Source organism: Clostridium sp. BSD9I1 (genome assembly GCF_900185645.1).
Classification (GTDB): Bacteria; Bacillota; Clostridia; order Clostridiales; family Clostridiaceae; genus Clostridium_AK.
On record NZ_FYAM01000023.1, the window covers coordinates 634,385 to 749,727 of the forward strand.

The 115,343-nt window shown below is 32.8% G+C and carries 121 protein-coding genes and 1 pseudogene (2 of these 122 running past the window's edge); 20 read left to right on the forward strand and 102 right to left on the reverse strand.

Annotation, left to right across the window (positions count from 1 at the left end; all coding sequences use genetic code 11):
• The 4 genes in view from BSD9I1_RS10575 to BSD9I1_RS10590 are tightly spaced (at most 27 nt apart) and all read right to left on the reverse strand, a layout consistent with a single transcriptional unit that may run on beyond the window.
• Positions 1–1,437, reverse strand: partial view of a diol dehydratase reactivase subunit alpha gene (locus BSD9I1_RS10575; RefSeq protein ID WP_186430265.1) — the 5' portion only. The gene continues 405 nt to the left of window position 1, outside the view; the window shows 1,437 of its 1,842 coding nt (coding positions 1–1,437); its start codon is at positions 1,435–1,437; the stop codon falls past the left edge of the window.
• A 27-nt stretch (positions 1,438–1,464) separates the two neighbouring features.
• On the reverse strand, positions 1,465–1,887 hold the full coding sequence (locus tag BSD9I1_RS10580; protein ID WP_035305513.1) for a diol dehydratase small subunit: 423 nt from the start codon (positions 1,885–1,887) through the stop codon (positions 1,465–1,467).
• A 21-nt stretch (positions 1,888–1,908) separates the two neighbouring features.
• The gene (locus tag BSD9I1_RS10585) at positions 1,909–2,484 is read right to left on the reverse strand and encodes a propanediol/glycerol family dehydratase medium subunit (protein WP_035305510.1); all 576 of its coding nucleotides are present in this window, start codon (positions 2,482–2,484) and stop codon (positions 1,909–1,911) included.
• A 19-nt stretch (positions 2,485–2,503) separates the two neighbouring features.
• Positions 2,504–4,168 (reverse strand): propanediol/glycerol family dehydratase large subunit, encoded by a 1,665-nt coding sequence (locus BSD9I1_RS10590; RefSeq protein WP_186430266.1) that lies wholly within the window; start codon positions 4,166–4,168, stop codon positions 2,504–2,506.
• A 502-nt stretch (positions 4,169–4,670) separates the two neighbouring features.
• Between BSD9I1_RS10590 and BSD9I1_RS10595 the strand changes: the two genes are divergently transcribed.
• Positions 4,671–5,111: an NUDIX domain-containing protein gene (locus tag BSD9I1_RS10595; protein ID WP_186430267.1), complete on the forward strand. Its 441-nt coding sequence runs from the start codon at positions 4,671–4,673 to the stop codon at positions 5,109–5,111.
• Positions 5,112–5,376: 265 nt separating this feature from the next.
• Here the strand turns inward: BSD9I1_RS10595 and BSD9I1_RS10600 are convergent, their stop codons facing one another.
• From BSD9I1_RS10600 to BSD9I1_RS10700, 21 genes are all read right to left on the reverse strand, one after another.
• Positions 5,377–5,946: an NAD(P)H-dependent oxidoreductase gene (locus tag BSD9I1_RS10600; RefSeq protein ID WP_186430268.1), complete on the reverse strand. Its 570-nt coding sequence runs from the start codon at positions 5,944–5,946 to the stop codon at positions 5,377–5,379.
• Between the two features lie 120 nt (positions 5,947–6,066).
• The gene (locus BSD9I1_RS10605) at positions 6,067–6,498 is read right to left on the reverse strand and encodes a hypothetical protein (RefSeq protein WP_186430269.1); all 432 of its coding nucleotides are present in this window, start codon (positions 6,496–6,498) and stop codon (positions 6,067–6,069) included.
• A gap of 449 nt (positions 6,499–6,947) precedes the next feature.
• Positions 6,948–7,580 (reverse strand): alpha/beta hydrolase, encoded by a 633-nt coding sequence (locus tag BSD9I1_RS10610; RefSeq protein WP_186430270.1) that lies wholly within the window; start codon positions 7,578–7,580, stop codon positions 6,948–6,950.
• 107 nt (positions 7,581–7,687) lie between these two features.
• Complete coding sequence (locus tag BSD9I1_RS10615) at positions 7,688–7,927, reverse strand: PF20097 family protein (RefSeq protein WP_186430271.1); 240 nt, start codon at positions 7,925–7,927, stop codon at positions 7,688–7,690.
• A 137-nt stretch (positions 7,928–8,064) separates the two neighbouring features.
• The gene (locus BSD9I1_RS19150) at positions 8,065–8,373 is read right to left on the reverse strand and encodes a nucleotidyltransferase domain-containing protein (RefSeq protein WP_373419353.1); all 309 of its coding nucleotides are present in this window, start codon (positions 8,371–8,373) and stop codon (positions 8,065–8,067) included.
• Between the two features lie 96 nt (positions 8,374–8,469).
• Complete coding sequence (locus BSD9I1_RS10625) at positions 8,470–9,081, reverse strand: hypothetical protein (RefSeq protein ID WP_186430272.1); 612 nt, start codon at positions 9,079–9,081, stop codon at positions 8,470–8,472.
• 109 nt (positions 9,082–9,190) lie between these two features.
• Positions 9,191–9,886, reverse strand: a complete 696-nt coding sequence (locus BSD9I1_RS10630) for a methyltransferase domain-containing protein (protein ID WP_186430273.1) — start codon at positions 9,884–9,886, stop codon at positions 9,191–9,193.
• A complete protein-coding gene (locus BSD9I1_RS10635; RefSeq protein ID WP_186430274.1) occupies positions 9,876–10,529 on the reverse strand; it encodes an HD domain-containing protein in 654 nt (217 codons plus the stop codon). The genes BSD9I1_RS10630 and BSD9I1_RS10635 overlap by 11 nt, the downstream gene beginning before the upstream one ends.
• A gap of 96 nt (positions 10,530–10,625) precedes the next feature.
• Entirely contained in the window at positions 10,626–11,090 is a 465-nt protein-coding gene (locus tag BSD9I1_RS10640) for an NUDIX hydrolase (protein WP_186430275.1), read from the reverse strand.
• 84 nt (positions 11,091–11,174) lie between these two features.
• Positions 11,175–11,471 (reverse strand): hypothetical protein, encoded by a 297-nt coding sequence (locus BSD9I1_RS10645; RefSeq protein ID WP_186430276.1) that lies wholly within the window; start codon positions 11,469–11,471, stop codon positions 11,175–11,177.
• Between the two features lie 92 nt (positions 11,472–11,563).
• Complete coding sequence (locus tag BSD9I1_RS10650) at positions 11,564–12,361, reverse strand: sugar nucleotide-binding protein (protein WP_186430277.1); 798 nt, start codon at positions 12,359–12,361, stop codon at positions 11,564–11,566.
• Positions 12,362–12,456: 95 nt separating this feature from the next.
• On the reverse strand, positions 12,457–12,999 hold the full coding sequence (locus BSD9I1_RS10655; RefSeq protein ID WP_186430278.1) for a hypothetical protein: 543 nt from the start codon (positions 12,997–12,999) through the stop codon (positions 12,457–12,459).
• 28 nt (positions 13,000–13,027) lie between these two features.
• On the reverse strand, positions 13,028–13,600 hold the full coding sequence (locus BSD9I1_RS10660; protein ID WP_186430279.1) for a GNAT family N-acetyltransferase: 573 nt from the start codon (positions 13,598–13,600) through the stop codon (positions 13,028–13,030).
• Positions 13,601–13,661: 61 nt separating this feature from the next.
• A complete protein-coding gene (locus tag BSD9I1_RS10665; RefSeq protein WP_186430280.1) occupies positions 13,662–14,210 on the reverse strand; it encodes a GNAT family N-acetyltransferase in 549 nt (182 codons plus the stop codon).
• Between the two features lie 58 nt (positions 14,211–14,268).
• Positions 14,269–14,739, reverse strand: coding sequence for a GNAT family N-acetyltransferase (locus BSD9I1_RS10670; protein ID WP_186430281.1), 471 nt, complete (start codon positions 14,737–14,739; stop codon positions 14,269–14,271).
• Positions 14,740–14,969: 230 nt separating this feature from the next.
• Positions 14,970–15,713, reverse strand: coding sequence for an ABC transporter permease (locus tag BSD9I1_RS10675; protein ID WP_186430282.1), 744 nt, complete (start codon positions 15,711–15,713; stop codon positions 14,970–14,972).
• The gene (locus BSD9I1_RS10680; RefSeq protein ID WP_186430283.1) at positions 15,700–16,431 is read right to left on the reverse strand and encodes an ABC transporter ATP-binding protein; all 732 of its coding nucleotides are present in this window, start codon (positions 16,429–16,431) and stop codon (positions 15,700–15,702) included. The genes BSD9I1_RS10675 and BSD9I1_RS10680 overlap by 14 nt, the downstream gene beginning before the upstream one ends.
• 61 nt (positions 16,432–16,492) lie before the next feature.
• The gene (locus BSD9I1_RS10685; protein ID WP_186430284.1) at positions 16,493–17,257 is read right to left on the reverse strand and encodes a MerR family transcriptional regulator; all 765 of its coding nucleotides are present in this window, start codon (positions 17,255–17,257) and stop codon (positions 16,493–16,495) included.
• A gap of 266 nt (positions 17,258–17,523) precedes the next feature.
• The gene (locus tag BSD9I1_RS10690) at positions 17,524–19,062 is read right to left on the reverse strand and encodes a DHA2 family efflux MFS transporter permease subunit (protein ID WP_186430285.1); all 1,539 of its coding nucleotides are present in this window, start codon (positions 19,060–19,062) and stop codon (positions 17,524–17,526) included.
• A 12-nt stretch (positions 19,063–19,074) separates the two neighbouring features.
• Complete coding sequence (locus BSD9I1_RS10695; protein ID WP_186430286.1) at positions 19,075–19,728, reverse strand: HlyD family secretion protein; 654 nt, start codon at positions 19,726–19,728, stop codon at positions 19,075–19,077.
• 19 nt (positions 19,729–19,747) lie between these two features.
• Positions 19,748–20,734: an HlyD family secretion protein gene (locus BSD9I1_RS10700; RefSeq protein ID WP_186430287.1), complete on the reverse strand. Its 987-nt coding sequence runs from the start codon at positions 20,732–20,734 to the stop codon at positions 19,748–19,750.
• A 233-nt stretch (positions 20,735–20,967) separates the two neighbouring features.
• On the opposite strand from BSD9I1_RS10700, the gene BSD9I1_RS10705 reads away from it, so the two are divergent.
• Complete coding sequence (locus BSD9I1_RS10705; protein WP_186430288.1) at positions 20,968–21,618, forward strand: TetR/AcrR family transcriptional regulator; 651 nt, start codon at positions 20,968–20,970, stop codon at positions 21,616–21,618.
• An 85-nt stretch (positions 21,619–21,703) separates the two neighbouring features.
• Here BSD9I1_RS10705 and BSD9I1_RS10710 read toward each other — a convergent pair whose 3' ends face one another.
• The 4 genes from BSD9I1_RS10710 to BSD9I1_RS10725 form a co-directional block, all read right to left on the reverse strand.
• Positions 21,704–22,615 (reverse strand): PhzF family isomerase, encoded by a 912-nt coding sequence (locus tag BSD9I1_RS10710; protein ID WP_186430289.1) that lies wholly within the window; start codon positions 22,613–22,615, stop codon positions 21,704–21,706.
• A 121-nt stretch (positions 22,616–22,736) separates the two neighbouring features.
• Positions 22,737–23,348 carry a class I SAM-dependent methyltransferase gene (locus BSD9I1_RS10715; protein ID WP_186430290.1) on the reverse strand — a complete coding sequence of 204 codons (612 nt, stop codon included), beginning with the start codon at positions 23,346–23,348 and terminating at the stop codon, positions 22,737–22,739.
• Positions 23,349–23,396: 48 nt separating this feature from the next.
• Positions 23,397–23,762, reverse strand: a complete 366-nt coding sequence (locus tag BSD9I1_RS10720; RefSeq protein WP_186430291.1) for a DUF4180 domain-containing protein — start codon at positions 23,760–23,762, stop codon at positions 23,397–23,399.
• Positions 23,763–23,833: 71 nt separating this feature from the next.
• Positions 23,834–24,313: a helix-turn-helix domain-containing protein gene (locus BSD9I1_RS10725; RefSeq protein ID WP_035305472.1), complete on the reverse strand. Its 480-nt coding sequence runs from the start codon at positions 24,311–24,313 to the stop codon at positions 23,834–23,836.
• A gap of 401 nt (positions 24,314–24,714) precedes the next feature.
• On the opposite strand from BSD9I1_RS10725, the gene BSD9I1_RS10730 reads away from it, so the two are divergent.
• Positions 24,715–25,374 (forward strand): FusB/FusC family EF-G-binding protein, encoded by a 660-nt coding sequence (locus BSD9I1_RS10730; RefSeq protein ID WP_186430292.1) that lies wholly within the window; start codon positions 24,715–24,717, stop codon positions 25,372–25,374.
• Between the two features lie 235 nt (positions 25,375–25,609).
• Here the strand turns inward: BSD9I1_RS10730 and BSD9I1_RS10735 are convergent, their stop codons facing one another.
• Both BSD9I1_RS10735 and BSD9I1_RS10740 read right to left on the reverse strand, forming a co-directional pair.
• A complete protein-coding gene (locus tag BSD9I1_RS10735; RefSeq protein WP_306345886.1) occupies positions 25,610–27,958 on the reverse strand; it encodes a PEP/pyruvate-binding domain-containing protein in 2,349 nt (782 codons plus the stop codon).
• 21 nt (positions 27,959–27,979) lie between these two features.
• The gene (locus tag BSD9I1_RS10740) at positions 27,980–28,591 is read right to left on the reverse strand and encodes a TetR/AcrR family transcriptional regulator (protein WP_186430294.1); all 612 of its coding nucleotides are present in this window, start codon (positions 28,589–28,591) and stop codon (positions 27,980–27,982) included.
• Positions 28,592–28,836: 245 nt separating this feature from the next.
• Between BSD9I1_RS10740 and BSD9I1_RS10745 the strand changes: the two genes are divergently transcribed.
• Both BSD9I1_RS10745 and BSD9I1_RS10750 read left to right on the forward strand, forming a co-directional pair.
• Entirely contained in the window at positions 28,837–29,712 is an 876-nt protein-coding gene (locus BSD9I1_RS10745; protein ID WP_186430295.1) for a response regulator, read from the forward strand.
• On the forward strand, positions 29,694–30,155 hold the full coding sequence (locus BSD9I1_RS10750; RefSeq protein ID WP_035305459.1) for a chemotaxis protein CheX: 462 nt from the start codon (positions 29,694–29,696) through the stop codon (positions 30,153–30,155). Before BSD9I1_RS10745 ends, BSD9I1_RS10750 begins: the two co-directional genes overlap by 19 nt.
• Positions 30,156–30,305: 150 nt before the next feature.
• Here the strand turns inward: BSD9I1_RS10750 and BSD9I1_RS10755 are convergent.
• Positions 30,306–30,407 (reverse strand): annotated as a pseudogene (locus tag BSD9I1_RS10755) (PadR family transcriptional regulator); the annotation flags it as partial.
• Positions 30,408–30,708: 301 nt separating this feature from the next.
• Between BSD9I1_RS10755 and BSD9I1_RS10760 the strand changes: the two are divergent.
• Positions 30,709–32,448, forward strand: a complete 1,740-nt coding sequence (locus BSD9I1_RS10760) for an ABC-F family ATP-binding cassette domain-containing protein (RefSeq protein ID WP_186430296.1) — start codon at positions 30,709–30,711, stop codon at positions 32,446–32,448.
• A gap of 163 nt (positions 32,449–32,611) precedes the next feature.
• Here BSD9I1_RS10760 and pepF read toward each other — a convergent pair whose 3' ends face one another.
• The 7 genes from pepF to BSD9I1_RS10795 all read right to left on the reverse strand — a co-directional run bounded on the left by pepF (position 32,612) and on the right by BSD9I1_RS10795 (position 40,958).
• A complete protein-coding gene (pepF, locus tag BSD9I1_RS10765; RefSeq protein WP_186430297.1) occupies positions 32,612–34,420 on the reverse strand; it encodes an oligoendopeptidase F in 1,809 nt (602 codons plus the stop codon).
• A gap of 175 nt (positions 34,421–34,595) precedes the next feature.
• Entirely contained in the window at positions 34,596–34,946 is a 351-nt protein-coding gene (locus BSD9I1_RS10770; protein WP_186430298.1) for a PqqD family peptide modification chaperone, read from the reverse strand.
• Positions 34,936–36,855: an OPT family oligopeptide transporter gene (locus BSD9I1_RS10775; RefSeq protein ID WP_186430299.1), complete on the reverse strand. Its 1,920-nt coding sequence runs from the start codon at positions 36,853–36,855 to the stop codon at positions 34,936–34,938. Before BSD9I1_RS10775 ends, BSD9I1_RS10770 begins: the two co-directional genes overlap by 11 nt.
• Before the next feature lie 246 nt (positions 36,856–37,101).
• Positions 37,102–38,559 carry an aminoacyl-histidine dipeptidase gene (locus tag BSD9I1_RS10780; protein WP_186430300.1) on the reverse strand — a complete coding sequence of 486 codons (1,458 nt, stop codon included), beginning with the start codon at positions 38,557–38,559 and terminating at the stop codon, positions 37,102–37,104.
• A 350-nt stretch (positions 38,560–38,909) separates the two neighbouring features.
• Positions 38,910–39,608 carry a DapH/DapD/GlmU-related protein gene (locus BSD9I1_RS10785; protein WP_186430301.1) on the reverse strand — a complete coding sequence of 233 codons (699 nt, stop codon included), beginning with the start codon at positions 39,606–39,608 and terminating at the stop codon, positions 38,910–38,912.
• A 319-nt stretch (positions 39,609–39,927) separates the two neighbouring features.
• Complete coding sequence (locus tag BSD9I1_RS10790; protein WP_186430302.1) at positions 39,928–40,380, reverse strand: N-acetyltransferase; 453 nt, start codon at positions 40,378–40,380, stop codon at positions 39,928–39,930.
• Positions 40,381–40,484: 104 nt separating this feature from the next.
• The gene (locus BSD9I1_RS10795; RefSeq protein WP_186430303.1) at positions 40,485–40,958 is read right to left on the reverse strand and encodes a MarR family winged helix-turn-helix transcriptional regulator; all 474 of its coding nucleotides are present in this window, start codon (positions 40,956–40,958) and stop codon (positions 40,485–40,487) included.
• 226 nt (positions 40,959–41,184) lie between these two features.
• On the opposite strand from BSD9I1_RS10795, the gene BSD9I1_RS10800 reads away from it, so the two are divergent.
• A complete protein-coding gene (locus tag BSD9I1_RS10800; protein WP_186430304.1) occupies positions 41,185–41,643 on the forward strand; it encodes a MarR family winged helix-turn-helix transcriptional regulator in 459 nt (152 codons plus the stop codon).
• A 198-nt stretch (positions 41,644–41,841) separates the two neighbouring features.
• Complete coding sequence (locus tag BSD9I1_RS10805) at positions 41,842–42,231, forward strand: MFS transporter permease (protein WP_186430305.1); 390 nt, start codon at positions 41,842–41,844, stop codon at positions 42,229–42,231.
• A 253-nt stretch (positions 42,232–42,484) separates the two neighbouring features.
• On the opposite strand, the gene BSD9I1_RS10810 is transcribed toward BSD9I1_RS10805, so the two are convergent.
• From BSD9I1_RS10810 to BSD9I1_RS10820, 3 genes are all read right to left on the reverse strand, one after another.
• Positions 42,485–42,898 (reverse strand): hypothetical protein, encoded by a 414-nt coding sequence (locus BSD9I1_RS10810; RefSeq protein WP_186430306.1) that lies wholly within the window; start codon positions 42,896–42,898, stop codon positions 42,485–42,487.
• Between the two features lie 123 nt (positions 42,899–43,021).
• Positions 43,022–43,978: a DUF4367 domain-containing protein gene (locus BSD9I1_RS10815; protein ID WP_186430307.1), complete on the reverse strand. Its 957-nt coding sequence runs from the start codon at positions 43,976–43,978 to the stop codon at positions 43,022–43,024.
• Entirely contained in the window at positions 43,968–44,483 is a 516-nt protein-coding gene (locus BSD9I1_RS10820) for a sigma-70 family RNA polymerase sigma factor (RefSeq protein ID WP_035305383.1), read from the reverse strand. Before BSD9I1_RS10820 ends, BSD9I1_RS10815 begins: the two co-directional genes overlap by 11 nt.
• 196 nt (positions 44,484–44,679) lie before the next feature.
• Between BSD9I1_RS10820 and BSD9I1_RS10825 the strand changes: the two genes are divergently transcribed.
• Positions 44,680–45,441: an SIMPL domain-containing protein gene (locus BSD9I1_RS10825; protein ID WP_186430308.1), complete on the forward strand. Its 762-nt coding sequence runs from the start codon at positions 44,680–44,682 to the stop codon at positions 45,439–45,441.
• A gap of 59 nt (positions 45,442–45,500) precedes the next feature.
• On the opposite strand, the gene BSD9I1_RS10830 is transcribed toward BSD9I1_RS10825, so the two are convergent.
• Both BSD9I1_RS10830 and BSD9I1_RS10835 read right to left on the reverse strand, forming a co-directional pair.
• Positions 45,501–46,124 carry a TetR/AcrR family transcriptional regulator gene (locus BSD9I1_RS10830; protein ID WP_186430309.1) on the reverse strand — a complete coding sequence of 208 codons (624 nt, stop codon included), beginning with the start codon at positions 46,122–46,124 and terminating at the stop codon, positions 45,501–45,503.
• A 155-nt stretch (positions 46,125–46,279) separates the two neighbouring features.
• The gene (locus tag BSD9I1_RS10835; protein ID WP_186430310.1) at positions 46,280–46,660 is read right to left on the reverse strand and encodes a hypothetical protein; all 381 of its coding nucleotides are present in this window, start codon (positions 46,658–46,660) and stop codon (positions 46,280–46,282) included.
• A 284-nt stretch (positions 46,661–46,944) separates the two neighbouring features.
• On the opposite strand from BSD9I1_RS10835, the gene BSD9I1_RS10840 reads away from it, so the two are divergent.
• The gene (locus BSD9I1_RS10840) at positions 46,945–47,436 is read left to right on the forward strand and encodes an RNA polymerase sigma factor (protein WP_186430311.1); all 492 of its coding nucleotides are present in this window, start codon (positions 46,945–46,947) and stop codon (positions 47,434–47,436) included.
• The gene (locus tag BSD9I1_RS10845; protein ID WP_186430312.1) at positions 47,429–48,571 is read left to right on the forward strand and encodes an anti sigma factor C-terminal domain-containing protein; all 1,143 of its coding nucleotides are present in this window, start codon (positions 47,429–47,431) and stop codon (positions 48,569–48,571) included. Before BSD9I1_RS10840 ends, BSD9I1_RS10845 begins: the two co-directional genes overlap by 8 nt.
• Before the next feature lie 122 nt (positions 48,572–48,693).
• On the opposite strand, the gene ppsA is transcribed toward BSD9I1_RS10845, so the two are convergent.
• Positions 48,694–51,318: a phosphoenolpyruvate synthase gene (ppsA, locus tag BSD9I1_RS10850; protein ID WP_186430313.1), complete on the reverse strand. Its 2,625-nt coding sequence runs from the start codon at positions 51,316–51,318 to the stop codon at positions 48,694–48,696.
• Positions 51,319–51,466: 148 nt separating this feature from the next.
• Between ppsA and BSD9I1_RS10855 the strand changes: the two genes are divergently transcribed.
• Positions 51,467–52,066 (forward strand): TetR/AcrR family transcriptional regulator, encoded by a 600-nt coding sequence (locus BSD9I1_RS10855; protein ID WP_186430314.1) that lies wholly within the window; start codon positions 51,467–51,469, stop codon positions 52,064–52,066.
• Positions 52,067–52,236: 170 nt separating this feature from the next.
• Here the strand turns inward: BSD9I1_RS10855 and BSD9I1_RS10860 are convergent, their stop codons facing one another.
• The 5 genes from BSD9I1_RS10860 to BSD9I1_RS10880 form a co-directional block, all read right to left on the reverse strand.
• Positions 52,237–52,743: a cysteine hydrolase family protein gene (locus tag BSD9I1_RS10860; protein WP_186430315.1), complete on the reverse strand. Its 507-nt coding sequence runs from the start codon at positions 52,741–52,743 to the stop codon at positions 52,237–52,239.
• Between the two features lie 170 nt (positions 52,744–52,913).
• Positions 52,914–53,261, reverse strand: a complete 348-nt coding sequence (locus BSD9I1_RS10865) for a helix-turn-helix domain-containing protein (protein WP_186430316.1) — start codon at positions 53,259–53,261, stop codon at positions 52,914–52,916.
• Between the two features lie 45 nt (positions 53,262–53,306).
• Positions 53,307–54,236, reverse strand: a complete 930-nt coding sequence (locus BSD9I1_RS10870; protein WP_186430317.1) for a DUF5107 domain-containing protein — start codon at positions 54,234–54,236, stop codon at positions 53,307–53,309.
• 17 nt (positions 54,237–54,253) lie between these two features.
• Entirely contained in the window at positions 54,254–55,417 is a 1,164-nt protein-coding gene (locus BSD9I1_RS10875) for a galactokinase (RefSeq protein ID WP_186430318.1), read from the reverse strand.
• A 13-nt stretch (positions 55,418–55,430) separates the two neighbouring features.
• Positions 55,431–56,990 carry a UDP-glucose--hexose-1-phosphate uridylyltransferase gene (locus BSD9I1_RS10880; RefSeq protein ID WP_186430319.1) on the reverse strand — a complete coding sequence of 520 codons (1,560 nt, stop codon included), beginning with the start codon at positions 56,988–56,990 and terminating at the stop codon, positions 55,431–55,433.
• Positions 56,991–57,250: 260 nt separating this feature from the next.
• On the opposite strand from BSD9I1_RS10880, the gene BSD9I1_RS10885 reads away from it, so the two are divergent.
• Positions 57,251–58,129: a MerR family transcriptional regulator gene (locus BSD9I1_RS10885; RefSeq protein ID WP_186430320.1), complete on the forward strand. Its 879-nt coding sequence runs from the start codon at positions 57,251–57,253 to the stop codon at positions 58,127–58,129.
• Between the two features lie 145 nt (positions 58,130–58,274).
• Here the strand turns inward: BSD9I1_RS10885 and BSD9I1_RS10890 are convergent, their stop codons facing one another.
• The 20 genes from BSD9I1_RS10890 to BSD9I1_RS10985 all read right to left on the reverse strand — a co-directional run bounded on the left by BSD9I1_RS10890 (position 58,275) and on the right by BSD9I1_RS10985 (position 77,344).
• Positions 58,275–58,811, reverse strand: a complete 537-nt coding sequence (locus BSD9I1_RS10890; protein ID WP_186430321.1) for a nitroreductase family protein — start codon at positions 58,809–58,811, stop codon at positions 58,275–58,277.
• Position 58,812: 1 nt separating this feature from the next.
• A complete protein-coding gene (locus BSD9I1_RS10895) occupies positions 58,813–59,190 on the reverse strand; it encodes a hotdog fold domain-containing protein (protein ID WP_186430322.1) in 378 nt (125 codons plus the stop codon).
• A 56-nt stretch (positions 59,191–59,246) separates the two neighbouring features.
• Positions 59,247–59,705, reverse strand: coding sequence for a beta-alanyl-CoA:ammonia lyase (locus tag BSD9I1_RS10900; RefSeq protein WP_186430323.1), 459 nt, complete (start codon positions 59,703–59,705; stop codon positions 59,247–59,249).
• 75 nt (positions 59,706–59,780) lie between these two features.
• A complete protein-coding gene (locus tag BSD9I1_RS10905) occupies positions 59,781–60,962 on the reverse strand; it encodes a CaiB/BaiF CoA-transferase family protein (protein ID WP_186430324.1) in 1,182 nt (393 codons plus the stop codon).
• Positions 60,963–60,990: 28 nt separating this feature from the next.
• Positions 60,991–61,368, reverse strand: a complete 378-nt coding sequence (locus tag BSD9I1_RS10910; RefSeq protein WP_035305337.1) for a hotdog fold domain-containing protein — start codon at positions 61,366–61,368, stop codon at positions 60,991–60,993.
• A gap of 54 nt (positions 61,369–61,422) precedes the next feature.
• On the reverse strand, positions 61,423–61,881 hold the full coding sequence (locus tag BSD9I1_RS10915; RefSeq protein WP_186430323.1) for a beta-alanyl-CoA:ammonia lyase: 459 nt from the start codon (positions 61,879–61,881) through the stop codon (positions 61,423–61,425).
• 80 nt (positions 61,882–61,961) lie between these two features.
• Positions 61,962–63,323, reverse strand: coding sequence for a branched-chain amino acid transport system II carrier protein (gene brnQ / locus BSD9I1_RS10920; protein ID WP_186430325.1), 1,362 nt, complete (start codon positions 63,321–63,323; stop codon positions 61,962–61,964).
• Positions 63,324–63,445: 122 nt separating this feature from the next.
• Positions 63,446–64,552 (reverse strand): acryloyl-CoA reductase electron transfer subunit beta, encoded by a 1,107-nt coding sequence (gene acrA, locus BSD9I1_RS10925; RefSeq protein WP_186430326.1) that lies wholly within the window; start codon positions 64,550–64,552, stop codon positions 63,446–63,448.
• A 21-nt stretch (positions 64,553–64,573) separates the two neighbouring features.
• Complete coding sequence (acrB, locus tag BSD9I1_RS10930; protein WP_186430327.1) at positions 64,574–65,377, reverse strand: acryloyl-CoA reductase electron transfer subunit gamma; 804 nt, start codon at positions 65,375–65,377, stop codon at positions 64,574–64,576.
• Positions 65,378–65,395: 18 nt separating this feature from the next.
• Positions 65,396–66,541 carry an acryloyl-CoA reductase gene (gene acrC, locus BSD9I1_RS10935; RefSeq protein WP_186430328.1) on the reverse strand — a complete coding sequence of 382 codons (1,146 nt, stop codon included), beginning with the start codon at positions 66,539–66,541 and terminating at the stop codon, positions 65,396–65,398.
• A gap of 274 nt (positions 66,542–66,815) precedes the next feature.
• Positions 66,816–67,721: a hypothetical protein gene (locus tag BSD9I1_RS10940; protein ID WP_186430329.1), complete on the reverse strand. Its 906-nt coding sequence runs from the start codon at positions 67,719–67,721 to the stop codon at positions 66,816–66,818.
• Between the two features lie 28 nt (positions 67,722–67,749).
• Positions 67,750–68,385 carry a DUF5412 family protein gene (locus BSD9I1_RS10945; RefSeq protein ID WP_186430330.1) on the reverse strand — a complete coding sequence of 212 codons (636 nt, stop codon included), beginning with the start codon at positions 68,383–68,385 and terminating at the stop codon, positions 67,750–67,752.
• A 206-nt stretch (positions 68,386–68,591) separates the two neighbouring features.
• Positions 68,592–69,053, reverse strand: a complete 462-nt coding sequence (locus tag BSD9I1_RS10950) for a DUF1097 domain-containing protein (RefSeq protein ID WP_186430331.1) — start codon at positions 69,051–69,053, stop codon at positions 68,592–68,594.
• A 228-nt stretch (positions 69,054–69,281) separates the two neighbouring features.
• Positions 69,282–70,403: a DegT/DnrJ/EryC1/StrS aminotransferase family protein gene (locus BSD9I1_RS10955; protein WP_186430332.1), complete on the reverse strand. Its 1,122-nt coding sequence runs from the start codon at positions 70,401–70,403 to the stop codon at positions 69,282–69,284.
• A gap of 31 nt (positions 70,404–70,434) precedes the next feature.
• A complete protein-coding gene (locus BSD9I1_RS10960; protein ID WP_035305318.1) occupies positions 70,435–71,205 on the reverse strand; it encodes a DeoR/GlpR family DNA-binding transcription regulator in 771 nt (256 codons plus the stop codon).
• Between the two features lie 211 nt (positions 71,206–71,416).
• On the reverse strand, positions 71,417–73,303 hold the full coding sequence (locus BSD9I1_RS10965) for an endonuclease MutS2 (RefSeq protein ID WP_186430333.1): 1,887 nt from the start codon (positions 73,301–73,303) through the stop codon (positions 71,417–71,419).
• 352 nt (positions 73,304–73,655) lie between these two features.
• Positions 73,656–75,002, reverse strand: a complete 1,347-nt coding sequence (locus tag BSD9I1_RS10970) for a radical SAM protein (protein ID WP_186430334.1) — start codon at positions 75,000–75,002, stop codon at positions 73,656–73,658.
• Positions 75,003–75,067: 65 nt separating this feature from the next.
• Complete coding sequence (locus BSD9I1_RS10975) at positions 75,068–75,277, reverse strand: helix-turn-helix transcriptional regulator (protein ID WP_035305312.1); 210 nt, start codon at positions 75,275–75,277, stop codon at positions 75,068–75,070.
• A gap of 10 nt (positions 75,278–75,287) precedes the next feature.
• Complete coding sequence (locus tag BSD9I1_RS10980) at positions 75,288–75,764, reverse strand: DUF2975 domain-containing protein (protein WP_035305310.1); 477 nt, start codon at positions 75,762–75,764, stop codon at positions 75,288–75,290.
• Positions 75,765–75,964: 200 nt separating this feature from the next.
• Positions 75,965–77,344, reverse strand: coding sequence for a cell wall-binding repeat-containing protein (locus BSD9I1_RS10985; RefSeq protein WP_186430335.1), 1,380 nt, complete (start codon positions 77,342–77,344; stop codon positions 75,965–75,967).
• A 151-nt stretch (positions 77,345–77,495) separates the two neighbouring features.
• Here BSD9I1_RS10985 and BSD9I1_RS10990 point away from each other — a divergent pair, with 151 nt between their 5' ends.
• Positions 77,496–78,419: an AEC family transporter gene (locus BSD9I1_RS10990; protein WP_186430336.1), complete on the forward strand. Its 924-nt coding sequence runs from the start codon at positions 77,496–77,498 to the stop codon at positions 78,417–78,419.
• 105 nt (positions 78,420–78,524) lie between these two features.
• On the opposite strand, the gene BSD9I1_RS10995 is transcribed toward BSD9I1_RS10990, so the two are convergent.
• From BSD9I1_RS10995 to BSD9I1_RS11010, 5 genes are all read right to left on the reverse strand, one after another.
• A complete protein-coding gene (locus BSD9I1_RS10995; protein WP_242966458.1) occupies positions 78,525–79,172 on the reverse strand; it encodes a CPBP family intramembrane glutamic endopeptidase in 648 nt (215 codons plus the stop codon).
• Between the two features lie 21 nt (positions 79,173–79,193).
• On the reverse strand, positions 79,194–79,328 hold the full coding sequence (locus tag BSD9I1_RS19015; protein ID WP_278281177.1) for a hypothetical protein: 135 nt from the start codon (positions 79,326–79,328) through the stop codon (positions 79,194–79,196).
• 509 nt (positions 79,329–79,837) lie between these two features.
• Positions 79,838–80,359: a PadR family transcriptional regulator gene (locus BSD9I1_RS11000; RefSeq protein ID WP_186430337.1), complete on the reverse strand. Its 522-nt coding sequence runs from the start codon at positions 80,357–80,359 to the stop codon at positions 79,838–79,840.
• A 26-nt stretch (positions 80,360–80,385) separates the two neighbouring features.
• Positions 80,386–81,234 (reverse strand): sialate O-acetylesterase, encoded by an 849-nt coding sequence (locus tag BSD9I1_RS11005; protein ID WP_186430767.1) that lies wholly within the window; start codon positions 81,232–81,234, stop codon positions 80,386–80,388.
• 366 nt (positions 81,235–81,600) lie between these two features.
• A complete protein-coding gene (locus tag BSD9I1_RS11010; RefSeq protein ID WP_186430785.1) occupies positions 81,601–81,981 on the reverse strand; it encodes a hypothetical protein in 381 nt (126 codons plus the stop codon).
• A 160-nt stretch (positions 81,982–82,141) separates the two neighbouring features.
• Between BSD9I1_RS11010 and BSD9I1_RS11015 the strand changes: the two genes are divergently transcribed.
• Complete coding sequence (locus BSD9I1_RS11015) at positions 82,142–82,864, forward strand: MerR family DNA-binding transcriptional regulator (protein WP_186430338.1); 723 nt, start codon at positions 82,142–82,144, stop codon at positions 82,862–82,864.
• Between the two features lie 231 nt (positions 82,865–83,095).
• On the opposite strand, the gene BSD9I1_RS11020 is transcribed toward BSD9I1_RS11015, so the two are convergent.
• From BSD9I1_RS11020 to BSD9I1_RS11080, 13 genes are all read right to left on the reverse strand, one after another.
• Entirely contained in the window at positions 83,096–83,860 is a 765-nt protein-coding gene (locus BSD9I1_RS11020) for an ABC transporter permease (RefSeq protein WP_186430339.1), read from the reverse strand.
• The gene (locus BSD9I1_RS11025; RefSeq protein WP_186430340.1) at positions 83,861–84,622 is read right to left on the reverse strand and encodes an ABC transporter ATP-binding protein; all 762 of its coding nucleotides are present in this window, start codon (positions 84,620–84,622) and stop codon (positions 83,861–83,863) included.
• A gap of 114 nt (positions 84,623–84,736) precedes the next feature.
• Entirely contained in the window at positions 84,737–84,925 is a 189-nt protein-coding gene (locus tag BSD9I1_RS11030) for a cysteine-rich KTR domain-containing protein (protein WP_186430341.1), read from the reverse strand.
• 23 nt (positions 84,926–84,948) lie between these two features.
• The gene (locus tag BSD9I1_RS11035; protein ID WP_186430342.1) at positions 84,949–85,299 is read right to left on the reverse strand and encodes a DUF1048 domain-containing protein; all 351 of its coding nucleotides are present in this window, start codon (positions 85,297–85,299) and stop codon (positions 84,949–84,951) included.
• Between the two features lie 9 nt (positions 85,300–85,308).
• Positions 85,309–85,656: a DUF1048 domain-containing protein gene (locus BSD9I1_RS11040; RefSeq protein WP_186430343.1), complete on the reverse strand. Its 348-nt coding sequence runs from the start codon at positions 85,654–85,656 to the stop codon at positions 85,309–85,311.
• Complete coding sequence (locus tag BSD9I1_RS11045; RefSeq protein WP_186430344.1) at positions 85,656–85,979, reverse strand: PadR family transcriptional regulator; 324 nt, start codon at positions 85,977–85,979, stop codon at positions 85,656–85,658. The genes BSD9I1_RS11040 and BSD9I1_RS11045 overlap by 1 nt, the downstream gene beginning before the upstream one ends.
• A 448-nt stretch (positions 85,980–86,427) precedes the next feature.
• Positions 86,428–87,876 (reverse strand): serine hydrolase, encoded by a 1,449-nt coding sequence (locus BSD9I1_RS11050; RefSeq protein ID WP_207653900.1) that lies wholly within the window; start codon positions 87,874–87,876, stop codon positions 86,428–86,430.
• 24 nt (positions 87,877–87,900) lie between these two features.
• Positions 87,901–88,806 (reverse strand): sensor histidine kinase KdpD, encoded by a 906-nt coding sequence (locus BSD9I1_RS11055; RefSeq protein ID WP_186430345.1) that lies wholly within the window; start codon positions 88,804–88,806, stop codon positions 87,901–87,903.
• A gap of 22 nt (positions 88,807–88,828) precedes the next feature.
• Positions 88,829–89,599, reverse strand: coding sequence for an ABC transporter permease (locus BSD9I1_RS11060; protein WP_186430346.1), 771 nt, complete (start codon positions 89,597–89,599; stop codon positions 88,829–88,831).
• The gene (locus BSD9I1_RS11065) at positions 89,592–90,515 is read right to left on the reverse strand and encodes an ATP-binding cassette domain-containing protein (RefSeq protein ID WP_186430347.1); all 924 of its coding nucleotides are present in this window, start codon (positions 90,513–90,515) and stop codon (positions 89,592–89,594) included. The genes BSD9I1_RS11060 and BSD9I1_RS11065 overlap by 8 nt, the downstream gene beginning before the upstream one ends.
• Positions 90,516–90,598: 83 nt before the next feature.
• Complete coding sequence (locus BSD9I1_RS11070; protein WP_186430348.1) at positions 90,599–91,291, reverse strand: response regulator transcription factor; 693 nt, start codon at positions 91,289–91,291, stop codon at positions 90,599–90,601.
• Between the two features lie 314 nt (positions 91,292–91,605).
• A complete protein-coding gene (locus tag BSD9I1_RS11075; protein ID WP_186430349.1) occupies positions 91,606–92,469 on the reverse strand; it encodes an AraC family transcriptional regulator in 864 nt (287 codons plus the stop codon).
• A 191-nt stretch (positions 92,470–92,660) separates the two neighbouring features.
• Positions 92,661–93,548, reverse strand: coding sequence for a Virginiamycin B lyase (locus BSD9I1_RS11080; RefSeq protein ID WP_186430350.1), 888 nt, complete (start codon positions 93,546–93,548; stop codon positions 92,661–92,663).
• Positions 93,549–94,314: 766 nt separating this feature from the next.
• On the opposite strand from BSD9I1_RS11080, the gene BSD9I1_RS11085 reads away from it, so the two are divergent.
• Complete coding sequence (locus tag BSD9I1_RS11085; RefSeq protein WP_186430351.1) at positions 94,315–95,442, forward strand: zinc-dependent alcohol dehydrogenase; 1,128 nt, start codon at positions 94,315–94,317, stop codon at positions 95,440–95,442.
• 82 nt (positions 95,443–95,524) lie between these two features.
• Here the strand turns inward: BSD9I1_RS11085 and BSD9I1_RS11090 are convergent, their stop codons facing one another.
• Genes BSD9I1_RS11090 through BSD9I1_RS11100 form a run of 3 tightly spaced genes read right to left on the reverse strand, consistent with a single transcriptional unit; the run spans position 95,525 to position 98,659 of the window.
• Positions 95,525–97,120: an ABC transporter permease gene (locus tag BSD9I1_RS11090; protein ID WP_186430352.1), complete on the reverse strand. Its 1,596-nt coding sequence runs from the start codon at positions 97,118–97,120 to the stop codon at positions 95,525–95,527.
• Position 97,121: 1 nt separating this feature from the next.
• Positions 97,122–98,024 (reverse strand): ABC transporter ATP-binding protein, encoded by a 903-nt coding sequence (locus tag BSD9I1_RS11095; protein ID WP_306345882.1) that lies wholly within the window; start codon positions 98,022–98,024, stop codon positions 97,122–97,124.
• Positions 98,025–98,035: 11 nt separating this feature from the next.
• Positions 98,036–98,659, reverse strand: coding sequence for a TetR/AcrR family transcriptional regulator (locus BSD9I1_RS11100; RefSeq protein WP_186430354.1), 624 nt, complete (start codon positions 98,657–98,659; stop codon positions 98,036–98,038).
• A 256-nt stretch (positions 98,660–98,915) separates the two neighbouring features.
• On the opposite strand from BSD9I1_RS11100, the gene BSD9I1_RS11105 reads away from it, so the two are divergent.
• From BSD9I1_RS11105 to BSD9I1_RS11115, 3 genes are read left to right on the forward strand one after another with little or no spacing between them, the layout of a single operon-like run.
• Positions 98,916–99,461: an NAD(P)H-dependent oxidoreductase subunit E gene (locus tag BSD9I1_RS11105; protein WP_186430355.1), complete on the forward strand. Its 546-nt coding sequence runs from the start codon at positions 98,916–98,918 to the stop codon at positions 99,459–99,461.
• Positions 99,462–99,483: 22 nt separating this feature from the next.
• Positions 99,484–101,373: an NADH-quinone oxidoreductase subunit NuoF gene (locus BSD9I1_RS11110; RefSeq protein ID WP_186430356.1), complete on the forward strand. Its 1,890-nt coding sequence runs from the start codon at positions 99,484–99,486 to the stop codon at positions 101,371–101,373.
• A gap of 20 nt (positions 101,374–101,393) precedes the next feature.
• A complete protein-coding gene (locus tag BSD9I1_RS11115) occupies positions 101,394–103,172 on the forward strand; it encodes an NADH-dependent [FeFe] hydrogenase, group A6 (RefSeq protein WP_186430357.1) in 1,779 nt (592 codons plus the stop codon).
• A 56-nt stretch (positions 103,173–103,228) separates the two neighbouring features.
• Here the strand turns inward: BSD9I1_RS11115 and BSD9I1_RS11120 are convergent, their stop codons facing one another.
• The 7 genes from BSD9I1_RS11120 to BSD9I1_RS11150 form a co-directional block, all read right to left on the reverse strand.
• The gene (locus BSD9I1_RS11120) at positions 103,229–103,831 is read right to left on the reverse strand and encodes a DUF421 domain-containing protein (protein ID WP_186430358.1); all 603 of its coding nucleotides are present in this window, start codon (positions 103,829–103,831) and stop codon (positions 103,229–103,231) included.
• A gap of 125 nt (positions 103,832–103,956) precedes the next feature.
• A complete protein-coding gene (locus BSD9I1_RS11125) occupies positions 103,957–105,432 on the reverse strand; it encodes a YdiU family protein (protein WP_186430359.1) in 1,476 nt (491 codons plus the stop codon).
• A 188-nt stretch (positions 105,433–105,620) separates the two neighbouring features.
• A complete protein-coding gene (locus BSD9I1_RS11130) occupies positions 105,621–106,214 on the reverse strand; it encodes a GNAT family N-acetyltransferase (RefSeq protein ID WP_242966460.1) in 594 nt (197 codons plus the stop codon).
• 108 nt (positions 106,215–106,322) lie between these two features.
• Positions 106,323–106,622 (reverse strand): CD3324 family protein, encoded by a 300-nt coding sequence (locus BSD9I1_RS11135; protein WP_035305249.1) that lies wholly within the window; start codon positions 106,620–106,622, stop codon positions 106,323–106,325.
• A 400-nt stretch (positions 106,623–107,022) separates the two neighbouring features.
• Complete coding sequence (locus BSD9I1_RS11140; RefSeq protein WP_186430360.1) at positions 107,023–107,793, reverse strand: DUF2087 domain-containing protein; 771 nt, start codon at positions 107,791–107,793, stop codon at positions 107,023–107,025.
• 436 nt (positions 107,794–108,229) lie between these two features.
• Positions 108,230–109,186, reverse strand: coding sequence for a tRNA-dihydrouridine synthase (locus tag BSD9I1_RS11145; protein WP_186430361.1), 957 nt, complete (start codon positions 109,184–109,186; stop codon positions 108,230–108,232).
• A 135-nt stretch (positions 109,187–109,321) separates the two neighbouring features.
• A complete protein-coding gene (locus BSD9I1_RS11150; protein ID WP_186430362.1) occupies positions 109,322–111,400 on the reverse strand; it encodes a cell wall-binding repeat-containing protein in 2,079 nt (692 codons plus the stop codon).
• Positions 111,401–111,652: 252 nt separating this feature from the next.
• On the opposite strand from BSD9I1_RS11150, the gene BSD9I1_RS11155 reads away from it, so the two are divergent.
• Positions 111,653–112,669, forward strand: coding sequence for an alpha/beta fold hydrolase (locus BSD9I1_RS11155; protein ID WP_186430363.1), 1,017 nt, complete (start codon positions 111,653–111,655; stop codon positions 112,667–112,669).
• Positions 112,670–112,777: 108 nt separating this feature from the next.
• Here BSD9I1_RS11155 and BSD9I1_RS11160 read toward each other — a convergent pair whose 3' ends face one another.
• The 4 genes from BSD9I1_RS11160 to BSD9I1_RS11170 form a co-directional block, all read right to left on the reverse strand.
• The gene (locus tag BSD9I1_RS11160) at positions 112,778–114,028 is read right to left on the reverse strand and encodes an acetylornithine deacetylase (protein WP_186430364.1); all 1,251 of its coding nucleotides are present in this window, start codon (positions 114,026–114,028) and stop codon (positions 112,778–112,780) included.
• A gap of 127 nt (positions 114,029–114,155) precedes the next feature.
• Positions 114,156–114,284 (reverse strand): hypothetical protein, encoded by a 129-nt coding sequence (locus tag BSD9I1_RS19020; RefSeq protein ID WP_278281183.1) that lies wholly within the window; start codon positions 114,282–114,284, stop codon positions 114,156–114,158.
• 52 nt (positions 114,285–114,336) lie between these two features.
• On the reverse strand, positions 114,337–114,720 hold the full coding sequence (locus tag BSD9I1_RS11165) for a cytidine deaminase (protein WP_186430365.1): 384 nt from the start codon (positions 114,718–114,720) through the stop codon (positions 114,337–114,339).
• A gap of 226 nt (positions 114,721–114,946) precedes the next feature.
• A protein-coding gene (locus BSD9I1_RS11170; protein ID WP_242966461.1) for a 4Fe-4S double cluster binding domain-containing protein crosses the window boundary here: on the reverse strand, positions 114,947–115,343 show its 3' portion. The gene runs 314 nt beyond the window's last position; the window shows 397 of its 711 coding nt (coding positions 315–711); the start codon falls outside the window, past its right edge; it ends in the stop codon at positions 114,947–114,949.

The window sequence follows — 115,343 nt, forward strand, 5'->3', positions numbered from 1 at the left end:
TATATGGAATAAACTTTCAACCTTTGCTAAAGGATATTTCTTAATGTCTTCAGCTAAATTAAAATCTTCTAGCCCAAGTTCTGATTTAATTAGCATTGTTACCATGTTTCCCGCACCAGCTAAATGTATAGAGCATATTTGATCCTGCTTATTTATTATTGATGCATCAGTTGAACCAGCACCCATATCAAGTATTGCAAGAGGCTTACTGCTTCCTGGAGTAGTTAGAGCTCCTCTGATAGCCATGTCAGCTTCCACTCCTCCAACTTCTACAGTGACATTTAACTTTTCCTGAAGCTTATCTGCAATCATTTGCATTTGAAGCTTATCTGCCTTAACCATAGCAGCTATTCCTACTGCATTTTCCATGGAAAACTCTTCTGCGAGCCCACCTTTAACCTTTTGAGGTATAAAGGTATCTACTGCTAAAAGATCTTGAATCTTTATATCAACTATTTTCTGCTTAGTAAGCTTTGCCATTACCTGTCTTACTCTTTCAAGCATTCCACCAGCATTAGTTCCACACTCACCTTTTATATCCTGTACAGGAACGCAGAGTTTAACGGCTTCCATTATCTTTTCAGCGCCCTCTTCCACATCTACCATTTCTTTTCTCTTTAGCCCGTCTATGTGGATTTTACCTGCTGGAATTCTTTTTTCCTGCACATCACCCTTAGGTGTTTTTATAACCACTGCAGATCTATTCCCTATAAGTGCTCTGGATACAGGAACTATAAGTTTTGTTTCCTCCGAGGTCAATCCAAATACTGTAGCAATACCATAAGGATTTGATAATGTTTCAACTACTCCACCCTGCTCTGCTACCTCTACGGCTGCTTTCATCCCCACTGGAACCTTTTCTAAAAGCATTACTTCATCTACAATAGGTATCTTTTTTTCTAATCTATTATTTATTAAAACCCCATCATCTCTTTGAACCACAGCAGCTGTTATGTTTATTCCCTTTTCTACAGCTGCATTTATTCTCATAGCTGCCTCTATGAAATTTACCTTGCTTAATATCAAAACTATAAATTGGTCCTCTTTAGTCAATTCTTCTAGTTTTAATTTATCTAAGTCTTCAATATATATAGTCTTTCCTACACCAAGGCCTATTCCCCCTGGCGTAGTTGGATTATGCCCAATCATAGTAGATTCTGTTATTATAGTTTCAGTTATAGTTTCCATAGCTACATCACCTATAACTGGTGCCGCCTCATTTATTCTTACCAAATCTAGATCTGTAAGTTCCATGGATACTTTTTTTAAAGCTTGCTTTAAGGAGGAAAAAACTCCTTGTATATTTTCTTCTGTACCCTTTATTCCTGTTGTTTGAACAATTCCACTGGAAAGAAAATCTACCTTACCATTGTATACTCTAGCTAAAGCTACTTCTGTTGTTGCATTTCCTATATCAACACCTGCAATAATCTTCATATATTCCCCTCCTTAATTAAAGCTTACCTATTCTTGTCTTAACTTTTCTCTCTTTTCATAAACTTCTGCTGCTTCTCTTACAAAGTCTGCATTTACTTTTGCTTTATATTTATTTTCAAGTTCTTCTGCTATATCTAAAAGTTCTTCTTTTGTAGAACGATATGGTCTTAAAGCGTTATAAATTTCTAGTATTCTATCATCTGGAACTGCTATAAGCTCTGCTGCTCTTCTAAAGTTTCTAGCCATAGCATGTCTGTTCATTCCTTCTGCTATTTGAGCCTGCATTTCTAATGTTTCTGGTGATATTCTAACGTCCTCAGGCTTAATTTCTCCACTTAGTACATTTTCTAAAGTTACATCTTCTAACTTCTTTCCTGTTGGTGTTTTTATGATTTCAGGATTTTTAGTAGCTAAAGGATAATCCTTAGGATTCATCTTTCTCTGTTCCATAATTTTTTTCTCCCTCCCAAATTAAAACTTAACTTCTATTTCTAAAGGTTTTGCTCCAACTCTTACATGCTTAGTTTCTTTGATATGAAGTAAAGCTGCTTTTGCCATAAACTTAGGTCTTGCCATTTGATCATTTTTAATTGGAACTGGCGTTGGGGATTCCCCCTTAGCATACTTTGCTGCATTTTTTCCTATTAATCTAAAAATTTCAAGTGTTAAAAGTGGTGCTTGTGAAAATAGTTCTAAATTATTTAAAGGAAGTAAGTCTTTTTGATGAATAACTGTTGTTCCCTTTGACTGAACTCCTATTCCTATTCCAGATCCGCTGAGCTTTGCTGCATCATTAGATACAAAGGAAACATCAGAAGTTCTTATTATCCTAACCACGCGGGCAGTTAATCCTTCTTCTTCTACCCCTGCTATAATTTCTCTTAACACATCGCTGTGACTAACACCTGCTATAGTTTTGTTTTGGAACTTTAGAAAAGCTGGTGCTAAACCTATAACAACTTCATCTGCTTTTGTTCCAACTTTTGCTTCACCTACTTCTGTAAGCTGAAGCTCTGGTATAGCATATTCATTTGATACATTCTCCATAATCTTTCACCTCTATCAATTATTGAATATCTTCTGGATTTATTACATTCTTAATATCCTTGATTTCTTCCCATCTCTCTTTGCTTATTCTATAGCCTGTTCCTGGTCCTCTATAATCATTGATATCATTAACTGCGCTTATAACATCAAAGTTCTCATCAAGTATTGCTGATGTCTGTAGATAATCTCCAGTTACTCTTTGTTTAAGCATGTTTAATACGTTACTTGCAATATCATCAAATCCATTTTTGCTTAATGCTTTAACTATATCTATACCAGTGATTCTCTTCTTAAGCATTTCTTCTGCTGCCTTTAAGTCCTCAACTACATTTCTTTCTGGCATATCCTTACTTCCGTGAGCATAAGTTGCAGCTTCAATTTCTTCATCAGTTACAGCCGGGAATCCTAATTCTGCAAATACTGCTTGTATTGCTTTTGCTGCTTTATTTCTTATTGCAATGGTTTCTTCTTCTGAAACTGGTCTTAATCCACCATCTACCATTAAGTCTCTTTGAAGTACGTTGTAATCATCAAAGTCTTCTGCATCGAAGTTTGAGCCTGCAAACATATTGTCATAATTAGGAACTGCACTATATCCTGAGAATATAAAATCTGTTCCTGGAAGCATTTGCATAAGTGTTCTTGCAGTTCTTCTTATGTCAGAGTGTGAGAAAGTTTGGTCATTTGCTGAAGCAACTTCTATATCAAGCATAGTAGTAATTAAGTTTTCAGCAAGTACTGCTCTTATTCCTGAAGGAACTGCTCCTGTCATACCTATACAGCTAACTGCTCCATTTTGAAGCCCTTGAACCCCAGCCCCTTTTGTTATGTATATACATCTTGCCTCTAAGTAAAGCATTGATTTTCCTTCTGAATATCCCATTAATGCTTCTGAACCCGTACCTGATGTAAATCTCATCTTAAGCCCTCTTGAAGCATAGGATGATGCTAAGAATGCTTTTGACCATGGGGTATCATCTCCATCAGTAAATACCGCTTCAGTTCCATATACTGAAACTGTTTCAGCATAGCTTGTAAGTCCTCTCATACCAAGGTCAAGCTCTGTAGCTTCCTCTATTGCACATTGAGTTAAAACTCCTCCACGTCCTACCTGGGAACCTATAAGTATTGCTAATGCATTAAATGGTGCATATCTTACTATACCAACTGTAGTTTCTTGTTCCGAGAAGCCTCTAATAGCTGCTTCTGCTGCATCTGCTGCAATTTGCACTGGGTTGTCCTTTAAATTTGTAACATGGCATTGATTTGATGGAGTTTTCCTAGCTCTCATCTTTTGAAGTGCCATCATCATTTCAACTACGTTCATGTGTGATACAACTTCTACTATCTTTGCTGGTGTTATTGATGTTGTTATATTTACAATTTCATCTCTGCCAACATTTATATCTACAAGCATTTGAGAAATTTTTAACGAATCTAAGTTCATTGATTTTTCAGCGTTTTCTAGGTTTATTGCATAGTCTGCTATAAATCTATCTATTGTATCGAAATCTTCTCTTTTCTTTCCATCAAGTTCTACTACTACTCCATTTTCGATTTTTATAGAAGGCTTAGGATCATTTGGGCTATCCATTGCTATTATTCCTTCTTCTGGCCATTCACCTATAAGACCGTCTTGGTTTACAGGACGCTGTGCTAAAACTTGAAATCGTTTTGATCTCATTAATTATTCCTCCCTTTTCTTACACTTACTATTTATTATTAATTTTCTATTTTCCTATGGATTGTTACTTTTTTATCTATATAATAATGATACAATAAACTTGTTTAAACTTTATCAAACTATATTGGCATGTATTTGTACATTTTTGTCTGGTTTAAATTGGCTAAATTTGCACTTGTAAATTCTTGCTATAGACAGTTGTACTTTTTTGTCCTACCTCCCCTCTAACCTGTTTATAAATAGGAATCTCACCAGTTTTAATTGAGCACAACTAGCAAAATAATTTAAAGTTTGTTATAATTTAATAAATAAACTCATGAACCGGGATGGGGTAGCTAGGGTTCCGCCTTACAATAGTTAAGGGCATGTGACCGAGGGCTACAGATTCTGCTGAGGCAGGAGGCACCTATTGGCATAAAAGGCCCGAGGGGGAAGGTTCGGCGTATTTCTCATGCGCTGAATCTTTCCTCTCGGGCCATTATTTTTAAGGAGGTATATTTATATGGTTGAAGTTAAAGAAATTTGTCCGGGGGTAGCTATAGTTATATTTAATAAAGAGGGCCAAGTACTGCTGCAAAAAAGAGCAGATGTGAAACTTTGGGGAATACCTTCTGGGCATGTAGAACCTGGAGAAACAGTTAGAGATGCTGCAATAAGAGAGGTATTAGAAGAAACAGGCCTTCAAGTTGAAATAACTCGATTGATTGGAGTTTATTCTGAACCGAGTTCCCAAATCTTCAAATATCCAGATGGACGTATTACTCATTTTGTAACCTGTTGTTTTCAAGCTGAGGTAGTAGGTGGCAATCTTACAATTTGTCCACCAGAAACACTGGATTTACGCTATTTCCCCTGTGACAATTTACCATCAGATATCTTAAAAATGCATCCGCTGTGGCTATCAGATGCTCTTACTCCAACATTGGAATCTTTTGTCCGATAACTCATTTCTATAAAAATACCGTAGACAATCAGCCTTTTCAACTGGGCTGATGACTACGGGTGTAAAGATTAAATTTATATTCATATCAATTATTATATTTTCTTGCTTCCATCTTTATTAAATATCTTCCTTAAATGTATATCCCTAATAATTATTATAACTATAGCACCCATTAATGAAAATAATAGTTGGTTTTCTTCATTAATGACATGCATTAGTTTCCCAATTGATAAAATGTAAAAGATACCATTTGGAATTTATAAAATCAGATACCACTATAGTTTATTTCATTTTTGGACTTTTCTATAATCGCTTCTACATCAGCTCCCTTAATATCAAGATTTTCCGCCTTATAGCACATTACCTTCTGAATTCCATAAAACATTTGTGACAATGCCTTTATATAATCAAATCCTAAATTAAATCCTTCTATCGTCCCACCCGCAGTAGTAACATAAATAATCCTCTTTGCTTTACACAGTCCAGTTGGGCAACCTTTAGGTGTATACATAAAGGTTAACCCATTAACCGTTACAGCCTCAAAATATACTCTAACTGTTGCTGGAAAAGCTAAATCCCAATAAGGAGCTGCTATCACAATTTCATCCGCCTCCGCAAACTGTTTCGCATATTGAAACATTGGCGCAGAAAAATTTTTTGATTTAACATAAGCATCTCGCTCTTGTAATGACCACCAATTTAATGGTTTAATATCTTCCCTTTCTAAATTTACTTCCTCAATCTTACCATGTAATTTTTTCAATACACTTTGCGCCAAAATATAAGTACGAGAATCAGGCCGTACACAGGCATTCACAAACAAAATCTTATTCATTTTCCACCCCACTAAATTACTATTTTTTAAGTCGCTTTACATCTTTTATATGCAGCATTGTTTTACTCTTGTGACACACTACTGTAAGTTATTGTTTTTATTTACCAGCATGTCTACATATTATTTTTGTTTTGAACATTTGAATGCTATAGCAGACAGAGTACACATTATTAAAGAAATGACCAATACTATAATATCGATACCCACAAAGCTTTCAACAAAGAACCTAATTCCATACCACTGACCCCAAAGTAAGATTACGAATAAAGCTAATATTCCACCACTACTATCTGTAGAATTTACATATATCATCAACAGGCTAAGAATTATCATTACAATCCAAAATATAAGGAAATACTTTGCTATTACACGTTTTTTACTTTTTAAGTTAATTTCTAAAATGACAAGCCAAATCACAAGGTAAGTACATGTAACAATAACATTTTTAGCTGTAGCTGGACTTCCCATCAAAAACTCTGGAAAATTCAATATTAATCCACCCAATATACCTACCATAGATAAAATAATTGCTGATATTATTTCTAATTTCATCTTCTCTCCCTTTTAAAACAAGAATTTACAGCATAAAAGCCACATAATTTGCTGTTGCGCTACAAAATATGGAGGCTGCAAACAAACCTAAAGAAATTACTTATATAATAACTATTTAGCTAAAGTTTATTTATCATCTTTAAAGAAACCAATAATACAAAAACTTAACCCAATAACTTTCTAGAGAAGTTGTATACCATGTCGTCTTGAGTCTTTATCAATATAAATATTCACCGCTTGTACTGCTTTGAATGATACAATAATAGCCAACATATAAAGCATAACTTCTAAGATTGCTTTAATAATCCTCAAAAAAACAATAAGCCTACAATCCCTATATTTTGCATAATAATTTCTTCTATATTTTAAAACTAATTGGCATTTAATTAATTTACTTTATTTTACCCTTATGTCGTAAGATAAAAATATTGCGTAGTATAAACTGTGTTTCAATCCTTGGAATGTTTAATAATAAACTTTCTCAATGTGCCCATTGTTTCATTCAGCATTTCTATGCTTTTTAGTGTATCTGAACATTCAAGACGATGATTGCCACCATCTATTTTAGTTAATTGAATATTTTTACTGTTCTCTATCACGCTCATACTTAAACTATTTATTTTTCCGTCTTCTGAACCTGTAATAACTAAACATTGATAATTTACCGCGTTTTCAAATGTTTTATCTACTGGTGTTAAATAAACATGGATTTGCACATAATCTTTCAAGCCTTTAGATAGCCTATTTTGGATAATAGTCCCCAAGCTTTTACCAATAAAAATTATTTTTTTATAATTTTTATTCAAACATTTCTTTAATATCTGTTCTGATTCCCTGGCTACAATATCAAATTCTGTGTCAATATCAAAATCTTTACGTGAAATCTGAAAACCATAATCTATACAAAGTACATCTAATCCAAGTTCTAATGCTGTTTTACATGAATAATACATAAGTGGCTTCTCATTTACATAACGCTCTCCTGGAAGAATAATAGTTAAAACATCACTATTTTGCTCAATACATCTATTCTCTAAAGTTACACTCCAATGAGAGTCGTATTGAATATTTTTTTCATTCATTATTATTTCTCCCCCTTTAAGCTCATTACAAATCATCACTTCGCCATATATTACCCTTGCCACATAATTTAAGAAAAATGTGTCTAAAATGCAAATATAAATATTGCTTATTTTTCTTGGTTCATATCACAACTACCATCTTTATAATCTATAATAATCTTCTCGCATTTACGGCAGCAGCTGGCTATCACTGCTGAACCTTGGAATATATATAACTTCGATAAAATAATTGACCCTTCATGAAATTTTGCCATTCCCACGTAAGACTTTTTATTTTTCCACGCAATTTCATGTGGGCTTTGTATAACTCCTTGTTCCATTTCTTCACCACAATACGGACATTTCATAACTCCTACCTCCTCCTCAAAATATAAATAATCTTTGCTACGCATTTTTTTACCCTTGTGACACAATTAAAGAAATATATGACTTAACTGAATCTAAAATTATGTTACATCAACTCTACAAATTGGAATTTTGTTAGTTACTTGTATTCATTCGGAACATGAATATCAAGCTTCTCGTACAATAGTTTTACATCATGCACAGCATTTTCATCATACTCATAGCCCAAGTGAAATAACACTTGATTTTCAGCATTAATACATCTTACCACTTTATCACCTATTTTCCCAATCCCACTAAACACATCTGGGGGATATGCTCCTCCATCAAAAACAATGTACTCTTGTTCGTTGAATTTAAATATATGAAGATCAATTTTCCTACCTTTAGTATCTTTCCAAACAGTGTGAGATATGGTTGTATATGCTAATTTATAAGTATTATATATTACTGTTGTAAGGCTTAATTATAATATTTACAATTAAATCTGCACTATCTTTTGTCATAATAAAAAATATTCTCAATTACAACTGTATATTTAAACTCATCTAATCTGCCTTTTTCTAAATCTAACTATATAAAAACATATTAATCCAAAAACAATCACAGTAAATAACGGTATTAATAGTTTATTAGTTAAATAATATTGCTCTTCATTACTCTTAACTTTTTCTGTACCATCTAAACTGACATTAGCAGAAGTACTTAATGCCTTATTATCTTCATTTATCCTCTTTTGTGCTTCAAAGTATTTTCCCTCATTGATATACTTTTCATAACGAACTACCATATCATATGATTCGCTCACAAGTTTTAAGACTTTATAATCATCAGATGTACTTTTAAATATCCAAGTATCATCAACCTTATTTTCATCTAACAAAACTGCTACAATAAAGTCGCCCACTTTAGGTTTATTGTTTGTTCCATAATATTTATCAAATTTCTGGATTGAAATTTCTGATTGCTGTATACTCCCCATCATAACAGTAGAAGGAAAGATACTGTACGTATCTTTATTAATAGTAGTTATTTTTCCTATGAAGACTGCCTTTTGATTGCCTAACATAATTGACTCTGGTATATCCCCCGCATAGACATTTGTACTCACAAATAATAGAAACATAACAATGGTAATAAAAATCTTCTTTCTCATTCAAACCCTCCTACAATTATGTAATAATAAAAATATTGATGATCAATATTTTACCCTTGCGATACAATTTAAGAAAATTGTGTAGTAAAGATTATGCTCGTAACTTTCATTACTTTTTTCGTAAAATAACATGATGAAAGGATGCTATAGCTTTATACACTTCTAATTCACTTACCTTCAATTCCATTTTCAACATCTGTTCTTGCCATGTTTTATCCTTATGAATTTCTTGCTTTTGCTGTAAATCCCAAAATGTTCTCATCCCCAGAATTCTTTCTATTTTAAACTTATCTGACCATTCTAATATTTCTGTATCTTCATAGTAATTAATTGTACCAAATTGTTGTGCATGTCCATTCTCTCCTTCTAATAATTCATTAGCATGTTCAAAATTATTCAATAACACTACCATTTGCATAACTCTTCCAACCTTATTATGTTTTAAAACAGAAAGATAGCCATTAGTCTTTAATATCCTTGAAAATTCTTTAATAATTTTTTCTCTTTCACCTGCATACTCAAAAACATTGTGGCACAATATCACATCAAATGATTCATCTTCAAAATTCTTAAGTTCTTTCATGTCTCCTTTTATTTGTATATAATCATTTTCTGTAAATCTATCTCGAAGCATCTTTTCATCTGGCTCGATTGCTAAAACCTCGTTGTCTATAGCAAAATGGTCGGCTGTAATACCATTTCCACTTCCAAAATCCAAAACTCTTTTATTATGTATGAATTTTAGTTGCTCCCATGTCATTTTCTTTTGTAATAATTCCCAAGGAGCAATATCTCTAATATCCATTCTTAACACCTCTTATTATCACGCTATTTTTATCATAAAAAAAAGTATTCTCAATTACATTTGGTAAAACTTTGTAAATTGAGCAATTCATTTTTCTTTCAAAATATTCTTTTATTTCAAAGAGCTTATTCCACCTTATGACAGTATATTCATTGATACCATACCTTCGTGTTACATCAACTAACCGTTGCTCCATCAAACAAAATCCTGTTGGTAGCGCTAAAGCATCACATAATTGAATCAACAAATCATAATCATCATAGATTATCGAATCAATATACTTTTTTATAAAATTATAGTCTTCTTTAGTTATATCTAACTTACCAATTACAGACCTTATATCTTTTATACTATATGAATGGGTAATACATATTTTAGCTACATCATCCCAACCTTGATTACTACAATATTTAAATCCTTCAATTGTATGTCTTTCTTGTACTACACCAACCCTTCGACCTATATCATGTAACAATCCTAAAATATAAGCCTTATTACTATCCATATCATCACAAAATCCAGAAATATTTTTACAAGCCAGAGCTACATACTCTGAATGTTGTACCCATTTTCCTTTATTTAGTCTTTCTGCTTCTCTCAAAGCATTTATTGCAATATCTTTATTAGGATACTTTTTATTCATAACTAATACCTTCTTACTTTTTATAATTGATAAATCTTTTTTACAGTTGTGACGCATAATTTCTACTGCTGCTACACTTTAAAAGAAGATTACGAATTAAACACACTTATTATTCTTGATATATTTTTCTATAACTTCAATATCTGGAGGGCTAATCTCAATTGGTAAGTTGTCAATTTCAAAGAATTTTAAAGAACTGCTTTCTTCATTATCTATATGTAATTCACCACTATATACATTTGTGGTAAATGCGGTAACAACATTATATACTTCATCACCATGAGGGTATATATAATGTTGTCTTTCACCAGAAAAAACGCCAAATAATTTTAAATCCTTTAAACTTATTGACAATCCTGTTTCTTCTTTCACTTCCCTAATAGCAGTTTCTTCAACTTTCTCACCTATTTCTATTGAGCCACCAGGTAAACCCCATTTTTTATTATCAGTTCTTAACTGCATTAGGATTTTATTTTTATCACTAATAATTACACACGTTCCACACTGAATTAGTGGTCTTTTACCAACAAATTTCCTCAACTCAAGTATATAATTGCTCATAGTTTCCTCCCATTATTTATTTCTAATGTATAATTTAGTTCATCATATTATACTGCCGCAACACTTTATAAGAATACAACAAATTTACTTTATCAATAATTTATCTCTAAAATAGCCACCTATGAAAATATTTATTAACATTATCGAATTAAATATCGCAAAATATTCAAAGCCTTTAACTAATATTACAATTCCTGTAAGTACTGCTGATACACCTGTTAATATACATGTAATCTTACTTCTTTTAATATATTCTTCTGTATCTTTAACTCTATGAGAACGGATAATCATTTTTTTATAAATATTTTCTGGAAGTAGTTCTAAAATAATAGCTATACCTCCTAAGACTAAATAAACATATGCAAAAGATGTAGAATTCATAATATGCCTCCTAATTTGTAACAATATACTCTTCTATTTAATGCATATTATTTGTATTATTAAATGCAAAGAATCCATTTTCATCCTCATCATTATAAAACATCTTGTATTAAAGTATTGATTAAGAGTTTCCTTTTGTTGTTATTTAAATTATGATATACTTCTTCTTTATTGTAATCAGGTATTATAAAGCTGTTATCGATATTCATTAAACTTGCTAAATATATACTAAAATCATAATGACTTACTGGCCTTTCTCCTGATATATTTATTACTCCAGTAAATTTACTATATGCAAGTTCAATTATTGCATCTGCAAGGTCTTGTACATTAACAAAACTGGAGTATATATTAGCTATTCTTGAATAACATTTACCTGTTTTGGAAATGTCATAAAGTTCCTTCATTCTAGAATCCATTTTGCCATCATAATCATAACCATAGATACTGCCAGGCCTTACAATCACATGATTAGTGTGTCTCTGAACGATACTTTCTCCTTCAATTTTCCCATTAATATATTTAAATAAGTATTCATTAGGTGCACGCCTATAAGGAATTACACTTTCAGTTTGGTCTTTTCCTTTTCCAACTGTGGTAGAAACATAAATCAAACGTACATCTTTGGAAATGTTATTAACTATCTCCTTTACACCTATCTGGGATAAAAGCATTTCTTCTTCTTTGTCCATAACGCTCCAAATAATAATATTTGGTTTAAGTGATAGCATTTTCTTTATGTCCAATCTATTTAAAACATTGATTTTCAAAAGTTCATTATTACTGAATTTACAACAAGTCCCATAAATATCATCACCATTACATTCTTGGAGTTTTTTATATATTGTATTTCCCAAATATCCACTTGCTCCTACTATCAATATCCTCATAAATATTCTTCCTTTCAAAAATGCAATGAATATCCCTCTATAGTTATAAGGTAAAAATAATGCATACCATAATCATACTTTAACCTACCAATTTACTAAAGTAGTTCTTGTTCTATAATTCTTAGCAAACTTAGCATTATTTTATCTTCTGTTTTGATACTTTCTAATCTAGAAGTATATTCATCCTCCCCATAAATCATATCTATACCAAAATCAAGGGTTGCTTCTGCACTTATAAGAAAAAATGCTTTCTTAACCCTAGTTTGTTCTTCTGCATCATTATTTAAATTTAGTTTAAATGGTGTGGGATTATCGTAAACAAGTTCAATACATCGCAAAAAGTTCTTAGCTTGGTTTACTTCATCCAGCAGCAAATCTTTATTTTCTGAGGTAGATATTTTCTTTGAGGAGTCTGTAAAATTTATTCGCTCACATATTAATTTTAGAATCTTATCAAAATTTTTCTCGTCTTCATATATTGTTTTATTTTTACTATCATTATAAATAATTATTTTATTAGGTTTGGGTATAGTTATGGGTTTACTGGCTAACTGTATATTTTGATATATTAAAGGGCTAAATACTGCAATTACCATAGAAAAAATTGAAATTATCATAATCTTTTTTCTTAAAATCATAAAGATATTCCTCTCTAAACATATACATTTATTGATTAAATTCTTTTTTTAACAAAGAAAACACCAAATGATCTCCAATTTCATTATTTCTAAAGAAACGTTCCCTTAACTTTCCCTCTTCTACAAATTTAAGTTTGTGTATAAGTTTCAATGATGCCGTATTTTCTGGATTAATAAAAGCCTCTATTCTGTTAAGATTCATTTTAGTAAATCCATATTGGACTATTTTTTCAACGGCCTCAGTCATTAACCCCTTACCTCTATAATTTAAATCTGTGATTTCATATCCTATTTCAGCATTTAATTGATGAATATACCAATAATGAAATCCGCAACTGCCGATTATTTTCCCCGTTGTCTTATCAATAATCTGCCATATCTTAAAAGTCATACTCCAAGTAGTAAAACCTTTCTTATAATTTTCTTTTTCTAGGTTTAAACTTATATTATTCATTCCAAAAAAATTCATAAGTTCATCATCAGTAAAATTTCCAAATACATAGTCATAAATCTCAGGGTTTAATTCTCGAAGAAGTAAATTTTTAGTCTCAATTATCTGTATATTAATTTTAATACTATGTTCTAAAACTTTATTCTGCATTTCCACTCGTCCTTTTTATTTTTAATTATTTTAGATAATCTTTAAGGTAAAAAGTGAACATTTATTTATCCAATAATCTTGACATTATAACTGTATTATAATAGTTCCCATCTCTATGAATACGGTCTTTTATTAGTAATCCTTCTTCTGAAAATCCATATCTTTTATACAATTGGATTGCATTTGTATTTGTTTCTACTACAGTTAATGAAATTTTCTCAATTCCAACAGTATCTGCCCACATCAAAATATTTTCTAGTAGTACTTTACCAATTCCTTGCCCCCAGTATTCCTTTAATATACATATACCAAACTCTGCCTTGTGCCTAAATCTGCTTAATTTGCTTCCTTCACAGCGAGTAAATCCAACAATTTTACCTTCTACTTCTGCAACTAAAAATATAGTTTTTTCCGCTATTGAATCTTCATAGATAAGTTTTTCAAAATCCTCCGAATCGCGCAATCCTTCTCCAGACTCTCTATCAAGATTTTCTGTTTCTCCATCAATTTTAACTCTTAATTTAGATAATTCAATTGCATCATATTTTGTGGGGCACCGAAGTATCCACGTTAGGCTTTTACCTTCTATTATTTTACTTTCAATTATCATCGCTACCTCCAACAGTTTATTAATGTCAAAGCTATATTATTATTTATAATTGTGGATTCTACAAAATCAATTTTGCTACCATTTCCCCATCTTCAATATTACCTGTTTCTGCAAAACCTAAAGATGCATAAAGTGTTTTTGCTGTAACATTTTCTGGTTCATAGGAAAGTAAAACTACTGAAGCTTTTCCATAAGGGAAGGTTCTAATCAGTTCAAGTGACTTTGCCATAGCTTCCTTACCATAGCCTTTACCCTGATATTTTTTATCAATCATTAATCTGCATACCCAATAAATATTTTCATCATTATTCTCATCTGCCTCATTATATGATAACATTATGAACCCTACCATAATATCATCATCATAAATGGCATAAGGCATAGGAATACACTCATTATTCGTTAAAGCAACATATGCCTCTGCAAGACTGCGTATATTACTTGCAACAAAGCTTTTTTGTTCTTCTCTTGGTTCTAATTTAATGCATTCATCAAAATTATGATCTGTGATTTTCTGTAACTCTATCATAGTTATCCCCCTTAAATAAAATGATTCTTTCACATGGCTACCATACAGTTAAGCCTTCAACTATATGAAAATTATACCATATTTAAAAGAGAGCTGGAAATCAATATAGATTTCATAGCCCTCTCTTTAAGAAAAACCTTTTTCTTCATATTTCCCTAAAACAATTTCATCACAAATGGTTCTATCTGACAAAAAAATCACGGGGTCTGCCCTACTGCTCTATCTTTGTATTATTCCCATTTGAAAAATTTAAGAGCTGCACCAGTACATATTACTCCAAGGGTAATCATTATAATAATAGGAATCATCACTGTATCTATTCTCAAACCAAGCGAGGCAGCTTTTAAAAGTTTTATTCCTTGTGTTAGCGGTAATATATTGGCAACTCTTTGAAGTCCTGCTGACATAATCTCATAGGGCAGCGTTGCTCCTGAAAAAATCAGCATAGGAAAATATAGTATACTTGCTGCAATACTTGCTGTCTTTAGATTTGGAGCAATGCCTCCTACCATCATGCCTATGCTAAACATTGATGCCATTACCAGGAAATAGACTCCCAAAAACTGAAGCCACGAGCCACTAAATCGAAGATCAAAGAAAATTTTTGCTGTGGCATAAACAAGTATAAGTGAAACAACAGAATAGAGTGCGTAAATCACTACCTGCACTGCTAAAATCATAGCAGGGCTTATAGGCGTTACCTTAAACCTCTTTAGAATTTTTTTATGACGATAGTCGGACACAACCAGCGGTAATCCCATCACACCCCCAGCGCATATTGCAATTGTAGCAATAGCTCCAAATGATTGTTCTAAAAATGTGTATCCTGCGCCATCAAAGGCTGATTTATTTCCATAGATTATACCAAGAATTATTGTTATAACTATCGGCATACAAATTGTGAAGATAAACATATCCATCCCTCGCAATGACACTTTCAGCTCTGTTTTTAACATTATTCTAAATGCTTTCATTATTCATTACCCCCTCGTCTGTATACCATAAATAAGCTTCCTCAAATTTTTCAAACGGACTTCCTACAATTGCTTCTTGTACAGTTCCATAAAAAATGCTGGTTCCTTTTTTAATAATACAAATCCTATCACACAATGCTTCTACTTCATCCATAAAATGCGAAGTTAGAAAGATAGTAAGCCCTTTCTTCTTTAAGTATAGAAGTCCTTTCCATACATCTCTCCTTACTCTGGCATCAAGCCCTGTTGTCAGCTCATCTAAGAATACAACTTTAGGATTGGGAATTAAGGCAAGAATAATAAATAAGCGTTGTTTTTCTCCCCCTGAAAGTTCACTGACTTGGCTCTTGTATTTATCCGAAAGACCAAATTGTTTTAACAATTCTGTATAATCTAGTGTATTCTTGTAAAGGGCTTGTGTAACCTCACAAAGCTCTGCTACTGTTACTTTGTCTTGATAATTTGATTCTTGAAATTGGACTCCAACTTGCTCAAATAATTTCTTCCTCTCTGTTTGTGGATTCATTCCTAAAATGGAAACGGATCCACCATCAAACTTCTTTATTCCTAAAATACATTCAATGATAGTACTTTTCCCTGCCCCATTAGCACCAAGCAATCCAAACACTTCTCCGCATTTAACTGATATGCTAACACTATTTACGGCTTGTATATTTCCGTATGCTTTGCATAGGGCATTAACTTTAATTGTTTCCATGTTTATAAACCTCCTATTTTTTAATACATAAAATAGAATAACACCAGCATAAAGTCTGGTGTTAAACTGTAGGGTTCATATTGAATTTTTCTTCCATGGCTTTTAGCTGCCTTAAAATAGAATTTGCATTTAATTCTGCGTTGCTTAATGAAGTAAGAAGTTTATCACAAACTGTTACAATATCCTCATCAGTTTCAGGTGTATTAATTACTTCTCGTATATCGATTTTAGAATTGTTTGATATGGCGCTTATCATTCGTAAAATTGCTGCAAGAGAATAATTGGCACAACGTAATGAACGTATTATTTTTAGCAATTGAATATCTTCTCTAGTATATACCCTATATCCATTTTGTTTTCTTTTTACAGAAAGCAACCCATTCATTTCCCAATTTCTTAAAGTATCAATAGTAATTCCTAAATAATCTGCAGTTTGTTTTCTTGTCAAAGATACATTTTTTTCTTCCTTGTGTATACCAGAAAGTAATTTTCTTGTAATTTCTATAGCTTCTTCTGCATTTTTCTGCTCTATTTTAACCTGATTTATATAGTTGCTAGTACATGCATTTGCCTTTTGAAACTCACCCCTAGCAGATAATTTAATAATATTAATCATCTTTTTTCTAAGGCCGCTTTGCAGCACCTCAACTTTAAATGCTGTCCTCGCTAGCTTAAATTGTGCAATATGAAAATCTGTAAAGACCCTATATCCATTGGATAATCTCTGAGGCTTAGGTATCAATTCTAGTTTTTCATACAACCGTACTGTATTAGAGTGTACCCCAATTATTTTTGCTACTTGTGCTGTGTTATACTTATTTCGCATTATATTTTCGCCTCCATTTAACTCTATCATAGCGCAGATATTAAGTCTGGTGTTATAGTGGATGGTTTTTTATTATCAATAAAAAATCAAGCAAGGTATATATTAAAATTTTCATCATATTTTATTGCAATACCTTTTGTAAATATAAAAAGTATGCTTGCTAACATATTTTATAGAAGGAAAAACCGCTAATGAATTTTTCACTAGCGGCTTAATACTATCTTTTAATTATTATAGGTATTAATAAGATTTCTTATCCAGTTACATTATTTATTTTCAACAGGTTTTTTACCTCTCATAAATAAGGTTAAAATTAAAGCCACTGCCACTGCACTAACTGTTACTGTAACAGCATAGGACATTCCATCAATAGTCGCTTGACCTTGTAACATTTGTGCTAATCTAGATACTGCAGAAACCTTAGCCATACTTTGTGACATTCCTGCATGCATATATGACTTTGTTAGTGTACTTAACATATCATTTGAAGCCTTATTATAGATAGTTATTTGTTCTGCCAACTTACCATAATTATAATCAGTTCTTCCCTGCATAAGTGTAGACATTATAGTTACACTAAGCGCACCTGAAATTTGCCTTATGGTATTATTAAGAGCTGACGCACCTGGAACTAATTCTTTTTTTACAGCATTCATTCCCACAGTACTGATTGGCATCATAGCAAGACCTAATCCTACAGATCTAATACAAGTAATTAATACTATGTACTCTTTACTTGAATTCATATTTATAACACTTGCAAGCTCATAAGAACTAATGCCTAGTATTATAAGTCCAGGTATTACAAGTGGTTTTGCACCAAATTTATCAAATAAGTTACCACTTATGGGCATAAGCACTGCTATTACAAGTGAAGAAGGTAACATTATGAGCCCTGCTTCCATAGGAGTATACCCTCTTATATTTTGCAAAAATACTGGTAATATATAAGATGCACCCATTAGAGCCAATGTTAATACACTACTTATTATTAAGCTTATACTAAAGTCAAATAGCTTTAAAACTCGCAAATCTAGTAGTGGATTGGGATGCGCAAGCTCGTTTACTACAAATAATATAAGACTTAAAATACCAATAGTCATTAATATTGGATTTTCAATTTTACTCCAATCAATTGATGAACCTTCGCCAAGCACATATAATACACTTACTATTCCAATTGTAGAGGATAAAAATCCTATTATATCAAAGGCCTTGAATGGCTTTTTTTCTGAGTCCTTTAATATAATTGCTGCCATTATTACTCCAACTACTCCTATAGGAACATTAATATTAAAAATCATTCTCCAATCCATCTTTTCAATAATAAATCCCCCAAGTGTTGGACCTATAGCAGGTGCAGCCATAGATGCTATTCCCCAAAATCCAAGTGCAAGTCCTATTTTCTCCTTAGGAAACAATTGATATATTATTGACATTCCTACTGGCATTATCATTCCGCCACCAAGAGCTTGTACTATACGAAAGCCTATCATAGTTCCACCGCTCCATGCAAAGCCGCATAATAATGATCCTATCGAAAACATTCCTAATGCAAACATATATATTTTTTTAGGACCAAAAACATCCTGAAGATATCCTGTTAAGGGTATAATAGCTCCAAGTGTCAGTGAGTAAGCTGTTATTATCCACTTAGCTCCATCTAATGATAAACCGAAAACAGACATCATCTTAGGAAGAGCAATGTTAACTATACTACTGTCTAGTATAGCCATAAAGGTTCCTATTACAACTACTCCTAACCCTAGCCAGCTATTTAATGATTCATTATTATTCTCTTCCATGTCATCCCTCCGTTACTTAACATGGATCTTAACAACGGCATTTGTTCCTGGAAGAATTTTGCTGTCAAAATCATCAAGTTCAATTTTTATTGATATTCTTTGAACTACCTTTGTAAATGTACCGCTGGTTGATGATGATAAAAGTGATAAAGCTGAATTTGAAACTTCTCCTATAGATTTAACTTTTCCAGTAAATTTTTTAGAGCTATATTGATCTATAGCTATCTCAACAGGTTGTCCAACTTTTACTTTCCCAAGTTTTGTTTCTTCTATATTAGCGGCTATGTATATTTTGCTAGGATCCATTAAAGTAATTAAAATTTGACCTTGTGATAAAAGTTCTCCAACAGTTCCCTGTCTTTTTACAACAACACCGTTAATAGGTGATCTCACCAAGGATTGTTCAACACTTGTATCTGGAAGACCATTCATATCTTGACTAGCTAGTATTTCATTTTTTGTGACCTTATCGCCTTCATCTACATTTAATTCTAATAATTTCCCTGAAATTTGAGGTGTCACGCTCACAAAATCAGCACTAACTTTTGCATCTTCAGTTGAAACATAATTTGTATTTTGATACCAATAATAGTATACTATCCCGCCTAATGCTACTAACATTACCATTAATATTCCAATAATCAACGTCTTACGTTTTTCCTTCATATTATAATCACCTCTTTCGTTATTTCTTTAATCCAATCTCTGCCAACATTCCCGGTTTTAGTTGAGACTTCGGATCAGCTAATGATACCTTAACTAAAACATTTCTGCTTTGAGAATTTAATTTAGTATTTATCACTAATATTTTTCCTTTAAATTCAGTTTTTTCTACTTCAGCTACTTTGACAACCACATCTTGTCCTTCTTTAAGACCATTTACAATATCCAGTGGAGCATAAGCATTTACAACTAAAGAATCATGATTAGATATTGAAGCAAGGCTTGCACCTGGTGAAGCTATTTCACCAACATTAATATTTTTAGAATTTACAACTCCTGAAATTGGAGATGTTATAACTCCATTATTCAGTGCAGTTTGTGCTATTTTTAAAGCTGCCTCTGCTTGCTGCACTTGCGCTTTGTAAACATTTACAGTAGTTTCTGTTACACCATTTTTAAGTATATTTAATTGTTCCTGTGCTGATTTCTTTTGCGTCTCAGCTGCAACAACTTGTTGATGGGCTGCTTCTAACTGCTGCTGCGTATTTATTCCTTCTTCAACTAAAACTTTCATTCGTTCATAATTTTTGGTTACAACTTTATAATTTTCAGTTGCACTATCTAGTGATGCTTGTGCTTGAGAAATTTGTTCAGGGCGTATACTATTTACCGCATTAGCTAAGTTTGCATTGGCAGTATTCACTGCTGCTTGAGCCTGACCAACTTGAGCTTGTAAATCTGTTGTATCTAATTTAATAACAACATCTCCTTGGTTAACTTTTGACCCAACATTGATTAATACTTCAGAAACTCTTGCTGAAATTTTTGAAGCTATATTCACCTGATCATTTGTATCAATTTTCCCAGCCATTATGTATTTATTTTTGGTATTTTGCTCAATAGTTTTAGTAGTTTCTTCGCTCTTATTTGTACTAACACTGCTAGTTGCACTACAACCATTTAATACCATTGTTAAAGTTAAACAAAGTAAAAAAGTAACTTTCTTCATATTATTCCTCCATATTAAAATTATTTAACTATATAGATTTTTGCAGTAAATACAACATTAGCTAATGCTCCAATAGTCATACTATTACAAAAATAAGTTACACTATGTAATTTACGTTTTTAAGTATAAATTACACAGTGTAACTTGTCAATATTTTTATCATATTTTGCCAACTTGTCAGTTCACACTTCATTTGTTATTATATAATTGTCAATTCACAAGGAGGTGCCAAAATGGTGTTTAAACGCGCACGCAGCGAAGAGCAAAAAAATATTAGGCGTGACCAAATCATTGAAGCCACCATTAGGCTACTGGAAAATGAACCATTAGAAAAAATCACTCTGGCTTCAATTGCTAGTGAACTGAATTTTTCAAGAGCAAATTTATATAAATATGTAACTACTAGGGAAGAAATTTTCCTATGGATTGTTGCCTCAGATGCTGAAAAGTGGGTAGAAGGACTCCAACAGAGCTTGGAAAACTATGATCATTTGGAACTTAAGACTTTTTGCTATATTTGGGCAGAACAAATATATCAGAATAAGCGCCTAGTTAAGCTGTTTTCTCTTTTAACTATAGTGCTTGAAAAATCTTCAACTTTAACCGCATTTGAGACATTTAAGCAAGATTTTTATAGCAATTTTAGCCAGCTGAGAGTTATTATAAAAAGATTACTGCCTGACTTATCTAATGAACAGTTTAGGTACTTTATTCACTATCAAATGCATTATGCTTTAGGACAATTTTCTTCTATTGTTTCAAATGAAAAACAGCGTCAGGCATTAAAGGTAGCTAAATCATCCTGCCATAAACGTGATTTTGTATCAGAATTTGCAGAGTATCTTGAGGTAATTATCACAGGGCTTCAAACAGTAAAAAAATAGCCCCCTAAAACTAAGGGGGTTTAGAGCCTTGCTTGTTGTGCTTTAGTTCAGAACCAAAAATAACTTTAGAGTTTTTCAGCATTTATTAATCATTTAATGATAATTCAGCTTTGAATATTATTACAGCATTTCCAGAAACCTTAACTTCAACAGGTTCCTTATCTTCTATTTTCACCTCAACTTCAATAACACCTGTTCGGTTTATAGCTTCCCCTTGTTTAGCCTTGAATCTAAACAAACAATTATTGTGCTTGACAAGATTATGATGCACAAGATACGCACCTAAAGGCCCATTTGCATTACCAGTGACAGGATCTTCATTGATACCTATTGCAGGTGCAAACATTCTACCGTGTATTAATATATCACTATCTTGTGAATTAACCGTAAAAACATAGTACCCATTACATTTAATAATTTTACTCAATCTAGAAAGTGCATCATAGTTTGGCTTTAATGTGTTTAAAATATCAATGCTTTTTATTCCAATCATTACCTTAGAATGACCTGTTGAGACAATTTGGATTTCGTAGTTTTCCAGCAAATCATTATTTTTTATATTAAGAGCTGATAAAAGTTCTTTTTTATCTTCTCCATCAATAACTGTGCCAAATTCAACTTGCCCCTGTGTCATAACAATTTTGTAATCATCATTTTCTCTTATTACGTCTACAGGCAAAATTCCAGCACCTGTTTTATGATAAACTCTTGAAGTTCCCAGTCCATTTTCAACAGCACGTGCATAATGAGCCGCAATAGTAGCATGTCCACAAATTGGCACTTCATTTGTTGGAGTGAAAAACCGTATATGAGCATCATATTCATTGCTATTTGAAGAAAAGATAAAGGCTGTCTCAGAGTTATTAAGTTCTCTAGCTATTTTTTGCATTTCGTAATCAGTTAATCCATCTGCATTTGTTATTACACCTGCTGGATTTCCTGTGAATTTTTCCTTTGTAAATGAATCAATTTGATATAAATTATATTGTCTTGTCATGATTTTCCCCCTAAATATATCATAAATTTTTAGATTATATTTCAAATCATTAGTTTGCACAAATAAATTGCTAGTATTTTCACTTGACATGTTAAAATGAGAAGCTTATGAATCAATTACCTTATATTTTTTTAACGATATATTCAACTAATCCTTGTCTAATTATTTCACCTTTATATATTCTTTCAAAAACTCTATTTTCTTTATATATTATTTCCATACCGTAGAAATATCTATCTGGCTCACATTCTTCAAAATAGGAATGTATTACAGAAATATCATCTTCTATTTGATCATATTGATTTTCACCAAGGTCTACGCCTTGTCCACAGCGAAAATCTTTTGTGGTAAGAAAATTTACAAAAAGCAACCCGTTTTGTTTTAATACTCGTTTCATTTCATTTATAGATTTTGAAACATCTGATTTTACCATATGAAATACTGAATTATAGGAATAAACAAAACTAAATGTTTCATTTTCAAATTTTAAATTCCTCATATCTCCAAGTTCAATATTTAAGTTCTGGATTTTTTTATTTGCGTATTCATTAGCTTTTTCTAATTGTTTAGTATTAAATTCTATTCCATGCGTTACATATCCATATTCTGAAAACAAGCTTAGCGGTGGACAATTACCTCCTGCACCACAGTCTAATACTACCTTATCCATATTTGTTTCATTACAGAACATGATAAATCTATACAATGATATTTGTCTAAATATTTCACCCATCTTATGTTTTTCCCCTTATTTACCAGTTAATTATATTAATATAAAAGCTTAAGCATTACTCAATTTTTCAATAGCTTGTTTTTCATTCTCCAAGAAAAATATGTCTTTTCCTTTGTTACTCTCATAGATGAAATCCCTTAAGCTCTTACTTGAATACATAGAAAAATCACCGACTATTGCAATTTTCATATGATAGTTAATAAACTTTTGCAAAATTTCTCCTGCAAGTCGTGTTTTTAAATCAAAAAACTCCTCACATATTAAAGACTTATTTATAATTGTACGATCACAATCTGTTTCATATCTTACCGTTCCAATGAAATCCAGCGATGACTGAACATCAGTTATCAAAATCTCGCTGCTATTTATAATAGCAATCTCTACATTATTTTCTTTTACCTTAGCTATTTTCATAATTGTCCTCCAATAAATTAATATTTTTCATTGCACTATATACATATTTTTATGTAGAACTTGGCAGCACTTTATTGTTCTACAAGCATTGAAATAGTGTCTAACATACTTTCTATAAATTTTACACTGCCCCAAAGAATTACTCTTAATCTTTTATCATTCTCATCATACTTTATATTAACTGTAGATCTTCCCATTTCTGGATCTTTGCAATTTGCTATAGCTATAATTGTATTTGATATTCTCATATAGTCATCTTTTCCAGTTTCCTTAATATCTATTACTGTTGATACATTTATCCTATCTGATATAGTATCTTCTTCATCACTTGTAGTGAAGTAATCAACATTTAATTCCTCATTTATTTTTTCACTTCCCATTTTACCACTGTTTCTTTCCATAAAGGTACTTAAATCATGTCCTGATATTCTCCATTGCTTTCCAACTTTGCTTGCCCCAAGTTTGCCTTCAGTTATAAATTTTCTTATGGTTTTATGATGCATACCTAACAATTCTGCAACTTGATCTATTGTATAGAACTTATCTTCCATTATGCTTTTTCATCCTTCCACAATTACTTTATATCCAAATTATAATAAACCTTCCCTATATAGTCAATTATTTTATTGCACTTTATTGCATTTTCTTAGATTTTATTGAACCCCATTGCATCTTACTTAGATTTTATTACATTTCTTTTGTACATATCTCATTCCAAATCCTCTTGTATACAGTTTTCGTAACTATTTTATGAAAACCGTGTTTTCTCATAATCATTACAGAATTATTTATTAGATTGAATGCTTATCTTCAAACATGTTATGATTTCACTATGGCATGCCAATAAAAATTATATTTTAAGATAACCTTCAGAAAAAAACTGAAGGCAAGGTCTTATTTACTTAAATTAATAATAAAAATTACACATGTTAGAAAAGAGGTGCCGGATTTTATGAAAGCTTTTATAGAAAAATATAAGTATAACTATATAAAAAAATGTTTGCTTAATTTAAAAAATGCTTTAAGAGATTGTGTAGATATTAATGTTGTTGAAGTAAATAAAGCATATACACATAATAAAATATTAGGTATTTTTGAAAATTTATCTGAGGAGGAAAAGGAACTACTTGATATTAGCAAAATAAATAATCCTTCACAAATTGATAATTATTTATCCGAGTTGAATGAGTATGTATACGGTATGCCAAATATTACCAAGTCACAAATTAATAAATTATTCAAAAAAGAAAAGAATTTTAAATTACCAAATTTAAGTGAGCAGGATTCAAAGAATGTATATTTAGGTTGGATTGATGAATCTACTAGAAAACTATTCATAGCTTACAATATGGATGACAAGCTTATCGGTATGGTGTGCAAAGTTCCAAGTTATGGTTCCAACAACACTCATGTGTGCGCGCTTTGTAATCATGTAGGTCTTGAAGATGAAGTAGCCTTTGTTTCATCTATCTGTAAAACATCTAATAGCAGAGAAGGTGCCTATAAGTCCATAGGCTTTAATATATGTTTAGATAGCCAGAAGTGTAATGATCGAATTGTGTCTGTTGAAAAGCTTGAGGAAATTTTAAAGGATGTTAATAATATAAAATAACAGTGCCATACATATTGACATTCTTTCTACCAATTATTATGTTGCTTATAAAAGTAGCCTTAGCCTAGTAATATCACTAGTTAAGGCTGTTCTTTATATATAGAATTAAATTTCTTACCTTTCACAAATAACTTAGCAAAAAAACAAGCACTAATACGTCAAAATTAGTGCTTTATTCTCAATTATTATATACTATTTTCATTCTCACTGATGACACGTAGCTTTTCCACACACATTATTCCAATATCTGTACAGTTCCTTGACCTCCATCAACTAGTACCCGAGTCCCTGTCTTAAGTCTTATAGTAGCATTTCCACAACCTACAACAGCTGGAATACCAAGCTCTCGAGCTACAATTGCAGCGTGGGACAAAGGTGCTCCTACATCAGTTATTACTGCTGCAGCCCTAGGGAATAAAGGGGTCCAACCTACATTAGTTGTCGTAGCAACCAAAATTTCTCCTGATTGAAGCTTTTCTCCTTCTTCGGGGCTTACCAGAATACGTACTGTTCCTTCTACTCTACCCGCTGCTCCTGAAAAACCCTTTAATACTTCAGAATCAGGTGCAATAGTAATTGACATGGTTGCATCATAGAAATCCATTCTTCTATTTGAATCCTTCATCCATTCACAAGGATTGAAGCGTCCTCGAATAATTGATGGGAATGGGGGCATAGATTTATATTTCTCATAATTTTCTTTTCTTGCTGGAACATATTCTACTTTTACATCTCTATTAGACAATAAATGTTCTACTTCATTAATATAGAGAAAAAATACATCCTCCCCTATTCCTGTAATCTCACCTACCCTAATTGTAAATGCTCTAAGAACTCTAAATACCCTTACGAACTCTGAACGGCATGCTTCTCTAATACGAGCACCTTCTGATGCTTTTGCTATCTGCTTTTCAAGCCATTTTACTTTGTTCGGAAAACGCTCCTGAAACCTCTTCCAAGCCTGTTCATATTGAATATGCTGCTTCTTTAGAAGTTTATCTACATCAGTATTAGAATCCTTAAATTCCTCAATCTGCCTTTCAAGCCAGTTTGCATCCTCCAAAGAATCGGCAATTGATAGCTCGAACTCATGAGGGCCTCGATGCCCATTTTGTTTAAGATATTCCTCACGGCTCATTTCTCCATTAACAATCTTTGATATGCCTACAACTGGCCCAAGGCTTGCCAGCTCTGAATCCCCCCTTAGGTTAGATAGAAGTGTATTAGCATCTTCAGTCCCAACCAACTTTGTAAGCTTTTTGCTCAATGTCAAAGCAAGAACAGCTTTAGTCCCACTAATAATCAGTCCCCACCAAGCCTTTTTATTATAGGGCTCAAGCTCATGCTTCCATAGTGTAAGTAGTTCTTCCTTTGTATTTACTTTTTTTATTTCTTTAGTCACCTCCCTGCACCATCCCGGTGTACTTTGAATATACTGAGGCATGTTTTTTGAAATTTCTCGATACATTTTAAAGTAATATTTTACTCTCGGAAAGATCTTTTTTATTAAATCAACCCTATTAAATGGATAAACCGGAATTGTTAGTCCTTCTGGTAATTGGCCGAAAACCTCACTAATCATTTTTTGTGCTAACTTTGAACTACCATATAATGCAATAACAGCTGATAATCTCTGACTAATATTTGAGTATATTCTTCCACAAATATTACCCGACCATAAATAATATCCTGGTATAAAACCAGATTCAATATCTAGCGACCTTACAATACTCCAAGTCAATGGAGTAACAACATCTGGAATTGCTTCTCCCACATTTGTATTTACCCAAATAGCATCTCCAGCTAAGCTCTCGTTTATTTCATAGGTATCTAAATTTCCGGAAGTAACTGTGGTTATGGGTCTTGCCTGCAAAAGATATAGTTTTCCATTCGCTACAGCCCATTCGATATCCTGAGAGTTTCCCAGTTCCTTCTCAAGCTTTTCTGCATATTGATACAAGTTACGAGCATATTTCTTAAACTCATCAGGACCATCATATTTTCCCTTTGGCCTATTTAGTTTAAAATCATATGCATTCTTTTCTCCAGAAACAAGCTGTTCTCCCAATCCATGTACGTAGTTGCCTATCATACTTGAATAACTGCCTGTTATAGGATCGGCAGTAAACAATACCCCTGAAATTTCAGACTGTACCATAAGCTGTATAACTACTGATATCTGATGAACCTGATCCATACCTTGAACAGAGCTATAAGCTCTTACTCGCTCTGATTCTCTTGACCTAAAAACTACATCAATGGCTTTCTTTATATCTTTATCCGTTTCAACATTAAGAATAGTTTCAAACTCCCCTGCAAATGAGGCTTTGACTGAATCTTCACTTAAAGCTGATGATCTTACCGCAAATAGAGCTCCTTCATTTTTATTTCTAATATCACCTAATAAAGCTTGCACCTCATTCCAGGCCTGATCACTAAGTTTTTCATTTTCAAAAGCAGAGGGTAAAATAACAAAACCGTCTGGAACTGGATATCCCTCTTGATGCATCTTTGCCAGCATGCGACCTTTTCCTCCTGCATATATTTGTAACTCAGGAGTTAAAGCTTTAAAGCTTTTAACCATATTCTCCACAATAAACCCTCCCTATTTTTGAATTCCATATCGTATCATATCAAAAAAGCCATTCCTCTCTTCAATAAAGTTTTGAAAATAGGTTTCATTCAACTCCTTATGTTCTACTAGGTCTGACAGGTATTTGTTCTCAAAATAATCTAATGTAATTTTGATTATTTCAAATGCCTGCTTTCTGTCTACACCTTTCCTTAGAGGAACTTTTTCAAATAACAGCTCCATTACTTCATCCCTTTTGTTAATTAGTTTTCCATATTTTTCGCAAATATCCATTTTCAATTCTTCTGGTGTATTATAAAAGGCCTCTATTATAACTTTATATAGTTCAGGATTTTTCCTGTAGTAGTTAAACTTTATATTACTTATCTTTTCCTTAACCTCAAAAAAATCTCCCTGTTCCAGTATGTTATCAAAGCTAATTTCAATACTTCCCTTTTCAAAACACCTATCTAGTAAGGATAGATATAAGTCTTTTTTACTCTTAAAATGATGAAATATTAGGGATCTAGATATCCCGGCTGCCTCTGCCAACATTACTGTGGAAGTTTTCTCATATCCATGTCTGGCAAATACAGCCAAACAGGCATCTAAAATTTGTTCTTTATCATAAAGCTTTGCAGGCATACTAATTTCCTCCTTGAATTTTACTGACTTATATGTTAGTAAAAATATAACATATGCTGACACACCTGTCAACATGCTTTCCTCATACTCTATAATTTTGTTTGTATCTATAAAAAAATTGATATATTTCCAATTATTGTGAAGGAATATTAAAAAAAACGTCGAAATACTTTAATAGGCTTATTTTGCAAAAATTACGTATTTATTTGATTTGACATTATGATATTTTGAGGAGGGTTAATAAAATGAATAAAACAAGAATAGTTATTGTAGATGATTCACCTTTTCAAGTTTCTCTTTTAAGTGATTTATTAAGTGAGAATGGATTTGAAGTTCTTGGAAGTGCAGGTTCTCTTGATGAGGTTAAAGAAGTAATAAAATCCTTAAAACCTGATTTAGTAACAATGGATATGACTATGCCAGGTACTGATGGACTTGAATGTACTAGAGCAATACATGACATAGATCCTAATATCAAGGTGATTATTGTAAGTTCTATGATGGATGATGAAATTGTAAGAAAAGCTAGAAAAAATCATGTTTCAGGTTATATTCAAAAGCCAGTAGACAGCGAGGAAATTACACTATTAATAAACAGGATAATGGCAAATGAAGAATTGTTTCAAGAATTAGAAAGTTATTATAGTAAAGTATTTAAAGAATCACTATTAGATATATTTAACAAGTTAACAAAGACTATTCCAGAATTCACAAATGAAAGTACCAACAATATAGCTCAGAGCTCCAGAGGAGTTTCAATTGTTTTAGGTATAATCGGAAAATACTCTGGTAGACTGATTCTTGATATGTCATATGAAACGGTATCAAAGCTTTCAAATATCCTACTGAAAAGGGAACCAAAAGATAATGAAGAAATGCTAAATGTTATGGGTGAAATTGCCAACATGTACGCTGGCAATGCTTCTTCTATGATAAATAAGAAGAATAAATTATTTGGATTAAGAGTTGCACCACCTACAATTTTCCACGGTGAATCAATTAATATATCCAAAGGAGAATTAGAAACAAGCTTTTCTGCAATTGTAAATTCTGCATTTGGAGAAATAACTATGAGTATTGGATTCAATCGAGGTGATGAAGAATGGATATCAAATATATAACTCCTTTTGTAAATTCCTTTGCAAATATACTTCCACAAGTTGGTTTATCAGATATTAAAAAGAACGGACTTTCTTTAAAAGGTAAATATTTAGAAAGTTCAGGGGTAGTGATAATAGTAGGATTAATGGGTGATATTAAAGGAAATATTATTTATAATACTTCAATTGAAAACGCTAAAAAAATTGCATCTTCAATGATGATGGGAATGCCAGTAAATGAGTTTGATGAATTAGCTCAAAGTGCAATTTCAGAGTTAACTAATATGCTTACAGCTAATGCAGCTACAGAGTTTTCAAATATTAATATTAATGTGGATATTTCTACTCCCACACTTATACATGGAAATTTTACTGCTAATGCAAGTATTGATAAGGTAATATGTGTTGAAATGTCAGCTAATGATATTTCTTTTGATATCAATATTGCTCTGGAAACCCCTTAATAATTTTATTAGAATACTCCCATAAACTAAACCCAGTAGTAAGCAATCAGAACTGCATTACTACTGGGTTTTAACCATTTGCCTCTGTTTGATAATCTAAACTATATATTATGTCTTAAGGTTTATCCTTTTTTAATTTATAGAAAAAGCCTCCAATATTAAGTATCCGTGCTTTTCGTAAGTAACACTAGATAAAATATAAAAAGCAGAATCTGTTAGTTCCTCAATATTAATAGAATCTTTTCTTGGCATAAAATGTTCCTTCCTATTTTTTGTATATCATTAATTAAAGCTAATAATATATATTGGATTTTCATTGGTTATAATTGCAAAAACAGCCTAAGATACTTCATTTATTAGAATAACTGAGACAGTTTTTGTTGCTTATACGAAATGATTGAACTTAGTGAAAAAAGATGTTATGCTATCAATGTTAAACTTAATAAAATTCTTTACTACATAAAAACGAAGTATGAAATTTTAATTGACACGTTAATATATTAAAGAGCTTATTTTTATAGGCTCTTTTTTAATGATAAAGAGAGGTAATAATATGATAAAAGTTGATAACTTGTCCTACTCATTTCCCCAAAAAAATCTATATAATAATATTTCATTTACATTAGAAGATGGCCAACATTGTGCCTTTATAGGAACAAATGGCAGTGGGAAAAGTACACTTATAGATATAATTATGGATCCTGAAAAATATATGTTCGATGGTACTATAGAGATGTACCCAAATTGTAGAATTGGATATGTAAGTCAATTCCCACAACTAGACAAAATAAAAGACATTACAGTTTTCGAATATATAGCAGAAGAATTTATTAATCTACAAAATGAAATAACATCTATATGTACTGAAATGGAAACATCTTCTGATATTGATACTTTACTAGAAAAGTATCAACAAGCTTTAGAATTATTTGATGCAATTAATGGGCATGATTTCCGAAATATTATTGATAAAAAGCTAACTCTTACAAACTTAATTAAGTATAAAGATCTAATGATATCTGAACTTAGTGGTGGAGAATTCAAACTTATTCAAGTAATCAAGGCAATGCTAAATAGTCCAGACTTACTGATTATGGATGAACCAGATGTGTTTTTAGACTTTGGAAACCTTAATTCTCTCAAAAATCTAATTAATTCACACAAAGGAGCAACTTTAATTGTTACTCACAACAGATATCTATTAAATCATTGTTTTAACAAAATTATTCATCTTGAAAACATGGAACTACAGGAGTTTGATGGAAGCTATATTGATTATAACTTCTCATTGCTTCAAACTAAAATTGAGCTACAAGAGCTTGCTGCTGCTGATGATGAAGAAATTAATAGAAATGAGATCTTAATAGATAAATTAAGAGTTCTAGCAACTGAAAATGCTGAACGTTTCAGAGGGAAAACTCTAAATGCTAGAGTTAAAATTCAAGAAAGATTAGAAGAACGTAGAATTAAAGCGCCATTTGTAGATATTAAAGAACCTAATATCAATTTCTTTACAGATAATGAAATGGAAGAGAACATTGCTTTAAAGGTTAATGATTATAGTGTTGCCTTTGATGATATACTTCTAGAAAATGTTAACTTTGAGGTTAAATCTACTGATAAAGTAGCTATTATCGGTTCAAATGGTACCGGTAAAACTACTTTGCTTCAAGAAATCTTTAAAAATAATCATGATTCTATTGAAATAAATAAAAATGTTGAAGTGGCTTATTTATCTCAACTCCAAGGCAAAACACTAAATGATTCTAATACAATACTTGAAGAGTTCTTCGATGCTGGTTTTAAAACTTATGAAGAGATTAGATCCCATGTTTCAAACTATGGTTTTGAAGAGGAATTAATTAATCAAAAGATAGGTTCTTTATCTGGCGGAGAAAAAAACATACTTCAGTTGGCTAAAATTGCTGCTAATAAAGCAACCTTGCTACTTCTTGATGAACCGACAAGTCATTTAGATACATATTCACAAATCGCACTGGAAAAAGCCATAAAAAACTATAAGGGTTCGATTCTAATGATTTGTCATGATTTCTATTCTATAGTAAACTGTATGGATTTTGTTTTAATCATTGAAGATAAGACCATTAGAAAAATGAGTATGCGAAAATTTAGACAGATGATTTATGCTAGTCATTTTGACAGAGACTATTTAGAAATTGAACAAAATAAAAAATTAATTGAAACAAAAATAGAATTGGCTTTAAAAGATACTGATTTTACGCTTGCAAAAGTTTTATCTGAAGAGTTAGAAGAGCTGATTAAGTTACTCTAAAATTAGACCAATAGGTCAAAAACCTGGACAACACATTTTTGTATTGTCCAGGTTTTCATGGTAGTGGCGAGGAACGATGGTTGAAGTCCACAAAGGCTTTATTTCTCATCAGAATATTAGAATATAATTGGAAATTATCTTTAAATAAAGTTAGAGTGTAAAGTTACGCTTCAATTTCATCAGTGAGCTTAACTATCTCATCAATTATGCTGCCAATGTACTCAATAGTATCAAGAAGCGGCTTATCTGTGGTTATATCTACTCCCGCCATTTTTGCAAGTTCTACTGGTGTTTTAGTTGATCCTGCTGCAAGTACTGCCTTCCAATCATCTATAGCTCGCTCACCTTCTTTTAATATTCTCTTGCTAACTTCTGTTGCTATAGTAAGTCCTGCGCTATAAGTGTAAGAATAAAGTCCCATATAATAATGAGGCTGCCTCATCCAGGTTAATTCTGCTCCATCAACTATCTTTACGTCATCTCCCCAGAACTTTTGAAGTGCTTCTTTCTTTATTTTACTAAGAGTTGAAGCCTGAACACTTCCTCCTTCATCAATTATTTTGTATACTTCCCTTTGATAAGCTGCTTCTAAAAGATGAGTTACAAAATTATGATAATAAGTATGGCCAATCATTGAAGATAAAACCCATCTTCTGAACCTTTTATCCTTATTAGTCTTTAAAAGGTAATTTGCCATAAGAAGCTCATTCATGGTGGATGGCGCTTCTACGAAATATGTAGAAACATCTACATCAAATATATTTTGACTTTTGTTGCATGATTTGAAATGGCCTGCATGACCAAGTTCATGGGCTAAGACAAATACCTCTGCCATCTTTTCACTCCATGATAATAATATGAAAGAATGACTTGCATAAGGACTTGCGCAAAATCCTCCTGTGGATTTCCCCTTATTTTGTGCAAAGTCAATCCATCTCTCATCATAAGCTTTTTTAACCATTTCTAAGTAATCATCACCTAATACAGCCAAAGCACCTTCAATATATTTTTTAGATTCTTCTATGGTTACATTAGGATCATATTCTGGGTCCACTGCAATCTTCAAGTCTGCAAAAGTCATTTCATCAAGTTTGTGTATTTTCTTTAAGAGTCTTGCATACTTTCTCATATGAGGTGCTAATTTTTCAGTTATAATATCTATCTGTCTGTTATATAAATCTCTATCAACCTTTTGAGGGAACAATAAACTATCTATAACAGAATCAAAACCTCTTAAGGAAGCTATATTTTTTTCTTTCTGCACTTGAATCTGATAAGCTGCAGCTGTAGTATATTGATATTCTTTTAATTTATCAGAAAATGCTTTAAAAGCAGCTCTGCGCACCTTTGCATCAGTTTCATATTCATATTCATTTTCAAAAAGTGCATAACCAAGAGGATATTCTTTTCCATCTACAGTAAAGCTCTTAAAATCCATATCTGCATGCTTAGCCTGTTCATAAACTTGATAAGGTGCCTCCAAAGTTCCAGATAAAGCAGCTAATACTCTTTCTACTTCTGGATGAAGTGCATGCACCTTTTCTCCTTTTTTATCCTTTAAATAATTGCTGTTTTCTTTAGATGCATTTATTGCATCATCTAAAACTTCATCATCAGCTTGGATAATTTCACTTGTTATAAAGCTTAATCTACTTTCAATGTCGGATATTATATTTACCATTTTAGAATATCTATCCTGATTTTCATTATTTGTATAATCCACTGAAACCAAAAGCTCTACATAAGAACTTGTAAGACCCTTAAGTTGAAATAATTTTCTTAGCTGGTCTAAACATTCATTAATCTTGCTTGCTGTATTCAATCTACCCTTATACTCTTTTTCTATTTCCACCGAAAGCTCTTTCATCTCTTTTACAGCTGATTGAAATTCTTCATCTGTAGCATAAATGGCAGATAAGTCCCAAGTAAGTTCTTGATCTATATCTTTTCTTTCCTTTAAAACTTTTCCCATTAACAATGCCCCCTTTTATATATGTTCAATACAACTTACATTTTATACCTTTTTATTCTCTCAGTCCACTTAAATTGCGTATTAAATATAAAAAATCGTACTGGATTTTCCAATATGGCCTCCCAAGCTTGCTAATAAATAAAGATGGCACTGAAATTCAGTGCCATCTTTTATATTAGAAATTTGTTTTTTCTATATAGTGACAATTAACGTCTATATGGTTTAAGAACAACAATAATCTTTCATAGAGTGGGTAAGCTTTATCACCATACTTTACTTCTAGATTTTTCCCAATATCTTTTATAGTTTTCTTGCCATCTATTTGTAAAAATGCATAGCTTGCATACTCATCCATAAAAATTCTTTTATATTCTGGAATTCTAAATTTAAGTTTTCTAAAGAAGTTTTGGACCTTGTGATCTTGTTTTTCAAGTATAGTCACAATATTGTCCTTATCTACTTCATATTCTAAGCTATCAGAGATTTTAAATATTATGCTTAAGACCTCTTCGTTATTATTCAGCATTTTTCACCTTACTATTCATTATAGGTATTATAGTAGCAATTACTAGACCTACTAATATTAAAAATGCCATTCCATTAGAAGCAGTGAATCCACTTGGTCCAGCTCCTTTTATAACACCTGTTACTTGAAGTATTATACCTACAAGTCCTATTATAGAACCACCAGCAACAAGTCCAGATGATAAACTTATACCATTAGAAACTTTAACTTCCTTTTCTTTTTCAGATTTACAAGTTCTTTCTACAAATAAACGAACTAATGCACCTATTAGTATTATAGAGGTTGTAGATATTGGTAAATAGAATCCTATAGCAACCGTCATTACAGGAAGGTTTAATAAGAATAAAACAACTCCCATAACAGCTCCCGCAATTATCATAACCCAAGGTAATTTACCTGACATTATACCAGCAGTTAATGTTGACATTAAGTTAGCTTGAGGTAGTGCAAATGGGACGTTATCGCCAGTCATTGCAAGTTGGTTAGATAATAATAATATAGTACCAACAACTACTGTAACACCAACTATACCAGCTATAGCAAAGTATTTTTGCATTTCATTTTTGTCCCCACCTATTATGAAAGTAACCTTTTGTGATTGAGAATAACCACCAGCCATAGCTATAGCAGTAACTATAAATGTACCAAATAAAAGTAATGATCTATTGCTTTCAGGATTTTTCCATCCCATTGCAACGAATAATAATGTTACAACAACTATAGAAGCTATAGTCATACCAGATACAGGAAGGTTCGAAGTTCCTATAGTACCAGTTAAACGACCAGAAACTATAACAAATAGTAATGACAAGAATAATGATAAAATAGAAGCAGCTACTGCCATTAATATATTACCGCCAGATATCAAGAAACCGCCTATGAAACCTATTACTACACCACCAAGTAATATTATATTTCCAGCAGATGATCCCTCACCACTATTTGAAGACTTAGCATTAATAGTTTCTTTTATGGAAGATGCTATTGTAGGTATAAGCTTTATAGCACCTATTAAACCACCAGAAAGCATCATTCCAGCACCGATATATTTTACATAACTACCAGCTATATCTTTAACCTGCATGGCGTTTATAGCAACATTAGGATTATTCCATACAGCTGCACCGTCTTGTCCGAAAGCAGAGAAGTAACCTATTAAAGGCATAATACAGAAGTTAGATAATATAGAACCAGCAAACATAGTTAAAGAAACCTCTAAACCAACTATATATCCTATACCTAATAATAGGGGATTGACTTCAACTTCAAATTTCCACTTGTAAAAGGTTTCGTTTACATAGCTTATAACGTTGTTAGCTACATTTAAAAATGAACTAGTTACAATAGTTATAATACCACCTATTCCAAACCCGATTCCCATGTACTTCATTGATTCTCCAGCACCTTCTGAAGCAACAAGTGTTTCAGCTATAGCCATTGACTCAGGGTACATTAATTTGCCGTGTTGTTCAACCATTAAGTAATTATAAACAAGAGAAGCTATTCCTATACCGAATAAAACTCCGCCTACACCAACAACAAAACCTTCTAAGAAAGTAACTTTAGAACCTATTAATAGAATTGCTGGTAAAACAAATATTATACCACTAGCAACAGATTCTGCACCACTTGACATACCTTGAATTAGGTTTTTACCAAGAATACCTTTTTGTTTAGAAAATGCAGCAATAAGAGCGGAACCTAGTATAGAACCAGGTATGCCAGCCGCAACAGTAAGACCTGATTTCATACCTGAATAGGCAGTAGAAGCTGCAAACAAAGCAGCCAAAATGATACCAATTATCAATATGACAACGTTTCCACCAGATTTAGAACCACTAGAAACGTAAGGTACGTAGTCTTTACCAGCTACACCTCCATATGCATATTTAGATAACTTATTATCCACGATATATCCCTCCAATGTATTTTATATACATATCATACATATTCCCCATTAAAATATATTATTCCTAAAATATCATATCATGGTTATTTATTCCAACATGATTGCAATGAGACTACTAATTATAATAATAAAATTTACATTTAAAAGATACAGAACAATTTGTAAGTATAATAATAACTTAGTTAACTAGCACAAGGAAATAAATTATAAGGACCAAAGATCAAAATCTTTGGTCCAAACATTTAATTATTTTACATTCTTCAATACTTCCAATAAGTATTCCCACGTCCTCTGAACTGAAGAAATACTCATATGTTCATTTGGAGTGTGAACATCATATAGATTTGGTCCAAAAGAAATAGCATCTATTTCACCAAACTTTTCTGCAAACAGTCCGCACTCAAGCCCAGCATGAATTGCAGTTATATGAGGTTTCTTCTCGTACATTTTTTCATATATATCTTCAAAAATTGTTCTTATTCTTGAATCAGGATTATATGCCCATTCAGGATAACCAGATTCGGCAACAACACTTCCACCATTCAGTTTAGCCGTTGCAACCAGTCTATTATATAATTCGTTTTTTAAGCTTCTAACGGAACTTCTGATTGAGCTTATGAATTCTACCGAATCTTTATGAGTAAAAATTACTCCAAGATTCAAGGAGCTTTCTACTAAGCCTTTAATATCCATGCTCATAGAAGTTACCCCATTTACAACTAAGTATAAGTAGTTAACTACATTATTAGTTGATTCTTTTGAAAGCATTTCTGGAGGCAAGGTAGGTAAAACTTCAAATTCTACCCTTACGTCAGGATCTGGTGTTCTCAATTCGGTTTTAAACAATTCTTCACACTCAGATATTTTTTGCTCAACTAAAGCTTTATGCTCAGCTCTTACTAAGATAACAGCATCTGTTTCACGTGGAATAGCATTATGCTTAGATCCACCATTTAATGAACTGAGTCTAAAATCTATTTCAGATAAAATAGACATAAGTATACGACCCATTAGTTTATTAGAGTTGCCTCTTTCTTTATCTATCTCCATTCCAGAATGTCCACCTTTTAAGCCTCTTATTCTAATTATATATGGAACAAGGTTTAGATCTATTGCTTCCCATGCTACAGGAATTGTTGTTTTAGCTGTAATTCCACCAGCACAGCTCACTAATAGCGTACCTTCTTCTTCCGAGTCTATGTTAATAAGTGTTCTTCCTTCTATATTTTTAGGTTCTAATGTCATTGCTCCATCCATTCCTGTTTCTTCTGAAGTGGTAACAAGCAATTCAACTGCCGGATGTTGATATTCATTAGAAGCCAAAATTGCTAGTCCCATTGCAACCGCAATCCCATTATCTGCTCCCAAAGTTGTGCTAGTTGCATATATCATGTCATCAATTATTCTTAACTTTAGCGGATCCTTAGTAAAATCATGCTCTATACCTATATTTTTTTCACACACCATATCCATATGACCTTGCAAAACAATAGCAGGACTGTTTTCATATCCCAGTGTTGCTTTCTTTTTTATAACAACATTTAATGCGGAATCCTGAACATATTCTAAATTATGCTCCTTAGCAAATGATACTAAATAGTCGCTAATCCCTTTTTCATTTCCAGACCCTCTTGGAATTTGGGATAGCTTTTCAAAGTATTTAAATACTTCAACTGGTTGTATACCTTTAAGTACTTCTGTCATCGTTATTACCATTCCTTTCTATTTTATACTATTTACAGAAATATTTGAAAATATTATAAATATCTCTATAGGTATATTTACCACAAACTAAAATAAAAATCAACATGTGTAATTTTACATATTTTTTATATTTCTATATAATTAAACATTAAAATATTTAGTCTTGCATCTTTATAATATCAATATCAGAAATTAAAAAATCGTATCGGAATTTTCCAATACGATTATTATGTATTCGTGGGCTTTAATGGTAAAGTAGGATATTTGCACATCCTACCTTTTATAACTTACAGCTGTTTAAAATATTGCTTACATTTATAATAAAGCAAGTTATTACCTATGATTTTTGTCTAATTGTGAATTAAGGTGTTATGATTACAACAAAGACCGCAACTGCAACGTGTATCACCAAATTTTAAGTCGTAAACTTCTGAAAGCTCTACATTAACTTTAATAACCTTTTCTGAAAAATCTGATTGCGCTTTTGGTACTTCTAAAAGATTATCTGCCTTAGCTTGTGTATTTATAATTGCACCAATTGGAACATACCTATTTGCAGGTATCCTAATTCCTCCTGTGACAATTGCCCCAGTATCAACATAGCAATTGTCCTCTACTATAGCGTTAAATACAATTGAATTAAACCCAACAAATGTATTGTTTCCTACAATAGCTGGTCCATGAATTAATGCTCCATGAGCTATACTTACTTTATTCCCAATATATATTGAATATCCTATACCATTTACAGAGTATTTGGCATCTTTTAGTCCATGAAATATTACCCCATCTTGTATGTTAGAATCATAACCTATATAAAATGGTGTTCCCTCATCTGCTCTTAGCACTACATTAGCACCTACAAATACATTCTTTTCTATTGTTACATCCCCTATTACACTTGAAAATGGTCCTATAAATGCACTTTCGCTTATTTTTGGATATATACTTACAGGATTAAATGAAGTAATTGGATTTTCCCCAACAAAGTAAGCATATAAATTAGTTGGCCCTATTGTCTTATAATCTTTTTTCATACTATTATACATTATAACTTTCTCCTTAAATTAATATTACATTATATTAAACTTAATATTAATTTGTTAATCATTTTATAAATTTTTACAAATATAAAAATCCACTATAACACTTTATTTTAGTTATAGTGAATCTTATAATTCTAGATATAAAAATGTACCAGCGTTTGCTGGTACTAATAAAATAAAAATTTTAAGACATTTTCAAAAGCGTTAACCTAATCTTAATTCTATCCTACCTCATTATTAAGGCATTGCTTTCCAATATCATCAAATTTATTTACAATTTCTATTACAAAATAATCGTTAAAGTATAATGTACCTTCATATATTAGATATATTTTGACATATGTATATCAGTATTTTTAAAACCAACCTTCTCATATAAGCCTATAGCTTTCTTATTATGTGCAAATACATGTAATGATACTTTACTTATTCCATGTTTTTTTGCTTCATCATCAAGTGCTATCATTGATTGAGTACCATATCCTTTACCACGAAACTCTTCAAGAATTAAAAAATCGAATATGAAGGCAGTCTTCCCAATTAGACTTTCACTAAACTCAAGCCATAAATAACCTACCTTGATGTTTTTATCATTATCAAAAATTGAATAAAGATATTCTCTTTCAGTCTCAATATCATTTGGAAGTAATTTTTTAAATGATTCTTCTGATAGTTTGTATGCTTCATCTTCTGCCCAAGTGCCCGCTTTAACTTTTTCAATTGCAAATGCATGAATTGCTATTGAGATATAATGGTCAAAATCGGATTTAGTCATTTTTTCTAACTTTACTATAATAATCACCCCTTAATTTTTCATTTCACTCCTGATTTCTATAACTTATTATTGAAATTTAATTTTGTACGATATATAACCTTTCATTATAATTTAGAATAGTTATCACTCATGTATTTCTTAAGTTTTTCTAAACATTTTAAAAAATCATCTATATCTTTATCATCCATATTCAATATGGAATTAAATAAAAATTTACTGCTTGCCTGTTTATCTATTGAATCAATTAAACTTCTTCCATTCTCTGTTAGATAAACTCTACTTATTCGCTTATCTTTTTTATCCTTTATTCTCTCTACAAGCCCCTTATTTTCAAGTCTTGTTATTTTTTCAGACATTGTATTTTGCGAATTATCAACATTCTTTGCTATTTCTCCAATAGTAGGAGCTTTTACTTCATCATTAACATACAACATAAGGTCATCTAATTCTATTAGTAAATGAAACTGCTCTAAACTCAAATCATATTTCTGCGCCAGTTCATGATACTTTCTATGTATAATATTATCTATATCATTTTTATATTGTACTATAATTTCTATTTTTTCTTCTTTGTTCATAGTAATGACCCCTTTATATCGTATATCGATTATTTCGTTATACGATATATTATATTATCTTCTATGATAATGTCAACAAAATTATTCAGTAATAGAGTTATATCAGAAGTTGCCTTTATTTTTTTATTATCCATATTGTTGGCGAAAAATCTGCAAATAAAAACTTGTAAACACATAGACAAATTTATTATAATAAATTAACATATATTCTATGAGGTGAATTTTTTTGAATAAACAATCAAATATAGATATAAGAAAATTTATAGACACGTTTGAAGCTTTAGCAAGAATTGAAAGACATAATCAAACTATAATGGGAATAAAGAAAAGCGAAGCTCGAGTTTTACTTTGTATAGAATTTCTTTCTAAGGAAAAAGAATGTAAAGTTAGTATTTCAGAAATTAGTAAAAATCTTTCTATTACTTCTCCAAGCACAACTGAATTCGTAAAAAATTTAACTAATAAAGGTTACATAGAAAGACATGTTAATCAAAATGATAAAAGAGTTATTGAAATAACGTTAACTGATGAAGGGAAAAAAATAGTACAGGATTTAAAAAAGTATTTTAATTCTTTATTTTCTGGCATTATAGAAAGATTAGGAATAGAACAAAGTGAATTATTAATTGAATTATTAGATAAAGTTAATATCTATTTTAATGAATGGTATAGTAAGATTAATTAATAATTAGCCCCAAATAGAAACTAAATTTCTATTTGGGGTTAATCTATTTTTTATTAGCTTTATACAAGCTATTCTATTTGCTATTGACTAATTATTATAAACATGCTAGCATATTAGTTAGGTAGCCTACCTAACTAATATGCTGTGAACATATATAAATTAAATATAAAAATTTAAATTTTTGAGGTGAATAAAATTTTGAGAAAATCATACGTTGTAATGTCATGCATGTTTTTAATCGCATTAGGTGTAATTTCTAAAGCATTTATTTTAGATGAAGGGATAAAACTATTTTTACTAGTATTCTTCATAGTTGGTTGTGGTTTAGGTTTATTAAGATTATTTGTTAATAATTCAATCAAGAAAATGAAGGGAAAAAGTTGGAAAACCAAGGTTCTTTTCTTTGGAGTTTTACTTGGTGTAGGTCTTCCTTTCCAAACTTGGTTTAGAACTAAGATATTATTTAGCATGAATTCTGAATATTTACCTGGAAGTATTTTTATAATGGTTACAGGTATCATTTTTATGACAACTTTCTTTGTTTTTCTAAAAGATACAATGGCTAAATCTAAATTAGAAATAGTATAATATTTATTTAAATTTCATAAAAAAATAGCCTTATCCAAGTAATATCAATGGTTAAGGCTAAAACCTTATTTACTTATGGTACGGTTCACCTCTCCAAATTCCAAATCTGTACATAAGGAAAAACCCTAGACTAATCCCATTAGTTGAGGGTTTCAATGGTGGAGACGAAGCACGACCTTTAAGATCTACTGCCTCCCCGTATATGAAAAATGTACCAGCATTTGCTGGTACTAATAAAATAAAAATTTAAATTCTACATACGAGGTGTATATCCAGTTATAATTAATGTTGACCATTCACTATCTTCCTTATCAATCCACTGGCATTCAACATCTAAATATTTAAGCCATGCATTAAGTCCATAGCTTTTCTTACTTACGTTAGGAGACTTTCTACCATGATGTTCTTTTATAACCTCTAGCAATTCAGTTTGCTCATCCTTACCTAACTCTTTATTTACAAGTTCTAATATTACTTCAAGACATTCTGTATATGCTCTTCCATCTCCAAGATAAATTTCATCTGAGTAAACTTGTCTTTCCTTATTTAAAGCATCAATAATTTCATTAATTTCTTCTTTATTAGACAAGTAATACTTTGCTCTTCTTAAAGCTTCAATGTCTCCATCTAATTTATTTATCTTCTTCTCTAGACTTTCTTTTATCATAAATATACTCTCTCTTTTCATATATTAATTATTCTTCATTAAATACATTAATAAAGACCAATTAATTATACCAGTAATAATATATTATTACTATTTATTTTTATATTTAAACTTTATTATTATTTAATCATTAATGGATTCAGCAATCTTTATTAATGAGTCTTCCGGCAAGGTGCTGGATACTGAATATTGCACATCACCTATTATCCAGGTAATTTTTGTGGTTACAACATTTGTTTTTTCATCTTTCATAGCGTCAATGTAAGTAGTATTATTTCCAATAGATACACTTTCAGTTCCTGATAATTCGGATAAATTTTTACTTTGTAATATTTCAAAATCAGCAGAACTTGAGCTGTATTTTAGTTTAACACATTTTTCGTTTTCATCTGGAATTGATATATCAGTTAGTGTAAATCCTTCTGGAATATAGTAAGGAATCAATATTTTACTTTCAAAGTATTCTTCAGCTTTTTCAATAGTTAATGCTTCAGGCACTAATGCTAAGTTAGTATCTGATTGAGCTTCTGTGTTCATTTCCCTATCACTAATATCATCCCTATTTTGGAAAATACTATCAGAGGCTTTACTAGAATCATTCTTACTTTGTGAATCAGTTTCTATATTTTCTTTTACTGCATCAATGGTTTTGTTTTTAGGAATATTATTTGAACCCTTCATTGCAATATCTACATTCTTCTTCTCTGATATAGCCACATTGTTTTTTATATTGATTTCGCTATTTGAGTCTGCAGGGGAATGCTTGCCCAAATCACTGCTGCCTGTTGTTTTGGCCGCTTCTTGTATTTTGCTTTCATTATCTAAGGAATTTTTCTGTTTCTGATTTATGGATTTTGCTATGTTGTTATTATTAATAGCCTGATTATGAAACAAAGAAATAAATATTCCAACAAAAATTATTAAAGCGCCAGAAAAGGCTGCTGTTAATTTTACATTCATTATCGATTCTTTTCTATGAGTACATTTCTCTAAAGTTTTTCTTTTTAATTCATCAGTAACGTAAATATTTTCAAGTACTAAGTTTGATGCTTCTCTAAAGTTTTTCATACTATCTTCCATATTCAATCTTCCCCTTTAAATTAGATTTCAGTATCGTTCTTGCACGGAAAAGGCGGCTTCTTACTGTTCCTTCTGGTATTTTTAATGCCGCACTTATATCCATTGTAGATAGTTCCTCATAGTAATAAAGAATGATAAGCTCTCTATATTTAAGAGGAAGATTCATAACTTCTTTTAATAATTCCTCATATTGCATCTTCCTTGCAATTTCTTCATCCACATTTTCATGGGTACTTTTTAGTGAATCATCACCAACGTCTTTAAAAAAGCGAACTTTTTTAAACCAGGAAATCCTTAACATATCTCGACAAGTATTTGCTGTAATGCTCATAATCCATGTCTTTTCACTGCTATTATTTTTAAATTTATTATAATTTTTATAGACTTTTACGAATACTTCCTGGAAAGCATCTTCCGCTAAATGCTTGTCCTTCAAATATAAATAAGCAATCTTCAAAACGTCATTTCCATAATCACTTATTAGCTGTTCTATTTTTTCATCCATTTCTTATCTCCTGTTAAGCATCTATGTAATAAAATAGAAATATATTTAATTAATTACTATATTTAATTAGACGTATAAAATTTGAGTTTAGTTTCATATATTTAAAAATTTTTACATTGTTACATAAATTTATGGAGCAAATTTATATTATAGCTCGTCTAATATTATGAAAACAAATATAAAGGAGAGATTATATATGAAAACTAATAACTTATTAAAGTCAAGATGGTCATTCATTTTCGCATTTGCAGCTGCATTTATCCTATTCTTTAACTTTGGAGCTTCAAAAGTTCTAGCTGCAGATTCCAGTGCAATAACTGCTGATTCATCAAGAACAATAAATGTTACAGGAAGTGGTGAAATAACTGTAACTCCAGACATAGCCTACTTATATTTAGGAGTAGTAACAGAGAAGCCTACAACTATGGAGGCTCAAAGTGCTAATTCAACTGCCATGAACACTATTATCGCTGCTATTAAAAAAGAAGGCATAAAAGCTGAGGACATTAAAACAAATGATTATAGTATAAATCCTAAATATGACTATGACAAGAACACTGGAAGAAGTTCAATTGTTGGATATACAGTATCTAATACATTAAAGGTTACTGTTAAGGATATCATGAAGGTTGGACAAGTAATTGACATAGCTGTAAAAAATGGAGCAAATACTTCCAATAGCATAAGTTTTGGTATTAGTGATTATGACACATATTATAATAAGGCTTTACTAAAAGCATTATCAAATGCACAAGGTAAAGCACAAGCAATTTCCAGTTTTTTAGCTGTAAAACTTACGACACCTGTAAAGATAATAGAAAATTCAAATGGAATCCCTAATGACTACCCAATTTCATTTAATGGCAAATTAGAATCAGCTGCTTCTTCAGACTCCACGTCTATTCAAGCTGGAGTTTATAAGGTAAAAGCAGATGTGAGCTTAGTTTACCAGTATTAAGCGATAAAAAGGCCTTAAGAGATATATACCTCTTAAGGCCTTTTTATTAAGGAACTGCTTCATTTATAAAAGGTATTTTTAAATAATTCTACATAAGAATCCATTTCTATTAATATTTCATTATACTTGAGTTCAGCTAATGAAAGTGTTCTTGCCTTTTCCTTCTCTTTTTCCGATATACCTTCGAGAGTCCATAAAATCACATTTATTGCTCTATTAATGTCTATGTTGTCTCTAAATTTAGAAGTGTCTATATTTTCTAATACCTTCCTATAACTATATTCCTGATGTTCATTATTTTTATCATCTAAATATTTTTTTACTTCTTCTGATTCTTCAAGGTTTGCTGTTTTTATAAAATCAAACATGTCTGGGTGTTTACCTACCAAAACATATTTACTTGATAAAAATTGTCGTAACCTTTTTAAAATATCCCTTTCACTTAGGTCTATTTTCCCATAAAGCTCCTTCATAAGAACATCTAAAGTATAGTCGTATAAAAACAAAAATAAGTCTTTCTTACTGGTAAAATAGTGAAACAACATTCCTTTTCCAATATTCGCATCTTTTACAATTTCATTTGTGGACGCATTATTAAAACCCTTTTGTGCAAATTCCTTCATAGCTGCATTCAATATACGTTCTTGCTTTTCTTTATCTAAGTTTAAGAACTTTTCAAACAAAGAGAGTCCTCCTTTTAAGGTAATAATTCAATTGCGTTGACCACTTCGGTCTACATAATATTTTAGCATTATAGTTTGGATAAATCAATATATATTAATAACAAAATTAATTGATAATCATTACCTTAATAGGCCCTTCAGCCTAAATTGTCTACCTATAACCTATAGCTTATCACCAAAGCTACGATGGCCAATATACAGACGATCCCCAATGCTATTCTGGTAGATTTTATCCTAAATTCATATTTTGCATTTTGTGATACCTCAGGCCACATAACACATATAACGCCTTTAATAAGAGCAAGCCATGCAATGAGAGTGATAATTACAGGCCAACTTAAGACCCAAACGTTATGCAAAATCACTGTTGGTAATGACACTAATATTGATACAATCCCATACATAAGCTGAAATCCCCTATTCTTAACCATTATAGTCTTTACTTCATGAAGAACTGATGGTCGAGCAAAAAACATGAATGTTACTATAACTGTAACCCATCCCCAATACTGAGCAAAAAAAATTGTTGTGTTCATCTTAATTTCCTCCTCTTAAATATTTTATAGACCAAAGTGGTCTGCATTGTTATTATAACACCGTAGACCACATCGGTCTACGGTTTTTAAAAAAATTTTAGATTTTAGTAAATATAAAAAGAGAACTATCTCACTTCACACTGATAACTGGATACCCCCGATGCTTGGAACTATATAAAGATCTATTTATACTATATAATATTTTTGTAAAGTTAGCGCGATACTTTGTCAACTTAATCGTATATATAATGACACTGTTTAAAGAGATGGATGGAGGTGACGGTTTGGAGGATGACGTATTTATTAAAATCTATAAAGAGTATTTCCCTTACGTTTATAAATACCTTTATGGGCTTACGTATAATCATCAGACAGCAGAGGATTTGGCACAGGAGGCCTTCGTTAAGGCGCTGTGCGTTCTTCAATTTCCTAATGAAAGTATCAAATCCTGGTTACTGACCGTTGCCCATAACCTCTACGTCGATTATGTTAAGAAAAACAGGCGATTGGATTTTCGGGAAGATGATATGTTAAATCAAACAAAGGCACAAGACTTTATTGACGAACTAATACTAAAGGAAAGTACCAAATCGGCTTTTGAATTAATTCATCAGCTTCCTGAAAATCAGCGTCAGGTAGTGCTGCTATGCTTGGTAAATGAACTTTCATATCAGCAGGCAGGAGAGGTCTTAGGAATAAGTGTTTCAGCAGTGACAAATTTGATTTACAGGGCTAGAAAAACTCTTAGAACTTTAAGGAGGAGTATTAATGAGTAATGATTTTGAGGAGAAACTGCAGCTATATAAAAAAGGCAAGTTGAATCAAGATGAGATAGCACAAATAGAATGTGATATCGATAAGTTCATTGCCATATCAGATTATCTTAATAACGATGAAATGGATTTTTTAGAAGAGATGAAGCAGAATACGCCGGCAGGCAACGTAGATGATAATAGAATTGCTAAATTGTTAAAACGCAGAGTAAATCTAAAAATTATCATGCTAACAGCATTTTCGTTTTTTTCCGCTTTGGTAATCTTTATTTTTATATACTTTACGGCATCAAAGATTACTACGTCCTGGTTTGGATTAGATTATAAGGAAGCATACGTAAAGAGAGAAATAATGGTTCAATTATCACAAATGTTTCAGCCCAAATATAAATCCTATAGAAGCGGCGTAGATACATCAAATTTTGCACAACAAAATATCAAAGTTTCCCTTGAAAATACCATCGGAAACACTAAAATAGATGAAACCGAGATAAGCGTTAGATATAGTTTTGGCAAACCTGTCAAATCAAGAACAACCGTAGTGCCTCCATTAATATTTGAAGATTTTTCTCATTTTGTTGCTCATGAATCTGATTCTATATCTGGTTTTAAAGTCCTGGAAAATGCACCTAAAGGTACAAAGGCAAAAATATTTGTTGAGTTTAATAAAGCTTTAACATCTCAGCAGATAAAGGAGAATTTTATAAATAAAATAAATAATATAGATACCGCACCTTTAGATATTACACCTATAGCATCAATCGATTCAAAGTTTGTATTAGCAAACCCTTCATATTACCAGGTTAGATCCATTTTCCCATATGATGCTAATAACACTAAGCAACTCGAGGGTAATGGTTTAAAGCAAAATCAATATGAGAATATGGACGATGAGGCTCACAAAGAATCTTTAATCGGCAACCTCAATCTTATAAAGAGCAACCTAAAGCTGCTGCAGTCAATGTACCATGAAGATATATTCAAAAATATTAATATTGATGATATGATTAAACATGTTGAAGATAATGGTGCCGAATATGTTGGTATGTATATTTCTGCAGATAGCAAAGAACTATTAAACCTTAAAAGCAGTCCACTTATTCACTGTATGGGAATTGAGAATATAGTTATATGGTAAAGCTAATTATAATTTATAGAGAGGATAAATGTCAGAGTTTATCCTCTTTTGCTTAGATAAGCATAATGTATAAATTATAGTATAGAAGCTCGATTTGAAAAAGCTTTTCTCTTTTTATTATGTCACCCCAGTATTTCTACATAGCCTTCCGTTCCGTTCACCCGAATCCTCTGACCATCTTTTATTAGTTTTGTAGCATTTTCCACCCCTACTACTCCTGGAATACCATATTCCCGTGTAATAACAGCACCATGAGTCATCAGTCCACCTACTTCAGTTACCAAGCCTTTGACAGATACAAATAGCGGTGTCCAACTAGGATCAGTAAATGCTGTTACCAATATGTCACCCTCTTCTATTATTGCATCATCTACCTTTAAGACTACTCTAGCTCTGCCCTCTATGACACCTGATGAAACCGGTACACCTGCTAAAGCGCCCTGTGGAATATTGCCGATGTTGTATTCTCCAGATATAATTTCGCCCTCCGAGGTCATTACTCGAGGTGGTGTGAGCTTATCATAAACCTCGTAATCCTCTTTCCTTTTGGTTATTATACTGTAGTCTAACTTATTTGTTCGAACTACTTCACAAAGCTCCTCAAAATACAGATAAAAAATATCCTCTTTCTCCTTAATGACACCATTTTTCACAAGAACATCCGCTTCCTTTAGAAGAGCATTTTTATAAATTTGAAATCTTTTTATGAAGGAATATTTAGGGTACTCTCTAAAGCCAATCACATTTCGTAAAACACTTATCATGTGCTTTGTCTTTTTGGATTTTCGTTTTCCACCGGGTAATTCTTCTAATCTTCTTAAAAACTCTCTTTCCTTTTCTTCTGCTTCTTTTCGACCCTGATCAAATTTTGTTATACTTGAATGCACCTCATTGCTTTTTATATTGCTTATAATCATAGGTATGATTGCTGTAGGCTTTTCAATCCAACGAGATTTTGTAATATCAATTTCACCAGGGCAACGCATACCATATTTTTTAAGAAATTTTTCCATAGAACCCCATACCAAATCCCCACCTTTGATCTTACTTAAATCCCTCATAATAGTGTTATCATTAGCATGGTTGAGATATTCCATTACTTCTGGATATTTACGGACTATATTAGCCACATCTAGAAGTTCAAGACCCATTTCCGAGGTAACATTATTAAATACTGATTTAGATAGTGCATCAACAGCACTCTTTTCACCTAACCATTTTTCCATCTTCTTATTAATCCAATTGCTAACAAGACCTCCTACCGCCATCAAGCCCATATTTTGGGGTCCAGTCAGAACTGATTTCAAATCCTTGGTATCCTTTAAAATAAACTCTAATAGTTCGACTCCTGTTACCATTTCTATTTTTTGCTCCATATCCTTTATGAGATCTTCATTGTATGAAATGGTATCCTCAGCCACCCTTACATCATTTTTTCGATATGCTTTAATTGCAGGTTTTAGCCATCCTACGACTCCTGAACTCATATTTATAGATCCCTTACCTTTAGGCAAGGTCTTCACAAATTCCTTTCTATCCATTAAATTTACTAGGGCATTCTTCATCAAGATATCAGCATTGCCAGTACTTGTGAGTAAGACCTTTCTTCCTATAGGTGATGCTAGGTCATATGTTCCATCTATAAAAAGTCTCCCCCCTGCTGGTGTTAAATTTTGCCCAAACCAAAATGATAACATTTGACAGAAAGACATCCCTAGAGGCTTTATGGTATCTGTCATCATCTGTAGATGTCCCATAGAGACATATATACGATTCTTTCCGTCGTTTTGTGGTACAGGGTATAGGGTAGTAATAGGACGACTCTGAACAATATAGAATTTTCCTTCAGCTAAGCACCATTCAATATCTTGGTGGCTAGCAAAATGTTTCTCAATTCGTCTGCCTATATCTGCAAGCTGTAAAATCTGTTCATCTGACAATGTTTGAACATTTCTCATATCTTCTTCAATTTCCTGTTCCCGGGTACCACCATCTTTTAATGTGTATATTGCTATTTTTTTTGTAGAAATCTTTTTATCAATTATAATTCCATCACGCAATTTATAGATATCGGAATTTACTAAACCCGATACCAAGGCTTCACCAAGTCCAAAACTTGCATCTATAGATAACACTTTCCTGTTAGACGTGACTGGATCCGCTGTAAACATAATCCCTGAAGCTTGAGGGAAAATCATCTGCTGAACCACGACCGCCAAAAATACCTTCCTATGATCGAAGTTATTTTGAATACGGTAAATAATTGCGCGTTCTGTAAATAGGGATGCCCAGCATTTTCTTACATGTTGAACAATTGCATCCTTCCCAAATATATTTAGATAGGTATCCTGCTGCCCCGCAAATGAAGCTGTTGGTAGGTCTTCGGCAGTAGCACTTGATCGTACTGCATAAGCGTGTTTTTCCCCAAGCTTTAATATATTTTCATTTATTGTTTCCTCTATTTCCTTTATAACCTCTACTCCCTCTATGAGATTGCGAATTTTTTCACTTAGTTCCCCTATCTGCCCTCTTTCAATTACCTTTAGCTGTGATAACTGATTCAAGAGTACCTCTAACTCATCGTTAAGTTCTACTGTTCTTTTGTAAGCCTCTACTGTAACACAAAAACCTTTTGGCACCTGTATTCCAGGGATTTTTGATAATTCTCCTAAATTAGCTCCTTTACCTCCTGCCTCAGGCACATTAGTACTGTCAATTTCATTAAGCGATAAAACATACTTACTCATAGAACTCACCCCTTTGTAATTTTTGAACTAATGCATTGTATTTATTTCATAATACATGATACAACAGGATTCTGCAATATTATTTTTGAAATCATTTTATTGATATATTTCAAAACTTATAGTATTCTATTCTTGAGGTGAGTTATATATGGATGGTTTTGAACGACGTACAGAACGAAAAAAAGAAAATATCCTCAAAACAGCATTCGAATTGTTTTCTACTTATGGTGTACAAAGAGTTAGCATAGCTGAAATAGCGAAAAAGGCAAGGGTGTCCCAGGTCACTATTTATAACTACTTCGGAAGTAAGGATGAACTTCTAAAGGATGCCATTTTATCACTTCTTAATAAACGGCTGCAGGAAGATATGGAAGTGATTGAAAGCGATCTACCCTTTCCTAAAAAAATTGAGACTTTTATCTCTGAAAGAACTAGTGAATTATCGGCAATGAATCCTGATTTTCTTAAAACAATGAAGTCAGAGGACCCCACTATCAGACAGATTGCTGAAGATTTTACTAATAATAGATATATTCCCTTGATATTAAAACTAATAGAAAAAGGTCGTGAAGAAGGATATATTCAGCATAATATTTCCAATCAAGCTATACTAATCTATATTAATATGTTTAGAGAAGGCAAACGCTCAGATTCACTCCTTAACCTTAAGCACAGCAGGGATTTATTCAAAGAACTAGTCACACTATTTTTCTATGGTATCTTTGGTAAGGCTATAGACAAACAATAATGTATATTAAAAAATTAAAACCTCCCAAGGCTAAAGCCGCCCTTGGGGGGGTTAAATTTTTGATTCCTTAAAAATACAACATCATGTATGGAAGCCTTTTGTCATGTTTAGAAACTTCGTATTTCTAGATGTGTTGTATATAAAAATATATCATATAATTTAGCAACTTTTTATATAGCCTCATTATAATTTAATAATTCTACACGTGTTGAAACTCCTCGAAGTGCAATTAGGTGTATTTGTTCATTTATAGTCGTACAGCAATCAGGTAGTATCTTTACACTATATTTTTCTGCTTCTTTAGAAATAGCAGTGAAAATAACACAATTTTGTGTCATCATTCCACATACAAGAATTTCTTCTACTCCAAGCTGTGATAATACTTCCCCTAAGTTTGTTTTATAAAAGCCATCTGCAAACCTTTTTATAACTTTCTTTGCATTTGGAGCAGCTTTTAATATCCTTTGATGAATTTCTGCTCCTTTGGAACCTTCGGTAAAAAGTGTAGAACTAGCATCTGAAGCATGTTGAACTAAAATTACAGGGATATTATTAGTATTGGCTTTTTCAATAGCTTTTTCCACATTATTTAAAGTATTTTCAGTATTCCATAATGGAAGTTTGCCATTTTCAAAGTAATCATTTTGTATATCAATAACTATAAGGGCTTTTTTCATTTTTATAACCTCCTCAATTTAGCTTTATTTAAATTTATCTTATTCTAATTAATTCATGAAAGTTTACTGTATTAATAATAGCATGGATTATTTCATTATAAAATTACCCACTTTTTTGTGTGTATTACTTTTATATATTTAATTAAAATTAATAAAAAAACATTAATGCTTTAATCAGCACTAATGTTTTTTATTTGCTCATTTAAATATTCTCGTCCTACTTCCTGCATAATTTCTAAAGCCTTTATTATTTTACGGCCCCTATCTTCTGTCAAGAAATACTCTACCCTAAGAGGATAACCTTGATACTGAATCTTGTCTACTAGCCCAAATTCTCTTAATTCGTTTAGTTGCTGCAGTAGCATCTTTTGACTTATTCCCTTTATGTCCTTTTCCAACTGAGATAAGGACGTTTTACCATGATACTTTAATTGCCAAAGAATAACTGTTTTCCATTTGCCTTTTAATATATCGTGTGTAATTTCTAATGGACATGTGTATTCTTTGCGAAGCTTCATATAAATCCCCCTCCACAGTTAATTCGAATCCTTATAAGCATATTTCTATTTCAATTCAATTTCAATCTTAAATTCCAAAGTTTCTTTTGGTTTCAACACTAAAACATTTCCTTTCTTAGAAGCTATATCAATACTGTCATAATAGCCATTTGTAGGTTCAAATGCACAGTTGTAGTCTCCTCTAAATCTCCCTTCAGTAACCCAAAAACCAACATAGGGAAGCTTTTCTTTATTGAAATACACGTTATAAGTTACATCTTTAGATGGATAATAAGCACCGCATTTTCCTTCCTTAACTGCTCCATGAGCATAATACTTCTCTTCATTATTTGAAGTTCTATCAAGCACTCTATCTAAATGAATGTTGTTTCCACTTTCATCCTTTGTAACAGGATAAGAATGTACTTTAGAAGCTTCACCAAGATATTTACTTTCATGTACATTTATAACCTTATCAGTTCCCTTTGGAAATAAAAGCTGCATATCTTTTTCACAGTTTATAAGACAATGCATTGCCCATATACATGGAAATTCCGTTTCTCCCAAGTTTTCTATATTATATTCAACTACTACCCTATCACCTTGTAAATATATAGTTTTCTTGTAATCATAATTTAAAATAGCACTTTTATATTCCAAAGCTACTTTTCCATTTTCAAGTTTATAATCAAACTTTGCAGTCCATATTTCGCCATGATCTGGATAAACTACATTTTTGTCATTTATAATTACATTGCTTTCATCAATTGTGGGAAAAGCATCATCAAATCCTGAGGCATCAAACTCTTGGAAGGATGAATATAATTGTGGGGTTTTATAAACTTGCTCTTTGTTTTGAAATAGAAGTTCAAACTCCTTATCTTTTCTAAAAATTGAAGCTATTTTCCCTCCTAGTTCTGGAATCACTATAACTCTTAAGAAATCATTTTGGATTTTAATGGCACGGCATTCCTTAAATCTTATATTTGAAATCATTATTTTCTCCTTTATTCTTAAGAATATATTTCTTCAGTTCCATCACCAATGCCGCTAAGGTAAAAGCTTGGCTCATATCCCATTTTATTTTTATAATTTTCTGTAACTATACAAGTAAAATTATTTACTTCAGCCTTTTTCACAATAGCTATAGCACATCCCCCAAAACCTGCACCAGTCATTCTTGCGCCAAGACATCCCTTAACTTTTAACGTTTCAGAAACAATGGTATCAAGTTCCTTACCTGAAACTTCATACAAATCTCTAAGGGAATTGTGAGACTCTGTAAGAAGTTCTCCAAATTTTTCTATTTTACCTTCGTTAAGATACTTATAAGCTTCCTTCGTTCTCTGGTTTTCATAAACTGCATGTTTGGCCCTTTTTCTCACATTATCTTCTTTAATTAGCTTCTCCATTTCATTAAATTCTTCTGTACTTAACTGGCAAAGAGCATTTATTTGCTTTTGTGTTTGAAGTATTCTTAAAGCTTCTTCACATTCTGCTCTTCTTTCATTATATTTTGATTCATTTAAAGCTCTTCTCTTATTCGTATCTAAAATTACAAGATAATTATCTTTAAGATCTACATTGCAATAGTTATACTTTAATGTATTACAATCTAATAATATGGCTTTATTTTTCTTGCCCATCCCTATAGCAAACTGATCCATTATACCGCAATTTACTCCTACAAAGGTGTTTTCTGCCCTCTGACAAAGCTTCACAAGTTCAATCCTATCTAGCTTTCCTTCATTAAACAGGTTATCAATAATCACTGCCATTAGCACTTCAAGGGATGCAGAAGAGGATAAACCAGCACCACTAGGAATATTTCCGCTGACAAGTATGTCCATGCCATAAACCTTATATCCCCTTTGCATCATTTCTACTATTACACCTTTTGGATAATTAGCCCACCCATCACTTTCACTGAACTTTATTTCATCAATATCAACTTCTACTTTTAAATTGAAGTTTGTTGAAGCAAAATTTATTTTTCTATCGTTCCTTTTACGAGCGCAGCCATAGGTTCCAAAGTCTAACGCACAGGGCAGAACATATCCCCCATTATAATCTATATGTTCTCCAACTAAATTTACTCTTCCTGGAGAAGTAAATGTTCTCATTTCTCCGCGCCCATAAAGCTTTCTAAATTCCTCTTTTAATTCATCAATCTGCATACCTTATCCTCCTCTACATCCCTTCAAAGTTTACCGTATTTACAAACTTTATTAACCCTTTAAATCCTTCTTCATTCCTTTTGTAAACTCCAGCATCCATAAGAACATTTAAAAATTTGTACCCCACTTCATCTTTAATTATTTTGCTGCTTTCCTCGTTACTGCAGCTTGTTCCATATTCATAAATTAACTCTTCTATCCATGACATATGTTTATATAATGAGCAATTTTTATCCTTTTTCATTTCATCAGTAAGCTTTACCCTTCCTTGAAGAATTTTTTCTATTTCTTTAAGCTCTATATTAAGTCTCGCAGGAAGCACTGCTAATCCCATAACCTCAATTAACCCTATATTTTCTTTCTTAATATGGTGAAGATTTTTATTAGGATGAAATATTCCATCTGGATATTTATCCGTTGTCCTATTATTACGAAGAACTAAATCCATTTCAAATTCACCATGTTTATTTTTTCTTGCAATAGGCGTTATAGTATTATGATTAATAATCTTTCCGTTTCCCTTAGTAAAAGCAATAATGTCTAACTCTTCGTCACTATACTTACGCCATGAAGTTAAAATCTTTGATGAGTACTCAATAATCTTATCTACATTTTTCGAAGATAATCTTATGACAGACATAGGCCATTTTACAATTCCTATCCTAATTTCTTCATCTTTTCTTGAAAAGTAATATTCAATAGGCGCCTTTTCCATTGGAAAAGTATGTCTTCCTCCTTGAAAATGCTCATGGCTGAGTATTGATCCGCCAACTATGGGTAAGTCTGCATTTGACCCCATAAAATAGTGCGGAAACTGTTCTATAAAGCTAAACAATCTACTAAATGTTTTATTAGAAATTTCCATAGGAACATGCTCTTCATAGAAAAGAATGCAGTGCTCGTTATAATAAACATAGGGAGAGTATTGTAAATACCACTGCTCAGCATTTAAATTTATGGGAATAACCCTATGATTTTGTCTTGCAGGATGATTAATCCTCCCAGCATACCCTACATTTTCAATGCATAATAAGCATTTGGGATAACTTCTTTCAGGCATCATTTTAACCGCTGCTATTTCCTTAGGATCTTTTTCAGGTTTAGATAAGTTAATTGTTATATCTAAACTTCCGTAATCCGTTTCTGTATTCCAGTATAAATTTTGTGATATTCTATCCATTCTTATATAATTAGATGCCTTTGAAAGCTCATAATACTCAGCGGTAGCATATTCTGCACCCTTATTTTTATAAGTATTAAAGAAATTCTTAACAACCTCAGATTGTCTTGGCATAAGAAGTCCCATGAGTTTTGTATCAAATAATTCCCTATATGTTACTGTGTTATCTTGTAATAATCCTTTATCTATAGCATAAGCTAAAATATTATCTAGGATTTTCTGTGGTGTTTCTATGTCTTCATTAGGTATGTCTGAATGTAAATATTCATCCACATTGAGTAAATCAATTAAGGCATTCCTTGAAGGTATGATATCTATCTTTTCAATCATTTTATGTTTTAATGCAAATTGTAATAATCTATCAATTTCTAGAGAAATATTGATTTTCTTCATATAAACATCCATTCCTTTCCCTATGTTTAATGAAAAAGGTCTCAGGAGTAAATACTTAAGTATTTTAGATTTCTATTTACTTTAAAACCCCATTACCATACTTATGTATTAAAGATTCATAAATTTTATGATTAATATTTTTATTTAATTCATGTTATAATTATAACAATGATATTTAGTTTCTAACTATTAAACTATTGCACTTCTTCCATGTTGATGGTAAAATATAACAATAAGGGTATTATCTGGGGGGATTATAAATGAAAAAAGTAGATAAGTATTGTATAGGTGAGGTAGAAGAAATTTGTAATATTCCTAGAAAAACATTGCGCTATTATGATTCAATAAAATTGGTTGTACCTGAATTTAGGGATGAAGTAAATAACTATAGATATTATAGTAAGAACCAAATGGTAACATTATGTATAATTCGTAAACTAAGAATGTTTGGATTTACATTAGAACAAATCCAGCAAATTGTAAAGGATAATAAAACTGAAACCTTTAAAAAAAGTATAGAATGCAAACTTTTAGAAATATCTGATGAAATAAATAAACTTCAAAAAACATATTACGATGCCTATACCTTTTTGGAAAGGCTGAAAAAAGGAGCAGACATCATTTCCTACTGCGATAAAGAGGATGCTACTTGCAAAAGTATACACATTGAAAAAATTCCTGAAATCGATTTAGTGTTTACTAAAAAAGTAATGAAAAATTATTCAAATTCAGAGGTTTCTTTAGAAAGATGGATGGAAATAACTGATTTATGTAGTAAGCTGCAGCTAAAGAGTAAGGGATCAATTGTTGTTACATACCATTCAAACCCTCTTGAGCAGTTTTTGTTTAAGGATTCAATCGTTGAATTTGGAATGTGCATAGAATCTCCTATTGAATGCGATAATTGCAGAAAGTTTGGAGGTTTTACTGCGGCTACTACTACTCACGTTGGAAATTATTCGAATATTATAAATACTCATATAGAAATGATACAGTGGATTAACAAAAATGGTTACGAGATTGCCGGTAATATATCTGAAGAATTTATTATATCACCTCTTGATGTAAATAACGTAGACGAGCATATTACAAAAGTAATAATCCCAGTAACAAAAATTGATTGCGAAAAGAAAAAATAGGCCCTATTCTTGCTTTTAAATGATACCCCTTGGGTAGTATTATTCACTAACTGAAATTACTACGAAGCTAATAATGATTTTGACGAATCTCTGCTTTGTAGCATATTCACTAACTGAAACTACTACCCCTTTTTAATTATGCCTTTTAATGATAACGCAAAATTTCTGAAACTTCTTTTCTTCTTGGGGCCTTTGGCTCCTCTGCTGGATATCCACATGCAACCAATACAATAATCAATTCGTCTTCCGGCAAATCAATAAATTTTGTAACTCCTTCTTCGTCAAAAGATGCCATAATTACAGTCCCCAGTCCCAATTCTTCTGCTGCAAGGCAAATATTTTGACATGCAAGTCCAGTGTCAAACATCTCCCATGTCGCTCCTTTAGCTGTAGAAGTAGAGCCATCTCTTTCGTAACCAGAGCGGTTCTTTACAATAGAAAGAGCCAGAAGCATTGGAGCATTTTCAACAATGTGTACATTTTCAGGTGCTACCAAAGTACTCGCAATTGTCTGAATCTCATTGTCTTTTTCAATAACTGTATATCGAACAGCTTTACAATTATTCCAGGATGGAGCCCACCTTGCACAATCAATAAGCTGCTCTATCACTTCATGTTCTATCTTACGTGATTTATATCTACGGATGCTTCGTCTTTTTTTAATAGATTCTATTACATTCATATTAATATGCCTCGTAAACAAACTGAACTACTGTTGATAATGGTGGATCAGGTAGTACATCAATAGAACTTGGAAATTCTGGATTTTCAGGAACTTCAATAATCTTGAAAGAACGAACCTCGATTAATGCACGGTTTTCATCTATGCTTTTAATTCTTGCAATATACTCCATGTAGTCACCTGCATGTGAAGGGACATAAAGGCGAACCTTCTTTACTTCAACACAATGACCTGTGTTTCCAAATACTTTTGCCATAAGACGATTTGCTGTATCATTCATAAGTGTGATGTTTCTTGCTCCGTTTACAACTCCCCCACCATAAAATACGTCACGGTCTGACATTCTATAACGATATGTTACTGTTTGTTGTTCATTCATAGCATAATTCTCCTTTATTCTATATTTTCAGTTTGCCTGTTTTTTAAAGCCTTAATTTATTCTGGAAAATCTTCAAGTGGGCGCCATGGATTAATTACTGCTCCATCTGGCTGTTCTCCACGCTGTAAGTGCTTCTTAACTACAAGGCGAACATTTCCTTCTGTACAAAGTACGGGCTCGTCAAACCAAACCATATCTCCTGGTTTATAATCTGTCTTACCTTCACGGAAAGCTGGTGTAGCAAGCTTGAAAACTTCGATTTTACAGTCACGAGATGTGTTTCCTACATGTGTAAGAGTTGCTTTGAAGTCAACCATATCGCCTACATAAATATCCTTGTAACATTTAACATCATGATATCCAAGACAAAGTGACTCATCACCATCACATAAAATCATTTCTTCTGTTTCAACGTCTCCTATGAAATCAAACTGACGTCCAATTGGCACTAATCCATCTGGATTATTGGCATCTGCTGTTGTCATATTATAGCTTAAAAAAGATACTTTTCTCATTATGATACCCCCTATTTTTCACGTGACTGCCTGTTAAAGCAGTCACGTTCTATATTGCTATATACTTAACTTAACTTATATTACTCCTTCTGCCTTAAGCTCTTTAAGTTCTTCTGCTGTAAGTCCGAAAACTTCTGCATTGTGTTGTCCGAGCATTGGAGATGGAGTTTCTACGCTACCTGGAGTTTCTGAAAGCTTTATAACACAGCCCTGGAAATACTGGTCTCCTGCTGTTGGGTGCTCACAATGCACCATCATTTCACGAGCCTGAATATGTGGATGCTCTATTGCTTCCTTAATATTTAGTACTGGACCGCATGGAATTCCTGCGTCATCCATTATATCTTCTATTTCTTTCTTTGAGTGCTCCTTACACCAGCTGCGGATTAAGTTTTGTAATTCTGGTATATAATTTTCGCAGCGCAATACGTTTGTTTTATAGCGAGGATCTTCCATAAGTTCTTCATGTCCTATAGTTAAGCAGAATTTCTCGAATAATCTATCATTGCCTACTCCAAGAGCAACAAAACCATCCTTGCAATCAAATATATCAAATGGAGCTATAGATGGATCCACATTTCCGTTACGTTCTGGTATAAAGCCACCTACCGTGTAATTTACGATTGCATTTTCAAGTAAACTAAAGATTGTATCAAACATTGCTACGTCAACATGCTGACCCACACCTGTCTTCTCACGGTTGTAAAGAGCTAAAAGTACACCTACTGATAAGTAAATACCTGCAACGTGATCTGCAACCGAAGGCCCAACCTTTACAGGATTCCCATCCTTAAAGCCTGTAAGGTTAACCATACCACCCATAGACTGTGCTACGATATCATAGCAAGGACGGTGTGTGATTGGTCCATATTGACCGAAACCTGATCCTGAAGCATAGATAATATTTGGATTAACCTTCTTTACAGATTCATAATCAATACCAAGCTTCTTTGTAACACCACCCTTATAGTTCTCAACCAAAACATCAGCATCGCGAACAAGCTCATAGAACATCTGTCGTCCTTTTTCAGATTTAAGATTAAGAGTGGCACCTTTTTTATTACGGTTTACAAAGCTATAAAAACCACTTTCACCGCTCTTTTCATCAATTGGTCCCCATTCACGGCACTGTTCACCGCCAACTGGTTCTATTTTTATAACATCTGCGCCATAGTCTGCTAATATCATTGTACAAAATGGTCCATTTAATGCTGAAGTAAGGTCAACTACTTTTATACCTTCAAGTGCTTTTCTCATTTATAACTCCCCCTATACCTGTAATTTATTAATATGTCTCGTAAACAAACTGAACTACTGTTGATAATGGTGGATCAGGTAGTACATCGATAGAACTTGGGAATTCAGGATTTTCAGGAACTTCAATGATCTTGAAAGAACGAACCTCAATTAATGCACGGTTTCCATCTATACTTTTAATTCTTGCAATATACTCCATGTAGTCACCTGCATGTGAAGGAACATAAAGGCGAACCTTCTTTACTTCAACACAATGACCTGTGTTTCCAAATACCTTTGCCATAAGACGATTTGCTGTATCATTCATAAGTGTGATGTTTCTTGCTCCATTTACAACTCCGCCACCATAAAATACGTCACGGTCTGACATTCTATAACGATATGTTACTGTTTGTTGTTCATTCATAACACAATTCCCCTTTACTCTATATTTTTAGTTTAACTCTTTTCAAGCCTTAATTTATTCTGGAAAATCCTCAAGTGGGCGCCATGGATTAATTACTGCTCCGTCTGGCTGTTCTCCACGCTGTAAGTGCTTCTTAACTACAAGTCGAACATTTCCTTCTGTACAAAGTACAGGCTCATCAAACCAAACCATATCTCCTGGTTTATAATCTGTCTTACCTTCACGGAAAGCAGGTGTAGCAAGCTTGAAAACTTCTATTTTACAGTCACGGGATGTGTTTCCTACGTGTGTAAGAGTTGCTTTAAAATCAACCATATCCCCTACATAAATGTCCTTATAACATTTAACATCATGATATCCAAGACAAAGTGACTCATCACCATCACATAAAATCATTTCTTCTGTCTCAACGTCCCCTATGAAATCAAACTGACGCCCAATTGGCACTAATCCATCTGGATTATTGGCATCTGCTGTTGTCATATTATAGCTTAAAAAAGATACTTTTCTCATTATGACATCCCCCTAATATTTTATATTATTTAGATGCTTGCAAAATTCTACAAGCATCTATTTACCTAAGTTTTAAGCCGTTAAACTTCTATATTTCCCTCTACTGCTGCTTTGTTTTTTGAGAATACTATATAGCCAATAAGTCCGGCAGCTACTGTCCATGGGAACCATGCAAGCTTTTCAGATGCTAGTGGAAGGCTCTCATAAAATGTATTCAAAAACCCTAAATTTATATTTAATTTAACTCCATAAGTGTAAACGGTATCTAAGATACCAAATACCAATGCTGTTATCATTGCATAACGGCATAGGTTTAAGTGTCTTCTATTTTGGTTATTTGGCATTAATGAATAATATATAACGAGTACAATAGCTGCTGGATATATACCATCAAGTATTGGTCCTAAGATTGTAAGTATTGAAGCAAGACCCATACATCCAAAGAGTGTACTAAAAATCAAGACTGCAATAGATGCCTTCTTATAATCAATCTTTCCTCCTGTTACATCCACAAAGAACTCAGCGCATCCGGAAGTCATACCGATTGCTGTTGTAAGGGCTGCAAAGAATAGTGCAATTGAGAATAAGATTCCCCCTAAATGTCCAATAAGTTTAGTAGCAACTGCTGTATAAAGAGCTGTGTAACTTAAATCAATTGTGCCCCCTGTAGAAGCACCTATTAACATGTGACAAAGGTGTGTCATGCTTAGCATTGCTATACCAACAACGCCTACTCTGATAATATTTTTACTCATACGTTCATCAGAAACACCTTTTTGTTTAAGTCCATTTAGGATAACAACACCAAATATTAATGAACAAAGAATTTCTGCTGTTGCATAACCATTTGTGAAACCATAAGCAAATGCTGAACCTGGATATGACTTTGCAACTGGCTCTGCAATTGGCGTAATCATTCCCTTACCTACAACGATAATAACAATGATAATAAGGAATGGGAACAGAATTTGTGAAATACGATCCATTGTCTTTCCGGGGCTCATTAAGAACCAATAAGTTACCAAATAAAATAATACAGTAAATATTATCAGAGGTAATCTTACTTCTGGGTTCAAACCAAAAGCTTGTACTATAGAGTCCCAAGCCGCTGCACTCATACGAGGAATAGCATACAGAGGTCCAAGCACAACAATAGTTATGATTGTATATGATATACCTAGTTTCTTTCCAAGTACGCGTCTGGTAATTTCATTATAAGTACCCTTACCTTTTGATAATGCAACATAAGCAAGTAATGTAAGTAATAAAGCTGTTATAAATGCTCCAGCAAATGCAAGCCATACAGATGAACCACTTTCTTTACCCCAGTTTACTGGCCATACCATACTCGATGCACCAAAGTGCATTGAAAAAAGTGCACCACCCATTAAAAATAATGCTGGTAATTTCAAGTCCCCATTCTCATTTAAATTATTGTTCATACACATCCCCCCTAATACTATTATATTAATTACATTTATTGGAAAGTCAATCCCATATTTGATATTTTTTTAACGTATATTCACAAATGGGCACCTTAACTGTGCCCCTAGGGTAAGGTTAGTTATTTATTGTTTTTTGTGTTTGTAATTTCCTCAATCATCATTGGAACAATCTTAAATAAATCTCCAGTGATACCATAGTCTGCACAGTCAAAGATTGGAGCCCCCCCATCCTTGTTTACTGCAATTATTAATTCTGAATCCTGCATACCTGCCTTGTGCTGAATTGCTCCAGAAATACCAAGGGCAATATAAACTTTGGGATGTACAGTCTTACCTGTCTGTCCAACCTGATGATCTGCCGAAAGCCAGCCAGAGTCAATAACAGCACGACTTCCACCTACAACCCCGCCGCCAAAAGCTTCTGCAAGCTTATGTGCAAGCTCGATTCCTGCCTCAACATTTTTACCGATACCACGACCTACAGAAACGATAACCTCTGCACCAATTAAGTCAATCATCTGTTTTGCTTCTTTAACAACCTTAAGAACCTTAGTCTTTATTTCACTTTCAGAAATAGAAACAGGATATACCTCTATTTCACATTTATCTGCCTTAGCCTTACTAAACTCTGCCTTCTTCATAACTCCTGGACGTACAGTTGACATACAGGGCCTGAAACGTGGGCAGATGATTGTTGCCATAAGATGTCCTCCAAATGCTGGACGTGTCATCTTTAAGTTCATATCCTCCATCTGGAAGGTTGTTTTGGATAAATCAAGTGTAGAAGATGTTTCAAGAAAATCAACATACTTCTCCATGTCAATATCAAGGTGTGTGCAGTCTGCTGTAAGACCTGTATGCAAACGAGCTGCACAACGTGGCCCTAAATCACGGCCAATGTTAGATGCACCAATTAAAATAACTTCAGGCTTCCTCTCCATTGCAACCTCACAAAGCACCTTTGTATATGCATCTGTTGTGTAAACATTTAACGCAGGATCATCACATACAATTACCTTGTCTGCACCGTATCCTCCAATTTCCTTAGCAACATCTTTTATGTTGTGTCCAAGAAGTATGCCGATAAGCTTTGAGCCGCGTTCGTCAGCCAGTTTACGACCTTCAGAGATCAATTCGAAATCAGTATTCATTAATTTTCCATTACGCTGTTCACAAAATACCCAAATATCATTGAATGCACTTATATCGGAACTATTAAACATCATATTTCCATGTCTCCTTTCAAATTATATAACGTGGTCACTTTGTAATCTGCCTACAAAATCTGATATTGCCTCTCTGTTATCACCTTCAAACATTACACTGACACCCTTCTGTGGTGGTGTGAATGACTTGAATATGTTAGTAGGTGATCCTTTAAGCCCAATTGTGTCAATCTCAATTAACGGCTCGTCCTTAAGTGCTTCGAAGTCAAGGATGGTAAGTGGTTTCTTATAACAATTTATAATACCGTCTATAGTCATATAACGAGTAGGAACATTATTGTCTTTTATACATGTGATAAGACATGGTGTCTGAACCTCAAGCATCATATAGCCATCTTCAAGCATACGCTTTACAACTAGAACATTATCTTTCTTATCAATTTCAGCTGCATAAGTAACCTGAGGAATATCAAGCTTTTCTGCAATCTGTGGCCCAACCTGTGCTGTATCTCCGTCAATTGCCTGACGACCACAGAGGATAGTGTCATCTTTACCGATTCCAAGATGTGTAATTGCTGCTGCAATAATCTGTGATGTTGCAAATGTGTCAGAGCCGCCAAACTCGCGTGAAGAAATTAAAACAGCATCATCTGCACCCATTGCAAGAAGCTCACGAAGCATTCCTTCTGCTTGAGGAGGCCCCATTGTTACTGCTGTTACCTGGCATCCAGTTTCATCCTTAAGTATAAGTGCCTGCTCCATTGCGCTCATATCATCCGGATTAGTGATACTTAACATAGAAGCACGATTCAAAGTTCCATCTGGATTTACAGCAACCTTTCCTGAAGTATCTGGAACTTGTTTAACACAAACGTAAATTCTCATTATTCCTACACTCCTTTTTTATTTACTCATCACTGCTCTGGAGATAACTACTTTATGAATTTCTGAAGTACCTTCATAAATTTCTGTAATCTTAGCATCACGATACATACGCTCTAATGGATAGTCCTTCATATAGCCATAGCCTCCATGGATTTGGAGCGCCAAATTTGTGACAAAACGTGCATTTTCAGAAGCATTAAGCTTACACATAGCAGCCTCTGTTGTAAAAGACTTCCCAGCATCTTCAAGATATGCAGCATACTGTACAAGAGTTTTTGCAGCCATTGTCTTTGTTGCCATATCAGCGATATACCACTGAATACCTTGTAAATTTGCAATTGGCTTACCAAACTGTACACGCTCATTTGAATACTTAATAGAAAGGTCTAAAGCGCCTTCTGCAACTCCCACAGCTTGAGCACCTACCCCTATACGCGCTCCATCAAGTGCCTGCATTGCAATTTTGAACCCTTGTCCTTCTTTTCCAAGAAGGTTAGCAGCTGGAACACGGCAATCTTCAAATACAAGTTCAGCCGTTTCAGAACCGGCAAGTCCCATCTTTGTCTCAATTTTACCAATACTAAAACCTGGCGTACCTTTTTCAACTATGATTGCTGACATTCCCTTTAATCCCTTATTAGGCTGTGTAAGTGCAAATATTATAAGTATATCCGCACGGCTGCCCCCAGATATAAAGCATTTTGTCCCATTTAATATATATTCATTTGTTTCAGGATCAAAAATAGCCGTCGTCTTTGCGCATCCTGCATCAGAACCAGCATTTGGCTCAGTAAGTGCAAACGCTCCTAAAGATCCGCCCTTTGTAAGCATGGGAAGATACTTTTGTTTCTGCTGTTCACTACCATATTTAGAGATAGCTTGAGGTGCAATTAAATGAATTGATAAAATCGCTGCAGAAGACATACATTTTTTTGCAAACTCCGAAACAGCTATAACCTTTTCCAATGCACCACCGCCAGAACCTCCGTACTGACTAGGAACACCAATCCCTGTAAAGCCTAGTGCTGCCATCTTTTTTAAATTTTCCGCTGGAAAAGCATGCTCAAGGTCAACATCTGCTGCAACTGGTTCTAATTCATTTTCAGCAAACTGCTTAGACAACTTTTTAATCATTTCCTGTTCTCTGGTTAATGAAAAATCCATACTTTCTTCCATCCTTTCTTTTAATATACAAGTAGAAACATTTCTAGAAATCATATTTAACGCATAGGTTTTCATGTTTCAAACCTATTTTTAATATTTTTTTACTATCCTTCATATAAAACTTTACTTTATACAGTTGGTGGAAGGTCAATAGACTTATGGAAATTTTAACCACAAGTATATCCTATTTTCTCATTAAGCCCTCCAGCCACTGTAGAGAAGGAAAAAAGGAGCCCAAAAGAATTATTTCTCTTGGACTCCTTTGAATCTTAATTTAATTATTTATAGCCGTTATCATTAGTTTAGAACTACCATCAGTAGATGCAATTCCATTAATCCACATATTGTAATTACCTTCTCCAAACATAACTCCCTTGTAGTTTGCAAACATATATTTTGAGGATGCATTAGTCATTACTTGTTTATACTTAGAATTGAAAATCAAATCATAATTCTTAATGAATTCAGCTTTATTTTGTATTTTTCTAGTCTTATCATTTATTTTAACATTAATTGGATAATTTATTTCTCCAGCTAACTTTTCTTTATTATCATTTATTATATAACTTTGAATTTTGCTAGCAAATTTCTCTACATCTTTATCACTTATTTCACCTACTGCTACTGCATATCTTTTTCCATATTCACTTCCAGGAAGAATACTCTTAAGGGATAAACTAAATGGGTAGTTTATTTTTCCATCTCCACTTATCCAAGTTCCCTGGATTTTATCTACTGTGTCCATAGTCCCTTTAAATATCCCTGTATTCTTACCTGATTTATCATATTCATATAGTATAATTTCTTTTTCATCTGCTTTACCTTTTAACTTAATTTCCTTCCCCTGTTTCTTATAAAAATATGAGCCAACTATTTCATTTGGTAATGGATAAATGCTCATTTGAATTAAAAGGTTGTTATTTATAGCACCTTGGTAATCATAATACCCCTTTTGAAATTTACCTTTTGACATATCTAAGTTTTTATATTCATTTTGTAAATCAGCTAGACTTTCACCGCTGCCATTGCTTGAAGCTTTTAAAGCTTCATTAGTTGAATTATTAGTAACTTCTTTATTTGTACTAGATGTATTATCTGCCTTTTTTAATTGATTACATGCAGTAAGCGAAGCTACCACAACAATTATAGATAATATCCTCATAAATCTGCTTTTAATCATAATAAAATTTCTCCTTACATATAAATTTTTATCGTAACGTAACATCTATAATTTTACTTTGAATTTGAACATGATTACTGTCTACCCATCTAACATCCCTATCTTCTCCATAATCTCCAAGGTAAATACGCTGATTTTTCTTAAATATATAACAGTATTTTTTTGCTAAATCTACACGAGTAGAACCACCTAAGCCGCCTTGGTCTATAGAATAAACTTCAACTTGCTGCTTATTATTTGGAGAATTTATTGTCTTCACTAATGTTGTAGATGTAAAAAATAATCTTACAAACAAAGTAAATGACATCATAACTAGAAGCAAAATATATGAAATAGCAGAAAAAATTTTAAATACTATATGGCACTTTTTAGCGCAAAGCAAAGGAAATATAAGAATTAGAGGTAACGCAATAAAATGATCAAGATATGCTACAAATATAACTAAGAAATTAAATATTATAAATACCCCATGGTGAATTCTTAAATCATACTGTTTACGAATAGTTAAAATACCTATAATTGATAAAGCAACATATATTCCATAATAAATATTTTGTGCTACATTGGAAATAAAATAAACTTTATTTAAAGTTAATATAGTGCAAATCAACAGTGCTATTCCTAAGACCCAAATTTTTTCTTCAATTATATTTTTGAAGTCCATTTAGTCCCCCTTATAAATTGTTAACATCTAAGCATATTTGGTTAAATGAAAATATCAAATTAAACTCAACCCCTTACAATATAATTTCTTAGCTGTTCACTATGAATATATATCCTATTCTAACACTTACTGTAAGATCATTAAAGTATACTTCTATATAAAAAGGACACCTGCAATTATTTGCAGATGCCCAAAATATGCTTTTTCTAATTTTCTACTTCTTTATTAACAACTTTGAAAAGCCAGGCTCCACTCCACTCACATGCATATCCTAATATACCGCCTAGTACAAGTGAAGGTAATACAACTTTCCAATCTCCATTTGCAGCAAAAGTTGAGAAACTTCCAAAGAATGTTCCTGGTATATATTCAAGCCATTTACTTTTTGCTTGAGCACACATACCAAAGGTTATTACAACTGTCATAATGGCTCCTGCTGCTGGAATATCTAGCACAGGAGTTAATTTTATTGCAATCATGGCCCAAATTACTCCAGTTATATTTGCAATAATAGATTTTTTTAATCCTTCCCTTTTTCCTCCCGCCGCAAAGAAGCTTGTGCACCCGGAAAATCCAGCCCATCCTAGAAGACCTACTATCCCAGCTACATAAACCCAAACTCCACAAAGAACTGCTGTTGTTAATGAAAGTGCTATTAAAGAACTCATCTGTCACCTCTGATTTAAATTAATGTCTTACTATTCATGAAGCATTAGTTGATTTTATTTGTACAAATTTCTCTAAACTAATTCTTCCCTGAACAACCCTATAAGTATACATTAATGCCATTCTAAGTTCAACTCCTGATACTCCATTTAGCATTTTATCAAATGAGTTTATTCCTATTAAATAAAAAGATACCCCTTAAATTTAAGGGATATCTATAATATCTACACCTATTTTTTATAAAATTTCTTAATTGTTTCACATACAAATTCAACTTCTTCAGTAGTTATTTCAGGATAAATTGGAAGCGCAATAATTTGCTCTGATACTCTTTCAGCTACTGGGAAATCACCCTTTTTATATCCAAGATACTCAAAACACTTCTGCATATGAAGAGGCATTGGATAGTATATACTGTAGCCAACTTCATTCTTCTTCAAGTACTCTGCTAGTTCATCTCTTTTTTCAGCCAATATATTAAATACATAATAAACTTGCTTTTGGTCACCTTTAACTTTAGGCAATCTAATATTTTCACAATCACTTAACCTGTCAAAATATAACTTAGCTATTTCATCTCTTTTCTTTAAAGCCTCGTCTATATATTTTAATTTTACTGATAAAACAGCTGCCTGAAGTGTATCTAATCTTGAGTTATATCCTATGAAATCATAATGATATTTCTTGGAGGCACCATGCACTCTGAAGTATTTTGCAAGCTTTGCTAGCTCCTCATTATTAGTTACGATCATGCCGCCATCACCGTAACCTCCAAGGGTCTTAGTTGGAAAGAATGAGTATACTCCAAAGTCTCCAATTGTTCCGGAATGCTTATATTCGCTGCCGTTTCCTTTCCATCTCATTCCAAAGGCCTCTGCAGCATCTTCTAATACTCTTAAATCATGTCTTGTTGCTATATCCATTATTTTATCCATATCTGGCATCTGGTCAAATAAATGTATTGGTAGTATTCCTACTGTGTTCTTGTTTATTTTTTCTTCAATTTTATTTACATCTATTCCAAAGGTATCTTCATCAATATCTACAAAAACAGGTTTTCCCTTGTGTTTTGTTATACATGATGTGGAAGCTAGGAATGTAAAAGGAGAAGTTATAACTTCCTTTCCTTCCTTAAATCCAAGTATGTCTGATGCTATAATTAATGCATCAGTACCTGAAGCTACTGCAATAGCATATTTTGCACCTGTGTATTCCTGAATGTCTTTTTCAAACTGTTGTACCTGCTCACCAAGTATGAAATTTCCTTTTTCGATAACTGATTGAATTGCTTTGTCAAACTCACCTTTTTTCTCAAGGTATTCCCTTTGAGAAGTATAAAAATCTACTTTCATTTTTACATCTCCTTTTTATTGTTTATATTTTCTATATTTCTTTTGCTATTAAAACCTTTAACCCAAGCTTCTGAATTTCCTCAACTTCTTCCTCTGGTGCTTCCCAATCTGTAATTAGTATATCCAGATCTTTTGCACCCACTGTCTTTGAAAAAAACTCTGTGCCTACTTTATCAAAATTTGCAAGGCATATCCTTCTGCGTGATACCTGTGCTACCGTCCTCTGAAAAATGGCTCCTTCTGGTGTAGAACTGCTTAATCCATGTTTAGCTGAAATTCCTCCACCAGTCAAAAAAGCTATATCAATTCGTAGGTTTTTTATAAAGTCAGTAGCCAAGGCATCAACTATTCCTTCTTCACTCTTTATCTTTCCACATACTATGTAGGTTTCAACATTACTTAAACTCTTAAGTTTTTCTGCAATTGTAAGTGAATTTGTGATTACTGTATAATTTATATCCAAAGGCAGGTATTTTAATAAAACATAATGAATGCTAGCTCCACCTATAAATACAGTATCGCCCTGTTCAACATAAGCTGCAGCTAGTTTGGCAACAGCATTTTGATGCTCTGTTCCATCACCATATCTAATTTTTTCATCCATTGGGAGTCTTCTAACCTTAGATAAGGGTACTGCACCACCATGAGTTCTTTTTAAAAGCCCGTTTTTCTCCATTGCTTTAAGGTCTCTTCTTATGGTATCTATTGAGACTTGAAGCTCTTCCGCCAGGTCTTTTGCAAATACCCTTCCGAGTGTCTTTACCTTGGAGAGTATAAGCTCCCGGCGTTCTTCTGCAAACATTTTATTAAAGCCCCCTTCATTTGTACCTTAAGCATAGCTTTTCCTACATATTATAATAATACCACTTATTTGCCACTTTGTTAATGATTTTTTGCATTTATTTGCTTTTTTATGCATGTTTTCTGATAATAATATAAAAGTTAAAGAGGACCGCAACACAGCCCTCTTTAAAGTTTATTATACTACAATTTCATTCATATTATTTAGCAATTTATTTTAAGCTTTCTTTTCTTATTTTTTTCAATGCTTTTTTAGATCCTCTCTCAATGTCTCTTTCTAATTTTCTTTCCTTATAGCTTACAAATAGCTGATTTAAATCATAACTCTCTGGATAAAGATCACTTGCCTTTAATTCCAGTTTCATTCTCTTATAATTAACTTCAATAAATTCATTGTTATATAGTACAGTCACATTATTTAATCTATCTCTTCCCTTATATACAATGGCTGACTCATTATTTTCTAAAAGAATAACCTTATCTCCTACAGAGTATTCATATAAATTCTCAGCTTCCTCTTCCTCTTTACTTTTAACACTCTTACTATCTTTTATTAAATTATAATTATAATTTTTAGTATTAATATATTCTCTTGCTCTACTTATAATTGAGTCATATATTCCCATCTTTTTAGAAATATATAAGGCATTACTATCTCCTACCTTCCCAATACTAAGCTTATATAGCGGTTCAAGAGTGTCCTTTTCAAATTCCATAGCTGCATTTTCAAAATCAGGGTGTTCCTTTGAAAAGTTTTTTATTTCTCCATAATGAGTTGTTGCTATAGTTATACATCCCTTATGATATAGTTCTTCTAGTATTGCAATGGCCAAAGCTGATCCTTCATTGGGTTCTGTTCCACTGCCAATTTCATCAAACAATAATAATGTTGAATTTGTGCTTTCTCTTATTATTTCAGCTAGATTTTTTACATGTGATGAGAATGTACTTAAAGCATTTTCAACGCTTTGATTATCACCTATATCAACAAACACATTGTTAAATATTGAAAGCTCTGTACCTTTTGCTGCTTCAATATGGAATCCAGACTGCACCGCTAATGTGATGAGTCCAATTGTCTTTAACACTACAGTTTTACCCCCTGCATTAGGTCCTGTTATTATTAGTCCCCTGTAGCTTTTACCAATTTCAAAATCTAAAGGTACGCTATTCTTAATTAAAGGATATTTTGCTTTAATTATTTTAATATATTCATGATCATTTAACTTAGGCTTAATTCCATCTATTTCTTTGCTGTATTTAGCTTTTGCCAAAATCATATCATACTCGGATATAACATCAATATTCATCTTTAAATCCCTTATTCTCTGGAAAAGCATATCTGTTAAAGTAGCTAATATTCTATATTCTTCAACGGCTTCTTCTGCCTTTAATACATTTAGTTCACTGGTGTACTTTGATATAGTGTTTGGCTCTATAAAAACAGTACTTCCCTTTGAGGATGCTTCAACAACTGTTCCTTGAACTTGATTTTTATATGCTGCCTTAATGGGAATCGTATATTTCCCATTACGCTGACTAATAAAGAATTCTTGAATATATTCTTTATTTTCACTGCTTCTAAGGAATTTATCTAGTTTCTCCTTTATCTTACCCTCACATATATCAATATATCTTCTTATTTTCTTTAATTCTTTGCTGGCATTTGAGTCAACCATACTTCCTTTAATTGAGATGTTTATTTCATCTTCAATGTAGCTTAAATCAGAAATATTTTCTCCATAAGCACTTAATGTAGGTGCATACCCATCTTTATCCTTAATAAATAGCTTTACTTTCCTGCACCCACTTAAAAAGTTTGACATCATAGTTAAATCAGCTGCCTCTAGGGATGCTCCCTTTTCAATTTTATCAATAAGAGGAAGTACATTGAAAATCCCCTTTAATGGCATATGGTAAGAAGCATCTATTAATGATCTTCCCTCTGATGTTTCATTTAGTCTTTGATTCACAATTTTCATGTTGCTGCTTGGCTCTAATTTATCAATTAATATTTTTCCTAATCCGCTAACGCAATATCCTTTTATTATTTCTTTTAACTCATAGTAATGTAATTTTTCTAATGTTTCTTTATTCATATCAATAACCCTTCCTTACTTTCTTTTATTACACTACAAGTCAACGAAATCTAGATAGATTTCTATTTTTGTATAATAAAAAAGCCATGGATACTTCCACAGCTTAAAATTCAACAATTAATAAAGGTAATTTCAATTACCTCTTTAAAGTAAATTCGTGGACTTGTATCTTCAATAGTGCAAATTAATTCCATGACAAACAAAGGCATAATAAAGCCCCATTTTTTGGAATTAATATTAAGTTAACTATTTTAGATACTAGACACTCACAAAAATACCTCTCTTCTTTGAAATCTATCTCTTATAATATATATTAATTTTAATCTAACTGTCAATGTTATTTTTATTAAACCTACTTTATTAAATAAGCTATCCATCTAAAAAATCTTCCTGTATTTTTAAAAGAAATTATGTTGCACAATAATTCAGTCAGCTTTCCAAACTTCCTATAAAAGAAGTTAAATGCTAAAAATGGAACCCACTGCTTTTTGGATTTCGGTAATCTTTTCATTATATTCTTAAAGGTGTATACCTCTTTATATATCCATAGATATCCATTATATAATTCTTCTGCTGTCATATTCTTAGGTTTATATACCACATGCGCAGTATTATAATTTGATAAATTAAAATCTACAATTCTATTTTCCCCTATCAATGATGAGTATAGCTTTGTACCAGGGTACGGGGTGAGGATATGTGAAGTTACCGTTTCTATCTTATTTTTAACTATCCATTCTAATGTATTCTTAAATACAGAGGGGTCATCCTCATCTAATCCAAAAACAAAACTTGCATTTATCATTATTCCCCTTTTATGAATTTCATCTACAAGTTTCTCATATCTCTTTACACTATTTTGCACCTTATGGACACTATCTATCGATTTACTATTTATACTTTCAAAACCTATAAATAAGCTTTGACAACCAGCCTCCTTCATTTCATCTAGCAGTTCAGGCATGTCTACTATATTAGAAGTAACTGCTGCATTCCACTTTAGTTTAAGAGGTTTTATTTCCTTTAATAATTTTTTTGTCCACTTAGGATCTCCAATAAAATTATCATCAATAAACATTATATGCCTTGTTTTTAATGCATTTATATCTTTAATTACATCCTCTATAGGTCTGTTAATATAAGTTTTAAGTGTATCTTTGCAGCTATTATAGCAGAAGTCACACTTAAAAGGACACCCTCTGCTTGTACTAATTATATTTGTATATAAATACTTTTTATTATCAATAATGTTATAGCTAGGTGATACTATTTCCTTCCCAGAAATAGATTCCATATCATAGTATACCTTCTTAAGTGAATTTTCTTCTTTATCCTTAAGAATTTTTGTCCAAACTCTTTCAGCCATTCCCACACATATTGCATCAAAACTATTAAATGCTCCCTCTGGGTCTGCCGTAATATGTATACCTCCTGCAATTACTGTAACGCCGCGGTTTTTAAACTCCTTTGATATTTCCACAGCTCTATTCATAACATCTACAGTGACAGTTATTGCTACCAAATCCACAGGCTCGTCAAAATCTATCTTTTCAACATTTTCATTTTGAATAATAACTTCATGCTCCTTTGGTGTAAGATTTTCTATTGTAAGTAATGCCAGTGAAGGAGACATTCTTGTTTTTAACTTTGTATCCATAGGTCTTGGCAGCATTGCAGGTTGAATTAATTTAATCTTCATATATTACCTCCTGAAATAACTTTACAGAGCATTTAGCTAATCTACTTTCAGTATTCCCTTGTAATTTATGTGTCATTTCTATATTCTAAAATGTCACCTGGTTGGCAGTCCAAAGCTTTACATATTGCCTCCAAAGTTGAAAATCTAATGGCTTTTGCCTTTCCATTCTTTAGTATAGAGAGGTTTGCCATGGTTATTCCAACTTTATCTGTAAGTTCTGTTACACTCATTTTCCTTTTAGCCAGCATCACATCAATATTGATTATAATTGCCATGTTATTCACCTCACACAGTTAAGTCATTTTCTGATTTTATATCAATAGCATCTTGCAGGAGCCTTTGAAGAACAGCAGCAAACACTCCAATAGCCATTGAAGCAAAAATTGGGACCATCCCCATTATTATAAGACCTGGGGCATCATCTTTCTCTGCTACAAGATAAACAAATGGTAGAATTACAACATACACGATACTGATTATGTTTGCACAATACTTTATATTCCTTAAAGCCTTTACAGATAGTTCCGAAAAAGCTTTGTTCTTGTCAATATAGCTTAAAAGTCTTAAAGCCTGATATAGAGCTCCGAAAAATGGTATCGCTGATACATATATACCTATTATTACAGGGTAAAGTATATGTGCATAATTTGGATTTGTTGGATTTTTAGTTAACCAATACACCCCAAATATACACAAAGCAAGAACTGGGATTCCAATAATAATCACAGCTATCCTTAGGAAAATCGTTGAATATTGTTTCATAAAAAGCACCTCTCTTTTAATTTATGTATATAGAATAGCACATCATTTATCGTTTATCAATAAAATTTTATTGAATTCAGTTATGTTTTTATTGATTTATTCGAAAGCAATTAATAATCACATGTATATAAAAATAACTGCACTGGTATAATACCAATGCAGTTATTTTTAACTTGCCACGTGCCACCCACGTGGCAAATTTATGGTCTATATTGTTGATTCATTTCTGTTACTATGCCATTTTGAAGATTTATATCAAAAATTTTCCATGTATTATAATCTTTGCTGGTTATAAAACCAAAATTTCCATTAAAATCTGCCATATCTAACCCTTCATCAGTATATATTATTCCGCTGATTTTTAAATCCTTACTTACCTCTAACGTAACATTACCGCTGATAGGAGCATCAAAGCCATCATTGGTAAGAAAGTCACCATATTCATCATCGTGTTCAATTACGCTTTCTCCAGTTTCTCTTTCATATTCACGTGCTTCATCTAAATCAGAAATAAATTTATCAAAATATCCTTCTACATATCTTTTGCCGTCTTTTATATATCCTTTATTTACATGAAACAAGAATCTCTCCTGTCCATTTAATATCTTTGCTGCTACTTCACTAACAGAAGCTTTACCACCTAGTAAAAATAAATTGGAATAATTAGTAGCATCTAAATATCTCTTTTGTTCTATTATATTACTTCCATCTGTAAGTATAATTGGTGCGTTTAGTTTTGCTGCTAATGCACTTCCTGACAATGCATCCGGGAAGCCTTTTCCACTTGCAATTACTGCTGAAGTCGTATCTAAATCAAAATATTTACATATATTTAATGAAGTTTCATATCTAGTATTTCCACCAATTCTTACTATGCTGCTATCATCTAATGAGGGTACTATGTTCTTTAATTCATCTATAAGAGAATTACTTAAAGACCCTTCTCCTCCTATTAAAAATACCTTAGAAGGTTGAATATCATTTATAGCACCTTTAATATCACTAGGTAAATTAATCTTATTACTCATAAGTATAGGATATCCGTTTAATGCAGCAACACTTGAAATACTTAAAGCATCTGCAAATCCATACCCATTAGCTATAACCACTGGAGTTCCCTTTGGTGCATTCATGGAATTTACGATTGTTTTATTTGTGGCAAATCTATCACTGCCTCCAAGCCTTTTTACATTGTACCCTTGAGATTTAAAATAGTCTAGAAATCTATCGTCTACGGATGCTTTTCCCCCAAGTACATAGATTGTACCGTCTTTTACCAAATTGTCTTTTATATAATTTACTGCATTGGAACTGCCGCTTACTGTTTTATCTACAAGTAAAATTGGAGCATTGAATTTTTTAGAAAGTACACTTCCTGTAAGTGCATCTGGAAAATTACTACCGCTTGCTATAATTACATTTTGTACTTGAGTGCTGCTAAATCTGCTTGAAATATTAGCTGAAGTTTCAAACCTATTTCTACCGTCTATTCTATTTACGCTATATGCTTCCTTTGCCTGTACTGTATTTACCATGGTCATAGCCATAAGTGCTGAAATAATAATATATCTTTTTTTCACTTTGTTATCCCTCCCTTTATACGCTCTATTGTAAAACCAAACTTTATTATCGGTAGATAAGACTATCTCTTTAGTATAATATTCTATATTTCATAGCAATAAAAACTATCTCCGCATAAGATGATTACTATATAACTAAGGGGGGATTGTCTTGGAATTTTCTGTTATTATTGAAAGTGTTATTTCATTATTTCTTATAATATTAGTTGGAGTATATGGCGCCAGGAAAAAAATTATAACCCCAAAAATAAATAAAGGGTTAATAGATATTCTTATACAGATAACATTGCCTCTTATGATTCTTTCTTCTTTTATCTTTACTTATGATGACGCTATTAAATCTAATGCTATAAAAACATTCTATTATAGCATTGCCGCTTATATAATAGTGATTCTTGTTTCATACCTGCTCCTTTTACCAATAAAAAATGATAAAAAAATAGTATTGCATTTTGCTAATGTGTTTACTAATACGGGTTATGTTGGATTCCCTATACTAAATTCTATATATGGCGCTGAGGGTATTGTATATGGATCAATATTTAATATGTTCTTCGTAATATTTGTTTGGACATATGGAATTATTCTATATAAGGGCAATTTTCAAAAGAAGGAATTAAAAAATGAGCTAAAAAAAATTCTTCTCAATCCATCTATTATAGCGGTGTGTGCAGGCGTAATAATCATGATATTTAATATTCAATTGCCAGGTGCAATATTATCCAGTATAAGAAATATTGGGAACATCACTGGTCCATTATCAATGATTATTATTGGAGTTATAATTTCAGATGTGAAGATAAAAGAATATATAAAAGATTGGACAATATATTACGGAATAGCTACCAAATTGATACTTATACCCTCCATCATTTACCTAATTTCATTACTTGCACTAGCAACATCCAAAGCTGTAAATACAGTTATTATTATGACTGCTATGCCAGCTTCTGCCATGACTTCGATACTAGCAGAAACTTTCGATAAAGAAAAGGATTATGCAGCTGTTATTGTATCTGTAACTACACTACTTTCTTTAATTACAGTTACTATACTATTGAAAATCATATTGTAAGGGCCAATATCAACTAAAAAAATCCCCCTATAAAATGAGGGGGATAGGTTATATTTTATTCCTTTTTCACTTGGAACCAATCAGCATATATAAAATTATTCAGAGTTAAAATAATTGTGTTGCTTTCTGGCAAGACGTGAGTTTTCTGTTGCTTTTAAAATATATTCCAAGAAGAACCAATGCAACTGCCACATACAATACAGAAAATATTACAAAGAAATAAGCATCGCCTACAAAAAAAACTAATGAAAAATTAAAACAAAAGTGAATCCAAAATGCTATAAACAAATTATCACACTTCTTCATAAATATCCCCATTATAATAGTTAAAGACATCATCACAACTATATTTGCAGCAATATACATCAATGCCTGCAATCCACTATAATCAGAAGCAACAAACCAAAGCGGTGTATGCCAAAATGCCCAAACCACACCTAGAATGAGATTCCCTTTAATGAAACCATATCTTTTCTCCAGTTCCGGCCTTAAGTACCCGCGCCATCCAGATTCTTCCCCAGTTGGTCCCTGTAAAATCGTAAATAGAATGGTGCTAAATAGTGCAGATGGAACAAACATAAGTTGTGCTGTAATAGATGTTTTTTGAATTGCAGACAGAACCCATACAGATATCAAGAAAATACCGATTATTAAAACTGGTATAATTAAAATTAGACTAATTTTCAATTTTCCTTTAAAAGCCCTGTTATAAAATCCCCTAATATTCATATTAGCCTTTAGATTTTTTAACATAATAAAAAGCACTATAGTTGGTTACCAGCTGCACAATACCGTAATCCACTTCATAACAATAGTTGGAGCATGAAACACCATAGATGCCAAACCGCCAATTCCTAAAATCATTACCCAAAACAGTAGGTATGCATTGATTACATACTTCCACATCACGTCAATCTTTTTCTCTTTCGCCTTTGTCTCCCCCTTTCTCTATTGGCACTGCCAAAATTTTTTATATACTTTAGACTGGTGGATCTCCTGCTACTTCTCTTAACATTTATTTTCTTCTTTAGTGCACCTACTTTTCGCTTTTGTCCCCTACCTAAATTAATATCATCCACCATATAATTCCATATATATCAACAATATCACATACACTTTTCATAATCAATACTGAAACTATTACACAAACAAGCCTCTAACTTTAGTGTAGACATTATTAAAAATCCACCCTATGCATCAGGCAAAAGATGTCATAGAACCTTCAATGAAAATTGGATAGCACTGTCTTTTCTACAACCCCTTTAGGGGTAACTTCTTTAAAACTCTTCTGCGGAAAAAGTTTTAAGGTAACATCCAGGATATTATTTCTTGTTTAAAATGTATATGTAATATAAAAAACGGTAGCTTTTACTAACGCTACCGCTTATAAATACATAGAAGGTTATATTAAACATTCATTAGTTTTCATTTCTTATATCTTTTAACAGTCCTTCAAACCATTGAACATTTACTAAATGATGAGAACGTGAATTTTCCAACATTTTTCTAAAATAATTAGGGATAGTTTCACCATATTCAAGAGATTCTTCTAATAAAGAAATTTTCTTTTTAGTTTGTTCGATTTGTATTTCTATTAGTTTTACTAGTTCCTCGCTTTTATATTCATTAGCAAATAGCATTGCTGCATAAAAAGGTAAGTTTATATAATCTGTCTTAGAGCCATATTTGTACATTAATTTTTCAAATTCTTTGTCCCCTAGTTCAGTGAGGATATAATTACGCGTCTCTCTAGTATTGTCTAACTCTTCAATTTTTTTAATATATTGTTTTTCTTCTAATTGTTGAAGATTATAATAAAATGATCCTTTAGTGAAATTTACTATATATTTATAGTGTTTCTCTTCCATTAAGGCTAATAATTCGTATCCATAAGAACCTGGGTTTTGTTTTAACAAACCTAAAATTAGTAATGGTATCAAAAAAACATCTCCTTTAATTACAAGGTTTAATCATTGTTGATTTGCATTACCTGAGATACGAATTCATCATATGATATTTTTCCTAATGCAAAATCCATACTTTTTATATATATTTTTTCTCCTTTGGTATGTGTTCTAGCATAACTTAAATTTAGCAACTCATCTTCATTAATTAATGGCTTCAACACATGCTGCTTATTAGAAAAGGCTTCAAAATACCTCAAACCAAATTTTCTTTGAGAAATTGCATTAATATGAATACCATCGGGATTAGAAGTTAACCCTGAGGCTGTGACAAAGTAACAATTATCTTGTTCAAAAGCAAATTTTTGTAACTCTTGATTAATGAACTTATATTCAGTGCAGCTTTTCCCAAATCCTTCTTTGCCTAAAAAATCACCTAAGCCACCAATAATAATTGGAATGTTTTGAGCATCCAACTCTTTTCTAAGAGCATCAATAATTAAAAGTAATTTCTTGTAATAGACTTTGTAGTTACCATTCATACCATCACTTTCCCCTTGATGCCATAGAATTCCTGTGAGCTCACTACTTTGCATAGCAAATTTAGCTTCAGTTATTGCATGCTTAAAAAGCACTTCGTCTACAGCCCATTCATCTAGCGTGCTTCCACCTTCTGCACAAGGAATTAAGCCAATGGTGTCTTCTTGATTTTGGCGGCACCATGCATCTGCAAATGAACCAGCTAAACTTATTCCTGAAACAGGACGGTCATAATTGATGGGCTCAGTCATCATTTGCCATCTACCATTACGCAGCATTTGTATTCTTTCATTATAAATTGGGGGTACTTCATGAATAAACCCTCGTCCAGCCATATTGGATTGTCCTAACATTAAAAATGATTTAACCACTTTTTTCATCCTTCCTTTTTACTTAATATTTATTAAGGAATCTTTCCAATTCTCAATAAATGTTAAGTAGTTATTTATTTAATCCTTTAGTATTCATCTTCTGACCTGTCCTTAATAGTAAGTTATTATTAACCCATTACTTCAGTAGATTTTCCTATATATCAAAACTATTTAAGTGTTATTAGTCTAATTAGACTAATAACACTTAAATATTATAGTCTAATTAGACTAATTGTCAATAATATTTTTAATAGTAAATCCAAAATATATTTTAGCCTATTAATAGGTATCCAATGTACACTCCCTTGTGAAACCACTAGTATAGCTTAGTAACTGACGAATGGTTATTATAGATATTGTTCTTAATTATAAATCTAATTCTCTTTCTATCAACGCTAATGAAATATGAAATGCCTTAATCCTGCGTATGGCTAGTGTATGCTGAGGAGTACCTTCTCTAAATTTTGGCTTCACTTTCTCAATCCTTTGAATAAACAATGGTATTGCCTGCATAGCTTCTTCTAACTCTTCTTTTGAGTAATTATATGAAAAATTCTTTTCCAATGCTTTTGCTATTAATGAGGATGCTATATAGTGTACTCTGAGATTTTTAGCAACCATAGTCATCTGAGAAGTACATGGAGTCTGTTTTTGGGACAAGGTTACTTTTGCTTTCTCATTTTTGCGGATTGTTGATAATATTGCTTTCTGTGCTGCTTCTAATTCTGTTATTGTAAACTCATTCATGTAATCTTACCTCCGTTTCAGTATTTATATTTTTATTATATAACATTGCTGCAACGAGTAAACTTTTTTTATATATATCCGGTATAAACCAGACTTTGTTCCGTAAAAACCTTATATATATAGTATAATGTTTATATCTTTATTAGCAGGAGGTAAATATATGTCAATTCGCCCAATAGATATAGCTCGACGCCTTAATATTAGCACCTCAACTCTCAGATTATACGAAAAAAAAGGTTTGATACCATCTGTGTCTCGCTCTTCAACTGGATATAGAATTTACACGGAAAAGCACATAGAATATTTTATTTGTATTAGAGAAATGTCATCTGCATTTGACTTAATGTTTATTGGAAAAGTCTTGAAGGAAGTAAAAGATGGGCATATTGATGAGGCACTTTGGATTGCCAACAAAGCACAAGCAGATTTGTGGAATGAAAGGCAAACATATAAAAAAACCGTTGAAATACTACTATACAATAATTTCAATACACCATTTACAAAAAATATGACTATTGGAGAAGTAAGCAAAGAAACAGGTATCCCCATAACAACTATTCGATATTGGGAAAAAGCAGGACTTCTATTCCCAAAAAGAAATGAAGAAAATAAATATCGTATTTATACAAACGAACACATACGGCAGATATTGACCCTTAATGCTATAAAGCTTTCAGTGCAAACGCATCGATTAAAGCACTTTTTCCGTACAATGCAAGAAACCTATGAGGCTTTTGATTATTCAAATTATGATGATATTGCAAAGTTCTTAGATAATATATCAATCCAGTTAAACCAGATGAACCGTTTGCAAATTAAAGGTATTTATGCACTTTATAAACTCTGCCAGCAGGTTGAAATTAACCTTTTTGAGCAATCGTAACGTAAAATAAATGTAGCAAACAGGACTTTCTTTCCCTCCGCCTGGCCAAACTCAACATTCACGTTGCTATAGCTATTCGCTTGTTTGTGGACAAAAGAACTGCTGTCTCCACATACGTGAGAACATGATATCTAAACAAGGGGCTGTCTCACAAAGAATAAAACCTACAATATATTGCGATTTAATTTCTTAATGCGACATCCCCATCTACCCCTGTGCTGAGTAACTATACTATAATTTCTTGTATATCCTCATTGCAAAGATATAAGAAATAACTATTATTGCTATACACCAAGCAAGGGCAACCCAGATATCACTTCCTACTGGTTGGTTTGCTAATAAATTACGAATAGCTTCTACGATAGGGGTTACAGGCTGATTTTCTGCAAAGGCACGTACTGCTGAAGGCATAGTATCTGTTGGTACAAAGGCAGAACTGATAAACGGTAAAAAGATGATTGGATAAGAGAATGCGCCTGCACCATCTGGTGTTTTAGCAGCAAGCCCAGCAATCACAGCAATCCAAGTTAAAGCAAGTGTAAATATTCCTAGAACTCCAAATACCGTCAGCCATTCTAAGATTCCTGCCGAAGAACGGAAGCCCATTAATAATGCAACAAGTATAATCACTACTACAGAAATTCCATTTGAAATTAATGAGGTTAATACATGTCCCCATAATACTGTAGAACGGGCGATAGGCATGGAGTGAAAACGTTCAAAGATACCACGCTCTTTATCTATAAACAAACGGTAAGCTACATATGCAATGCCACTACCAATAGCCATTAACATTATACCTGGTAATAGATAATTAACATAATTTTTTGTACCTGTTTGGATTGCACCACCAAATACATAAACGAACAATAACATCATCGCAATTGGTGTGATACAAACTGTAATAATTGTATCCATACTTCTAAAAATATGACGCATAGAACGTCCAAACATAACACCCATATCTTTGAAAAAATATTTATTTGTAGATTTCATTTAGTTCTCCTCCTTTTTACCAATGATCGTTAGAAATATTTCTTCTAATGTAGGTTGTTTTTCAACATATTCAACTTTTGCAGGTGGAAATAATTTTTTCAATCCCTCTAGTGTATCTAGAGCAATGATTTTTCCTCCATGAAGAATGGCGATTTTATCTGCAAGTTGTTCTGCTTCCTCTAAATATTGAGTCGTTAAGAATACTGTAGTTCCTACAGCTGATAACTCTTTTACAATCTTCCAAACTTCTAAACGTGCTTCTGGATCAAGACCTGTTGTCGGCTCATCTAGGAAAATAATCTTTGGATTCCCCACAAGACTCATTGCTATATCAATTCTTCTTTTCATACCTCCAGAGTAAGTACTCACTCTGCGATCTGCAGCCTCTGACATGACAAAACGATTAATTAATTCATCTGCTGCTTCATTTGGATTTTTAAGATGTCTAAGTTTTGCTATCATTTGAAGATTTTCACGACCAGTCAAAATTTCATCAATAGCAGCAAACTGACCAGTAAGACTGATGGAACCTCTAATGTCCCCTGGATTTTTTTCAATATTATAACCATTAATCATTACACTTCCAGCATCTGCTTTAAGTAAAGTAGCCATAATTTTAATCATCGTTGTTTTTCCTGCTCCATTGGAACCTAGCAATGCAAATATACCTCCCTGCTCTACTTCAAAATCTACTCCCTTGAGTACTTCTACGTCTTTGTAAGATTTCTTTACCCCTTTAATTTGTATGATACTTTTTTTCATTTTCTTTTCCTCCTCTACAATATAGTAACCCTACTCAAACTTAACTCTAATCCTTTCAATGTAGCTTGATCAGTTTCATAAAAAAAGAACCGCCAACTGTGATTTCACTCACGGTTATCGGCTCTGCGTCTTAGCGTCTGGCTCTTTGATAACTGATATATTTAGTTGTTTTACATTAATTATCGTTTCCTGTTTACACTTAGGACAAAATAGCGGGAATTTTTCAAGTACCGTATCCACACCTATCTTGACCCGTGTTTTGCTGCCACAGACCGGGCATAATATCCACTCGTATTTACACACTCTACCATCCCCATATCTCTCTTTTACTTTGTTTTATCGGTAACCTTTTTCATGGCCTTGCTAACTTCTTGATCGACAGACTCTTGATAGATGTCAGCGTAAGTTTTTGAATCTTTGATTAGATCGTCGCAAAAAGCCGCTACGTCATTGCTCGTAACTTCAAGCACGCCTTTCCCCAAGGCTGCACCCTCTTCAAAAAGATCGATAATCCCTGAGAACAAACCTATTCCGTCGCTTAGCTCAACAGGGCCAACCTTATAAAGATATTTTTGAATCTCTTTATAAACAATCTGATAATCTTTAGGTAGTGCTTTGACACGTGCCACATGCGCTCGCCACTCTTTTTTGCCTTCAATGATATCTTGTATTCTCATTTTATCCTCCTATTTGCCTAATTTTTTAGCTATATTATTGTTAAGTTGGTCGCGCCACTTGTCACGAAAAGACTTTGCCCCTTCTTCGCCGACCAACGCTGAACAGAAGCCTTTGATATCGTCACCCAAAACCTCTTGGACACTCTGACCGTCCGCCGCCGTTTCTTCCAGCAGACCAAGCACACCGTCAAGAATTGGCATAAGGTTGCGACCGGTGAAGTCTGAGTGTGACCAAAGATTGGCTTTAATTTTTTCCCATGCCGCTTGATAATCAGCTGGCAACTTTTGGGCTCGTGATTCAAAAGTTTTCAATTTTTTAGTCATGTCGCTCCCTGTGACTTTCTCCCAAAAATTCATTACTTTCTCTCCTTTAACTCGTTAATTTTTGATGATAGGAACTCCCATTTTTTCCAAAATTTCTTCAGCTCCTCACGACCCGCATCGTTGAGCGTGAAAAACTTTCGCGGCGGTCCCATATCCGATGGCTTTTTCGTAATTTCCACCAACTTGTTTTTCTCAAGTCGAACCAAAATGGTATAAACTGTCCCGTCTACAACGTCCGAAAATCCAAGGGCGTTCAGATGCCGCGTGATCTCATACCCGTAGGTTTCCTGGTGGCTGATGATTTCAAGAACACAGCCTTCCAGCACTCCTTTGAGCATTTCTGTAAGGTTCTCCAACGTAATTCCTCCTTGCTATTCTGTATCACTTGTATTCAGTATTACTTACTACTACTATATAGTAACACACAGTAGTAGCAGTGTCAATATGATGTATATATATTTATTTTTATCAATGAAATTTAAAATAATACTAAAGATAAGAATACTCACATTATAATATAAGTGCATGCCTAATTTTCTATACTTATAATACAATTGTTTGAACACTTTTATAGCACATATCACATGTCTTTGTTGTTTCATTTCTATACTATTTTTTATATACTTTTCATAATGTAAAAATCCCCTATCCCCCAGTAATGAGGAGATAGAGGATTTTCCAATTTTCTCTTAAAACGCACCTGAATTTACTTTTGAAACAAAGCTCAAAGCCTTTTAAAGGCATGCTTTCTTAGTTAGAAGATTAATCAAACTCATTTTATTTATGACTTTATATCTAATTCCATCAATTTCTATTTAATCTTCCTCTATAATAGACTCTCCTAACTGAAACTATAACTCCAATTAAGAAAACTACAATTAGAAATAACATAGCAGCTGGCCAAATCCCAAAAGCATCTTTGATTGTAGCACTATTATTTTGTAGGTTTGGGACAATAAAAAACAACCACCCTATAAATAATGCTGGAATTATTTGCGGCATTAGCCGAAGATAATATCTCCAAGTAGGATATTGTTTACGTCTAATGCACCACTCCTTGCTTCGTATAATGCCTTTTATACCCAAAAATAAGTATATCAATGTAATGAAACCAAGTGATAAATCTGTTATTTTAGGTATAGGCGCTTTAATATCAGGTTTCTGCCCTTCAGTTAGTTTTATAATTCCCGAACTTATCTCATAAGCATGTTCAAAAGTAGTTGTAAAGCTATTAAGCATAACAGCTACGGCATATCCACTAGAAGGTATAATGTCTTGTTGTGCTTGAAACGTAGATAATGATCCACTATGAGAAATACGTGCTGGTTTAACCTGTGGTGAGCTTAACGCCCAACCAAGACCATATTTTTTGCTTCCAGGTTGAGGAGAATAGGATTCTTCTAGCAATGATTTAGATAGTAACCTCTCTCCATTCATGCTTTTTCCCTCATTGGTGTGCATGGAAAGCCATTTCCCCATATCAGATGCTGTAGTAACGATTCCTCCTGAACCACTAAACATTTGTTCAAGCTCCGACCATGGAAGCGCAGTGCCGTATGCAGTTACATATCCTTGAGATAAACCTTTTACAGGATCACCTGAGCTTATAGCTGATAGCGTATCATCCATTCCTAGTGGGGAAAATATCTTTTGCTTAAGATACTCTGAAAATTCCATACCGCTTATTACTTCTACCAATCGAGCAAGTATCCAATAATTGGCATTGCTGTATAAATATTTGTCTCCAGGCTGCCACTTAAGTTTCCAGTCATGTAGACGGCGGACGCCAGATTTTAAGGTATTTGCTGGCGCCACAATAGTTGGATTGGGAATCCCTGATGTATGACTTAACAAATGCCTTATTGTAACCTTTTGCAATCTAGTATCATCCATTGTAAGTTCCGGTAAATACTTCACAACTGAATCGTCTAGGTTGATTTTCCCTTCATCAACCAGCTGTAAAACAGAAAAAGCAGTAAATGATTTGGAAACGGAAGCTATTCTTATTAATGACTTTTCTGTTAGTGGTTCTCCCTTAGAATCATGTCCATATCCTTTTTTATATATCACTTTACCATCTTTTACGATCACAATGGATGCCCCTGGAAGCCCATTACGCTCCATATAATTGGTGATAAAGTTATCAATGGCTTCTTTTTCTATTACAGTGGCAGCATTAACTGATAAAGGGTAAAAAACTAATTTGGAAAAAAATGTTATCATCATAGAAATAATGCATAATCCTCTTCCCATGTTACAATCTCCTATCTTCTATAATTATAAATCTGGCAGCGGCCAACTACATTTCATATATAGCCAACCATCTTTTAATTCAGCAGAAAATTTCCCATTCATTTTATCCATCAAACTTTTTGCAATGGATAATCCTAATCCCGTACCCTTACCTGACCTAGTTTGATCTGCGGTATAAAATCTATCAAAAAATAGTTCCACATCTCTTTCTGTTAAATTGTGTGCATCATTACTTATTATTAGATTTACAACCGCATTATCCTTTTCAAGGGTTATAGCTACATTTTTATCCGAATATTTTATAGCATTAGTAGCTAGATTTTCTATAACTCTTTTTACAGCTGAACCATCAGCAATAATATTAACTTTTTCTTTAGGAATTTGAATGTTTGGTACTATTTGTCGTTCATTAAACCTGTCATATAAATTCATTACGATTTCTTCCGCAATATTATTTATTTTTAAACTTTCAAGTTTCAAACTATAATCAACAGATTCAATTACAGAAAGCTCAAAAAAATCATTCAATAATATCTGAAGTCTCTTTGCTCTATCCTTAGCAATTGTTAAATATTGTTTCTTTTCTTCTTCTGTTACTCCATCAGTTTCCATCAGTTGAATGTACCCTAAAATAGAGGTTAACGGTGTTCTTAAATCATGAGACATATTTGCAACAGCCTGTTTTAACTCTCTTTCAGCAGATTTCTTTTCAATATTAGACTGAAGGTATAAGTCAATTAAATTATTAATTTCACTAGCAAGGTTTTCTGTATCTTTATCTAATAGTGATATATCTATTTTCTTGTCAGTTTTTCTAATATTATAATCTTCTAATTGAGAAGTAATGTTCTTTAATTCTTTTTTTATAAATAATAGGCGGGCAAGAAAGACTATAGCTAATATACTTGATACAATTACTGCATAAATCATCTTCTCACCTGCCTTCTATTAATTATTTAATTTCTCTTCTTTTAAAAATCATACTACCTAAATAAGTCATAATAATAAATGTTGCTGCAGAAATTAATATATTCTTTCCAATTTCATTGAATGTAACAATGGGACTAAAAGCTTCATAAATCTGATAAAATATAGAATTTTCATACATTACTTTAACTATTTCAGAATTAGGAACTAACAACTTTTCTATTGCAAATAAAATAACAGTAGCAATAATAGTAATAATAATAGTTTTTCCACTTTCCTTGGTTAAAGAAGCAATCAGCATTATAATTGATGAATAAGCAATTATAATAAGAGTATATAAACTAAAAACTCTTAATAAATACATAACTGCCATACTAGTATAAATCTTGCTATATCCTAATAAAAGAGTTGTACATATTGCAGTAACTATTGGTAATATAACAGCAGTAATAACTGAACCCAAGGAAAAAACAATTAGCTTTGCTAAATAAATATGACTTCTTTTATTTCCGCTTAATATCTGATTTTTAATAGTACTTGTAGCATAATCTGCATTAATAAAGAACCCAGCTAATGTACTTATAATTAAATTAAAAATTATAGGTACTGTCATCATTGCCATAGCATTATATTCTTTTAACCCTACACTTTCAAAAACTTTATTATTTAGTCTCCACCAGCCTATTATAACTAAATAGTTAGCTAGTGTATAAACCGCAGTTACTACTCCAATCAAAACCCAAAATGTATGATTTCTTTTTAACTTAAATAATTCAGCTTTAATTAAATTAATCATAGTCTACACCTCCCACAAGTTTTGTAAAATAACTTTCCAAGTCATCTCCCATTTGTGAAAAGTGCTCAATAATAAGATTGTTTTTAGTTATTGCCATTGATACCTTTTGTATATCATTAAGATGACTATATAACTTTATAGTACCATCGGGCATAACTTCAAAATCTGTTGCACCAAGTTCAGCTTCTAGTACAGTAACACCTTTACTTGGATCATCAACTTTTATACGTAAATACTGTCTACATTTTTCATTTAGTTCTGCTGATGTAATCTGCTCCAAAAGTTTTCCCTTATGAATAATACCATATCTTGTAGCAACTTGGTGCAGCTCACTTAATATATGACTAGACATTAAAACCGTCATTTCTTTTTCTCGATTTAGCCTTTTTATAAGTTCACGAAGTTCAACAATTCCCATAGGGTCTAACCCATTTGTAGGCTCATCTAGAATTAAAAATTCAGGGTCACTTAAGAGCGCAATAGCAATACCCAGTCTTTGCTTCATACCCAGCGAAAAATTCATTGTCTTTTTTCTTCCAGCACTTTGCAATCCAACAAGTTCTAAAGTTTTATCTATACACTTCTTATTTGGAATACCCTTTTGTAACCGATGGAGTTCCAAATTTTCGTAAGCTGACATATTCGGAAATAGAGCAGGATTTTCAATAACTGCTCCTATTCTCTTAATAGATTGTATTAAACCCTTCTCACTACCTTCTCCAAACAACTCCACATTTCCCTTGGTTGGAAATGAAAGGCCTGTAACTATCCTAAGTAATGTTGTTTTCCCAGCACCATTTTGTCCAATAAAACCATAAATCTCACCTTTTTTAATCTCAAGATTCACATTGTTAAGAGCAAAATCTTCTTTATATTTCTTAAAAAGATTATTCGTTCTTAGTATATATTCATTCATTTAATTTCCCTCTCTCTCTTATGTGATAGTTTTAGTATAAAAACAAGACCATAAGAGAAGTTAAAAAAAACATTAAGAAAACCTTAATTTTTTAGTCTGTATCCCATACCCCAAATTGTTTCAATGTATTCAACCTCTGGATTAACTTCTGATAACTTATGTCTTAGATTGCTCATATGAACATTAATTGTATTGTCATCACCTAAGAAATCTTCACCCCATACACTTTCGAAAATATTTGACTTGGTAAAAATCTTTTTAGGAGATTGCATTAAAAGTAATAATATCTTATACTCACGAGCTGTTAATGTAACTACCGTATCTTTAACAGTCACTATCTTTGACTCTAAATCAAGTCTTATATCTTTATGTTTTAACACATTACCTAGTTCATTGCCTATCACCTGTTTATATCTTCTTAATAAAGAATCAATTCGTGCAGAAACTTCTTCAATATCAAAAGGTTTTGTAATATAATCGTCTGCTCCTGTTCGCAAAGTATTTACCTTAGTTTGAGCTTCACCTTTAGCCGAAATAATAATCACAGGCACTAAACTGTTTTCTCTTATCTTTAAAAGAACCTCTTCTCCTGTAATTCCTGGAAGCATTAGGTCAAGAAGCACCATATCCCACTCTTGTTTTTCAATATAAATCATTGCTTCCGTTCCTGAATAAGCAGATTGCGTCATATAGCCACTTTTTCTTATAATATCACATAATAATTTGTTAATATCGTTATCATCTTCTACAACCAAAATATGTATTTCTTTTTCCATAGTATCCCCCTATACACCAGAATCACCATTGTAATCCTATCTCTATTACATAAGTTTATTATAATAATTTACTGTTTTACTTATTCAACCTTTTCTAAATATATAATATTTTGTATTTCACATCAATAAAAACCATCTCGGCATAAAATGTGACAAATGTAACTACCAAATTGCAGCAAAAATTCCCCCAAATATTTAATCTGGGGGAATTAGGAATATTACATTATCAGTTCATATCTTTAAAAAGTTTATTGCTCCCTTTGACTCTAAAAACTTAATAGAACAATATATAATGATTTATGTGTCTTTATTTTTTATTTTTTCTGAACAGGAACCCAAACTTCACTATAAGCGTAGTTCTTTTTATGCTCATTCATTTTAGTAAAAGAAAAAGAAGGGGCATTGATTATTTCATAATCGGAAGAAGGAAACCATTCTGAATATATTTTTGCCATTGTTTCTTGCAGCGTAGAAGGAAATGGTCCCTCATTTGGGAATACTGCCCAAGTGCAGGCTTCCACTGCCACTTTTTCCAATAAATCACTTACTTGATTTTCAGTAGTTAAAATACCTATCAAGTGAGTTAAACCTCCCTCTTCTTTTAAGAAATTAGCGTCAGCATCATAAGAAGCATTTATAACTTCATAAGGCTCCATATTTTGAAGAGCATGCATTTCTTTTCTTTGTTCCTCCGTTATACTTTGCGCGAGCTTTACAATCTCATTATTAACGCCTTCAAATTGCATAGGAACACGCTTGCTTACACCTACTAAATTAAATGCTGGTTTGTTTTCAATTCTAAATTCCATAGAAATTCCTCCCTTAACAGTTATTATGAATGAAAGTTTGGGAAATGATTTGCTTATGCCTTTTTTTATTACATCTGAGGGTAAAAATCCACTCCATTTTTTAAATGCTCGGGTAAAGCCATCTATTGACTGATAACCATATTTAAAAGCAACATCCGTTACTTTTTCTCCATATAACAAATCCTTATTTGCTTCTGATAATTTTCTATTTTTTATATATTCACTAAGCGTCAATCCTGAAAGATAAAAAAATATCTTTCTAAAGTGATAGTCAGAAACCCCAGCATATTCAGAAATTAATTCAAGAGATAGGTCATCAGTTAAATGCTCCTCAATATAGTCAATCACATGATTTAATTCCTTTAACATTCTCTCCCTCCTTTTCATGTATACATAATACCAAAGTTATTTTAAGGGTGCTCGACCTTTTTAACATAAAAAATATCGAATCATTATATATTCATTTAGATATCTTGTTTTTTAAACTTTATGTTAGCATAAAAATCACTAACCACAAATAAATAAAATTCCTGTCATCCTCAAATTTTATTTTTCCAACTTTACAAAAGTATTAATTGACCTATTTTATTACATTCCTCAGCAAACCAAATGGCTTTATCTGATCCTAATGCTATCCCATGGGGTTCTGAATTTGCTGTAGGAATCTCATATTCAATAATCTCTCCACTTGTTGTAATCCTACCTATTTGATTGCTTCCCCATTGTGTAAACCAAAGTGCTCCATCACTACCAGTAATAATTGCATGCGGTCTGGCATTTGCAGTTTTCAAGTGATATTCATTAATAGTTCCTTCTGTCGTAATTCTACCTATCTTATTTCCGTTTATCTCCACAAACCACAATGCACCATCAGGTCCATCTGTAATTCCTACTGGTCCTGAACCTATTGTAGGTATAGGATATTCAGTAATCTCCCCCAGCATAGTAATTTTACCTATTTTATTGCCTTGATTTTCTGTGAACCAAAGTGCACCATCACTGCCACATACTATAGAGGACGGGTATGAACTATCATTAGGTAATTTGTATTCTATAACCTCTCCTAAACTTGAAATTCTACCTATCTTATTCCCTGTAAGTTCTGTAAACCATATATCTCCATCAGGTCCTTCAGTTATTCCAAAAGGTCCTGAATCCGCAGTTGGGATACTATATTCCTCAATTTCACCTTTTATAGTGATTTTCCCTACTTTATTAGCCTTATATTCTGTAAACCATAAGTCTCCATTTCCTCTAGATACTATAATAGAAAGTCCAGCATCCTGTGATGGAACAAGGTATTCTTCTATTTCACCTTTTACAGTAATTCTTCCTATTTTATTCGCTTTATTTTCTGTAAACCATAGAGCTTTATCAATACCTACAGTAATTCCATATGGACCTGATTGAGATGTGGGAATGGAATATTCATTAATCTTTATATTCATTAAATTGTAACTCCTTATATTTCATATATTTTCTCTTATTTAACAATGTCAAATAAATTTTTCCTAAGCCATATATAATTTATTAGTAATTATATTAAAATGTTTATTAAGTTAATAATAATAAAATCATAAAAAATCCCCTCCATATTTACTGGAGAGGATGTCAATTGTTTTCATATCTAAAAATACCCTTAAATGCTATGAAATGTGCCTAATTCTATAGAAAAGCTGATAACTCAACTTTAATCCATTAATTTTCTTACACTTCCCAAAATAGCAAAAATATTATAATAGTCCTATACATAAAAGGTATATTATTAACTAATCATCCACTCCAGCGCATAACAAAAAACACAAACTTGTGCTTATTATAAAATTAGGCTTCAAAGTGAATTAGTAAACCATAGCTAATATAATACCTCCCATTCTTAAATCATAAAGAAATTATATCAATAGTAAATTTGATTTGTCAAATGCAAATTATTTCTCCAACCCTAATATCCAATTTCATAAAATCTTCAAAGTTAGCCATATTAACACTCTCATATAAACATTATAAGTTTCTAGATTTAAAATCGTATATAAATTAGTGATTTATTAACCGGAAATGTAAATTCAATCTACTGCGAAAACAATCCTATTTCACCGCTTGTAGGAATACCTCATATTTTTTACCTTTTTATAAAATATCTAGAATAAAATTTTGTATTTAAATAAAACTAACTTAGAAGTTATACAAAATAATTTTTGAAAGGAGATTTAGTTCATGAAAGCTCTTGTTTATAACGGATATAAAAAAGTTCAGGTTGATAATGTAAAAGATCCAGTAATACAAAAAAATGATGACATTATTGTAAAGATAACCTCTACAGCTATTTGCGGTTCTGATCTTCACTTAATTCACAGCAGGGTTCGCAATCTTCCCCATGGTTTCGTATTAGGTCACGAAGCCATGGGCATTGTGGAGGAAGCAGGCAAGGATGTAGTCAATGTTAAAAAAGGAGATAAAATAATCGTGCCCTTCCCCGTTGCCTGCGGTCACTGTTGGTACTGCGAGCACGGCCATTGGAGCCAGTGTGACAATTCAAATCCAAACGGCGAGGCTGGCGGCATGTTCGGCTATAGTGAATCCTATGGTGGGTACGATGGAGGTCAGGCGGAATATCTTCGTGTGCCTTACGCTAATGTTGGTCCTAAAGTAATTCCAGAGGATTTAGCTGACGAGCAGGTTTTATTTTTAACAGACATCTTGCCTACCTCATTATGGGGAGTAGATATGGCAGGAGTAAAGCCTGGAGATACTGTTGTAGTTTTAGGATGCGGTCCCGTAGGATTATTAACTATAAAATGGTGTATTTTAAAAGGCGCTAAAAGAATTATTGCAGTAGATAGAGTTCCATATAGACTTAATCACGCTAAACGCTACGGAGTTGAAACTGTAAATATCGAAGATCATGATAATACTGGACTTTATCTTAAGGAAATCACCCACGGAGGCGCTGATGAGGTTATTGATTGTGTAGGAATGGATGGAGCAATGTCTGTAGTAGAAACTGCAGAGAGCTTTTTAAAGCTTCAGGCGGGATCAAAATCTGCCATAGAAATAGCTTCAGAGGCAGTAAGAAAGTGTGGAACTGTTATGATGGTTGGAGTTTATGGAGGAAGATACAACCTCTTCCCTCTTGGAAATTTCTTTGGCAGAAATATAACCTTAAAAATGGGTCAATGCCCTGCTCATGCATATGTAGATCCTATTCTTGAACTTATAAAACAGAGAAAATTTGATGCCACAGATATAATTACCCATAAACTTTCTCTTGATAAAGGAGATCATGCTTATAAAATATTTGATGAAAAGCTGGATAACTGCATAAAAGTTATTTTAAAACCTTAGTTAATACCTATAAAAATTGACCAAAAACCGACCAGGTTTCTAATCCTAGTCGGTATGTCTATTTATTATAAAACTTTTAGCATCAATCAATGCTTCGGTTATTAAAACCGATTAAGCCTATCCATAAAAGTAATCCCGACAATAAAATTAGCATTAGCAGCGGTAGTACGTTCAACTCATAAATAGGAATGGTGTAGTGAGCATATGAAAAAGGTGTTAATTTCAACACAGACCATCCAATAACACCAGCTTCCCAGAGCATCTCAATGAAAATAAACACTCCAAGAATTAGCCAACTAATTATAGCCGAAAACCTTGGAAGCCATCCGTACAACACTGCTGAAATACTTATAAGTATCCAGACAGAAGGAATTTTTGATAAGCTCATAGCTAATACTAGTGGAAGTCGGCTAAAATCTCTGTCTGCTAAACTCCACCCTAAACCAGTTGATAATCCTAATGAAAATAATATTAATGCACTTCCAATAAAAATTACAATTAAATAGCCACTCATCCAACGTGTACGTCCTACAGCTCTAGATAGTACTATTTCAGTATAATGCTCCTTTTCCTGACTTTTTAGACTTTGTACTCCTGAAATTGCAAACACTGATAATCCAGCCATAAGCCCCAGGATATAGACCAAAGCAGCTACAAACCCTTCCTGATTACCTATCTTCTCCATTGCTGTAGCCCAAGAGCTTATTTTACCCAGCATTGGGCTTATGGATTGTGAAATATTTGGTGCTGCCATTCCCATTGAGCCACCAAGAAAAATCATACCTATAGACCAGATTAAGATTCCCTTCTTGTGCTGTTTCCATGCAAGTGCCAATGGTGAATTAAATCCAAGAGATGCATTAGCTTTACCATCTTTTTGTATTATTAATCCTGATCCCATGTCTCGTTTTCCTAGAAGCATCACTGTAATTGCCATTGGGGTAATTGATACTATAAGTAGTATAATCAATGACCAGTAATAATTGGCACCAAAAGGTACTGTAATTCGGAACCAAGACTCGGGTGCGAACCAAACCCAAAAGGTTCTTCCACCACCTATATTATTCAATACCATAGGAATCATAGTAAACCCATAAAGTGCAAAAATTGTCCCTCTGGCAGTGCTACTATGCTCAAAAATCTGAGCAACTAACGCACCTATCCCTGCAAACAAACATCCAGAGAGTGCAAGTGTTAAGCCAGCTAGTAATGCCCCACCAACTGCAAAACTTTCACAAATCAATGCAAAACAGACTAATATACCTGCGAGTAAGCTTCCCATACAAGATAAAATTAATGATGCCATTACATTGGCAAATCTCCCCACAGCTTTGCTAAAAATCAATTCGTTTCTGCCCGAAACCTCTTCAGTTCTTGTATGTCGTATTGTTGTTAGAGTAGCCCCCAGCATTACAGCCATAGAACCTTGAAGCATAGCCCTCCATAAAACAACACCTTCTTTGCTAAAAGGTACTATTGGACCTAGATAAGCAGTAATCAAAGGGCTGGTTGATAATTCTGTTATAAATTCTCTCCAGTCAACCATTGCACCTACAAATGAAGCCTGCGCAGCTAAAAGGATCATTGGAATGGTTACCCAAATTGGTAAAATAAATCGGTCTCTTCGCATATATAACTTAAGGAGTTTGAACGTTCCATGAAAATTATTTCCGCTCAATTCATTTCAGCTCCTTCCCCTCATTTTTATCATCATAGTGACGCATAAATAGTTCTTCCAATGTAGGAGGTTCTGCGATTAGATTTCTGATTCCCAACGGAGCTAATCTTTTCATTACATTCTCCATTTCATTAGCATCTACTGAAAATTTCCATCTCTTATCAATTTGTGATATATTGCAGATTCCTTGTATGTTATTTAAATTTACTTCTTTGCCTAACTCAACTGTAACAGTTGTTCGTATTAGATGTCTCAGTTCATCTATAGTCCCAGATTCTACGATTTTACCTTGTCTAATAATTCCAACTCTATCACATAAAGCTTCTACTTCTGATAAAATATGGCTTGATAGAAAAACTGTCTTTCCCTGCTTCTTTGCCTCCAGTATACAGTCTTGAAATACTAATTCCATCAATGGGTCTAATCCACTGGTTGGTTCATCAAGAATCAAGAGCTCTGCATCTGAGGCAAAAGCAGATACTAAAGCTACCTTTTGCCTATTTCCTTTGGAATAACTACGACACTTTTTCTTTGGATTAAGTTGAAATCTTTCAATCAATTCCTGTTTACGATTAGTATTAACTTTTCCATTTAATCCACCTAGAAAATCAATAACTTCTCCTCCAGTTAAATTCGGCCACAGATTAACATCTCCTGGAATATATCCAAGTCTTTTATGGAGAGCAACTGCATCTTTCCAAGGGTCTTTTTCGAATAATTTTACTTCTCCTCCATCTTTGCGAAGCATTCCAAGTATAATTCTAATTGTTGTGGACTTCCCAGCACCATTAGGTCCAATAAAGCCATATACTTCTCCTTGCTTTACATCTAAATCTAAACCTTGTAACGCTTTTTGGTTACCATAGGATTTTTTCAAATTATTAGTTTCAATAACTTTCATCAAACCCCTCCTAATTATTTATAATATACTTTTCTTAATTCATTTAAGTAGTCATTAAACTCATTTTGTATACCCTGGAAATCAATGTTTTCGGTACCAGAACCCTTAAGCCTATCCAGCACTTGTCCTGCATATCCTCCAACAGCCCAAAAAATTAAGCGCTTAGCCTTTTCAATATCCAAATCACCTCTAAATCGTGACACATCAATATCACTATAAAATCTTTCTAAAGTACTATTTTCTACTCTTTTTTGTCTTTGCTTCAATTCATCCCTTACAACTACTGATTCTGTAAGAACAGCTACTCTAATAAAATCAAATATCCATGGATATTTTTGCATCACCTTAATTTTTAATAGAGAGGTTTGGCGTAATCTTTCAAATATGTCCTTTTCATTAATATCAACTTTATCAAAATACTCTGTTTCAAGAATATCTAAACAATAGTCAAATAAGAAGATAAAGAAATCCTTTTTGTTGTTTACATAGTGAAACATTAAAGGTTTAGAAACACCAGATTCCTTAGCAATTACATTCGTTGATGCATCATCAAAACCTTTATTGGCAAATTCTTTCAGTGCAGTATTGATAATGGAATTTCTTCTTTCTGATTCTAAATTGAGAAATTTTGAGAACAATATAACCAACTCCTTCTAAAAAGCAATTTCATTTACCTGTTAGGTCAATTTTATTATACAATTTTTTACCTGTTAGGTCAACAAAGTTTTTAAGTTTAACCCATTTATTATAAATTAGAAAACCGTACAAGTTAAACCAAATCCATAGAACATCACCGCATTTGTAGAAGCATATTATTCTAAAATATAACTTTTTTATTACTTTTAGGTTTAAAATCTCATTTTTTAGCAAACCATATATTGTGTTCGCAAATATATGCAAAAGGAAGGTGTATCACCTGTGTCTAAAGAAGTTGAAATCAGTAAGTATAATTTGGATCAGGAGAAGCTAAAAAAGTTGGAAGAGTATATTGATGGTCTTGAGGTGAAAGAAGGTGAACTCATAAACATACTTCATGAAGCTCAAGATATTTTCGGATACCTGCCAGAAGAACTCCAATTATTTATCTCTAGAAAACTTGGAATTAGTGCAGCAAAGGTTTTTGGTGTGGTTACTTTTTATTCCTTCTTCACTATGGAGCCAAAAGGAAAGCACGTAATAAGTGTTTGTATGGGAACTGCTTGTTTTGTTAAGGGTGCAGATAAAATACTTAATGAATTTCGAAAACTCCTTAATATAAAAGAAGGAAGCTCCACAGAAGATGGAATGTTTACAATAGATACCTTAAGATGTGTTGGAGCCTGCGGCCTTGCACCAGTTGTCATAGTTGATGGAAAGGTATTTGGAAGAGTTAAGGTTGAAGATGTTCAAAATATTATTAAGCAATATAGTACAGAAGAAATATTAGTTGGCTCAGAGTAGTTTCTCGAAGAGGAGGATTAAAATGGAGAAAATAAATTCATTTCAGGAACTAAAGACCTTAAGTGAACAGTCAAAAGTTCTGCTTGCGAACCGAGGTAATGAAAATACAGAAGAAAATGCAGCTAATAAAAATATAGATATTATGGTATGCGGAGGAACAGGATGTCAGGCCTCTGGTGGTATTGAAGTTGTAAAGGTTTTAGAAGAGGAACGTGATGCGGCAGGACTTAAGGACAAAGTAAAAATTGTTACCACAGGTTGTTTTGGTTTTTGTGAAAAAGGCCCCATTGTAAAGGTTATGCCGGAAAATATTTTTTACATAGAAGTTAATGAAGAAAAAGCTAGAAGAATATTTCAAGAACATATATTGAGCGGAAAAGTTGTTGAGGATTGCTTATACAAAGACCCTGCTACCCATGAGCACCTTGATAAACAAAGTGATCTTCCCTTTTATAAGAAGCAGATTAGAATTGCTCTTAGAAATTGTGGACTCATTAACCCTGAAGATATTCATGAATATATTGCAGTTCAAGGTTATCAGGCACTTGGGAAGGCCCTATTTGAAATGACTCCTGATTCTGTAATAGATGTGGTTAAACGCAGCGGCTTAAGAGGTAGAGGCGGCGGCGGTTTTCCAACAGGAGTAAAATGGGAGATGACAAGAAAGTCTGAAAATAAAGTAAAATATGTAATTTGTAATGCTGACGAAGGTGACCCTGGAGCTTTTATGGACAGAAGCATCCTTGAAGGTGACCCCCATTCTGTAATCGAATCAATGATGTTAACAGGTTATTGTATAGGTTCCTCTCAAGGGTTCATATATATTAGAGCAGAATATCCTCTTGCTATACAAAGACTTAGAATAGCTATTAAACAGGCCTATGATTTGGGTCTTCTTGGAAAAAATATACTTGGCAGTGATTTTTCCTTTGATATAAAGCTTAAATACGGGGCTGGTGCTTTTATCTGCGGCGAAGAAACTGCACTAATTAATTCCATAGAAGGAGGCCGTGGTGAACCAACTGTAAAACCACCGTTCCCATCACAGGTTGGTTTGTGGAAGCGTCCTACAAATATCAATAATGTAGAAACTTTAGCCAACATTCCTCCAATTATATTAAAAGGACACGAATGGTTCAGTTCCATAGGTACTGAAAAAAGTAAGGGAACTAAAGTTTTTGCTCTTGCAGGTAAAATTAACAATGTGGGACTTGTTGAAGTACCAATGGGAATTTCCTTAAGAGAAATTATATATGAACTTGGTGGAGGTATAGTTAATAATCGTAAGTTTAAAGCAGTTCAAACCGGGGGTCCTTCTGGCGGATGCATACCTGTTGATAGCCTTGACACTCCAATAGATTACGAAAATTTGGGTGACATAGGTTCAATGATGGGCTCTGGCGGTATGATAGTCATGGATGAAGACGACTGTATGGTTAATATAGCAAAATTCTATTTGGAATTTTCAGTTGATGAATCCTGTGGTAAGTGTACTGCTTGTAGAGTTGGAAATCAAAGAATGCTTGAAATCTTAAAGGACATTACTGAAGGAAAAGGAACAATGGAGCATCTTGAGGGTTTAAAAGACCTTGGAAATATAATAAAAGATTCTTCATTATGCGGACTTGGTCAATCTTCTCCAAATCCTATATTAAGTACAATGAAGTTTTTCTGGGATGAATATGTGGCTCATGTAGTAGATAAAACCTGTCCTGCAGGAGTGTGCACAGCACTTTCAAAATACCACATCGATCCTGAGAAATGTATCGGCTGTACCGCTTGCTCAAAAGCATGTCCTGTTAATGCAATTACAGGATCATTGAAAAAAGCACATGTGGTAAATAAGGATATATGTATTAAATGTGGTGCTTGCGAATCCACCTGTAAATTTAAGGCCATATCCCGAAAATAGTAACTTAAGGAGGAAAAATCATGGAAAGTAATTTAGATAAACCTACGGAGCTTGGTACAGAAACTGTATCTTTAACTATAAATGGTTATAAAATAACTGTGCCAAAAGGTACGACTATTTTATATGCTGCTCGTCAAGCTCAAATAAATATCCCTACACTATGTTATCTTGATCTTCATGATATCAAGATGGTAAACAGAACTGCTTCCTGTAGAGTTTGCCTTGTAGAAGTAGAAGGACGTAGAAATCTTGCACCTGCCTGCTCAACTGAGGCCACAGAAGGAATGGTTGTAAAAACCGATACTCTTCGCGCAATAAAAGCTAGGCGAACCATGGTAGAGCTTCTACTGTCAGATCACCCTACTGACTGTTTAGTATGTGAAAAGAACACAACCTGCCAGCTTCAACAATTGGCAGCTGATTTGGGCATAAGAAAAATAAGGTATAAAGGAGAAATGTCCAATTATCCAAAAGACTCTTCAAGCGGTGCTCTTTATAGAAATCTTGATAAATGTATAATGTGTAGAAGATGCGAAACCATGTGTAATGAGGTTCAAACTTGCAACATTTACTCTGCCGTTGACAGAGGTTTTGAAACCGTGGTTTCACCGGCTTTTGGAAGACCAATGCTTGATACAATGTGCACCTTCTGCGGCCAATGCGTTCAAGTTTGTCCAACGGCTGCACTAACTGAAGTCAGCAATGTATCCAAAGTGTGGGAAGTACTTGCCGACCCTGATAGATATGTTATAGTTCAAACTGCACCAGCTATTAGAGTGGCTTTAGGTGAAAAATTTGATATGGAGCCAGGTACTATAGTAACAGGAAAAATGGTGGCTGCCCTTAGAAGATTGGGCTTTAGAAAAGTATTTGATACAAATTTTGCAGCAGATGTTACTATTGTTGAAGAGGCACATGAGTTTATGGATAGACTTCAAAATGGAGGAAGACTTCCTATTTTAACAAGCTGCTGTCCTAGTTGGGTAAAATTCATAGAGCATCAGTTCCCTGATCTCTTAGATATTCCTTCAACCTGTAAATCTCCACATATAATGTTTGGAACCATTGCCAAAACTTATTTGGCAGAAAAGATGGGTATTGATCCTGAAAAAATTGTGGTTGTTTCAGTAATGCCATGTATTGCAAAGAAATATGAAATAGTAAGACCAGAGCTTGAGCACAATGGTCAGAAAAATGTTGATCTTGTTATTACTACTAGAGAACTGGCAGATATGATTATTGAAGCAGGACTTAAATTCCAAGAACTACCTGATGAAGATTTCGATCATCCTTTAGGAGAATCTACTGGTGCATCAGTTATATTCGGGGTAACAGGCGGAGTTATTGAGGCTGCACTTAGAACAACCTATGAATGGATGACAAAAAAGCCCCTTGATGAGATTGAGTTTCATGATGTAAGAGGTTTAGACGGCTTAAAGCAAGCTACGGTTAATATAAATGGTAAAGATATCAGAATTGGTGTGGCTCATGGTCTTGGAAACGCAAGAGCTCTTCTTGAATCAATCCAATCAGGTAAAGAGGAATACCATGCCATCGAAATAATGGCTTGCCCTGGTGGGTGTATAGATGGAGGCGGTCAGCCATATCATTTTGGTGATATAGAAATTGTTAAGAAGAGAATGGAGGCAATATATAGAGAAGACAGAAGCAAACATATTAGAAAATCTCATGAAAACCCTGTGGTTCAGCAAATGTATAAAGAGTATATGGGTGAAATTGGTGGAGAAAAAGCCCATGATTTACTGCATACTCATTTCTATAAGAGAGAAAAGATTTAATAAAAAAGCCTTTAGGTTTACTCCTAAAGGCTTATCCAACGCTTTCCTAATAAGTTCTAAGGTTCATTCTTATTTCCCTCAAACTTTTCATTTTTTATCTCCTTAAAGATGTTATTTCCTTTATTAGTTTGAGGCTTGCCCCCTGCATTAATCATCCCCTTTAGCTCAGATATTTCCCTCATTAATTTTATAAAATCATCCTGTGTTAGAGGCTTTTTATTATCTTTAAGCTCATACCCAAGCTGACCGCTTACTTCAATTGTCGCATATTTTACATCTTCCATAGAAGATATCCCTGCTTGCCTTAATCTCGTTTCAAGCCTGTCAATCGACATCCTAATTTTTTTTAAATTTTTAATGTTTGGATTGCCATTTTCAATAACAATTACCGCTTTGCCGGCAAATATAGTCTCCAAAAGATCCACCTTAACTTCTAAGTATTCAGTGATTATCATTAATATTGTTAATACACCTGCTACAAGAAAGGTAATAAATAGTCCCTTCCCAGCTACAGGCTGAATGAGTAAAGATCCTAATCCTATCATCACTATAGTCTGAGATATTGTCATTTGAGAAATTGATTTTCTTCCACCTACTCTTAAAATAAATGTTCCTACAAAAAATATTAGTGCCGATTGCCATACCCAGTTTAAATCCATAATCTTGCCTCCTTAAACATTTTTTGCAATTTCATACTAGGAAAAAGGGCACGATTAAATGCCCTTCCTGATATGATAGTTATTTAAACTTTTATTTTACATCACTTAGATAATTTAAAAACCGCTTAAGTACCACAAAATGTTCTGTAAGGACTATCTGATTCCACAGGTAATGTGCAGTACTCAGCCTGTTTATCAGTGTATTCGTAAGGACTTGAAAGTACATCTAGAAGCCTCTCCATCACACTGTAATCTCCATGGTTTACCGCGGCTTCCAGTGCCTCTTCTACCCTATGGTTACGAGGAATAACTGCAGGATTGCTCATTTGCATTAATTTTTTAACAGAAGCTTTTGATTCCTGCTGTCTGCTAAGTCTTGCCTGCCACAGCTGATTCCACTGAATGAATTCTGTAGTCCCAAACAGTACTGTTTCCTCTAACTTATCAAGTGTCAATGCACGGAAGGTATTAGTAAAGTCCGCATCATACTTATGCATAATGTTAAGAAGGTCTTTAATAAGAGATTCATCCTCAGGCTCTTCATCAAAAATCCCAAGTTTTCCTCTCATCCCTGCTATCCAATTATTGTGATACAATTCTTCAAAACTGCCAATTGCTTCTTCAGCAAGTATAATGGCATCCTCCTCGTTGTTATGCATCAGCGGCAACAAAGTTTCAGCAAATCTAGCTAAATTCCATGCTGCAATATCTGGTTGATTACCATAGGCATATCGACCCTGCATATCAATGGAACTAAATACCGTTGCTGGATCATAAGTATCCATAAAGGCACAAGGTCCATAATCAATAGTTTCTCCACTGATAGTCATGTTATCTGTGTTCATAACACCATGAATAAAACCAACTAGCTCCCATTTGGCAATGAGTACAGCCTGCCGCCTTATGACTTCCTTAAGCAGAGAAAGATAACGATTTTCATCATTCTCTATTTCCGGAAAATGCCTTTGCAATACATAGTCTGCCAAAGCTTGAAGGTTCTCCGTAGCTGTAAAGTTTGCAGCATATTGAAAGGTGCCCACACGTATATGACTAGCAGCTACACGGGTAAGAATTGCACCAGGCTGTTCAGTTTCACGCATTACTGGTTGACCAGTTGTCACCACCGCCAAGCTTCGGGTAGTAGGAATATTAAGTCCATGCATTGCTTCGCTGATTATGTATTCACGCAGCATAGGTCCAAGTGATGCTCTCCCATCACCTCCGCGGGAATATGGAGTTTTACCCGAACCCTTGAGCTGAATATCAAATCGCCTGCCTTTAGGCGTTATTTGTTCCCCTAAGAGAACAGCTCGGCCGTCTCCCAGCATAGTAAAATATCCAAATTGATGTCCTGCATAAGCCTGTGCAATAGGCAAAGCACCCTCGGGAATTTTGTTTCCAGCAAACACCTCTACACCATCATTACTTTCCAATTCCTCAGCATTCAACCCCAAAGATTCTGTTAATGTATGATTGAAAATTATAAGTTCTGGAGAGCGTACAGGAGTTGGCCTTTGCCTTGTGAAAAATGTTTCTGGCAGACGAGCATAACTGTTGTCAAAGTTCCATCCTGTTTCAGTTATTATTTTTTTATCACTCATGATATCTCCTTTTTCCTTTCTATATTTTTGTATCCTAATTTTTTTACTTAAAACAAAATCATAGCTATTCTATGATATTTTTAGTATCTGCTTCTGCCATCTTATTATACTGTTACCATGAACTTTCCTAGCAATATAAAAAGCTGCTTGAAAATAATCAAAAATCATTTTCAAGCAGCTTTTTATACCTAATTGTTAAGAACATCTAACAATTCTCCAGTAATATTATATTTTTCTCTAAACTCATCTTCCAAAATACTCATTGTAATCATGTCATAGTATTTACTATTAAAGTAGCAGCCATGTCTTTTGATTCCTTCTCTTATAAAACCTATTTTTTCATACACATGAATTGCTCTTTGATTAAATGGAAATACTTCTAGTTCAATTCTATGTAAGTTAAGCATTCCAAATCCATAATTCAATGCTAATATCAATGCTTCACTTCCGTAACCTTTACTAAAATCTTCTTTTCTATTTATCAAAATTCTTATATTAGAATTTCTATCATTTCTATAGATGTTATTAATAACAACTTCCCCTACTATTTTGTTAGATTCTTTTGATATTATTAAAAAATCAACTCTACTGTTATCTTGAGCTATATTTTCTAAATATCTTTCAATATCTGACTTATTAAATATTTGTTGAGTTCCTGTAAAAATCATTGCTTCCACACTACTATTGTCCATGCTTTCCCAATATTCTTCAAGGTACTCTTTGTCCAGTTTTTTTAGATATATCAAATCTCCCTTTAGCTCTAAAAGGTTTCTTGTATTCATTTATATTCCATCCTCCCTTAACTTTACTAATATTAATCTTCTTATCCCTAGATATGCCACGTCTCAACATATCATCATTATATAGTAATTAAAAGGAGGCTTTCAATCTCATTTATCATTCTGTTTTAATTTCGAGCACAATTTCCTTTGCTCAGTAATAATTCTTCTTATGCTCTTATCTGAAAGATAGTATTCCTCAGCTAAATCCAAAACCGTAGTACCATTTTTATATTTATCATAAATTTCAGCGTTTCGCATATTTAATTTATCTCTTGTACCATTCTTTTCTCCCCAGGTCTTTTGTTCTCCATCTTTTCTAGGAATATATAAATATTCACCGTTCACATATTCTTGAATAATTTTTATTATTTCATCTGGTAATATATTTTGTGCATTACTATATTTCATATCTTTACTCCTCCAAAAATTATTTTTGGTTGAAGCAAAGACCATAAAAATCTACTTATAATCAATATACTTGCAACAGATGCGATTCAATAAAAGAAATCAAACTCATAAACCACTTTATTAAACTATATAATGCTGAAAAACTGTACACTAAATAAGCCCAATTTATATAAATTATAAAAAAGAGCGTAAAGGTGCCTTTATATTTTCAACATCAGCTACTTTAATAAAATAGTCTCCAAGCAAAGCATAGCCGATTTAGTTCTTATGGCCTTTGCAAGGAGTAATTTGACCTCCAAATTCACATCTATAATTCATTATAAGATTCCTTTCATGTAAAATTTATAACTTGCAAATGATATTATATACTATTTTTGTTAAAGCTTCAATATGTTTAGATTTATTCCTTCACCCAATAGCTATTGCAATCATTTGTTCTTTCAATAAATCCATATTCTATTAAAGCTCTTCTGATGGTTACATAATCTTCATATATTCTTTTTAAAACCCTATTAATTTCTTTTTCTGAATAAGTCTTTCCTTTAGTAAAGTTCTTAGTGATTTCCTGTAATATAATAATCTTCTTCTTTTCCTTAGAAGGATAAATTTTTAATGCACCTGTATCATCCATGTGTATTTTTATAGTATCCTCTTTTTCCTTATCAGTAATGTTATATCTATCATCTATGCTGATTGCTGTTTTATGAGGATCACATATAACTTCTTTTTCTAGCTTATTAATTTTGTTCTTTGTACTATTTGTGAGTAAGTTCATCATAGCTAAAAATAACTTTGCTTGCTTTTCCTTTTCTCGTAATTTATAACGATGATTTCTAATGGTTGATTGTGCAACCCCAAGATTTGCTGCAACTTCTTTATCGGATAGCCCCTGTGCAATTAATGTTAATATCTCTCTTTGAACACCTGACACTCCTGTAAAAGCTGAGTTCATTCCTAATAAGTACTCAAGCATAGAACCATGTCTTTCCTCTATGTGAATTTCTGCTGCCTTTTTTGCATCATAAAGTTTTGACTCTATTTCATATATACGTCCCTTTTCAAATACCTCCTCACAAATTATACATCCATACTCTTTCTCGTTTTCTACAAACCCATTTTCCACTTCATCTATTGTGGCATTCCAAAATAATTCATTTGATTTCGTATCCATTAGAGCTAACCCCTTTCAATGTTCATTAATTATCATTATATCAATAATATACTTTTATAAGATATTTGTCTATATATAAATAAACTTTTTTAATATTTGTCTATAACATTATTATTCTTCAATTCTTTAAAAATTACTTCCAGTAAGCTTATTGTTTACAAATAACGCATAATTTTTGTATCAAACGGAAATTATAATTCATTAAAATTTTTAAAGATCTGTATAATAAAAAAAGCCCCTCCTGCAGTACTTTATCATGCAGAAGAGCTTTTTTATATTATTTTGATTTAATTATTTTCCCATCATTGAATTCCTCATTATATTCCTCTTGACCGTTTGCGTAATTCTTTTTTTCTAGCATATTTATTCCCCTTCTCTCACAAATTTAATACTTCTAACTACTAAATCATAATAATAAAACAATTCATAGTATCAATTAAAACCCCCGTAAAAGTGATTGTTCTATATCAAGTTCTTGAAATAACTTTGATATAACTGCCTCATAATCGCATAATCTATCTGTCTTTCTTATTTTCTTAACATATTTATCACTGTCTGCAAACAGGTGTATCATATAAAACCAAAATTCTTTCATTTTAAATAACACATTTCTATCTCCAGAAAGAATTCCCTGATAACCTTCATAAACTGCATCGTGAAATGCCTTGATTATCTGCTTATCCACATCATGATTATTCTTAATTTCTCCAATTAATGCTGGATTTGCAATAAGTCCTCGGCCTAGCATTACTGCATCTAAACTTGGATACATTTCTACCAATTCCCTATAGTCCGATAAATTAAAAATATCACCATTATAGCAAACAGGGTTTTTACTTAATTCTAATGCATCTTTAAATACCGACATATTTGGCTTGTTCTTGTAAAAGTCCGTTTGTATTCTTGGGTGAATAATAAGTTCCTCTAAAGGGTACTTGTTAAAGATTTTAATCAGCTCATAAAATTCATCTGGGGAATCCTTTCCAATTCTTGTCTTTATGGAAATCTTAGTTGATGCTTTTGAAAATATATCCTCCAAAAATTCATCCAGCTGTTCTCTTTGTGCAAGAAATCCTGAACCCTTATGTTTTGCAACAACTGTACCAGAGGGACAGCCCAGGTTTAAATTAATCTCATCATAACCAAACTTAGTCAAATCATTCACCGTGCGAGTGAAATACTCAGCATTATTTGTAAGTATTTGAGGCACCACAGTTAGCCCTTGATTGTGTTCGGGTAATATATCATTTAATTCTCTCGAAGTAAAGCCCTTATTAATAGTTGGTGAAATAAAGGGTGTAAAGTATTTGTCAATTCCACCAAAAAAAGTTTGATATGCATTTCTATATATATATCCAGTAACACCTTCTAAGGGTGCAAAATAGTATTTCATATTATAAAACTCCTCATCATAAGTAATTTCATATCTATTTTATCTAATAAATATATTTTTGTATAGTCATCCCCAATTCCATTCTTAAGCAGAGACTAAAATTAAACCCTAGAGAATATATCCCTAGGGCTCTTTTTACTTAGTAGAAATTAATGTATTACTGCTATCATACAACCGTGCTTGGTCGCCACTATTGTTCCAGATATAAGCTCCGGTCCATTTTAAATCCCCTGTAGCATTTCCGCTAGCTATTCTTATTGTAGCTCCAGCCTTTAAAATATAACCACTTGGGAAATTATAAGTTTGATTTCCTTCTACACTTACAAGCTTCCATCCTGTCATGTCTGTATTTTTAGTGCTATTGTTCTTTATCGTAACTATTTCTTTACCTAAATCTACGCTTATTATTTGTATACTTTTATTAGTTGTTACAGGAGGAACAACTCCACCATCATTAGATCCTGTTCCGCTCCCACCAGTGTAACTTCCTGGTTTAGTATTAAAAGTTATATTATTTCCATCACAGGTGGCCACTATAGTTCCTAATTCATCTGTTCTATAAACAGCTGCACCAATATTTTTAAGTTTATCCAAGGTAGTTTGTGTTGGATGTCCATAAGTATTGCCTTTTCCTGCACTTATAACAGCATACTTTGGTGATACTGCTGATAAAAACGCACTGGTAGTTGATGAATTGCTGCCATGATGACCAACTTTTAATACATCTGCTTTTAAATTATATCCTGCGCTTAACATTTCCTGTTCAGATATATCTTCAGCATCACCTGTAAACAAGAAGGATTTACTTCCATAAGTAAGTTTAAATACTATAGAATAATTATTTAAATCTTCGTAACTGCCGCCATTAGGCGCTAATATTTCTAAGTTTACATCTGAATCTAAATCTACAACTTCCCCAGGAATAGGAGCCTCTATTGTCATACCTTTATTATTTATAGCTGTAACCACATCTTGAAAAGTTTGAGTAGTTGAAGTTACTTTAGGCATATAAACCTTTCCTACTTTAAACATATTAATTACTGTATCCAAACCGCCAATATGATCTTCGTGAGGATGAGTACCTGCAATGATATCCAGCTGAGTAATCCCCATATTTTTTAGATATGAAACTACTTTGCTTCCATCAGCATTGTTTCCTGCATCGATAAGCATATTTTTTCCGTTTGGAGTTTGAATTAATATACTATCAGCCTGTCCTACATCTATAAAGCTAACTTTTAAATCTTCTTTTCCAGTTACAATTTTATTTACTACTGAATCAGAAACTACTCCAGTACCACCTAAGATTATTACATTATTATATGCATAATGCTCAGCTCTTATTGAAGCCATTACTGATGGATCAATAGAAGTTCCTACTAAAATTAGAGGAGAGTTACTTAAAGCTGCTAGTGCACTTCCAGATAAAGCATCTGGATAATTTTGACCTGATGCCACATAAACTTTATCATAACTAAACTCGCTTGCAAAATGATTTAATACTGCTGCATTAGTTCCGTATCTGCTGCTTCCTCCAAGTCTTGTAACACTCTTTAATTGTGAAGCTATTTTATCGCTTACTACTCCACTTCCTCCAACTATGTAACTTTCTTCATAAGACTTATTTGCTAAAAATCCTTTAATTTGATCTGATAAATCAACCTTATCAGTAAGAAGTATCGGCATTCCCTTTTGAGCAGCAACTGGTGCTATAGATAGAGCATCAGCAAAACCAAATCCATTGGTTACAACTACACCGCTGCTTTCTCCTAGATATTTAGCTACTTGCAGTGATGTTTCAAATCTATTTAAGCCAGATATTCTAGTGATTTCAATGTCCATCTTTCCTATTTCAGAAAGTACATTATCTGATACAACCCCAGATCCTCCTACTACAAATACATTCTTTACCTCAAGTCTTTCTATTTGATTTTTGGTATTTGGGTCTAAAGTATTTTTCCCAGTAAGTAAAATTGGTGCATTGTATTTTTTTGCTAAAGGCGCTGCACAAAGTGCATCTGCAAACCCTTCTCCACTAGCTATTACTGCATAATCAGAAGTTGTCCACCCATTACTTACAATTTCAGCTCCTGTTTCATACCTATTGTTTCCTGCCAGCCTGTCCTCTAGTGTTGCTGCACTAACTTGAGATGTTAAAAACACAGCTAAAGACAATGTTAATGCCGAAACAACATTTAGCATTATTTTCCTCATTTTTGTACCCCTTTATTAACATTTTATAACTATTTAATTGTACTTTATTTTCCTTTTTTCGACAAGTACATAAAATTGGTAACAACATAGGAAATATAAACTAAAAATATTTTCTAATATAAGCAAAGGTTGTAATGTAAAATCTGGAAAACATGGTATAATTGGAATTGTCCTGAATAAAAGTTATATCTTGTAGAGGGAAACTTACAATACTAACTGAAGAAACTCTATATGATTTTAAGGAGGCCAAAAATGTATCCAAGTAGAATAGAAAAGAGAAGAAAAGCCAATTTAAAAAGTAAAAGACGCTTTAAAAGATATATATTTTCAAGCTTGATTTGTGTAGTTTTTATTTTATTAATTGGTTTATCCTATGAAAAAATTGGGGAATACAATGATTCTAAAAAATATCCTCAAGTAGGAAAAATGGTTGATGTAAATAATCATAAAATCAACATATTTAGCAAAGGCGAAGGAAATACAACTGTAGTATTTACTGGAGGATTAAATAGTCCAAGCTCTTATGCAGATTTTTATCCCCTTTATAGTGTAATTTCAAAGTATGCTAAAATAGCCGTTTATGATAGACCGGGACATGGCTGGAGTGAATTAACAGATGTCCCAAGAGATATAGATTCTATTGTAAAAGAAATGCATACAGCCCTTTTAGAATCTGGGCAAAAGCCTCCATATATACTGGTTGGCCATTCATTGGCATCATTATCAATAATAAGATTTTCGCAAACATATAAAAATGAAGTTTCGGGTATTGTACTAATTGATAGTGGTAGTCCTGAATATTATTTTAAAAATAGTGCTGCATCTAGCAGCAGTACTGCGTTTAAGTATCAGATGCTAAAATCTTTAGGCATAGCTAGATTAGCACTTTACCATTCAAATTATTCTTCCAAATTTGTGTCAGGACAAAATGATCTTAAATTATTACCTAATGAGTTGAAACAGTTATACTTTTCAATGACCCTTAAAACTATGTATAACAAAAATATTATAGATGAAGGTAAAATGATACGCAATAATGCTAAAACAATTTTAGATAACAAAAAATCAGGTGATATTCCACTTAGAATATTGACTTCTGAGAGTAATACTTTATCAATTCCTGGGTGGGAAGATAGTCAGATAGCTTTCAAAAATTGGTCTACAAATAGTACACAAATGGTTGTTAAGGGTTCAAGGCATTCTATACATCAGTTTGCCCCTGATATTATAAATAATGAAATAATAAAACTGATAAAAAATCAAAAGTAAAATATTTATATTATTACAAAAAAAGTAGAGGCTATTTTTTAGTCCCTACTTTTTTTGTTATACTTTTGAGTTCGATATGAAAAATCTCTATTGTGCAAAGAAAGTGACTTATGTACACCATTTTCCCATGAACTCTAAAATAATAGCACTATAATCAAGAAGCTGTTGTGCTTCTACGCACTCATCTACTGAATGTGCCTGCTCTGGAAGACCTGGTCCATACAATACCGCTGGAATTCCACCATGCGCAAGCCATCCCACATCTGTTACACTAGGATTCATATTTACATTCGGTTTTTCATTTAAACAAACTTCATGTACGCTGGAAAGAAGTTTAACTGCTTCACTATCTTTATCAATTTCAGCAGAAGGAAAAATTTCTCCTCTCTCCTCAATCATTGACTTTCCACCCCATTTAAATTGTATGGGATTTTCTCTAAACCAAGGATCTTTATCTGCTAGCTTCTGCAAATGTTCCTCAACTTCTTTTATAACTGACTCATAGCTTTCATTTGGATAAAAGTGTACAGTAATCCAAAGTTTACACTCATCTGCCACAAATGCTGCATTTCTTCCACCTTCTATTACTGCAGGATTTATTGTATTTACGCCTCTTTCAAAGCCTGGATAAGTTTTTGTTTCATACCAAATTTCTTCAAGCTCACGAAGTGACTGAATAACATTTTGCATTTTTTCAATAGCACTTGCTCCAAAAATTCCACCCTCTGGATGAATTAAATTTCTTCTAACTGCATCATGAAAAACATCTTTACTCTTCACTGTTACCCAAGCTGTGATCACTCCACCCTGACCCTGAATTTCAAGATTGCTTGTGTCCATACATATTCCAAAGCCAGCCTTGTATCCACGATCCAAAATAGCACGAGTACCAGCCTCTCCTGCCTCCTCACCAATTACTGACTGAATCTGCAAGTCTCCATCAAGCTTAACCCCATACTTTTTTAAAAGCCAAACGGAATACAGAGCACATGCCATTGCTCCTTTCATATCAGCAGTTCCACGTCCATACAAGAAACCATTTTCTTTAGTAAGTTCAAATGGTGGATAAGTCCAATGAGTGGTATCACCTACAACTGCAACATCCACATGACCATTTAAAATAAGACTTTTGGCCTCTTTCCCCTTGGTTCCTGGAATAACTCCAACTAATAAACTGTCACCAGGATACATCTCCCATTGATCAATTTCGGCTCCCAATTCACTCAAAAAATTATATATGTAAGACTGTACACCATCTGAATTTCTTCCAGGAGGACTAACTGTCTCAAAAGAAATTAAATCCGATAATATCTTCCATAGCATTTCTTGATTTTCATCAACACATTTCATCCAATTCATTTTTCATTCTCCTTCAAGTATCAATTGTCTATAGTTTCATTATACCTTACTACCAAATGGCCTGTCAGCTAAGAGGTACAATCAATTACTGTTTTCTTTGTTTATAATAAAAAAGAGCCCAAAGGCTCTATTTTTTTGGTAATCCTCTTACAGGCTTATTCATATTTTTGTCTGCTTCCCATGTAAATACGTTTGGGGATTTTGAATTATTTTTTTCATTATCATTTCTTTTTTTATTTTCTGATTTAGATTGCATTATACTCACCTTCCTTAGTAATTTTATCCCCTAAGGTCTGCGAAATTATTCATTATTTATTATGCCAACGATTGGGCAATAAATCATTAATAGTCACTATTGTGCCCTTATCTAACATTACCTCACATTTATAATTATCATCATTAATTTGACAAATAAACTCTCTACATCTACCACAAGGTGCAATAATTGTTCCATCTTTGTAAACTACTACCAATTTAAGCATTCTACTTTCCCCATCAGTAATCATTGAGGCAATAGCCGCATGCTCTGCACAAAACCCCATGGAACAAGGTGTATCTATACATACTCCAGTGTAAACTTTGCCGCTTTCACTTAAAATTGCTGCTGCAACATGACCTGCACGTGAGCTCTTTGAAATTTTTTTAGGATTTAATGTATTTTTGGCAATATCATATAGTTCATCAAATGTCATGATTATTCTCCTTTCAAATGTATGATATAAATAATATTCGCCATCAGACAATTATGACACATTATAAGAATATGACATAGTATTGCTATTCTAACGGATCTTTTATAGATAACCTTCTTTGATATTTCTATATAATACATAGATTTAAAAATAATAGAGGATAAATAGCCTATATACTATTTATCCTCTATTGTTTTGCCATATAAAAATGTTTGTAGTACACTTTCTACGCCCATTTGCTTCCTTTCAACTTTAAATATTTCTGTGTCCAAGGGCAAACTAGTATGCACTTCCCACAAACTCTTTCTTCTACTCCAAGTTTATCGCTTCTTCTTCGTCCTTCATCCCTGCACTTAAAAGCAGCAAAATAACTATCCCTATCCATATTTACCTTCCAATTGGTTCCTAATACAGCACTGCTTGGACATAGATTCTTGCACGTATTGCAGGTTCCACATTGCCCTTCATCTATTGGTAATCCTACATCTAGCTCTGCATCAGTTAGTACACTGGATAACCTTACAGCTGATCCAAACTCTTTTGTAACCAGTAATGCGCACTTTCCAATCCATCCAATTCCTGCTCTAGTTGCTACTGTTTTATGGGGTAAAGTAGTTCTTAAA

Excerpts from the sequence above, each read along its gene's own strand:
- BSD9I1_RS10650 (WP_186430277.1), bottom strand. The coding sequence starts at position 12,361 with ATGAGGATATTGATAGTAGGAGCAAGTGGATATTTGGGAAATACAATA.
- BSD9I1_RS10875 (WP_186430318.1), bottom strand. The coding sequence starts at position 55,417 with ATGCAGATTGATGAATTAAAAGAGGAATTTAGAAAGCTTTATGGGCGC.
- BSD9I1_RS10900 (WP_186430323.1), bottom strand. The coding sequence starts at position 59,705 with ATGAGAAAAGTATCTTTTTTAAGCTATAATATGACAACAGCAGATGCC.
- BSD9I1_RS10720 (WP_186430291.1), bottom strand. The coding sequence starts at position 23,762 with ATGAAAATAGCTAAGGTAAAAGAAAATAATGTAGAGATTGCTATTATA.
- BSD9I1_RS11125 (WP_186430359.1), bottom strand. The coding sequence starts at position 105,432 with ATGAGTGATAAAAAAATAATAACTGAAACAGGATGGAACTTTGACAAC.
- BSD9I1_RS10600 (WP_186430268.1), bottom strand. The coding sequence starts at position 5,946 with ATGAATAAGATTTTGTTTGTGAATGCCTGTGTACGGCCTGATTCTCGT.
- BSD9I1_RS10635 (WP_186430274.1), bottom strand. The coding sequence starts at position 10,529 with ATGAATAAAAAGTATCCTAATAAAGATATTGCAATAAATGCTTTGAGA.
- brnQ (WP_186430325.1), bottom strand. The coding sequence starts at position 63,323 with ATGAACAATAATTTAAATGAGAATGGGGACTTGAAATTACCAGCATTA.
- BSD9I1_RS10880 (WP_186430319.1), bottom strand. The coding sequence starts at position 56,990 with ATGAAGAAAATCAATATTTCTCTAGAAATTGATAGATTATTACAATTT.
- BSD9I1_RS10685 (WP_186430284.1), bottom strand. The coding sequence starts at position 17,257 with ATGCGAAATAAGTATAACACAGCACAAGTAGCAAAAATAATTGGGGTA.
- BSD9I1_RS11060 (WP_186430346.1), bottom strand. The coding sequence starts at position 89,599 with ATGATTAATTTAATTAAAGCTGAATTATTTAAGTTAAAAAGAAATCAT.
- BSD9I1_RS10770 (WP_186430298.1), bottom strand. The coding sequence starts at position 34,946 with ATGCTGAATAATAACGAAGAGGTCTTAAGCATAATATTTAAAATCTCT.
- BSD9I1_RS10715 (WP_186430290.1), bottom strand. The coding sequence starts at position 23,348 with ATGGGTGAAATATTTAGACAAATATCATTGTATAGATTTATCATGTTC.
- BSD9I1_RS11055 (WP_186430345.1), bottom strand. The coding sequence starts at position 88,806 with ATGATTTATGCAGTAATTGTATCAAGTATATTAGCTATAGTCTTTCTT.
- BSD9I1_RS10665 (WP_186430280.1), bottom strand. The coding sequence starts at position 14,210 with ATGATAATTGAAAGTAAAATAATAGAAGGTAAAAGCCTAACGTGGATA.
- BSD9I1_RS10705 (WP_186430288.1), top strand. The coding sequence starts at position 20,968 with ATGGTGTTTAAACGCGCACGCAGCGAAGAGCAAAAAAATATTAGGCGT.
- BSD9I1_RS11105 (WP_186430355.1), top strand. The coding sequence starts at position 98,916 with ATGCAAAAGGAAGGTGTATCACCTGTGTCTAAAGAAGTTGAAATCAGT.
- BSD9I1_RS11135 (WP_035305249.1), bottom strand. The coding sequence starts at position 106,622 with ATGAAATATAGTAATGCACAAAATATATTACCAGATGAAATAATAAAA.
- BSD9I1_RS11050 (WP_207653900.1), bottom strand. The coding sequence starts at position 87,876 with ATGGGAAGAGGATTATGCATTATTTCTATGATGATAACATTTTTTTCC.
- BSD9I1_RS11110 (WP_186430356.1), top strand. The coding sequence starts at position 99,484 with ATGGAGAAAATAAATTCATTTCAGGAACTAAAGACCTTAAGTGAACAG.
- BSD9I1_RS10950 (WP_186430331.1), bottom strand. The coding sequence starts at position 69,053 with ATGAGTTCTTTAATAGCACTTTCATTAACAACAGCAGTTCTTTGTGGA.
- BSD9I1_RS10960 (WP_035305318.1), bottom strand. The coding sequence starts at position 71,205 with ATGTTTGCAGAAGAACGCCGGGAGCTTATACTCTCCAAGGTAAAGACA.
- BSD9I1_RS10915 (WP_186430323.1), bottom strand. The coding sequence starts at position 61,881 with ATGAGAAAAGTATCTTTTTTAAGCTATAATATGACAACAGCAGATGCC.
- acrB (WP_186430327.1), bottom strand. The coding sequence starts at position 65,377 with ATGAGAATTTACGTTTGTGTTAAACAAGTTCCAGATACTTCAGGAAAG.
- BSD9I1_RS10940 (WP_186430329.1), bottom strand. The coding sequence starts at position 67,721 with ATGATTAAAAGCAGATTTATGAGGATATTATCTATAATTGTTGTGGTA.
- BSD9I1_RS11015 (WP_186430338.1), top strand. The coding sequence starts at position 82,142 with ATGTCAATTCGCCCAATAGATATAGCTCGACGCCTTAATATTAGCACC.
- BSD9I1_RS11140 (WP_186430360.1), bottom strand. The coding sequence starts at position 107,793 with ATGGATACGAAATCAAATGAATTATTTTGGAATGCCACAATAGATGAA.
- BSD9I1_RS10965 (WP_186430333.1), bottom strand. The coding sequence starts at position 73,303 with ATGAATAAAGAAACATTAGAAAAATTACATTACTATGAGTTAAAAGAA.
- BSD9I1_RS10610 (WP_186430270.1), bottom strand. The coding sequence starts at position 7,580 with ATGAATGAAAAAAATATTCAATACGACTCTCATTGGAGTGTAACTTTA.
- BSD9I1_RS11115 (WP_186430357.1), top strand. The coding sequence starts at position 101,394 with ATGGAAAGTAATTTAGATAAACCTACGGAGCTTGGTACAGAAACTGTA.
- BSD9I1_RS10655 (WP_186430278.1), bottom strand. The coding sequence starts at position 12,999 with ATGATTTTAAGAAAAAAGATTATGATAATTTCAATTTTTTCTATGGTA.
- BSD9I1_RS11165 (WP_186430365.1), bottom strand. The coding sequence starts at position 114,720 with ATGACATTTGATGAACTATATGATATTGCCAAAAATACATTAAATCCT.
- BSD9I1_RS10845 (WP_186430312.1), top strand. The coding sequence starts at position 47,429 with ATGAGTAATGATTTTGAGGAGAAACTGCAGCTATATAAAAAAGGCAAG.
- BSD9I1_RS10905 (WP_186430324.1), bottom strand. The coding sequence starts at position 60,962 with ATGAGAAAAGCACTTGAAGGTATAAAAGTAGTTGACCTTACTTCAGCA.
- BSD9I1_RS11025 (WP_186430340.1), bottom strand. The coding sequence starts at position 84,622 with ATGAAAAAAAGTATCATACAAATTAAAGGGGTAAAGAAATCTTACAAA.
- BSD9I1_RS11065 (WP_186430347.1), bottom strand. The coding sequence starts at position 90,515 with ATGAATGAATATATACTAAGAACGAATAATCTTTTTAAGAAATATAAA.
- BSD9I1_RS10585 (WP_035305510.1), bottom strand. The coding sequence starts at position 2,484 with ATGGAGAATGTATCAAATGAATATGCTATACCAGAGCTTCAGCTTACA.
- acrC (WP_186430328.1), bottom strand. The coding sequence starts at position 66,541 with ATGGATTTTTCATTAACCAGAGAACAGGAAATGATTAAAAAGTTGTCT.
- BSD9I1_RS10890 (WP_186430321.1), bottom strand. The coding sequence starts at position 58,811 with ATGAATGTAATAGAATCTATTAAAAAAAGACGAAGCATCCGTAGATAT.
- BSD9I1_RS10825 (WP_186430308.1), top strand. The coding sequence starts at position 44,680 with ATGAAAACTAATAACTTATTAAAGTCAAGATGGTCATTCATTTTCGCA.
- BSD9I1_RS10735 (WP_306345886.1), bottom strand. The coding sequence starts at position 27,958 with ATGGTTAAAAGCTTTAAAGCTTTAACTCCTGAGTTACAAATATATGCA.
- BSD9I1_RS10870 (WP_186430317.1), bottom strand. The coding sequence starts at position 54,236 with ATGATTTCAAATATAAGATTTAAGGAATGCCGTGCCATTAAAATCCAA.
- BSD9I1_RS10725 (WP_035305472.1), bottom strand. The coding sequence starts at position 24,313 with ATGGAAGATAAGTTCTATACAATAGATCAAGTTGCAGAATTGTTAGGT.
- BSD9I1_RS11080 (WP_186430350.1), bottom strand. The coding sequence starts at position 93,548 with ATGAATATAAAGATTAATGAATATTCCATTCCCACATCTCAATCAGGT.
- BSD9I1_RS10795 (WP_186430303.1), bottom strand. The coding sequence starts at position 40,958 with ATGAACAAAGAAGAAAAAATAGAAATTATAGTACAATATAAAAATGAT.
- BSD9I1_RS11020 (WP_186430339.1), bottom strand. The coding sequence starts at position 83,860 with ATGAAATCTACAAATAAATATTTTTTCAAAGATATGGGTGTTATGTTT.
- BSD9I1_RS11130 (WP_242966460.1), bottom strand. The coding sequence starts at position 106,214 with ATGAATACAAGAAACCTTTTAGAGCTAAAGGGAGATTTGATATATCTA.
- BSD9I1_RS11145 (WP_186430361.1), bottom strand. The coding sequence starts at position 109,186 with ATGAAATACTATTTTGCACCCTTAGAAGGTGTTACTGGATATATATAT.
- BSD9I1_RS10785 (WP_186430301.1), bottom strand. The coding sequence starts at position 39,608 with ATGTATAATAGTATGAAAAAAGATTATAAGACAATAGGGCCAACTAAT.
- pepF (WP_186430297.1), bottom strand. The coding sequence starts at position 34,420 with ATGGGAAAAGTTTTAAAGGAAAGAAAAGATATAGATCAAGAACTTACT.
- BSD9I1_RS10580 (WP_035305513.1), bottom strand. The coding sequence starts at position 1,887 with ATGGAACAGAGAAAGATGAATCCTAAGGATTATCCTTTAGCTACTAAA.
- BSD9I1_RS10855 (WP_186430314.1), top strand. The coding sequence starts at position 51,467 with ATGGATGGTTTTGAACGACGTACAGAACGAAAAAAAGAAAATATCCTC.
- BSD9I1_RS10780 (WP_186430300.1), bottom strand. The coding sequence starts at position 38,559 with ATGACAGAAGTACTTAAAGGTATACAACCAGTTGAAGTATTTAAATAC.
- BSD9I1_RS10910 (WP_035305337.1), bottom strand. The coding sequence starts at position 61,368 with ATGAATGAACAACAAACAGTAACATATCGTTATAGAATGTCAGACCGT.
- BSD9I1_RS10675 (WP_186430282.1), bottom strand. The coding sequence starts at position 15,713 with ATGAAAGCATTTAGAATAATGTTAAAAACAGAGCTGAAAGTGTCATTG.
- BSD9I1_RS11085 (WP_186430351.1), top strand. The coding sequence starts at position 94,315 with ATGAAAGCTCTTGTTTATAACGGATATAAAAAAGTTCAGGTTGATAAT.
- BSD9I1_RS10750 (WP_035305459.1), top strand. The coding sequence starts at position 29,694 with ATGGATATCAAATATATAACTCCTTTTGTAAATTCCTTTGCAAATATA.
- BSD9I1_RS11010 (WP_186430785.1), bottom strand. The coding sequence starts at position 81,981 with ATGAATGAGTTTACAATAACAGAATTAGAAGCAGCACAGAAAGCAATA.
- BSD9I1_RS10595 (WP_186430267.1), top strand. The coding sequence starts at position 4,671 with ATGGTTGAAGTTAAAGAAATTTGTCCGGGGGTAGCTATAGTTATATTT.
- BSD9I1_RS10700 (WP_186430287.1), bottom strand. The coding sequence starts at position 20,734 with ATGAAGAAAGTTACTTTTTTACTTTGTTTAACTTTAACAATGGTATTA.
- BSD9I1_RS10615 (WP_186430271.1), bottom strand. The coding sequence starts at position 7,927 with ATGAAATGTCCGTATTGTGGTGAAGAAATGGAACAAGGAGTTATACAA.
- BSD9I1_RS10885 (WP_186430320.1), top strand. The coding sequence starts at position 57,251 with ATGAAAAAAGTAGATAAGTATTGTATAGGTGAGGTAGAAGAAATTTGT.
- BSD9I1_RS10690 (WP_186430285.1), bottom strand. The coding sequence starts at position 19,062 with ATGGAAGAGAATAATAATGAATCATTAAATAGCTGGCTAGGGTTAGGA.
- BSD9I1_RS10865 (WP_186430316.1), bottom strand. The coding sequence starts at position 53,261 with ATGAAGCTTCGCAAAGAATACACATGTCCATTAGAAATTACACACGAT.
- BSD9I1_RS10975 (WP_035305312.1), bottom strand. The coding sequence starts at position 75,277 with ATGGCAATTATAATCAATATTGATGTGATGCTGGCTAAAAGGAAAATG.
- BSD9I1_RS10815 (WP_186430307.1), bottom strand. The coding sequence starts at position 43,978 with ATGGAAGATAGTATGAAAAACTTTAGAGAAGCATCAAACTTAGTACTT.
- BSD9I1_RS10790 (WP_186430302.1), bottom strand. The coding sequence starts at position 40,380 with ATGACTAAATCCGATTTTGACCATTATATCTCAATAGCAATTCATGCA.
- BSD9I1_RS10980 (WP_035305310.1), bottom strand. The coding sequence starts at position 75,764 with ATGAAACAATATTCAACGATTTTCCTAAGGATAGCTGTGATTATTATT.
- BSD9I1_RS10730 (WP_186430292.1), top strand. The coding sequence starts at position 24,715 with ATGAAAGCTTTTATAGAAAAATATAAGTATAACTATATAAAAAAATGT.
- BSD9I1_RS10590 (WP_186430266.1), bottom strand. The coding sequence starts at position 4,168 with ATGAGATCAAAACGATTTCAAGTTTTAGCACAGCGTCCTGTAAACCAA.
- BSD9I1_RS10970 (WP_186430334.1), bottom strand. The coding sequence starts at position 75,002 with ATGAAGATTAAATTAATTCAACCTGCAATGCTGCCAAGACCTATGGAT.
- BSD9I1_RS19020 (WP_278281183.1), bottom strand. The coding sequence starts at position 114,284 with ATGCAATCTAAATCAGAAAATAAAAAAAGAAATGATAATGAAAAAAAT.
- BSD9I1_RS10740 (WP_186430294.1), bottom strand. The coding sequence starts at position 28,591 with ATGCCTGCAAAGCTTTATGATAAAGAACAAATTTTAGATGCCTGTTTG.
- BSD9I1_RS10820 (WP_035305383.1), bottom strand. The coding sequence starts at position 44,483 with ATGGATGAAAAAATAGAACAGCTAATAAGTGATTATGGAAATGACGTT.
- acrA (WP_186430326.1), bottom strand. The coding sequence starts at position 64,552 with ATGATGTTTAATAGTTCCGATATAAGTGCATTCAATGATATTTGGGTA.
- BSD9I1_RS11160 (WP_186430364.1), bottom strand. The coding sequence starts at position 114,028 with ATGAATTGGATGAAATGTGTTGATGAAAATCAAGAAATGCTATGGAAG.
- BSD9I1_RS10645 (WP_186430276.1), bottom strand. The coding sequence starts at position 11,471 with ATGAATTCTACATCTTTTGCATATGTTTATTTAGTCTTAGGAGGTATA.
- BSD9I1_RS10945 (WP_186430330.1), bottom strand. The coding sequence starts at position 68,385 with ATGGACTTCAAAAATATAATTGAAGAAAAAATTTGGGTCTTAGGAATA.
- BSD9I1_RS10605 (WP_186430269.1), bottom strand. The coding sequence starts at position 6,498 with ATGAAATTAGAAATAATATCAGCAATTATTTTATCTATGGTAGGTATA.
- ppsA (WP_186430313.1), bottom strand. The coding sequence starts at position 51,318 with ATGAGTAAGTATGTTTTATCGCTTAATGAAATTGACAGTACTAATGTG.
- BSD9I1_RS11035 (WP_186430342.1), bottom strand. The coding sequence starts at position 85,299 with ATGAGAATACAAGATATCATTGAAGGCAAAAAAGAGTGGCGAGCGCAT.
- BSD9I1_RS10995 (WP_242966458.1), bottom strand. The coding sequence starts at position 79,172 with ATGTTAAAAAATCTAAAGGCTAATATGAATATTAGGGGATTTTATAAC.
- BSD9I1_RS10670 (WP_186430281.1), bottom strand. The coding sequence starts at position 14,739 with ATGATAGAGTTACAGAAAATCACAGATCATAATTTTGATGAATGCATT.
- BSD9I1_RS10745 (WP_186430295.1), top strand. The coding sequence starts at position 28,837 with ATGAATAAAACAAGAATAGTTATTGTAGATGATTCACCTTTTCAAGTT.
- BSD9I1_RS10625 (WP_186430272.1), bottom strand. The coding sequence starts at position 9,081 with ATGAGAAAGAAGATTTTTATTACCATTGTTATGTTTCTATTATTTGTG.
- BSD9I1_RS11120 (WP_186430358.1), bottom strand. The coding sequence starts at position 103,831 with ATGGATTTAAACTGGGTATGGCAATCGGCACTAATATTTTTTGTAGGA.
- BSD9I1_RS10955 (WP_186430332.1), bottom strand. The coding sequence starts at position 70,403 with ATGAAAGTAGATTTTTATACTTCTCAAAGGGAATACCTTGAGAAAAAA.
- BSD9I1_RS10630 (WP_186430273.1), bottom strand. The coding sequence starts at position 9,886 with ATGGATATTAGAGATATTGCTCCTTGGGAATTATTACAAAAGAAAATG.
- BSD9I1_RS10680 (WP_186430283.1), bottom strand. The coding sequence starts at position 16,431 with ATGGAAACAATTAAAGTTAATGCCCTATGCAAAGCATACGGAAATATA.
- BSD9I1_RS11075 (WP_186430349.1), bottom strand. The coding sequence starts at position 92,469 with ATGTTAAAGGAATTAAATCATGTGATTGACTATATTGAGGAGCATTTA.
- BSD9I1_RS10810 (WP_186430306.1), bottom strand. The coding sequence starts at position 42,898 with ATGATAAAAGAAAGTCTAGAGAAGAAGATAAATAAATTAGATGGAGAC.
- BSD9I1_RS10710 (WP_186430289.1), bottom strand. The coding sequence starts at position 22,615 with ATGACAAGACAATATAATTTATATCAAATTGATTCATTTACAAAGGAA.
- BSD9I1_RS11155 (WP_186430363.1), top strand. The coding sequence starts at position 111,653 with ATGTATCCAAGTAGAATAGAAAAGAGAAGAAAAGCCAATTTAAAAAGT.
- BSD9I1_RS10640 (WP_186430275.1), bottom strand. The coding sequence starts at position 11,090 with ATGAGCAATTATATACTTGAGTTGAGGAAATTTGTTGGTAAAAGACCA.
- BSD9I1_RS11070 (WP_186430348.1), bottom strand. The coding sequence starts at position 91,291 with ATGGAAAAAGAAATACATATTTTGGTTGTAGAAGATGATAACGATATT.
- BSD9I1_RS10660 (WP_186430279.1), bottom strand. The coding sequence starts at position 13,600 with ATGCAGAATAAAGTTTTAGAACATAGTATTAAAATTAATATACAGATA.
- BSD9I1_RS10860 (WP_186430315.1), bottom strand. The coding sequence starts at position 52,743 with ATGAAAAAAGCCCTTATAGTTATTGATATACAAAATGATTACTTTGAA.
- BSD9I1_RS11040 (WP_186430343.1), bottom strand. The coding sequence starts at position 85,656 with ATGAATTTTTGGGAGAAAGTCACAGGGAGCGACATGACTAAAAAATTG.
- BSD9I1_RS10835 (WP_186430310.1), bottom strand. The coding sequence starts at position 46,660 with ATGAACACAACAATTTTTTTTGCTCAGTATTGGGGATGGGTTACAGTT.
- BSD9I1_RS11150 (WP_186430362.1), bottom strand. The coding sequence starts at position 111,400 with ATGAGGAAAATAATGCTAAATGTTGTTTCGGCATTAACATTGTCTTTA.
- BSD9I1_RS10895 (WP_186430322.1), bottom strand. The coding sequence starts at position 59,190 with ATGAATGAACAACAAACAGTAACATATCGTTATAGAATGTCAGACCGT.
- BSD9I1_RS10760 (WP_186430296.1), top strand. The coding sequence starts at position 30,709 with ATGATAAAAGTTGATAACTTGTCCTACTCATTTCCCCAAAAAAATCTA.
- BSD9I1_RS10695 (WP_186430286.1), bottom strand. The coding sequence starts at position 19,728 with ATGAAGGAAAAACGTAAGACGTTGATTATTGGAATATTAATGGTAATG.